The sequence below is a fragment of the Stenotrophomonas sp. RIT309 genome (genome assembly GCF_000632045.1).
In the GTDB taxonomy this organism is placed as follows: domain Bacteria; phylum Pseudomonadota; class Gammaproteobacteria; order Xanthomonadales; family Xanthomonadaceae; genus Stenotrophomonas; species Stenotrophomonas indicatrix.
In genome coordinates this window covers 113,257-226,025 of the sequence record NZ_JFYS01000001.1, presented here as the reverse complement: position 1 = coordinate 226,025, position 112,769 = coordinate 113,257, and the positions used below count along the sequence as shown (strand labels likewise).

General features: G+C 66.6%; 107 protein-coding genes (2 of these 107 only partly in view). 64 read left to right on the top strand and 43 right to left on the bottom strand.

Annotation, left to right across the window (positions count from 1 at the left end):
• Positions 1-696 carry the 5' portion of an alpha/beta hydrolase gene (locus BW38_RS19350; protein WP_032974738.1) on the bottom strand. It extends 363 nt beyond the left edge of the window, so the window shows 696 of its 1,059 coding nt (coding positions 1-696); its start codon is at positions 694-696; its stop codon lies off the left edge, out of view.
• Between the two features lie 109 nt (positions 697-805).
• Here BW38_RS19350 and BW38_RS19355 point away from each other — a divergent pair, with 109 nt between their 5' ends.
• Complete coding sequence (locus BW38_RS19355; RefSeq protein ID WP_032974737.1) at positions 806-1,699, top strand: LysR family transcriptional regulator; 894 nt, start codon at positions 806-808, stop codon at positions 1,697-1,699.
• A gap of 142 nt (positions 1,700-1,841) precedes the next feature.
• On the opposite strand, the gene BW38_RS19360 is transcribed toward BW38_RS19355, so the two are convergent.
• Complete coding sequence (locus BW38_RS19360; RefSeq protein ID WP_200867491.1) at positions 1,842-2,999, bottom strand: MFS transporter; 1,158 nt, start codon at positions 2,997-2,999, stop codon at positions 1,842-1,844.
• Between the two features lie 190 nt (positions 3,000-3,189).
• Between BW38_RS19360 and BW38_RS19365 the strand changes: the two genes are divergently transcribed.
• From BW38_RS19365 to BW38_RS19380, 4 genes are all read left to right on the top strand, one after another.
• Positions 3,190-4,155, top strand: a complete 966-nt coding sequence (locus BW38_RS19365) for an AraC family transcriptional regulator (protein ID WP_032974735.1) — start codon at positions 3,190-3,192, stop codon at positions 4,153-4,155.
• 224 nt (positions 4,156-4,379) lie between these two features.
• Positions 4,380-13,091 carry a glycoside hydrolase family 94 protein gene (locus BW38_RS19370; RefSeq protein WP_081794509.1) on the top strand — a complete coding sequence of 2,904 codons (8,712 nt, stop codon included), beginning with the start codon at positions 4,380-4,382 and terminating at the stop codon, positions 13,089-13,091.
• Complete coding sequence (locus tag BW38_RS19375; RefSeq protein ID WP_025874540.1) at positions 13,088-13,348, top strand: hypothetical protein; 261 nt, start codon at positions 13,088-13,090, stop codon at positions 13,346-13,348. Before BW38_RS19370 ends, BW38_RS19375 begins: the two co-directional genes overlap by 4 nt.
• A 50-nt stretch (positions 13,349-13,398) precedes the next feature.
• Positions 13,399-13,884, top strand: a complete 486-nt coding sequence (locus tag BW38_RS19380) for a hypothetical protein (RefSeq protein ID WP_235189874.1) — start codon at positions 13,399-13,401, stop codon at positions 13,882-13,884.
• 71 nt (positions 13,885-13,955) lie between these two features.
• Here BW38_RS19380 and BW38_RS19385 read toward each other — a convergent pair whose 3' ends face one another.
• The 3 genes from BW38_RS19385 to BW38_RS19395 form a co-directional block, all read right to left on the bottom strand.
• A complete protein-coding gene (locus tag BW38_RS19385; protein WP_051584870.1) occupies positions 13,956-14,825 on the bottom strand; it encodes a trypsin-like serine protease in 870 nt (289 codons plus the stop codon).
• Between the two features lie 302 nt (positions 14,826-15,127).
• Positions 15,128-15,709 (bottom strand): hypothetical protein, encoded by a 582-nt coding sequence (locus BW38_RS19390; RefSeq protein ID WP_152543256.1) that lies wholly within the window; start codon positions 15,707-15,709, stop codon positions 15,128-15,130.
• Between the two features lie 69 nt (positions 15,710-15,778).
• On the bottom strand, positions 15,779-16,951 hold the full coding sequence (locus tag BW38_RS19395) for a serine hydrolase domain-containing protein (RefSeq protein ID WP_152543255.1): 1,173 nt from the start codon (positions 16,949-16,951) through the stop codon (positions 15,779-15,781).
• A 273-nt stretch (positions 16,952-17,224) separates the two neighbouring features.
• Between BW38_RS19395 and BW38_RS19400 the strand changes: the two genes are divergently transcribed.
• A complete protein-coding gene (locus tag BW38_RS19400; protein WP_032974732.1) occupies positions 17,225-18,157 on the top strand; it encodes an ABC transporter six-transmembrane domain-containing protein in 933 nt (310 codons plus the stop codon).
• A 15-nt stretch (positions 18,158-18,172) separates the two neighbouring features.
• Here BW38_RS19400 and BW38_RS19405 read toward each other — a convergent pair whose 3' ends face one another.
• From BW38_RS19405 to BW38_RS19420, 4 genes are read right to left on the bottom strand one after another with little or no spacing between them, the layout of a single operon-like run.
• On the bottom strand, positions 18,173-18,556 hold the full coding sequence (locus tag BW38_RS19405) for a nuclear transport factor 2 family protein (protein WP_032974731.1): 384 nt from the start codon (positions 18,554-18,556) through the stop codon (positions 18,173-18,175).
• 49 nt (positions 18,557-18,605) lie between these two features.
• On the bottom strand, positions 18,606-19,292 hold the full coding sequence (locus tag BW38_RS19410; protein ID WP_032974730.1) for a hypothetical protein: 687 nt from the start codon (positions 19,290-19,292) through the stop codon (positions 18,606-18,608).
• Positions 19,293-19,335: 43 nt separating this feature from the next.
• Positions 19,336-20,202, bottom strand: coding sequence for an MBL fold metallo-hydrolase (locus tag BW38_RS19415; RefSeq protein WP_032974729.1), 867 nt, complete (start codon positions 20,200-20,202; stop codon positions 19,336-19,338).
• On the bottom strand, positions 20,199-21,053 hold the full coding sequence (locus BW38_RS19420; protein WP_081794507.1) for an MBL fold metallo-hydrolase: 855 nt from the start codon (positions 21,051-21,053) through the stop codon (positions 20,199-20,201). The genes BW38_RS19415 and BW38_RS19420 overlap by 4 nt, the downstream gene beginning before the upstream one ends.
• A 99-nt stretch (positions 21,054-21,152) precedes the next feature.
• Between BW38_RS19420 and gcvA the strand changes: the two genes are divergently transcribed.
• Positions 21,153-22,064 carry a transcriptional regulator GcvA gene (gene gcvA / locus BW38_RS19425; RefSeq protein ID WP_161763220.1) on the top strand — a complete coding sequence of 304 codons (912 nt, stop codon included), beginning with the start codon at positions 21,153-21,155 and terminating at the stop codon, positions 22,062-22,064.
• Between the two features lie 14 nt (positions 22,065-22,078).
• On the opposite strand, the gene BW38_RS19430 is transcribed toward gcvA, so the two are convergent.
• Together BW38_RS19430 and BW38_RS19435 are read right to left on the bottom strand one after the other, a co-directional pair.
• Positions 22,079-22,987, bottom strand: coding sequence for a methylenetetrahydrofolate reductase (locus tag BW38_RS19430; RefSeq protein ID WP_032974725.1), 909 nt, complete (start codon positions 22,985-22,987; stop codon positions 22,079-22,081).
• Positions 22,987-23,901: a LysR family transcriptional regulator gene (locus tag BW38_RS19435; RefSeq protein WP_032974724.1), complete on the bottom strand. Its 915-nt coding sequence runs from the start codon at positions 23,899-23,901 to the stop codon at positions 22,987-22,989. Before BW38_RS19435 ends, BW38_RS19430 begins: the two co-directional genes overlap by 1 nt.
• Positions 23,902-24,076: 175 nt before the next feature.
• On the opposite strand from BW38_RS19435, the gene msuE reads away from it, so the two are divergent.
• The 3 genes from msuE to BW38_RS19450 are packed head-to-tail and all read left to right on the top strand — an operon-like array spanning position 24,077 to position 26,775.
• Positions 24,077-24,658, top strand: coding sequence for an FMN reductase (gene msuE / locus BW38_RS19440; protein ID WP_025874527.1), 582 nt, complete (start codon positions 24,077-24,079; stop codon positions 24,656-24,658).
• 58 nt (positions 24,659-24,716) lie between these two features.
• Entirely contained in the window at positions 24,717-25,694 is a 978-nt protein-coding gene (locus tag BW38_RS19445) for a DUF1852 domain-containing protein (RefSeq protein WP_032974723.1), read from the top strand.
• 40 nt (positions 25,695-25,734) lie between these two features.
• Positions 25,735-26,775 (top strand): methionine synthase, encoded by a 1,041-nt coding sequence (locus BW38_RS19450; protein WP_032974722.1) that lies wholly within the window; start codon positions 25,735-25,737, stop codon positions 26,773-26,775.
• Positions 26,776-26,892: 117 nt separating this feature from the next.
• Here the strand turns inward: BW38_RS19450 and BW38_RS19455 are convergent, their stop codons facing one another.
• Both BW38_RS19455 and BW38_RS19460 read right to left on the bottom strand, forming a co-directional pair.
• On the bottom strand, positions 26,893-27,897 hold the full coding sequence (locus BW38_RS19455; RefSeq protein ID WP_032974721.1) for a PHB depolymerase family esterase: 1,005 nt from the start codon (positions 27,895-27,897) through the stop codon (positions 26,893-26,895).
• Positions 27,898-27,984: 87 nt separating this feature from the next.
• On the bottom strand, positions 27,985-29,388 hold the full coding sequence (locus BW38_RS19460) for a GntP family permease (protein WP_032974720.1): 1,404 nt from the start codon (positions 29,386-29,388) through the stop codon (positions 27,985-27,987).
• A gap of 181 nt (positions 29,389-29,569) precedes the next feature.
• Between BW38_RS19460 and BW38_RS19465 the strand changes: the two genes are divergently transcribed.
• From BW38_RS19465 to BW38_RS19480, 4 genes are all read left to right on the top strand, one after another.
• A complete protein-coding gene (locus BW38_RS19465) occupies positions 29,570-31,744 on the top strand; it encodes a TonB-dependent receptor (protein WP_032974868.1) in 2,175 nt (724 codons plus the stop codon).
• Between the two features lie 11 nt (positions 31,745-31,755).
• A complete protein-coding gene (locus BW38_RS19470; protein ID WP_032974719.1) occupies positions 31,756-32,634 on the top strand; it encodes an alpha/beta hydrolase in 879 nt (292 codons plus the stop codon).
• On the top strand, positions 32,631-33,116 hold the full coding sequence (locus tag BW38_RS19475; protein ID WP_235189872.1) for a MaoC family dehydratase: 486 nt from the start codon (positions 32,631-32,633) through the stop codon (positions 33,114-33,116). Before BW38_RS19470 ends, BW38_RS19475 begins: the two co-directional genes overlap by 4 nt.
• Positions 33,117-33,185: 69 nt before the next feature.
• Entirely contained in the window at positions 33,186-36,518 is a 3,333-nt protein-coding gene (locus BW38_RS19480; protein WP_032974718.1) for a PAS-domain containing protein, read from the top strand.
• 7 nt (positions 36,519-36,525) lie between these two features.
• On the opposite strand, the gene BW38_RS19485 is transcribed toward BW38_RS19480, so the two are convergent.
• Entirely contained in the window at positions 36,526-37,200 is a 675-nt protein-coding gene (locus tag BW38_RS19485; RefSeq protein ID WP_025874518.1) for a response regulator transcription factor, read from the bottom strand.
• An 88-nt stretch (positions 37,201-37,288) separates the two neighbouring features.
• On the opposite strand from BW38_RS19485, the gene BW38_RS19490 reads away from it, so the two are divergent.
• Positions 37,289-39,133, top strand: a complete 1,845-nt coding sequence (locus BW38_RS19490) for a 3-hydroxybutyrate oligomer hydrolase family protein (protein WP_152543254.1) — start codon at positions 37,289-37,291, stop codon at positions 39,131-39,133.
• A 25-nt stretch (positions 39,134-39,158) separates the two neighbouring features.
• Positions 39,159-40,820: a fatty acid--CoA ligase gene (locus BW38_RS19495; protein WP_032974717.1), complete on the top strand. Its 1,662-nt coding sequence runs from the start codon at positions 39,159-39,161 to the stop codon at positions 40,818-40,820.
• A 26-nt stretch (positions 40,821-40,846) separates the two neighbouring features.
• Here BW38_RS19495 and BW38_RS19500 read toward each other — a convergent pair whose 3' ends face one another.
• A complete protein-coding gene (locus tag BW38_RS19500) occupies positions 40,847-41,299 on the bottom strand; it encodes a MerR family transcriptional regulator (protein ID WP_032974716.1) in 453 nt (150 codons plus the stop codon).
• A 174-nt stretch (positions 41,300-41,473) separates the two neighbouring features.
• Between BW38_RS19500 and BW38_RS19505 the strand changes: the two genes are divergently transcribed.
• Both BW38_RS19505 and BW38_RS19510 read left to right on the top strand, forming a co-directional pair.
• Positions 41,474-42,409, top strand: a complete 936-nt coding sequence (locus BW38_RS19505) for an NAD-dependent epimerase/dehydratase family protein (RefSeq protein ID WP_032974715.1) — start codon at positions 41,474-41,476, stop codon at positions 42,407-42,409.
• A 16-nt stretch (positions 42,410-42,425) separates the two neighbouring features.
• Complete coding sequence (locus BW38_RS19510) at positions 42,426-43,121, top strand: type 1 glutamine amidotransferase domain-containing protein (RefSeq protein WP_032974714.1); 696 nt, start codon at positions 42,426-42,428, stop codon at positions 43,119-43,121.
• 61 nt (positions 43,122-43,182) lie between these two features.
• Here BW38_RS19510 and BW38_RS19515 read toward each other — a convergent pair whose 3' ends face one another.
• Positions 43,183-43,764, bottom strand: a complete 582-nt coding sequence (locus tag BW38_RS19515; RefSeq protein WP_025874512.1) for a TetR family transcriptional regulator — start codon at positions 43,762-43,764, stop codon at positions 43,183-43,185.
• 144 nt (positions 43,765-43,908) lie between these two features.
• On the opposite strand from BW38_RS19515, the gene BW38_RS19520 reads away from it, so the two are divergent.
• The 3 genes from BW38_RS19520 to BW38_RS19530 are packed head-to-tail and all read left to right on the top strand — an operon-like array spanning position 43,909 to position 46,916.
• Positions 43,909-45,006: an alkene reductase gene (locus BW38_RS19520; RefSeq protein WP_032974713.1), complete on the top strand. Its 1,098-nt coding sequence runs from the start codon at positions 43,909-43,911 to the stop codon at positions 45,004-45,006.
• Positions 45,007-45,052: 46 nt separating this feature from the next.
• Entirely contained in the window at positions 45,053-45,841 is a 789-nt protein-coding gene (locus BW38_RS19525) for an SDR family oxidoreductase (RefSeq protein ID WP_025874510.1), read from the top strand.
• A 52-nt stretch (positions 45,842-45,893) separates the two neighbouring features.
• Positions 45,894-46,916: an NADP-dependent oxidoreductase gene (locus BW38_RS19530; RefSeq protein ID WP_032974712.1), complete on the top strand. Its 1,023-nt coding sequence runs from the start codon at positions 45,894-45,896 to the stop codon at positions 46,914-46,916.
• A gap of 119 nt (positions 46,917-47,035) precedes the next feature.
• Here the strand turns inward: BW38_RS19530 and BW38_RS19535 are convergent, their stop codons facing one another.
• The 5 genes from BW38_RS19535 to BW38_RS19555 form a co-directional block, all read right to left on the bottom strand.
• A complete protein-coding gene (locus BW38_RS19535; protein WP_032974711.1) occupies positions 47,036-48,610 on the bottom strand; it encodes a CocE/NonD family hydrolase in 1,575 nt (524 codons plus the stop codon).
• Positions 48,611-48,734: 124 nt separating this feature from the next.
• Positions 48,735-50,006 (bottom strand): carbohydrate porin, encoded by a 1,272-nt coding sequence (locus BW38_RS19540; protein WP_032974710.1) that lies wholly within the window; start codon positions 50,004-50,006, stop codon positions 48,735-48,737.
• Positions 50,003-51,400: a cytochrome c gene (locus BW38_RS19545; RefSeq protein ID WP_032974708.1), complete on the bottom strand. Its 1,398-nt coding sequence runs from the start codon at positions 51,398-51,400 to the stop codon at positions 50,003-50,005. Before BW38_RS19545 ends, BW38_RS19540 begins: the two co-directional genes overlap by 4 nt.
• Positions 51,397-53,037 carry a GMC family oxidoreductase gene (locus BW38_RS19550; protein ID WP_032974706.1) on the bottom strand — a complete coding sequence of 547 codons (1,641 nt, stop codon included), beginning with the start codon at positions 53,035-53,037 and terminating at the stop codon, positions 51,397-51,399. Before BW38_RS19550 ends, BW38_RS19545 begins: the two co-directional genes overlap by 4 nt.
• 46 nt (positions 53,038-53,083) lie before the next feature.
• Positions 53,084-53,617, bottom strand: coding sequence for a sugar dehydrogenase complex small subunit (locus BW38_RS19555; RefSeq protein WP_032974705.1), 534 nt, complete (start codon positions 53,615-53,617; stop codon positions 53,084-53,086).
• Positions 53,618-53,864: 247 nt separating this feature from the next.
• Between BW38_RS19555 and BW38_RS19560 the strand changes: the two genes are divergently transcribed.
• Positions 53,865-54,104 (top strand): hypothetical protein, encoded by a 240-nt coding sequence (locus BW38_RS19560; protein WP_025874502.1) that lies wholly within the window; start codon positions 53,865-53,867, stop codon positions 54,102-54,104.
• Between the two features lie 52 nt (positions 54,105-54,156).
• Here the strand turns inward: BW38_RS19560 and BW38_RS21145 are convergent, their stop codons facing one another.
• Both BW38_RS21145 and BW38_RS19565 read right to left on the bottom strand, forming a co-directional pair.
• A complete protein-coding gene (locus BW38_RS21145) occupies positions 54,157-54,603 on the bottom strand; it encodes a DUF1579 family protein (protein WP_051584846.1) in 447 nt (148 codons plus the stop codon).
• Positions 54,600-55,070, bottom strand: coding sequence for a BLUF domain-containing protein (locus tag BW38_RS19565; protein ID WP_032974704.1), 471 nt, complete (start codon positions 55,068-55,070; stop codon positions 54,600-54,602). Before BW38_RS19565 ends, BW38_RS21145 begins: the two co-directional genes overlap by 4 nt.
• A gap of 175 nt (positions 55,071-55,245) precedes the next feature.
• Between BW38_RS19565 and BW38_RS19570 the strand changes: the two genes are divergently transcribed.
• The 5 genes from BW38_RS19570 (at position 55,246) to BW38_RS19590 (ending at position 57,596) form a co-directional block, all read left to right on the top strand.
• Positions 55,246-55,515: a hypothetical protein gene (locus BW38_RS19570; protein ID WP_032974703.1), complete on the top strand. Its 270-nt coding sequence runs from the start codon at positions 55,246-55,248 to the stop codon at positions 55,513-55,515.
• A gap of 147 nt (positions 55,516-55,662) precedes the next feature.
• Positions 55,663-56,160 carry a DUF892 family protein gene (locus tag BW38_RS19575; protein WP_032974702.1) on the top strand — a complete coding sequence of 166 codons (498 nt, stop codon included), beginning with the start codon at positions 55,663-55,665 and terminating at the stop codon, positions 56,158-56,160.
• A gap of 75 nt (positions 56,161-56,235) precedes the next feature.
• Positions 56,236-56,523, top strand: coding sequence for a hypothetical protein (locus tag BW38_RS19580; RefSeq protein ID WP_032974701.1), 288 nt, complete (start codon positions 56,236-56,238; stop codon positions 56,521-56,523).
• Positions 56,524-56,627: 104 nt separating this feature from the next.
• A complete protein-coding gene (locus tag BW38_RS19585) occupies positions 56,628-56,882 on the top strand; it encodes a hypothetical protein (protein WP_051501597.1) in 255 nt (84 codons plus the stop codon).
• A 120-nt stretch (positions 56,883-57,002) separates the two neighbouring features.
• Positions 57,003-57,596 carry an isochorismatase family cysteine hydrolase gene (locus tag BW38_RS19590; RefSeq protein ID WP_032974700.1) on the top strand — a complete coding sequence of 198 codons (594 nt, stop codon included), beginning with the start codon at positions 57,003-57,005 and terminating at the stop codon, positions 57,594-57,596.
• On the opposite strand, the gene BW38_RS19595 is transcribed toward BW38_RS19590, so the two are convergent.
• The 4 genes from BW38_RS19595 to BW38_RS19610 all read right to left on the bottom strand — a co-directional run bounded on the left by BW38_RS19595 (position 57,566) and on the right by BW38_RS19610 (position 60,936).
• Complete coding sequence (locus BW38_RS19595) at positions 57,566-58,378, bottom strand: DNA-formamidopyrimidine glycosylase family protein (protein ID WP_051584844.1); 813 nt, start codon at positions 58,376-58,378, stop codon at positions 57,566-57,568. The genes BW38_RS19590 and BW38_RS19595 overlap by 31 nt on opposite strands.
• On the bottom strand, positions 58,371-59,135 hold the full coding sequence (locus tag BW38_RS19600; protein WP_032974698.1) for a DUF72 domain-containing protein: 765 nt from the start codon (positions 59,133-59,135) through the stop codon (positions 58,371-58,373). The genes BW38_RS19595 and BW38_RS19600 overlap by 8 nt, the downstream gene beginning before the upstream one ends.
• Before the next feature lie 124 nt (positions 59,136-59,259).
• Positions 59,260-59,607, bottom strand: coding sequence for a hypothetical protein (locus tag BW38_RS21140; RefSeq protein WP_081794504.1), 348 nt, complete (start codon positions 59,605-59,607; stop codon positions 59,260-59,262).
• Between the two features lie 165 nt (positions 59,608-59,772).
• Positions 59,773-60,936, bottom strand: coding sequence for a zinc-dependent alcohol dehydrogenase (locus BW38_RS19610; protein WP_025874491.1), 1,164 nt, complete (start codon positions 60,934-60,936; stop codon positions 59,773-59,775).
• Between the two features lie 205 nt (positions 60,937-61,141).
• Between BW38_RS19610 and BW38_RS19615 the strand changes: the two genes are divergently transcribed.
• The gene (locus BW38_RS19615; RefSeq protein WP_032974697.1) at positions 61,142-61,780 is read left to right on the top strand and encodes a DUF6766 family protein; all 639 of its coding nucleotides are present in this window, start codon (positions 61,142-61,144) and stop codon (positions 61,778-61,780) included.
• An 18-nt stretch (positions 61,781-61,798) separates the two neighbouring features.
• On the opposite strand, the gene BW38_RS19620 is transcribed toward BW38_RS19615, so the two are convergent.
• Genes BW38_RS19620 through BW38_RS19635 form a run of 4 tightly spaced genes read right to left on the bottom strand, consistent with a single transcriptional unit; the run spans position 61,799 to position 64,699 of the window.
• The gene (locus BW38_RS19620; RefSeq protein WP_032974694.1) at positions 61,799-62,494 is read right to left on the bottom strand and encodes a glycosyltransferase; all 696 of its coding nucleotides are present in this window, start codon (positions 62,492-62,494) and stop codon (positions 61,799-61,801) included.
• The gene (locus BW38_RS19625) at positions 62,491-63,078 is read right to left on the bottom strand and encodes a class I SAM-dependent methyltransferase (protein WP_032974693.1); all 588 of its coding nucleotides are present in this window, start codon (positions 63,076-63,078) and stop codon (positions 62,491-62,493) included. Before BW38_RS19625 ends, BW38_RS19620 begins: the two co-directional genes overlap by 4 nt.
• Positions 63,075-63,827, bottom strand: coding sequence for a PIG-L family deacetylase (locus tag BW38_RS19630; RefSeq protein ID WP_032974692.1), 753 nt, complete (start codon positions 63,825-63,827; stop codon positions 63,075-63,077). The genes BW38_RS19625 and BW38_RS19630 overlap by 4 nt, the downstream gene beginning before the upstream one ends.
• Positions 63,815-64,699: an acyl-CoA dehydrogenase gene (locus BW38_RS19635; RefSeq protein ID WP_235189870.1), complete on the bottom strand. Its 885-nt coding sequence runs from the start codon at positions 64,697-64,699 to the stop codon at positions 63,815-63,817. Before BW38_RS19635 ends, BW38_RS19630 begins: the two co-directional genes overlap by 13 nt.
• Positions 64,700-64,982: 283 nt before the next feature.
• Here BW38_RS19635 and BW38_RS21320 point away from each other — a divergent pair, with 283 nt between their 5' ends.
• Together BW38_RS21320 and BW38_RS19640 are read left to right on the top strand one after the other, a co-directional pair.
• A complete protein-coding gene (locus BW38_RS21320; protein WP_081794503.1) occupies positions 64,983-65,165 on the top strand; it encodes a hypothetical protein in 183 nt (60 codons plus the stop codon).
• Between the two features lie 14 nt (positions 65,166-65,179).
• Positions 65,180-65,875: an HAD family phosphatase gene (locus tag BW38_RS19640; RefSeq protein WP_025874485.1), complete on the top strand. Its 696-nt coding sequence runs from the start codon at positions 65,180-65,182 to the stop codon at positions 65,873-65,875.
• A 19-nt stretch (positions 65,876-65,894) separates the two neighbouring features.
• Here the strand turns inward: BW38_RS19640 and BW38_RS19645 are convergent, their stop codons facing one another.
• The 4 genes from BW38_RS19645 to BW38_RS19660 are packed head-to-tail and all read right to left on the bottom strand — an operon-like array spanning position 65,895 to position 67,952.
• Entirely contained in the window at positions 65,895-66,125 is a 231-nt protein-coding gene (locus BW38_RS19645; protein WP_025874484.1) for a hypothetical protein, read from the bottom strand.
• Entirely contained in the window at positions 66,122-66,553 is a 432-nt protein-coding gene (locus BW38_RS19650) for a VOC family protein (RefSeq protein ID WP_032974687.1), read from the bottom strand. Before BW38_RS19650 ends, BW38_RS19645 begins: the two co-directional genes overlap by 4 nt.
• Before the next feature lie 11 nt (positions 66,554-66,564).
• Positions 66,565-67,026: a helix-turn-helix transcriptional regulator gene (locus BW38_RS19655; RefSeq protein ID WP_025874482.1), complete on the bottom strand. Its 462-nt coding sequence runs from the start codon at positions 67,024-67,026 to the stop codon at positions 66,565-66,567.
• Complete coding sequence (locus BW38_RS19660; protein ID WP_032974685.1) at positions 67,023-67,952, bottom strand: LysR substrate-binding domain-containing protein; 930 nt, start codon at positions 67,950-67,952, stop codon at positions 67,023-67,025. Before BW38_RS19660 ends, BW38_RS19655 begins: the two co-directional genes overlap by 4 nt.
• An 88-nt stretch (positions 67,953-68,040) precedes the next feature.
• Between BW38_RS19660 and BW38_RS19665 the strand changes: the two genes are divergently transcribed.
• From BW38_RS19665 to BW38_RS19685, 5 genes are read left to right on the top strand one after another with little or no spacing between them, the layout of a single operon-like run.
• A complete protein-coding gene (locus tag BW38_RS19665; RefSeq protein ID WP_032974684.1) occupies positions 68,041-69,105 on the top strand; it encodes a hypothetical protein in 1,065 nt (354 codons plus the stop codon).
• The gene (locus BW38_RS19670; protein WP_051584842.1) at positions 69,102-70,022 is read left to right on the top strand and encodes a PD40 domain-containing protein; all 921 of its coding nucleotides are present in this window, start codon (positions 69,102-69,104) and stop codon (positions 70,020-70,022) included. The genes BW38_RS19665 and BW38_RS19670 overlap by 4 nt, the downstream gene beginning before the upstream one ends.
• Positions 70,023-70,050: 28 nt before the next feature.
• Positions 70,051-70,587: a hypothetical protein gene (locus tag BW38_RS19675; RefSeq protein WP_032974683.1), complete on the top strand. Its 537-nt coding sequence runs from the start codon at positions 70,051-70,053 to the stop codon at positions 70,585-70,587.
• Positions 70,580-70,906: a hypothetical protein gene (locus BW38_RS19680; protein WP_032974682.1), complete on the top strand. Its 327-nt coding sequence runs from the start codon at positions 70,580-70,582 to the stop codon at positions 70,904-70,906. The genes BW38_RS19675 and BW38_RS19680 overlap by 8 nt, the downstream gene beginning before the upstream one ends.
• On the top strand, positions 70,903-71,892 hold the full coding sequence (locus BW38_RS19685) for an alpha/beta hydrolase (RefSeq protein WP_032974680.1): 990 nt from the start codon (positions 70,903-70,905) through the stop codon (positions 71,890-71,892). The genes BW38_RS19680 and BW38_RS19685 overlap by 4 nt, the downstream gene beginning before the upstream one ends.
• 48 nt (positions 71,893-71,940) lie before the next feature.
• On the opposite strand, the gene BW38_RS19690 is transcribed toward BW38_RS19685, so the two are convergent.
• Positions 71,941-73,794, bottom strand: coding sequence for an XVIPCD domain-containing protein (locus tag BW38_RS19690; protein WP_051584841.1), 1,854 nt, complete (start codon positions 73,792-73,794; stop codon positions 71,941-71,943).
• Between the two features lie 120 nt (positions 73,795-73,914).
• Here BW38_RS19690 and BW38_RS19695 point away from each other — a divergent pair, with 120 nt between their 5' ends.
• Together BW38_RS19695 and BW38_RS19700 are read left to right on the top strand one after the other, a co-directional pair.
• Entirely contained in the window at positions 73,915-76,110 is a 2,196-nt protein-coding gene (locus BW38_RS19695) for a hypothetical protein (protein WP_032974678.1), read from the top strand.
• Between the two features lie 80 nt (positions 76,111-76,190).
• Positions 76,191-76,676: a TspO/MBR family protein gene (locus tag BW38_RS19700; RefSeq protein ID WP_032974677.1), complete on the top strand. Its 486-nt coding sequence runs from the start codon at positions 76,191-76,193 to the stop codon at positions 76,674-76,676.
• Here the strand turns inward: BW38_RS19700 and BW38_RS0120380 are convergent.
• From BW38_RS0120380 to BW38_RS19715, 4 genes are all read right to left on the bottom strand, one after another.
• On the bottom strand, positions 76,673-76,984 hold the full coding sequence (locus BW38_RS0120380) for a hypothetical protein (RefSeq protein ID WP_032974675.1): 312 nt from the start codon (positions 76,982-76,984) through the stop codon (positions 76,673-76,675). The two genes, BW38_RS19700 and BW38_RS0120380, sit on opposite strands and share 4 nt — an antisense overlap.
• Positions 76,985-77,055: 71 nt before the next feature.
• Positions 77,056-77,739, bottom strand: a complete 684-nt coding sequence (locus BW38_RS19705; protein WP_032974674.1) for an NAD(P)H-binding protein — start codon at positions 77,737-77,739, stop codon at positions 77,056-77,058.
• 19 nt (positions 77,740-77,758) lie between these two features.
• The gene (locus BW38_RS19710) at positions 77,759-78,433 is read right to left on the bottom strand and encodes a ChrR family anti-sigma-E factor (RefSeq protein WP_025874475.1); all 675 of its coding nucleotides are present in this window, start codon (positions 78,431-78,433) and stop codon (positions 77,759-77,761) included.
• Entirely contained in the window at positions 78,430-79,053 is a 624-nt protein-coding gene (locus BW38_RS19715) for a sigma-70 family RNA polymerase sigma factor (RefSeq protein WP_025874474.1), read from the bottom strand. The genes BW38_RS19710 and BW38_RS19715 overlap by 4 nt, the downstream gene beginning before the upstream one ends.
• A gap of 144 nt (positions 79,054-79,197) precedes the next feature.
• Here BW38_RS19715 and BW38_RS19720 point away from each other — a divergent pair, with 144 nt between their 5' ends.
• The 13 genes from BW38_RS19720 to BW38_RS19780 all read left to right on the top strand — a co-directional run bounded on the left by BW38_RS19720 (position 79,198) and on the right by BW38_RS19780 (position 92,899).
• Positions 79,198-79,965 (top strand): hypothetical protein, encoded by a 768-nt coding sequence (locus BW38_RS19720; RefSeq protein WP_032974672.1) that lies wholly within the window; start codon positions 79,198-79,200, stop codon positions 79,963-79,965.
• 84 nt (positions 79,966-80,049) lie between these two features.
• Positions 80,050-81,006 (top strand): acyl-CoA desaturase, encoded by a 957-nt coding sequence (locus BW38_RS19725; RefSeq protein WP_025874472.1) that lies wholly within the window; start codon positions 80,050-80,052, stop codon positions 81,004-81,006.
• A 1-nt stretch (position 81,007) separates the two neighbouring features.
• Positions 81,008-82,285 (top strand): FAD-dependent oxidoreductase, encoded by a 1,278-nt coding sequence (locus BW38_RS19730; protein ID WP_032974671.1) that lies wholly within the window; start codon positions 81,008-81,010, stop codon positions 82,283-82,285.
• Entirely contained in the window at positions 82,282-83,049 is a 768-nt protein-coding gene (locus BW38_RS19735; protein WP_032974670.1) for a DUF1365 domain-containing protein, read from the top strand. Before BW38_RS19730 ends, BW38_RS19735 begins: the two co-directional genes overlap by 4 nt.
• Positions 83,046-84,311, top strand: a complete 1,266-nt coding sequence (locus BW38_RS19740; RefSeq protein WP_032974667.1) for a cyclopropane-fatty-acyl-phospholipid synthase family protein — start codon at positions 83,046-83,048, stop codon at positions 84,309-84,311. The genes BW38_RS19735 and BW38_RS19740 overlap by 4 nt, the downstream gene beginning before the upstream one ends.
• A gap of 1 nt (position 84,312) precedes the next feature.
• A complete protein-coding gene (locus tag BW38_RS19745) occupies positions 84,313-84,855 on the top strand; it encodes a DUF2878 domain-containing protein (RefSeq protein ID WP_025874468.1) in 543 nt (180 codons plus the stop codon).
• Positions 84,855-85,631, top strand: a complete 777-nt coding sequence (locus tag BW38_RS19750; protein ID WP_032974665.1) for a DUF1295 domain-containing protein — start codon at positions 84,855-84,857, stop codon at positions 85,629-85,631. The genes BW38_RS19745 and BW38_RS19750 overlap by 1 nt, the downstream gene beginning before the upstream one ends.
• Before the next feature lie 5 nt (positions 85,632-85,636).
• Positions 85,637-86,713, top strand: a complete 1,077-nt coding sequence (locus BW38_RS19755) for a class I SAM-dependent methyltransferase (RefSeq protein WP_032974664.1) — start codon at positions 85,637-85,639, stop codon at positions 86,711-86,713.
• 14 nt (positions 86,714-86,727) lie between these two features.
• Positions 86,728-87,261 carry a lipocalin family protein gene (locus tag BW38_RS19760; protein ID WP_032974662.1) on the top strand — a complete coding sequence of 178 codons (534 nt, stop codon included), beginning with the start codon at positions 86,728-86,730 and terminating at the stop codon, positions 87,259-87,261.
• A 201-nt stretch (positions 87,262-87,462) separates the two neighbouring features.
• Positions 87,463-89,901 (top strand): aminotransferase class V-fold PLP-dependent enzyme, encoded by a 2,439-nt coding sequence (locus BW38_RS19765; protein WP_032974661.1) that lies wholly within the window; start codon positions 87,463-87,465, stop codon positions 89,899-89,901.
• A gap of 218 nt (positions 89,902-90,119) precedes the next feature.
• Positions 90,120-91,268, top strand: a complete 1,149-nt coding sequence (locus tag BW38_RS19770; protein WP_032974659.1) for an SPFH domain-containing protein — start codon at positions 90,120-90,122, stop codon at positions 91,266-91,268.
• 24 nt (positions 91,269-91,292) lie between these two features.
• Positions 91,293-92,642 (top strand): membrane protein, encoded by a 1,350-nt coding sequence (locus BW38_RS19775; RefSeq protein WP_032974658.1) that lies wholly within the window; start codon positions 91,293-91,295, stop codon positions 92,640-92,642.
• Entirely contained in the window at positions 92,639-92,899 is a 261-nt protein-coding gene (locus BW38_RS19780; RefSeq protein ID WP_025874461.1) for a hypothetical protein, read from the top strand. Before BW38_RS19775 ends, BW38_RS19780 begins: the two co-directional genes overlap by 4 nt.
• A gap of 91 nt (positions 92,900-92,990) precedes the next feature.
• Here the strand turns inward: BW38_RS19780 and BW38_RS19785 are convergent, their stop codons facing one another.
• Complete coding sequence (locus tag BW38_RS19785; RefSeq protein ID WP_032974657.1) at positions 92,991-93,773, bottom strand: CHAD domain-containing protein; 783 nt, start codon at positions 93,771-93,773, stop codon at positions 92,991-92,993.
• Between the two features lie 158 nt (positions 93,774-93,931).
• On the opposite strand from BW38_RS19785, the gene BW38_RS19790 reads away from it, so the two are divergent.
• The 10 genes from BW38_RS19790 to BW38_RS19835 all read left to right on the top strand — a co-directional run bounded on the left by BW38_RS19790 (position 93,932) and on the right by BW38_RS19835 (position 106,003).
• The gene (locus BW38_RS19790) at positions 93,932-96,727 is read left to right on the top strand and encodes a PAS domain-containing sensor histidine kinase (RefSeq protein WP_235189869.1); all 2,796 of its coding nucleotides are present in this window, start codon (positions 93,932-93,934) and stop codon (positions 96,725-96,727) included.
• Positions 96,728-96,871: 144 nt separating this feature from the next.
• Positions 96,872-97,516 (top strand): aldehyde dehydrogenase iron-sulfur subunit PaoA, encoded by a 645-nt coding sequence (gene paoA, locus BW38_RS19795; RefSeq protein ID WP_032974655.1) that lies wholly within the window; start codon positions 96,872-96,874, stop codon positions 97,514-97,516.
• Positions 97,513-98,469, top strand: a complete 957-nt coding sequence (locus BW38_RS19800) for a xanthine dehydrogenase family protein subunit M (RefSeq protein ID WP_032974654.1) — start codon at positions 97,513-97,515, stop codon at positions 98,467-98,469. The genes paoA and BW38_RS19800 overlap by 4 nt, the downstream gene beginning before the upstream one ends.
• Positions 98,466-100,667, top strand: a complete 2,202-nt coding sequence (paoC, locus tag BW38_RS19805; RefSeq protein WP_032974651.1) for an aldehyde oxidoreductase molybdenum-binding subunit PaoC — start codon at positions 98,466-98,468, stop codon at positions 100,665-100,667. Before BW38_RS19800 ends, paoC begins: the two co-directional genes overlap by 4 nt.
• Positions 100,664-101,656, top strand: a complete 993-nt coding sequence (locus tag BW38_RS19810) for an XdhC family protein (RefSeq protein WP_051584839.1) — start codon at positions 100,664-100,666, stop codon at positions 101,654-101,656. The genes paoC and BW38_RS19810 overlap by 4 nt, the downstream gene beginning before the upstream one ends.
• Positions 101,653-102,249, top strand: coding sequence for an NTP transferase domain-containing protein (locus tag BW38_RS19815; RefSeq protein ID WP_032974649.1), 597 nt, complete (start codon positions 101,653-101,655; stop codon positions 102,247-102,249). Before BW38_RS19810 ends, BW38_RS19815 begins: the two co-directional genes overlap by 4 nt.
• A gap of 117 nt (positions 102,250-102,366) precedes the next feature.
• Positions 102,367-103,317 carry a cation diffusion facilitator family transporter gene (locus BW38_RS19820; RefSeq protein ID WP_032974647.1) on the top strand — a complete coding sequence of 317 codons (951 nt, stop codon included), beginning with the start codon at positions 102,367-102,369 and terminating at the stop codon, positions 103,315-103,317.
• Between the two features lie 70 nt (positions 103,318-103,387).
• On the top strand, positions 103,388-104,023 hold the full coding sequence (locus BW38_RS19825) for a DNA-3-methyladenine glycosylase (protein WP_032974646.1): 636 nt from the start codon (positions 103,388-103,390) through the stop codon (positions 104,021-104,023).
• Complete coding sequence (locus BW38_RS19830; RefSeq protein WP_025874451.1) at positions 104,020-104,214, top strand: hypothetical protein; 195 nt, start codon at positions 104,020-104,022, stop codon at positions 104,212-104,214. The genes BW38_RS19825 and BW38_RS19830 overlap by 4 nt, the downstream gene beginning before the upstream one ends.
• 70 nt (positions 104,215-104,284) lie before the next feature.
• Positions 104,285-106,003 carry a PAS domain S-box protein gene (locus tag BW38_RS19835; RefSeq protein ID WP_032974644.1) on the top strand — a complete coding sequence of 573 codons (1,719 nt, stop codon included), beginning with the start codon at positions 104,285-104,287 and terminating at the stop codon, positions 106,001-106,003.
• Here BW38_RS19835 and xth read toward each other — a convergent pair.
• The gene (gene xth / locus BW38_RS19840) at positions 106,000-106,791 is read right to left on the bottom strand and encodes an exodeoxyribonuclease III (RefSeq protein WP_032974642.1); all 792 of its coding nucleotides are present in this window, start codon (positions 106,789-106,791) and stop codon (positions 106,000-106,002) included. The two genes, BW38_RS19835 and xth, sit on opposite strands and share 4 nt — an antisense overlap.
• 78 nt (positions 106,792-106,869) lie before the next feature.
• Positions 106,870-107,982: a crosslink repair DNA glycosylase YcaQ family protein gene (locus BW38_RS19845; protein ID WP_032974641.1), complete on the bottom strand. Its 1,113-nt coding sequence runs from the start codon at positions 107,980-107,982 to the stop codon at positions 106,870-106,872.
• 117 nt (positions 107,983-108,099) lie between these two features.
• Between BW38_RS19845 and BW38_RS19850 the strand changes: the two genes are divergently transcribed.
• The 4 genes from BW38_RS19850 to BW38_RS0120370 form a co-directional block, all read left to right on the top strand.
• Positions 108,100-109,680, top strand: coding sequence for an AAA family ATPase (locus BW38_RS19850; RefSeq protein ID WP_032974639.1), 1,581 nt, complete (start codon positions 108,100-108,102; stop codon positions 109,678-109,680).
• A 2-nt stretch (positions 109,681-109,682) separates the two neighbouring features.
• A complete protein-coding gene (locus BW38_RS21135) occupies positions 109,683-110,660 on the top strand; it encodes a hypothetical protein (protein ID WP_152543253.1) in 978 nt (325 codons plus the stop codon).
• A complete protein-coding gene (locus tag BW38_RS19855) occupies positions 110,657-112,456 on the top strand; it encodes a hypothetical protein (protein WP_032974637.1) in 1,800 nt (599 codons plus the stop codon). The genes BW38_RS21135 and BW38_RS19855 overlap by 4 nt, the downstream gene beginning before the upstream one ends.
• 77 nt (positions 112,457-112,533) lie before the next feature.
• Positions 112,534-112,769 carry the start of a hypothetical protein gene (locus tag BW38_RS0120370; protein ID WP_032974634.1) on the top strand. Its footprint extends 346 nt past the window's final position, so 236 of the gene's 582 nt are visible here — the first part of the coding sequence; its start codon is at positions 112,534-112,536; the stop codon falls past the right edge of the window.

The following is a 112,769-nucleotide window of genomic DNA, read 5'->3' as shown; positions in this document are numbered from 1 at the left end:
CTCGAGCTTGTTCACGGTGCCAGGTACATGGACTGCCGGCCCACCGTTGAACTCGACCAGACGCTGGTCCGTTGCAGCCTTGATCATCTGCCTGCGCTGCTCCAGCGATTGCGCGTGGTTCAGCCCATGGCGCGCGGCGGCCCCCATGTCATACATGCTGACCGTAGCGATTGCCTTGATGCGCGGGTCGATCTTGGCTGCGCTGATCACGAAACTGCCACTGCCACAGATACCCAGGCCACCAATCCGCTGTGGATCCACGAAAGACTGCGTGCTCAGGAAGTCCACCGCCGCGCTGACATCGTCAGAATAGATTTCAGGCGACACCAGGTGCCGCGGGGTACCCGCGCTCTCTCCCCAGAAGGAAAGATCGATCGCCAACGTAACGAAACCCTGCTCAGCCAGCTTCTGCGCATACAGCTGTGAGCTCTGCTCCTTCACCGCGCCCATCGGGTGTCCGACCACCACGGCGGGTGCGCGGCCGCCATGCGTCAGGCCCTGCGGCCGGTACAGCGTCCCGACCACTTCCATCTGGTACTGGTTGAGGAAGCTGACGCGCTCGCCTTTTACGCTGGCGCTTCTGTAGAAATTGTCGGCGCCGGCGGTTCTTGTGGCCGCCGGCGCCTCAGCGGACAAGGCCGACTGCGGAACGAAATGGCTGGCGATCAGTGCCAACAGCAGCGTGGTGGGTTTCATGTGCGGACGGCCTCAGCGGGGACTCAGGTCGCCACGATAGGCGCCGCCCGCTACCGCGATAAGCCGGCTGAAAGTTGATGCATTATTGAGTTGCGCTCACAATTGGCCCATGAACGGCGTGAAGACCAATGATCTGCAAGCCTTCCTGGTGGTGGCACAGGAGCAGAGCTTCACCAGGGCAGCTGTCCGCCTCGGTGTTACGCCCTCAGCGCTCAGCCATTCCATGCGGCTGCTGGAAGAGCGCCTGGGCATCCGCCTGCTGGCCCGCACCACGCGCAACGTCTCCCTGACCGAGGCGGGCGAGCGCCTGATGCGCTCCATTGCACCGCATTTCGAGGCCATCGTCGCCAGCGTCGAGGCACTGGGGGATCTGCGCGACCGCCCGGCCGGAACTCTTCGTATCTCCTGTACGGACGATTCCATGGAGACCATCGTCCGCCCTCGCCTTGCCGGTTTCCTCGCCGAGTATCCGGACATCACACTTGAGTTCTACGTCGATTACGGCTTCACCAATGTGGTTGAACAGCGCTTCGACGCCGGCATCCGGCTGGGTGAGGCGCTCAGCAAGGACATGATCGCGGTCAGGGTCGGACCGGATTGGCGCCTGGTGGTGGTTGGATCCCCCGACTACTTCGAGAGGCACGCCAAGCCAAGGAAGCCTGCCGATATCACGCAACATCGCTGCGTGCACATCCGGCATCGCCCGAACGGCGCCATCTATGCCTGGGAGTTCGAAGAGAAGGGCAAGGAATTCACCGTGCGCGGTGATGGGCAACTGGTGTTCAACAGCATGATCCACGTCATCAATGCCGCACTGGATGGACTGGGCCTGGCGTATGCGCCTGAGCCGATGGTTGCCGACCACATTGCCGAGGGGCGGCTGGTTGCCGTGCTGGACAAGTGGTGCTTGCCTTTCCCCGGTTATCACCTGTATTACCCGAACCGTCGGCAGCCCTCGCCGGCATTTTCGGCGCTGGTGGCCTGGCTGAGGCGAGATGCCTGAGGTCCGGGGCGACACCAGGCCGACAAGATCAGCGCGTCCAGCATTGCCCGCGCCGGCTGAACGCCTCAGGTACTTCAGCGCACGAAAATACCCGGTCGATCACCGGCTTGATACCCAGTAGGACGCTCAGGACAGATGACGGCTAGATGTGAAACACCGGACCGGCCGACAACGTCGCCGAACTCACCCTGACACGGAACGCAATGAGCAGGCTCGCGATGAGCATCACCGCCGCAGCAACGGTGAGCACGGCAACAATGCCCCCGAACCCGAACACCAGGCCGCCCAAAGCGGCACCCGCGGCGATGGAAGACTGCACAGCAGCGACCACCATCCCGCCGGCACTCTCGGCCTGATCGGGCACCGCACGCGCAACCCAGCTCGACCAGGCCACGGGCACGCCACCAAAGGCCAGGCCCCAGAGCGCGACCAGGGCCGACAGCCCGTCAACGCCCACCGGCAACAGGAGCATGCCCAGCGCGGCTGCGCCAACCAAGGCGGGCATGATCACCAACGTGACTTTCAAGCTGCGCTCCATGAGCCAGCCGGCCAGCAGGGTGCCAACGAAATTCGCCACACCGAATCCGAGCAGAATCAGCGCCAGGCCATCCGCGCTCATCTGCCCCAGGCTCTCCAACGTTGGGCGGATGTACGTAAAGAGCGAGTACTGACCGGTGTGCGCCAGAACGCAGCCCAGCATGCCGACCGCAACGCCTGGCCGGCGCAGGAGCCGCACCACAGACTCTGGGACTGCCGCCTTGCGCGGGGCCATTCGGGGCAGCGTGAACCACTGGAACGCAAACGTGAGTCCACCTACCGCCGTCGCAGCCCAGAAGGCGCTGCGCCAGCCCAGCAGACCTCCCAGGTAGCTCCCCAAAGGAACGGAAACCACGGTGCCGACCGCAATGCCGCTGAAAATGATGGAAAGCGCGCGAGGCACGCGCTGCGGCGGCACCAACCGCATGGCCACGGCCGCTGCCATGCTCCAGAAACCGCCCAGCGCGATGCCCAGAAGGACGCGCATCACCAGCAGGACGCCCATGCTGGACGACAATGCCACCAGGGCGTTGGAGAGGATCATCAGACCCGTGAAACTCAACAGCACCAGGCGCCGGTCTATCGAACGGGTCAGCCGCGGCACCAGCAGGCCAGCGAACAGGGCCACTACAGCGGTGACCGTCACTGCTTGACCAGCCAGCGCCTCCGACACCCCCAGGTCCGCCGCCATCGGCGTCAGCAGGCTGGCAGGCAGATATTCGGCCGTGAGCAGCCCGAAGACACCCATGGCCAGCGAAAACACCGCTACCCATGCCGACGAAGAAGGTTCCCCGCTACTCCAGGCCACAGAATCAGGTGCGTCTGCGGCATCAGCTACGTCATTACTCATCAAAGATCCCAGTGCAATCGTGCAGCCGAGAGTCTAGGGAGCCACACCCGGATGATCTATGATTGCATGACCTGTATTTTTGATCGAAACCCCGGGTCGTCTCATGAGCCACGCTCCATCCCAGCCCACCGACCTGATCAGCGAGCTGCTGACCGGCATGCGGCTGCATGGCGTTCAATACCGACGCATTCAGACCGGGCCGACCTTTGGGCTTGGATTTCCTCCGAAGCCAGGCCATGCCTACTTCCATTACCTGGCAGTGGGCACTGCCATTCTTCGTGGCGCGGACGGCAGCCAACACCGCCTGTCTGCCGGGGATGTCGTGCTTCTTCCCCGCGGAGAAGAACACGCGTTGCTGTCGGGCGACGAGCACCCCGTCCAGTGCCTGGAAACGATAGACGCAGCCCCGCTGGGTGACGCGGTGAGCGGCATAGACACGTGCCCGAGCACGCACGCCGTGCCGAGCGCAGTGCTCTTCCACGGCTGCATGGTGTTCGATCTGGGCGGCATGCAAGGGCTGAGCAAGGTGATGCCGGCGGTGATGTTGGCCGATGGCAACGGCACGCAGTTCCCTGGGCTGTTGCCCATGGTCGACGCGATGAAGCGCGAGGTCTGCTCCGGACGTATCGGATATGCAGGAATACTCTCCCGGCTGGCGGATGCAGTGGCCGCCATGATCGTTCGTGACTGGGTCGAGCGCGGTTGCGACGGCGCATCCGGCCTGGTCATGGCCATGCGCGACCCGCGTCTATCGCTGTCGTTGCTTGCCCTGCACAGAGACCCCGGGCGTGACTGGACCGTCGAAGCGCTGGCCGCAGAATCCAACATCTCACGCTCTGTCTTTGCAGATCGGTTCCAGACCGTTATTGGAACCGCACCCCTGCGGTACGTGACTGAGCTGCGAATGCAATTGGCAAGTCAATGGCTGACCCACCAGAGCCTACCGATCGAGGTAGTGGCAGAGCGCCTCGGCTACGCGTCGCAGGCCGCTTTCAGTCGCGCCTACAAGCGCGTCATCGGGCACTCGCCTGGGGCGACCCGGCGCGGGCGCGCCTTGGCCTCGACATAGAAAGAAGTGCGCCGAGCAGGCTCGGCATCCATCGTAGCCGAGGAGCGCGATGGATGGCGCGTTGCCGGCCAGCGGCCGGCACTACCCTTGCCTTGCTGACTCCGGGTCGCCTCAGGATCAGACCGCATTGAGCGGCGAGCACGCCAACCGGGCCCGGCCTTCACAGTTACCACGGCCCCTGCAATGCAACCATGCAGGACGCGCCCTGCCCCCATCGGTAACCTATGCCCCACCTTCGTCGTCTTTTTGGCCGCTGGCTGCGCCTGCGTCGTCGTGTGCGTTGGCGCTGGCGTGAGCACCAGGCGTCGGCCCCGGCCATCGAGGCCACCGAGGGCCCACTGCGTGCCGCGCTGTACAACGTTGAACAGATGGAGGAGTACGGCCGCGCGCTTGCGCGACAGCATCGCGTGCGGTTGCGCCCCAGCCCGGAGCGCCTGCTCGAACGGCTGCAGGCCAACGAGCGCGTGCTGGAAGACGCCAACACGCTGCTGAGCAGCGTGGTGCGCGAACAGCGGCCGGTGACCCCGGCGGGGGAATGGCTGCTCGACAACTACTACCTGGTCGAAGAACAGATCCAGACCGCGCGACGCCACCTGCCGCGCGGCTACAGCCGCCAGCTTCCTTCACTTGCCTCCGGCCCATCGGCCGGGTTGCCACGGGTGTATGAGCTGTCGATGCAGGCGATCGCGCACGGTGACGGCCGCATTGACGCCGATACGCTGGGCCGCTTCATCGCCTCGTACCAGTCGCTCGCGCCGCTGAGCCTGGGCGAACTGTGGGCCGTTCCGATCATGCTGCGCCTGGCGCTGCTGGAGAACCTGCGGCGCATGGCCGCGCGGGTGATGCGCGATGGGACCGACCGCCGCCTGGCTGCGCAGTGGGCCGACCAGCTCAATCGCGCGGCGTCCGACACCCCTACCGATGTGGTCCTGGTGGTTGCCGACATGGCGCGATCCGCGCCGCCGCTGACCGGCGCGTTCATCGCCGAGCTGACGCGCTCGCTGCAGGGGCGCGGCGGCGCGTGGGCCATGCCCATCGCGTGGCTGGAACAGTGGGCGGCAGCGGCTGGGCAGCGCATCGACGAACTGGTTGCCGCCGAGGGGCAGCAGCAGGCGGCCGACCAGGTCTCCATCGGCAACAGCATCGGCAGCCTGCGTTTCCTCTCCACCATGGATTGGCGCACCTTTGTCGAAGACATGAGTGTGGTCGAGCAGCGGCTGCGGGAAGACCCCATGGGCGTCTATGCGCAGATGGATTTCGGCACCCGCGATGCCTACCGCCACGTGGTGGAGAAGATTGCCCGCGGCAGCCGCATCGCCGAGGAGCGGGTTGCGACCATCGCCCTGGACCTGGCACGGGCGGCTACGCCGGCGGACGGCCCACGCACGCACGTGGGCTACTGGCTGGTCGGCGAAGGCCTGCAGACCACTGTTGCGGCGGTGGCCGAGGCAGCACCGCGCCACCGCAAGGCACGGCGACTGGCGCATCGCGTGCCGCTTGCGCTGTACCTGCTGCCGATCGGCCTGCTGGCGGTGCTGGCCACCAGCGGCCTGCTGGCAACCGGCAGCGGCTCGGTACCTGTCTGGCTGGCCGCGCTGCTCGGGCTGCTGGTGTTCAGTGAACTCGGCATCGTGCTGGTGAACTGGACTGCGACGGTGCTGGTCGCGCCCAGGCCGCTTCCCAAGCTTGATTTCAGCGAAGGCATTCCTGCCGCGTGCGCCACCGTGGTCGCGGTCCCCTCGATGCTGTCCAGCGTCGACGGCATCGACGTTCTGGTCGAAGCGCTTGAGGTGCGCTTCCTGGCCAACCGCGATCCCCAGCTGCGCTTCGTGTTGTTGACGGATTTTCTCGACGCGCCAGCAGCACAGGCGCCGATGGACGACGCTCTGCTTGCGCACGCCGTGGCACGGATCGAGGAATTGAACCATCGTTACGCGCCCGAGCGCGGCGACCGCTTCTACCTGCTGCACCGGCCCAGGCAATGGAACCCGGGCGAAGGTGTGTGGATGGGCCACGAGCGCAAGCGCGGCAAGCTGGCCGCGCTCAATGCCCTGCTCCGCCAAGGCGATGCGGCGGCGTTCATGCGCATCGTCGGAGACGCGGCGGCCCTGATCGGCGTCCGTTACGTCATCACGCTGGACTCGGACACCCAGCTCCCGCGGGATGCGGCACGCGCGTTCGTCGCCACCTTGGCGCACCCGCTCAACCGCCCGCGCTTCGATCCGCAGCTGCAACGCGTGGTGGAGGGCTACGGCATCCTGCAGCCCAGCGTCGGCACCAGCCTGGGCCGGCGCCGCACCTCGCGTTTTGCCAGGATGTTCGGCAGCGAGCCCGGCATCGATCCGTACACGCGCATGGTTTCCGACGTCTACCAGGACCTGTTCGACCAAGGCTCGTTCGTGGGCAAGGGCATCTATGACGTCGACGCCTTCGAGCATGCGCTGGAAGGCCGCCTGCCCGAGAACCGCATCCTCAGCCACGATCTGCTGGAAGGCTGCTATGCACGCGCAGGCCTGGTCAGTGATGTGCGCCTGTACGAGGACTATCCCGAGCGCTACGCCGCCGATGCCAAGCGCCGTGCGCGCTGGATCCGTGGCGACTGGCAGCTGCTGCCGTGGTTGTTGCCGTGGACACCGCGCCCGGGTTCGGGTTGGGAACGCAACCGGCTCAGCCTGCTCTCGCGCGGCAAGTTGCTGGACAACCTGCGCCGGAGCGTGGTGCCGATCGCTGCCCTGGCGCTGTTGGTAGCCGGTTGGCTGTACGCGCGGAACCCTGCTGCGTGGACCGCGTGGGTGCTGGCGCTGTGGTTCGCGCCGCCGCTGATAGGCATGCTGCGTGATGGCCTGAGCGTTCCGGAAGACACCCCGCTGGAAGCGCATTACATCAAGGTCGGGCGCGGTACGTTGCAGTCGTTGCTGCGCGCGTCCACCCAGATAGCGTGCCTGCCCTACGAAGCACTGCTGGCCAGTGACGCCGTGCTGCGCACGCTCTGGCGCATGGCCGTCACGCGACGTCACCTGCTGCAATGGAATCCCTCCAGCGAAGTCGAGCGCCGCCTTGGCAGCGACCGTGGCGCGGAATGGCGGGTGATGGCGCCGGCCTCGCTGCTGGCGCTCGCGCTGGTGGCTGTGGTGGCCGGCGTGCGTCCGCAGGCACTGCCGATCGCCCTGCCCTTGTTGTTGGCGTGGACCTTTGCGCCGGCATTGATGGCGTGGCTGGGTCGCCCGCCGGCTGCAAGCGTGGCCGAGTTGTCGGTCACGCAACGGGCGTTCCTGGGCCGGCTTGCGCGGCGCACCTGGTCCTTCTTCCAGGCCTGGGTGCGCGAGCAGGATCATTGGCTGCCGCCGGACAACATCCAGGAGCATCCGGCGCTGGTGGTCGCGCGACGCACCTCGCCGACCAACATCGGCCTGTCCCTGCTGGCCAATCTGTCTGCGTGGGATTTCGGCTATCTGCAGCAGGGCGCGGTGGCTGAACGTACCGCCCGCACGTTCGATACGCTGGACCAGCTGCCGCGCCATCGCGGCCACTTCCTCAACTGGTACGACACCGAAACCCTGGCGCCGCTGCCGCCGCGCTACGTCTCCACCGTCGACAGCGGCAACCTTGCCGGCCACCTGCTTACCCTGCGCCAAGGCCTGCTCGCGCTGGTGGATGCGCCGGTGTTGGCGCCGCACACGTTCGATGGCCTGGCCGATACGCTGGGCGTGCTGGAAGAGGAGCGGCAGCGTCATCGCGCCGACGATGCGCCGCTGGTCGAGGCGCTCAATCATCTTCGCCAGCGTCTGGCGTCTACGCGTGTCGACCGTCCCGTCGGGACGGCGCAGTCGCTGACCCGTCTGCAGGAACTGGCCGGTCTGGCCGACGACCTGCTGCTGCAATGGCCGGCACCGGCCTCGCCCGAGGACGGTGAGCTGCATTGGCCGGCCCTGTTCGCCGCCGAATGCCATGCCGCCCACGCCTCGCTTGCCGATATCCCTGCCGATGCCAACGTGGCCGTCGATGCACCGGTGCCAAGTCTGCGTCAGTTGGCCGCTCTGCCCGGCACGGCCGGCGCGGACGCGCGCGCGCGCATCGAGCAGCTGCAGGACCTGGCGCACCGCGCCGGGCAGTTCTCGCTGATGGAATACGGGTTCCTGTTCTACCGTACCCGCAACCTGCTTTCGATCGGCTACAACGTAGACGACCACCGCCTCGACAACAGCTTCTACGACCTGCTGGCTTCCGAAGCGCGGCTGGGCGCGTTCGTTGCCATTGCGCAGGGCCAGCTGGCACAGGAAAGCTGGTTCGCGCTCGGCCGCATGCTCACCGAGGTCAACGGCACGCCGACACTGCTGTCATGGAGTGGCTCGATGTTCGAGTACCTCATGCCGCAGCTGGTGATGCCCAGCTATCCGGACACGCTGCTGGACCAGACCGCACGGCACGCGGTCGAGGCACAGATCGTCTACGGCCGTACGCTGAACCTGCCATGGGGCGTGTCCGAGTCCGGCTACAACGCCGTCGATGCCCGCCTGAACTACCAGTACCGGGCGTTCGGCGTGCCCGGATTGGGGCTCAAACGCGGCCTTGGGCAGGATCGGGTCATCGCGCCCTATGCCAGCATGATGGCACTGATGGTGGCGCCGGAAGCGGCCTGCCAGAACCTCCAGGTGCTGGAAGGATTGGGGTTCTGCGGGCGTTTCGGCATGTACGAGGCCATCGACCACACGCCCACCCGGGTGCCGCCGGGACAGGATCACGTCCTGTTGCGTTCGTTCATGGCCCACCACCAGGGCATGGGCCTGCTATCGCTGGATTACCTGCTGCGCGACCAGCCGATGCAGCGCCGCTTCCTTGCCGATGTCGAGTTCCAGGCCACCTTGCTGCTGCTGCAGGAACGCATCCCGCGCGTGGGCGTGTTCCATCCCCATGAGGTCGAAGCGCTTGGCGAGCACTCGGCACTGGCCGAGCACGAGACGTCCCTGCGCGTCCTGCGCGACCCGGGTGGCCCGCGCCCGGAAGTACAGCTGCTGTCCAACGGTCGCTACCACGGCATGCTGACCCATGCCGGCGGCGGCTACAGCCGCCACGGCGACCTGTCGCTTACCCGCTGGCGCGAGGACGGTACCACCGATGCATGGGGCACGTTCTGCTATCTGCGCGACGTGGACAGCGGCGAGTTCTGGTCTGCCGCCTACCAGCCCACCTGCGTGGCAGTGGACAATTACGAGGCGATCTTCTCTGACGCCAAGGCGGAATTCCGCGGTGTGCGCCGCGGCTGCGAGAGCCACCTGCAGGTCGCCATCTCCGCCGAGGACGACATCGAGCTCAGGCGCCTGCGCCTGACCAACCGCAGCCGTCGCCCGCGCACGGTGGAGATCACCACCTATGCCGAAGTGGTGCTGGCACCCGCCGCGGCCGACGATGCGCACCCGGCCTTCAGCAACCTCTTCGTGCAGAGCGAGATCCTGGCCGCAAAGCAGGCGGTTCTGTGCACGCGCCGGCCACGTTCGCACGACGAGGTGCCGCCGTGGATGTTCCATCTGGTGGCGGTGCACGATGCGGAGGTGGTGGCGATCTCCTATGAAACCGACCGTGCGCGCTTCCTGGGCCGTGGCAACACGCCGCGGACGCCGCAGGCATTGACCACCGATGCCGACCTGTCCGGCACCGATGGCTCGGTGCTGGACCCGATCGTGGCCATCCGCGTCCGCGTGGTGCTTGAGCCCGAGCAGACCGTACAGCTGGACATGGTGTATGGCATCGGCGCCAGTCGCGGCGGTTGCGAAGCACTGGTGGACAAATACCGTGATCGTCGCCTGGCAGACCGCGTCTTCGACCTGGCCTGGACACACAGCCAGGTGGTGCGCCGGCAGATCAACGCAAGCCAGGCCGAGGCATCGCTGTACGAGCGCCTGGCCAGCCACGTGCTGTATGCCGGTCCGCTGCTGCGCGCCGGTGCAGGCGTCCTGCAGCAGAACCAGCGAGGACAATCCGGGTTGTGGGGCCATGCCATCTCCGGTGACCTGCCCATCGTACTGCTGAAGGTCACCGACGCGGACAACGTGGAACTGGTCCGGCAACTGGTGCAGGCGCATGCCTACTGGCGCCAGAAGGGCCTCAACACCGACCTGGTCATCTGGAACGACAGCAAGGCCGGCTATCGGCAGGAGCTGCAGGACCAGATTCTGGGGATGGTGGCCGCCAGTTCGGAGACCGGCCTGCTCGACCGCCCCGGCGGCATTTTCGTGCGGCCGGTGCAGAACATGACCCACGAGGACCGCATTCTGTTGCAGGCGGTGGCACGGGCGGTCATCAGCGACGAAGACGGTACGTTGGTCGCGCAGGTGGGGCGTCAGCCGTTGCCTCCGCGACGGATCCCGGCCCTGGTGCCGCAGGCGCTGCAGCAGGAACTGGCCCTGTCGATGGAGGCGACGCCCGGGCTGCCCATCGTTGCCGACCTGGGCCCGGAGCCCGGACTGCCGCCGAGCGCCGAGCACGACGAAGAAGTGGACGACCCGTGGCCTTTCCTTCCCTACCGCGGCACCGGCAGATTCGACAACGGCACCGGCAGTTTCAGCGAGGACGGCCGCGAGTACGTGGTGGTGGTACGCGAAGGCGCGCCGACGCCGGCGCCATGGGCCAACGTGATCGCCAACGCCCGCCTGGGCACGGTCGTCAGCGAGAGTGCACCGGGCTACACATGGTTCGAGAATGCACACGAATTCCGCCTGACGCCCTGGCTCAATGATCCGGTGTCGGACACTGGCGGCGAAGCCTTCTACGTGCGCGACGAGGACACCGGTCGTGTCTGGTCGCCGATGCCGCTGCCGCGCCGTGGCACCGGCGCGTACCGTACGCGCCATGGCTTCGGCTACACGGTCTACGAGCATGTTGAAGACGGCATCGCCAGCGAATTGTGGGTCTTCGTCGACGTCGCCGCGCCGCTGAAGTTCTCGGTCCTGCGGCTGCACAACCTGTCGGGCCGGCCACGGCGGTTGTCGGCCATCGGCTACGTTGAATGGGTAATGGGTGACCTGCGCGCGAAGTCGCGCATGCACGTACTCACCGAACGTGACCCGCAGAGCGGCGCGCTGCTGGCGCGCAACACCTACAGCACCGACTTCGGCGGCCGGATGGCCTTCTTCGACACCGATGCCGATGGCTGCGGCTGGACCTGTGACCGACTGGAGTTCATCGGCCGCAACGGCAGCCTGCACGCACCGGCGGCGTTGCGTCGCGAGCGCCTGGATTCACGGCTGGGTGCGGGCCTGGATCCCTGCGCGGCGATCCAGGTGCCGTTGCTGCTGGCTGCAGGCGACCGCAGCGAAACGACGTTCCGCCTTGGCGCCGGGCGCAACCGCAAGGAAACGCTGGCGTTGGCACGAAGCCGCCAGGGCGCCCATGAAGCCATCGATGCGCTGGACGCCGTGCGCATCCACTGGCGCAACGTGCTGGCCACGGTGCAGGTGCGCACGCCAGACCCGGCGCTGGACGCACTGGCCAATGGTTGGCTGGTCTACCAGACGCTGGGCTGCCGCTACCTGGCACGCAGTGGCTACTATCAATCAGGCGGTGCGTTCGGTTTCCGCGACCAGCTGCAGGATGCGCTCGCCCTCGTGCACGCTCGCCCGGACCTGACCCGCGAGCACCTGCTGCTATGCGCTGCACACCAGTTCACCGAAGGCGACGTGATGCACTGGTGGCACCCTCCGCAAGGTCGCGGCGTGCGCACCCGCTGTTCGGACGATTACCTCTGGCTGCCGCAGGGCGCATGCCGCTACCTGGAGGTTACCGGCGACGCCAGCGTGCTGGACGAAGTGGTCGGCTACATCGAGGGGCGCGCGGTGACACCCGAAGAGGAGGGGTATTACGACATGCCCACGCCTTCGACGCAACGCGGCACGCTGTATGCGCACTGCGTGCTCGCGCTCGAGCGCGGTTGCCGCTTGCTCGGCGAGCGCGGCCTGCCACTGATGGGGAGCGGGGATTGGAACGACGGCATGAACCGCGTCGGCGACCAGCAGCGCGGTGAAAGCGTGTGGCTCGGCTTCTTCCTGCATGACACGCTCCGCCGCTTCATCGGGCTGGCCAACGCGCATGGCGATGCACCGCGTGCGGAGTGGTGCCGACAGCAGGCCGAAAGCCTGCGCCAGAACCTGGAACAGCATGCCTGGGACGGGGCATGGTATCGCCGCGCCTGGTTCGACAACGGCGCGCCATTGGGCTCGTCACAGAACGAAGAATGCCGCATCGATTCGATTTCGCAGAGCTGGTCGGTGCTGTCAGGCGTCGCCGCGCCTGAACGTGCCTCGCAGGCGCTGGATTCGCTGTACACGCACTTGGTGCGAAAGGACGCCAAGCTGATCCAGCTGCTCGATCCGCCCTTCGACCAGACCCCGGAAGACCCCGGCTACATTCGTGGCTACGTACCTGGCGTGCGCGAGAATGGCGGCCAGTACACCCACGCGGCCGTGTGGGCGGCCATGGCATTCGCACAGCAGGGCGATGCGGTGCGTGCCTGGGAGCTGGCCGGCATGATCAACCCGCTCAGTCACACGCTGGACCCGGAGGCGATCCAGACCTACCGCGTCGAGCCCTATGTGCTGGCAGCCGACGTCTACGCCGTGCCTCCGCACGTCGGGCGAGGCGGCTGGACGTGGTACACCGGCTCGGCCGGTTGGATGTATCGCCTGCTGGTCGAATCGCTGCTGGGCATACGTCGGCAGGGCGATCGTCTTTCGTTGGCACCGTGCCTGCCCGATCACTGGCCGTCATTCGAACTGAGCTACCGCTTCGGCCGCAGCTTCTACGAGTTCGTGGTGACCCGCACTGCGCAGGACCAGCCCACGCTGCACGTGGATGGCGTGCTGCAGCCGGACCTCACCGTCCTGCTGCGCGACGACGGCCATCACTACCGCGTCGCGCTTGATCTGGGTGCGGCCCCGGGATGAACGTGCGCCCTGAAATACAGGTGCAGCTTGATGCGCTGGCCGAGATGCTGATGCACTGGTTGGCGCGGTCGCGCCATCCAGCGCAGTTCTGGCCGCAGTTTGAAACGCTGGCTGCGGAGATTCTGGACCAATGCGAGCACGCAGAAAGAGGCCAGGCGCACGCGTGCATCCAGGCCATGCTCAAAAGCCACGCGCTGGAGCTTCCATCCTGGTACGAGCGTGATGACAGCCTGCCGCCGGGGACGCCAGGAGAATGATGGCCAGCGCCCTGCGTTACGATGCCTGGCTCAACTGACCAGAGATACGCGTGCCCGTCTCCACTCGCCTGTTGCTTGCCATCGCAGCTTCCCTGCTCCCGCTTTCCGGGACGATCGCAGCACCGTCCACCCTGCCCGCCTCCACCGCCCCGGCCAGCAGCTGCCAGGACGACGCGTCCCGCTGCCCCGCATGGATGCCCTCACAGGCCGAGATGCGCAACACCATCGCCGACCATTTCTGCGAGCTGGCTGACCAGGGGCGCATCCAGCCTCGGGTAAAGCCGTTGGTCCGCGCCGAATCCTCGCCACTGAACTGTGGTGCGCTGGGAGAGCAGGCCGGTTCGAACTTTGTCTGCGGCGGTGAAATGCGCTTCATCGGCAAGGGCGGCGAAATGGACACCATCACGTTCAGTCCGACGCTTCGCCGCGAGGAGGATGGGCGCATCGCGTTCTACGTGGGCAATGACGAGGAGGGTCAACAGGTGTGGCGGGTGCCCGCCCCGCGGGCCACCTCAGCGACATGCGCTGGGCGCTGAGCGCTGAGCGCGGCACATCTGCGCGCGCTCCGCTTCAGACCAGTTTGTGCGGGATTTCACGATCGAACCTGTTACGGACGTCCATTTCCAAGTGAGCCATTGGCGCGTCCGGTTTTACTGGGCGGCAGGCTATCGTCCCCCTGCCGCATGACGGCCTCGATCCAGTCGACGTAGCGTGACACGCGAACGTTGTGGACCATCTGCCCATAGAAGCCCGCTTCAAGGGCATGCTCGGGTACGGCCGTGATCCAGGACCCCAGTCCCACCAATTGCCAGGTGCCGTGGTCGTTGACCACAAGCGGACCACCGCTGTCTCCACTTCCCAGTACGCCCTCAAGCGGCAGGCCCTGCGGCGGCGGATCGAACCGGTACCAGAGATACCGCTGATTGCCGCCGGTAATCGTGTTGTGGGCCCGCCGCAGGGATGTACGGTGCGGCGCATCCGGCAACTGGCCAACCGCACCGCTGCCGGTGGCGCCCTTCCCTATCAGGACGGCGACCTGCGTGACCTCTGCTGAACCCCGATACAGCGCCACGGGCGTGGCATCGGTCACCGGCGCGGCAAGCTTGATCAGCGCGATGTCATCCGAGGCCGCCAGGAAGGCATGGATCCGGGAAGGACTTCCTGTTGCCATCGCCTCCTTGCCCAGGGCCTCGGGCATCCTCCGGTAGCCGGGATGCAGGAATACGCGTTCAACGCCATACGCGTTGCCATTGATCGCGATCGTTGCTCCCATCCCTTCCATCGGCGCTGCATGCGCTGCGGTCAGCACCCAACGCGGGGCGATGAGAACGCCGTGCCCCTCTCCTGGCATGTCCGCCAGCGCCGGGAAGTCAGATCGTTCGATGCGGTACCTGCCATCGTCGACATCATCACGGATGACGATGGCCCCGGCAGCGAACGGGAGCGCGGCAAGCAGCAGAAAGAGCCAGCGATTCATCGTAAGCATTCATCCTTGGGGTCGATCAATCCAGCCTAGCCAAACGCATCGACACTGCTGATGGACGCGCGACCAATTCCCGTGGTGGCCGACGAAGGGATGGAAACCACGACTGAAACCGGGACGCGCCGAGACGTTTAGTGTTCACCGCGCAAGGCGAGCCTCGCATTCCTGCGGATCGAACAGGCCGTACGTGCGCAGGATTTCGAGATTGGTTCGCGCCCTCGAATCCCCCTGTTCACAGCCCCGGAGCGAAGATCGGGAACCAGGAAGGACCCCCGTCCATGAGAACGTCGCGCACTTCACCGGGTGAAGTACAGACACCCGGCCACGGCGATCGGCATCGGGTCGGCCTCGATGCGCTGGGCCACCAGTGCCATCACTTCGATGCCATCGCCGTCGGCTTCGGGTGCTGACTGGACCACCCGCATTCCTCCGCGTTCGCCCTGCGTCCCCGGCCCATCGAGGGAAAGCGCTTTGGCGAGGTCTGCAGCAAGGGCTGCATCGAAGACAGCCACCACGGAACTGCGCGACAGTATCAGCCGCGGGGACGGATGACCGAAGACCAGAGCCGGTGCTGGAAGCTTCATTTCCGCGACAACGCCGGGCATGTCGCCCAGTGCGTTGCTGTAACCCCCACCCTTGCCGGCGATCGGCTGCCAGCCGGCCGATGGCTTCCCGCGGGTTGCGATGTCACGCAATTGATGGGCCAACACCCGGAATGCGGTGCGATCCGCCTTGCAGGACACGAGTGCCAGCGCCTGATCGATTTCATCCTGCTTGGGAACGGTGCTGCGGATCGATTCTGCTGCCGGGGCGTTCGGGGCAATGACAAGCCCCAAGCCTGCGAGCAGTAGAATCCTGTTCAACGTACGGGTGATCAATGCGCAATGCTCCTGCCTGGGGTGCCAACACTGTTCGGCACGACACCGGACAGCTGGGAAACACCCTCTCTATCGGGAAACATCATTGCCAGCGAGAGCTTCCCGCGCGGCGATTTTTTCGACCATCGCATCGATCGCAGCCTCCATGGCGCGCGCCGTCTGGTCGCCGCTCTGGTTGGTGATGATGAAGATGCCAAGATCGTACTTGGGCACGATGTAGATGTAGCACTGCGACCGCGGTACGCCACCATGATGCGCATGGTAGACGCCCTTCAGCTGGTCACCGGAAACGATGTTCCAGAAGTAGCCGATGCTGAACTCCGAATCGAACGTGACCAGAGGGCGATGCGACTCCTTTACCACAGGCCCGTTGGCCAGCTGGAACCTGAGGTACTTCACCATTTCCGGGACAGTTGCCTTCACGTTCCCGGAGGCGCCCCACGGCAACTGTGGCATCGGCGTGGTCGGTATCGGGTTGTCGCTGTGATAGCCGACCGCAAGCCGGGACGCTTCGCTGTCGCTGAGTCTGATTCTGAGACCCGTCATCGCCGCGGAATCGCCAAGGAATCCGCGTAACAGCGACTCGTAGTCGCTGTTGTAGACGGTTTCCAGGATATGCGCTGTCAGTTCCGTTCCGGCACTGGAGTAGGCGTAGTCCTTGCCGGGTGCCCGGTCAATCTCGACGGCGTGCAGATCCTTGAAGAAATCAGCCTTGCCGTAGTGTGCATAGAGGGTGTTGAGTTCGCTGGGCGTACGATGATCGGTGAAGTCCTCCAACACCGTGTTCGCGCGTTCCGGCAGCATGTTCGGCAGGCCGCTGGTGTGCGACAGCAGATGGCGGATGCGGATGGGCTCGCCCTTGTACTGCAGGTTCGGATAGTCCCCCTGCAGGTACTGCCGGACGTCGTCGTCCAGACTGACCTTGTGTTCCAGAACGGCATTGGCCATCAGGGTGCCGGCCAGGGTCTTGCTCAACGAGCCGATCTCGTAGAGGGTCGCATCGGTTGGAGGGCCAGGCTTGCCGGTTTCCATGTTGCCGCGATGACGGACGAATTCCTCGCCCCGGTACACGACGCCGATCGAGGTCGAATGAAGCAGCGGCTGCTGGATCAGCGTCGCGGCAACTTCGCCGATCTCCGCCCCGAGATCCTTCGTTGCGGCCTTCTCGCTGGCGCAGCCTGCCGCCAACAACGCCGCGAATACGACCAAGCTGCCGAGCCATCGCCTGTTTCGAACAGTCATCGGATTCGCATGCATGCGTAGGCGCTTGAAGGGAGGTGGGAAAAGGGCCCTTAAGATACCCGATGGCAGGGGCTCGATTGCCGATGGATGCCGAGCCTCGCCCCGGGTCGAGCTCCCCTGGCCGGTGCACGCCCGTCGCTGAACGCTGCCAGCATCTCCACGCAATCTCCATCGCTCCTCCATGCTCCCTCCAAAGGACTGCAGATACTGGCAGCGATCAGGGGAAATGCCTCCATCGATCCCCTGCCCCATCCTCGATCTGCCCAGGTCCCCATGAAGCCCCCACACGATCCGGCCGTCGCAGCCGGCAGCATCGGCCAGCAGAATGCGGCCGCCACCCTGAAAGCCATCCTGCGCACCTACCCCTGGCAGCTCACCGGCACCTTTTCGCTGGTGGCGCTGGAGAATGCGCTGCTGCTGGCCTATCCGCTGTTCGCCGGCTTCGCGGTGGACGCGATCATCCGTGGCAACGTCGGCCATGCCATTCCCTACGCCGGCGTGGTGCTGCTGTTCTGGCTGGTAGGCGCCGCCCGCCGTGCGGTCGATACACGCACCTTCACCCGTATCTACGCCGATCTGGCCGTAAACGTGGTGCAGGCGCAGCGGCGCCTTGGCCAGGCCACCTCCACCTCGGCGGCGCGCGTGGTACTGGCCCGCGAGTTCGTCGACTTCTTCGAGAAGCACGTGCCGATCATCGCCACTGCGCTCGTTTCCATGTTCGGCGCGGCGGCGATGCTGCTGGCAATCGAACCCCTGGTTGGGGCCGCCAGCCTCATCGCCCTGCTCGGTGCGCTGGTGTTGCTGCCCTCGTTCGCTCGCCGCAACGAGCAGTTGCACGGCCGCCTGAACAACCGGCTGGAGCATGAAATCCGGCTGGTCGACCGGGTCGGCCCGTCGGTACTACGCCGCCACTACCGCACCCTGTCGCGACTGCGCATCCTGCTGTCCGATCGCGAGGCTGGTGCCTTCGTGGTGGTCGGCGCGGCTGCTGCGGTGCTGTTTGCCTTGACCATCGGCCGCCTCGCCACGACCGATGGCGTGACCCCTGGCCACGTCTATGCGGTGATGACCTACCTGTGGACCTTTGTCGGCAGCCTGGACGATGCACCGTCGATGGTCGACCAGCTGGCAAGGCTGAAGGACATCGGCCGCCGGGTGAGCCCGGGAATGGAGGATGCGGAGAACAACGTCCACTCCGGGCCATGAACCACCGCCGACTGTCTAGGCGATTGTCTCCATTGCTGCGGGCAGAGCGACAACCGAGCCGCCCAGCACTTGCCAGACACCGGCCGTCTTCGCCCAGAAGCGGCAGTACCTGAAGCGGCCAGAGAAGGCTGCGCCATCGAAGGTTCCGGCCAGGGCCGCAGTGGTGAGTGCAACAGCGGTTTGATCATGCAGGGCAATCTCCACCGATTGCCATTCGGCCATGCTCAGCTTCTGGCGCCCTGAACGATGCAGGGCCAGATCATCCTGCTTGCCAAACACTTCGCCCGAAGGCCCCACAAAGATCAGGGCGTCTGCAATCAGGCCATCCAGCGCGGCCACGTCGCTGGTGAGCATCGCGATGCGCAGCGCTTCTTCGAGCTGCCGTATTTCAGTGTCCATGCCGGCTCCATGGTAGTTGGGCGATTGCTGCGTCAGTGACAACCTGCCATCACTGCCGATGGGCTTCGGGCGCCAGGGTATGGATCACCCTGCCCTGCGCGTCCAGGAACTCGATGGCCCCGTAGCCTTCCGGCGTTACGGTCAGGCGCAGCCTGGCGCGGTCCTGTTGATCGTTCAGCGCGATGGCAGGGGTGCCATCGGCAGCCACCGCCATCTCGATGCGTGTTGGCGTCTGCACCCCCGGAATCAGGCGATTGTCCAGCCGCGGCTCGCGAATCAGCGGCGGCGCCTGGTTGATCGAGAACCGAACGTCGCCGTCGGGCGACACACGCCAGCCAATTGCATCCATGGCCGGGTGGTCAAGCGCCAGTACGGCCATGCCGCCCTCCACGTCTGCGGTTCCAAAGCCACCGCGCTCGCTCCCCTTGTGGTCGTACAGCACAATGCCCGCCACATTGAAGGCTCGCTTGTACTGGATGCCATCGATGATGGGCGGTGGCGTCTGGCCCGAGAGCGTCATCCGGATCACTCCGTTCTCGTCGACGATATCGATCCGCCGCGCCGTGATGCGTTCTTTGTCGGGAGCATCCACGCGGGTCTGCGGCGAGGTGCTGACGATCACCTTCTGCAGCTGCTCGACCGAGGGGCGTTTGGGGCTGGTGGTTTCCGCCGCCAGGGCGGCCATGGAGAAAGAAGAAAGCGCGACGGCGGTTGCAATGCAGTGTGTTCGATTCATGGGTTCTCCCAGGGCCAGGAATGATTCAGGCGCGGATACGGGACTACGCCGGCCATGTCAGCCACGCGCCCGGCTCGACGACCTGCACGGCCACGGCACGGTCACCGGCTGCCCTGCGAAGCCGCCCGAGCGGGTCGTCCACTTCCGCATAGTTGTCCATTCCGCTGATGCCATAGTGAATGGGCACCAGCGTGCGTGCGCCGAGGATTGCCGCCGCTGCCACCGCCTGCTCCGGCGTCAGTACGCCAGGCTGGCCACTTACGGGCTCGCGCCAGCCGAACGTGGCGCCATTGATGGGGAGGAAGGCCGCATCGAACGGTCCGAACTGGCGCCCGATACGCCACCAATGGCCGTGCCATTGGGTGTCGCCGCCATGGAAGATGCGTCGGCCGCCCGCTGTTACCACCCAGGAAACCTGCGTATCGCCGTAGCCGTCCGATGCCGGTACCGGCGTTGCAGTGAAGTCGCCCAGCAATTGGGGCTCCCACAGCGCGCTCGGCCGTGCACGTGCGGCTGCGGGTAGCGGCATGGGCCGCAGGCCGGCTGGATATGCGAGTGTTCCCCCTTTGCTGAGCGCCGCCGCAACCGCATCGGCATCGAAGTGATCGGAGTGGGTGTGGGTGACCAGCACGTGGCTTTCGCCCAGCACATCGTTCACCGGCACCAGCCGGTCCGGCAATGCCTTGCCCCACGTTGCGGGATTCACCAGCGGATCAATCAGCAGCGTGCTCTCCGGTAGCTGTAGCCGCACCCCGGCCCACGCCAATCGCTGGGCCCGCAGGCTGCGCATCTCCGCCGGTGGCGCAGCGGAACCGGCAGGGACCAGCGCAGCAGCGGCCACACCGGCGCAACGGGCAAGGAAGCGTCTGCGACTGCCCAGCGCCGGTGCGTTGATGGCATCGTGTTTCATGCGGCCTGCTCCCTTGCTGCCAGCGCAGCATCCAGGGAGAAGATCGACTGCGCGACGATCGCCGTGAGATTGTGTCCATGCCATTCTCGTTCGAATGCCGTCGGCGTTACCCCCGACGCGATGCAATCCTCCAGTCTGATGGCTGCCATCAGCGCCGTGGTTTCCGTCGGCGCGGTTCGCAGCCGGATATCCACGACGATCTCCTGCATCCGCTGCAGGTAGTGGAGTGCATTGCCCAGCACCGCCGCATCGAAGACCCCGATATGCCCGCCGACCACCCTGCTGCGCCCGAACTGCTGGATACGGCCGATGGCGGCGCGCTGCAGCGCCGGGTCCGACCGGGAGAGATAGACGATGTTGCCGACGATGTTGTCGCCCACGCAGACCAGATCGGCGCTCGGCACATCCACGCTCATGTGGTCCATCGTCTTGCCGGGGTTGTACAGGAAGCGCAGCTGGTGGCGCCCCCAGCGCATGGCGAGATTGTCGAACACGATATCGGGATCGCGGTAGCGTGATGCCACCGGTTGGTTCTGCGAAAGAAAGGCATGCCGGTGATGGCGGTGCGCCAGGGTCAGCGCCTCCGGAAACAGCGTCATGCCACAGATGTGGTCGCTCATGAAATGGGTGGCGGCAACCAGTCGTACCCTCTTGCCCATCTGCCCGTGCAGTACGTCCCGCAACCAGGCGGCATCCTCCTCGCTGCCCAACGCGTCCACCAGCAGCACCTGGTCTCCGTTGACGAAGGCGGTAGCGACCGATTCAATCTGGTCACCGACGAACATCAGCACATCTGGGGCAAGCTCCTGAATTCGCACGGCGGGCTTTCCGGGTGGGAGGATCGGCATCATCACCAGCTCATGCGGCACCCGGCAAACGAGTAGTTCTACGCTTCGCGTTAGAAAAATTCATGCGCTACGATGACAGGGCCCCTGCTTTGGATGGTGCCCGTGAAACCCCGCCCCACTGCCCCACTGAATGCGCTGCGCACGTTCGAAGCGGCTGCCCGCCACCTCAGCTTCAATCAGGCGGCGCGCGAACTGTTCGTCACCCCGGCTGCGGTCAGCCATCAGGTCAAACACCTCGAGGCCTATCTGGGCGTAAGCCTGTTCCAGCGCAATCACCGCGCCGTGGCGCTCACATCAGACGGCGCGGCGCTGGCAACAACGGTCGGCGATCTACTTGGGCAGCTGGACCTGGCGTTGGAGCGCGCCAGGACGCGCGCACCACACGAGCTGCGGGTGACAACCATGGAGTCGTTCGCCGCGAAATGGCTGGCCCCAAGGCTGCATCGCTTTCACCATGCGCACCCCAATGTCCGGGTGCGCATCGACACCGGCAATGAACACGCCGACTTTCTGCGCGGAGGATTCGATGTCGGCATCCGCTACGGTGCAGGCAACTACACCGGCGTGCGCGCTGAGCTGCTGTTGAAGGCGCCGGTATTCCCTGTGTCCTCGCCCGCGCTGCTGGCCGGCACTGCTGGCCGGCTGCAGCGGTCTGATGATCTGCGCCACTGCACCTTGTTGCACGATGAAAGTGCCACGGACCGCCCCGGCGTGCCGGCGTGGTCACACTGGCTGGAGGCTGCCGGCGCCATCAACGTCAACGCAAGCGCCGGGCCGGTCTTCCCCAGCATCTATCTTGCGCAGGAAGCGGCGGTGGCCGGCCATGGCGTGGCGCTCGGCGTGGCGCCGCTGGTGGAGGACGATCTCCGCCAAGGCAGGCTGGTGAAACCCTTCAGCCTGGAGCTGGAGAACCGTTACGCATTCTGGTTGATCCGTCGGGAGATGGCTCAGGACCGCCCCGATGTGCAGGCGTTCTGCCAATGGCTGGGTGAGGAGTGCAGTGATCGGCCATGACAGGCCCATGCGTGTCATGACGGTTCATCGGCAACAGGTGAGCCGGTCGTGTGCGCATCGCCTGCGCGCATCCGGTAGTGCTCCACCCACTCCATGGTCGGTGCGATACCGCCGAAGGGAAACAGATGCGGGCTGACCTGCCCATGGGCTTCGGTCAAGCCCTCTACCAAGCGATCCACGAACATATCCGGCCCGGCTCTTCCCAGCAGGCGGCCGATGGAGATGCCGTAGCGGGACAGCATCGAGGTGCTTGCAGCGACGCCGCACATGGCCGCATAGCGTACAAGCCGCGCGATGCTGGCCGGCCCGGGAACGCCCACCAGCACCGGATGGGTGATGCCACGGGCGCGCAGTTCATTCAACCAGGCCAGAACGATACCGGCGTCGAATGCGAACTGGGTGATGACCAGCGGTGCCATGCCTCGCTCTTCGATACGCTGGCACTTGTTTTCAAGCACGCGCCACCTCTCGTCGCTGGTCATCACCGGATGGCCTTGCGGATGCCCGCCCACCCCCACGACCTTGATGCCGGCGCGCTCGAGAATGCCGCTCTCGATGATCGATGTGCTGTCGGCGAACGGCCCGGCAGGCGTGGCAAGATCGCCTGCGATCACGAAACAGCGCTCAATGCCGGCGTCGATGACGGCATGCTCGATGAAGTGCTCAAGCGCCGCCCGCGAGCCGATGCGGCGTGCGGAAAGGTGCGGCATCGGCTCGAACCCCAGTTCGCGCACCCTGCGTGCCGCGGCCAGTCGCGCAGCATCGTCCTCGCTCGGCAGGTAGGGAATGGAGATCGTCGTCCCCCGTGCAATGCGGGCGGCTTCGGCGCGCAACGCAGGCATGGCCTTGGCACTGACTTCCAATGAAAAGGCGTTGACGAAGGTCTGCGCCAGTGGCTCCATGCGGCCAACGCCTGCTGACATCAGCCGGCTCCAGGCAGGTTGCCGGCGCTTGTGGAGCTGTTCCGTGCCAGTTCGACAAACGCCTGCAGGTAATCGATACCGGTATCGGCCTCACGCGCGCCCAGGTAGATCTGCTTGGGAATGCCTTTCGCACCCAGACGCACCGGTACCACGTCCATGCGGGCTGCATATTCCTCCACCAGCCAACGTGGCATGGCGGCCACGCCGCGACCGCTGGCCACCATCTGCATCATGATGTCGGTGGTTTCGATGGCCTTGTGGCGCCGGGGCGTGACCCCGGCAGGCAGCAGGAACTGGTTGTAGATGTCCAGCCGCTCGAACGGCACCGGATAGCTGATGAGTACTTCCTGGCTGAGCTGGCGGGGCTTGACGTGCTCGACCGACGCCAGCGCATGGCCCTTGGCCACCACCAGCACCTGCTCGTAATCGAAGACGGGGACGAACTTCAGGCCCGGCTTCAACAGCGGGTCGGGCGTGACCAGCAGGTCGATTTCATAGCCGAACAGGGCGCCGATGCCGCCGAACTGGAACTTCTGCTTGACGTCCACATCGACGTCGGGCCAGCTGGCCAGATAGGGCGAGACGATCTTCAGCAGCCACTGGTAGCAGGGGTGGCATTCCATGCCGATGCGCAGCGCGCCACGCTCGCCCTGCGCGAACTGGCCCAGCCGTTCCTCGGCCAGGTCCAGCTGCGGCAGCACCCGGTTGGCCACCGCCAGCAGGTACTGGCCCGCCTGGGTCAAGCGCAGGCTGCGGCCTTCGCGCAACCAGACGTTGGTGCCCAACTGCTGCTCCAGCTTCTTCATGCTGTGGCTCAGGGCTGATTGGGTCAGGTTCAGCACACCGGCGGCGGCGGTCAGCGAGCCTTGCTGTTCGACCTGCTGCACGATGCTGAGATGGATCCGCTCCAACATGACGATGAATCTCACTCATGGATTGGTGAAGTAATACCATTTTACGTCATGGGAAGGGCTGGCTAGCATCGGCTCATGCCTTCGGATCCCTGCCAGCGCGGCTACCCAGCCGGCACGCAGGACTGCGCCCCTGCAGGTCAACCCGAAGCAGCCCCTCCCCTGCTGAAGCGAAGAGATGACCCGCCCCCTCCGTATCGTCGCCGTTTCCGGCGGGCTGCAGCGCCCCTCAAGGGCCGCGACCCTGGCCGAGCACCTGCTGGACCTGATCGGCGAAGGCGTCCCCTGCGATCAGCACCTGATTGAACTGGGTGAACTGGCGCCACAACTGGCCGGTGCGCTCCGGCGCTCGCAGTTGCCCGAAACCGTGGAGCGGCAGTTGGCCGCTGTCGAGCGTGCCGATGTGCTGGTGGTGGTTACGCCGGTCTACCGCGGTTCGTACACCGGCCTGTTCAAGCACTTTTTCGATTTCATCGACCAGGACGCGCTGGTCGATACCCCGATCCTGCTGGCCGCCACTGGGGGCAGCGAGCGCCACGCGCTGGTGATCGACCACCAGCTGCGACCGCTTTTCAGCTTCTTCCAGGCGCGAACGCTGCCCTTGGGTGTCTACGCAACCGACAAGGATTTCGCAGACGGCTGCGTGCAGAACGAGGCCCTGATGCAGCGGGCGCGGCTGGCGGTGCAGCGAGCGATGCCCCTGCTTGCCCTCTCCCATCGTGCAGCACCTGCCGTTACCGAGGCCGCTGCAGTCCTCTGAATGCCGAATGCCAGCGACCTGCATTCGGATGTCACCCCCGCAACCCGGAACGCCGCCCATGACGACCGAGAACTTCACCTTCAGCATCACCCGTATTCCTTTCAACGAGGACTACCAGCCCGCTGACGGCACGCGAATCACCACCAACTTCGCCAACCTGGCCCGCGGCGAATCCCGCCAGGAAAACCTGCGCAACACGCTCGGCATGATCAACAACCGCTTCAACGATCTGGCGCACTGGGACAACCCCAGCGCGGATCGCTACGCGGTCGAGCTGGACATCATCTCGGTGGAGATGCACATCGATGGCAGCGACGGCAGCGATACGTTCCCGTTGATCGAGGTGCTGCGGCCGACCATCGTCGACACGCGTACCGGCGTGCGTACGGAAGGCATCGTCGGCAACAATTTCTCCTCCTACGTCCGCGACTACGATTTCAGCGTCGTGCTGCCCGCCAGCAACGAAGGCAAGGCCACCTTCGGCATTCCCGAAGACTTCGGCGATCTTCATGGCAAGCTGTTCAAGCACTTCCTGGCGTCCGACGCCTACCGTGCGCACTTCAGCAAGCCGCCGGTGATCTGCATCAGCGTGTCCAGCAGCAAGACCTACCACCGCACCGAGAACTACCATCCCATCCTGGGCGTCGAGTATCGGCAAGGCGAGTTCTCCCCCACCGACCAGTACTTCGACAAGATGGGGCTGCAGGTGCGTTACTTCATGCCGCCAGGCAGCGTCGCGCCACTGGCGTTCTACTTCCAGGGTGACCTGCTGGGCGACTACTCGAACCTGGAACTGATCGGCACCATCAGCACGATGGAGGCCTTCCAGAAGATCTACCGCCCCGAGATCTACAACGCCAATTCCGTAGCGGGCAAGGTCTACCAGCCCAGCCTGAAGCACCAGGACTATTCGTCCACCCGCATCGTCTACGACCGCGAAGAACGCAGCCAGCTGGCGGTCAAGCAAGGCCGATTCACCGAAGAACACTTCATCAAGCCGTACCGCGCCGTGCTTGAGCAGTGGGCCGCCCGCTGATCCACCGCTTTTCCATTCGCCCCTCAGGACACAAGACGCAATGTCGACGAAGAAACTGCTCCCCACCTCCACCGCAGGCAGCCTGCCCAAGCCCTCCTGGCTGGCCGAGCCCGAAAAGCTCTGGTCGCCCTGGAAGCTGCAGGATGACGGCCTGATTGAAGGCAAGCAGGATGCCCTGCGCCTGTCCCTGCAGGAACAGCAGCACGCCGGCATCGACATCGTCAGTGACGGCGAACAGACACGGCAGCATTTCGTCACCACCTTCATCGAACACCTCAGTGGCGTCGATTTCCAGAAGCGTGAAACCGTCCGCATCCGCGACCGCTACGACGCCAGTGTGCCCACCGTGGTGAGCGCTGTCAGCCGCCCGAAGCCGGTGTTTGTGGAAGATGCGAAATTCCTGCGCAGGCAGACTACGCAGCCGATCAAATGGGCGCTGCCGGGCCCGATGACCATGATCGACACCCTGTATGACGCGCACTACAAGAGCCGCGAAAAGCTGGCCTGGGAGTTCGCCGGGATCCTCAACCAGGAAGCCAGGGAACTGGAGGCGGCCGGCGTCGACATCATCCAGTTCGACGAACCGGCCTTCAATGTGTTCTTCGACGAAGTGAACGATTGGGGTGTCGCTGCACTGGAGCGCGCGGTCGAAGGGCTCAAGTGCGAAACCGCGGTCCATATCTGCTACGGCTACGGTATCAAGGCCAACACCGACTGGAAGCAGACGCTGGGTTCGGAATGGCGCCAGTATGAAGAATCGTTCCCGAAGCTGCAGACGTCCAGCATCGACATCATCTCGCTGGAATGCCACAACTCGCACGTGCCGATTGACCTGATCGAGCTGGTGCGCGGCAAGAAGGTGATGGTCGGTGCCATCGATGTGGCTTCCAGCACGGTCGAGACGCCGGAAGAAGTGGCCAACACGCTGCGCAAGGCCCTGCAGTTCGTGGATGCTGACAAGCTCTACCCCAGCACCAACTGCGGCATGGCGCCGCTGTCGCGTGACGTAGCACGAGGCAAGCTGCGCGCGCTCAGCGCAGGTGCACAGATCGTCCGCGACGAGCTTCTGGCCCGCGGCTGAGCACGAGTGCGCATGCGGGCGCACACGCTTGGATGGATGAGGCAAAGGCCGCGCGCCAGTGCGGGAGCCCACCGCTCCCACACTGGCGCCGCCTCCCCTGCTCCTGTGCCCCCACACTCAGCGCTGCTGATCCTTCAGGAACAGCCAGGTAATCAACGTGGCATCGGGCCCCTTGGGATCGGTGAACGGCAAACGGGACTGGCTGCCGCTCCAGGCATGCCCCATCCCCTGCACCACGTAATGCTGCACCAGCGTCCTGCCGCCATAGGTGTAGGAGTCAACCGTGTAGGCACGCCCACCCGGCACCTGGCCGTGGAAGGTGCTGGTCGGCACGTACTTCACCGAGTCGTTGTCCACGCCATCGTCAGCCAGGTCGTTGGTCTGCAGGAACTGGCGCACGGCCTGCTGCCCGTTGATCGGGTTCACCGTGGCGTCGGCGGTGCCATGGAAGACCAGCACCGGGATCGGCCGCGGCGACGGCGAGCCCGAGCACTGCCAGGCCAGCCGCCCGTTGCTGTCCGGTGAGTAGATGCTGCCGGCCAACAGCGCATAGGCGCTGCCGGAAATCGTGGTCGCGCCCTTGTACATGCCGCCGGAGTGGATCGCGCCCGCCGCGAACACATCCGAATAACAGGCCAGCATGATCGAAGTCATCGCCCCGCCGGCGGAAATGCCGGTGACGTACACGCGGTGCGGATCGATGCTGTAGCCCGCTTTCACCTTGTCCACGATGCCGGCCAGGATGGAGGCTTCGCCACTGTCGCGCGCCTGGTTGATCGGCAGCTGCCAGTTCCAGCAGCGTGCGGGGTTGGAGGTGACGTTCTGCCGCGGGTAGACCACGATGAAGCCTTCGGTGTCGGCCACCTCGTTGAAGCCGGAGGCCTCGCCCATCAGGTTCGGCCCGGTCACGCAGCCGTGCAGCACCAGCAACAGGGGCAGTGGCCGCGTTTCGTCGTAGCCGGCCGGCACCCACACCTGGTACTCGCGGGCGCCGAACAGATTGCCGTACAGGCCAACGTCCCAATGCCCGGGTGGGTCTGCCGCAGAGGCGGCGCCCGTGGCGGCCAGCCAGGTGCACAGCAGCAGCATCAGCGCCTTGATTGAATCGATTCCAGATTTCATGAGCAGATCCTCATGCGTGAGTCGTGGATGAAGTGGTACCGGAAATCCTCGTGGACCGACCTTCCAGAGGGTGCTGCGACGCCGCTGTCAAACCCAGCCGGTGGCGTAGTAGATGCCGATCACCACGAACACCGCGAGGGTCTTGATGATGGTCACTGCGAAAATGTCCTTGTAGGCCTGCCGATGGGTCAGCCCGGTGACCATCAGCAGGGTGATGACCGCACCGTTGTGCGGCAGGCTGTCCATGCCGCCCGATGCCATCGCGGCAACGCGATGCAGCACCTCCATCGGGATGCCGGCAGCCTGCGCGTTGGCGATGAAGCTCTCCGACATCGCCGCCAGGGCGATGCTCATGCCGCCCGATGCAGAGCCGGTGACACCGGCCAGACCGGTTACGGTGACCGCTTCATGCAGCAGGGGGTCCTTGATCGCCCCCAGCGCGTTGGCCACCACCATGAAGCCGGGCAACGCGGCGATGACCGCGCCGAAGCCATATTCCGAGGCGGTGTTCATGGCTGCCAGCACGGCACCACCGATCGCCGCCTTGGTGCCTTCGGCAAACTGGGTGACCACCGGGCGCCAGGCCAGCGCCAGCACCGACAGGATGCCAACCAGCAGCGCCCCCAGCACGGCCCAGATTGCGGTGATCTTCGCCACGCCCTGCACCACCGGCGCGGCGCTGCCCATGATCGACGGCACGAAGCTGTGCTCCGCACCGTACCAGTGCGGTATGCCCAGGGTGAACAGCTTGTTGGACACAAACACCAGCAGCAACGGCAGCACGGCAATGCCCGCGTGGGCCAGATGGGTGCCTGCGAACGGCGCCGGCTCGTTCACCAGGGTGGCCGGGTCTCCGTAGCCTTCGCCACTGCGCACCGCCGCGCGACGACGCCACTCCAGGTAGGCCATGCCCACCGCAAGCACGAACACACTGCCCAGCGTACCCAGCACCGGAGCCGCCCAGGTATCGGTGCCGAAGAACGTGGTCGGGATGATGTTCTGGATCTGCGGCGTGCCCGGCAATGCGTCCATGGTGAAGCTGAAGCCGCCCACCCCCAGCGTGGCCGGAATCAGGCGCTTGGGGATGTTGCTCTGGCGGAACATCTCGGCCGCGAACGGATAGACCGCGAACACCACCACGAACAATGACACGCCGCCGTAGGTGAGCAGGCCCGACACCAGCACGATCGACAGCATCGCCCGCTGCGGTCCGAACAAGCGGATCGCCGCACCCACGATCGAGCGGGAGAAGCCGGACAGTTCAATCAGCTTGCCGAACACCGCGCCCAGCAGGAACACCGGAAAGTAGAGCTTGAGGAAGCCAACCATCTTGTCCATGAACAAGCCGGTGAACATCGGTGCCACCAGCGAGGGATCGGTGAGCAGCACTGCGCCAAGCGCGGCGATGGGCGCGAACAGGATCACGCTGTAACCGCGGTAGGCCACCAGGATGAGGAAGGCCAGCGCTGCAAGTACGATCAGTAACGACATACGGCGCTTCCGGGTGGGGACGCGCCCAGTATCCGGATCTGGCGACCGCTGCCGACTGGACCTAGGTCCACTCGCCGGTGCGCAACCGCGCCGCTAGCCTAGCGTCCATGGGTGGCAATGGGCCATTCGCCGCGTACATGCCTTGGGGGAGGACCGAATGAAACGGAATTGCTTGAGCCTGATGATCGGCACACTGCTGGCCACCGGGCCGGTTCTGGCGCAGGACGCACCGCAGGGCGCGCCGGCAGCCGCCCGCACCGCTTCGGCCACCAACCTGGACAGCATCACGGTGACCGCACGCAAGCGCGAGGAAACCCTGCAGGAGGTGCCGGTTGCCGTCACCGCCTTTACGTCCGAAGCCCTGGACAAGATGAACGTCCAGGACATCAGCGACCTTGATGGACAGGTCCCCAACCTGACCATCTACGCGGCGCGCGGCGCCAGCAGCACGGTCACCGCCTACATCCGCGGTGTTGGCCAGTCCGACCCTACCTGGGGCGCTGACCCGGGCGTGGGCATCTACCTGGACGACGTCTACATCGCCCGTCCGCAGGGTGCGTTGCTGGACGTGTTCGACGTCTCGCGCATCGAGGTGCTGCGCGGTCCGCAGGGCACGCTGTACGGCAAGAACACCATTGGCGGTGCCATCAAGTACATCTCGCGCGGCCTGCCCACCCAGACCGAAGGCTTCGCCCAGATCACCGTCGGCAACTACAGCCAGTTGGACGCCAAGGCGGCGATCGGCGGCCCGATCGGCGGGGCCGACAGCGGCCTGCGCGCGCGCGTGGCGGTGGCCAGCATGAATCGTGACGGCTTCGGCGAGAACACCTTCACCAACCAGCCGGTCAGTGACAAGCAGATCAATGCCGCACGCTTCAACCTGGGTGCGTATGCGGGCGACGACTTCGACGTGCAGTTCGCCCTGGACTGGATCGACGACCAGTCCGGCATGCGTGGCTCGAAGATGCTGGCACCCAACCCGTTCGTGCGCGCCTACCCGCCGATGGATGACCGCTACGACATCCGCTCGGGCATGCGCAACCTCAACAGCGTGGAGACCAAGGGCGCCTCGGCCACGGTGAACTGGCGGCCCAGCGAAGACGTTGCGCTGAAATACGTGGTGGCCAAGCGCGAATCGGACAGCGACGCGAACATCGACTTCGACAGCACGCCGGTCAAGCTGGCCGATGTAGGTGGCACTTACCATGACGACCAGGTCAGCAACGAGGTGCAGCTGAACTACGATGCCGGCGGCCGCGTGCGCGGCGTGGTGGGCCTGTACCAGTTCAGTGGCGAGGCCGGTGGACAGATCCGCAACAACTTCTTCAACCTGCAGTTCGGCGACACCCGTGGCAAGGTGCTCACCGACAGCATCGCGCTGTATGCCGACTGGACGTTCGACCTGACCAGCAAGCTGAAGCTGGACGTCGGCGCCCGCTACACCGACGAGGACAAGCGCGCGATCGTGCTCAACCGCTTCTACTCCGATGCGACGTTCACCCGTCCGATCGCGGTCGCCGCCGATTTCGACAAGAAGACCAATTTCAAGAACGTCTCGCCCAAGGTGTCGCTGGATTACCAGATCACCCCGGACATCATGGTCTACGGCCTGGCTACGCGTGGCTTCAAGTCCGGCGGCTACAACATCCGCGCCAATGCCGTTGCCGTGCCACGCTCGGCCGAGCCGTTCGATGACGAGACGGTCGACAGCTTCGAGATCGGCAGCAAGATGGCCTTCCTCGACCAGCGCCTGTTCCTGAACCTGTCGGCGTTCCACAACAAGTACAAGGACATCCAGCTGTCGGTGTTCACCGGCATCGATACCAACGGCGACGGTGTCGACGATGCCTTCTTCGGCGACTTCACCAATGCCGGCGCCGGCACCATCAACGGCCTGGAAATCGAGTACCAGTACCTGCCCAGCCAGCACTGGCTGATCTCCGGCAACCTGGCCTGGCTGGATGCCAAGTATGACGAGTACATGGACCGCGGCGTCAATGTGGCCAAGCAGATGAAGTTCACCAACGCACCGGACTTCTCGGGCGCGTTGAACGTGGAGTACCGCACCGACCTGGCCAATGGCAGCAACCTGTCCGCACGGGTGAGCTACAGCTACCAGAGTGAAGTGTGGCCGACCACCGATCTGAGCCCGGTGATCCGCCAGGACGGCTACGGGCTGGTCAATGCCGGCCTGACCTGGAAGCTTGACGACGCCTGGACCTTCTCGCTGCAGGGCACCAACCTGGCCGACAAGGAATACCGCACCACCGGTTACAACATTCCGGCGGTCGGCACGCTGATTGGTTTCTATGGGCCGCCGCGCCAATATAGCCTCAGCGTCCGTTACGATTTCTAGGAAGCTTCTGCATGACACCGTCTTACGATGATCTGTACTGGAAAAGTGACGATGGCCTGCACCTGCATGCGCGTGACCATGCTCCTGCAGGCGCGCAGCCGGTCCGCGGCACCGTGGTCTGCATCCCCGGCCTGACCCGCAATGCCGCCGACTTCGATGCGCTGGCCGCATCGCTGACTGCTGCGGGTTGGCGGGTGATCGCGGTTGACCTGCGAGGACGCGCAGGTTCGGAACGCGCATCGGACCCGTCCAGCTACAACCCGCGCACCTATGCCGACGACATGGTGGCGCTGCTGCGGTCGCAGAACATCGACAAGGCGGTATTCGTCGGCACCTCGCTGGGGGTGCTGGTCACCATCACCCTGGCCTCGCGTGCGCCCGGGCTGATCGCCGCGGCAGTTCTGAACGATGCCGGCCCCAAGGTGCCGCGCGAAGCGCTGGCGCGGATCGGCAAGTACGCCGGCAAGCCCGTGCCACCGATGGACCTGGCACAGGCCACGACCTATGTGGAATCCATCGGCAAGGCCGCGTTCCCGCGCTTCACCGCCGACGACTGGCGGGCGATGGCCGTACGCACGTTCCGCCAGCGCAGCGATGGCCTGCTGGAACTGGACTACGACCCGGCGGTGATCCGCACCACCCGGCCGTGGGTGCTGTGGCTGCTGCGCCCAGTGCTGTGGCGCGCGGTGCGTGGGCTGACCGCACGCGTGCCGGTGCTGGTGGTTCGTGGGGCGTTGTCGGACATCCTGCCTGCCGATGTCGCGCAGCAGATGGCAGCTACATCGCCCAACGCCCGCCTCGTCGAAGTACCGGAGGTGGGTCATGCACCGATGCTGTCCGAGCCCGAGGCGCGTGACGCGATCCTGGCATTGCTGGATCGCGTGCGATGAGTTCCGGCGTGTCGAGGGATGCGCTGCCTGCCGCCCTGCAGGCCCTGCACCAATGGGCGGCAAGCGAGCGGCTGAGCGGCAGCACGCGCATCGCGCAGTCGCGCATCAATGCCTTCGCCGAGGCCACCGGTGACCACAACTGGATCCACACCGATCCCCCCCGCGCACAGACCGGCCTGCCGGGCGGGCAGACCATCGCCCATGGCTTCCTTCTGCTCTCGCTTACCGTAGAGGACGACGTGGCGGCCCTGGCCGGCTTTCCCGGCATCGCCCACGTACTGAACTACGGCTTGAACAAGGTCCGCTTCCTGGCGCCCGTGCCGAGCGGTTCCGAGGTACGGGTGCGCTCGCAGCTGATGTCATTGGAAGCGCGCAGGCCCGGGCAGTGGCTGCTGACCCAGCACAAGACCGTGGAAGTGGTTCCCGCCGGCGAGGCAGCCGTGGTCGCCGAACAGCTGTCGCTGATCGTGCTCCCCGACTAGCGCCGCACCGTCCTCCCGCGCGGGGCGGGCCGGCTGCCCGCCGGCCGCGGTTCTCTCTACACTGGAGCGATGTTGACGCCTTCCATCGTCCTGTTCGCCTGCATCGCGTGGACCGTGCTGCTGTTCGGCGTCGCCCTGTGGGGGGAACGCCAGGGGCATCGGCTGTCGAAGGTATGGCCAGCCATCTACGCGCTGTCACTGGGCGTGCACTGCACGGCGTGGACCTACTACGGGGCTGCCTCGCAGGGCGTGCAATGGGGCTTCCCGATTCCGCCGACACTGATCGGCATGGCCCTCATTTTTGCCTTCGGCCTGCCGTTCCTGGTGCGGCTGGGCCGATTGGCCAAGCAGCACAACAGTGCCACCATCGCCGACCTGGTGGTCGCGCGCCTGCGTGCCGACCAAGGGCTGGGCATCACCATCACCCTGGTCGCGCTGTTCGGCATCATTCCCTACATCGCGCTGCAGCTGAAAGCGGTCAGCCAGGGCCTTGCCGCCCTGCTCGGTGATCAGTTCGCACCCGTTGGCTGGCAGCTGGACGTGTCGTTCTGGTTCGCGCTGACGATGGCGGCGTTCACCACCCTGTTCGGCGCACGCAAGGCATCGGCGACCGAACACAACCGCGGCATCGTGGTCGCGCTGGGCCTGGAATCGCTGTTGAAGCTGACGGCACTGCTGGCCATTGGCCTGTATGCCGCGCTATCGGTGCACAAGGCCGGCACGCCGCTGCTTGAGAAGATGGCGCACCTGCCGCCGCCGGCGGTGGTGCCGGATTACCTGATCATGGTGGCGCTCGGTGCCATGGCCGCGTTCACCCTGCCCCATCAGTTCCATGTGGGCGTGGTCGAGCTGCGCCAGTCGTCGGACCTGAAGACGGCGCGCTGGCTGTTCCCGGTCTACCTGCTGTTGATCGGCCTGCCGTCGGTGCCGATGGCACTGGCCGGTGCCGCGCAGCTGCCGCCCTCGATGACGCCGGATCTTTACGTGCTGGCCCTGCCGCAGGAGCGCGGCCATCACCTGCTGGCACTGCTGGCATACCTGGGCAGTCTGAGTGCCGCCACCGGCATGATGATCCTGTCCGGGCTGACCCTGTCGATCATGCTCGGCAACCACGGTGTGGGCTCGCGCCTGCTGAGCGGCGTCAATGGCTTCAACACCGGCGCGGATCTACGACCGCGGGTGCTGGCCTTCCGGCGCGCCGGCATCCTCGCCGTGTTCCTGATGTCGTGGCTGTACAGCCGTGCGATGAGCGGCACCGAGGCGCTCAGCGATTTCGGCCTGATGTCGTTCACCGCGCTCTCGCAGCTGGCACCGGCGGTGCTGCTGGCGGTGTACCGTCCGCGCACGCCCTCCCCGGCCATCATCGCCGGCATCGTACTGGGCTCGCTGGTCTGGTTGTGGCTGGTGCTGCTGCCCATGGTGCTCCCTGCCCCGCTGGCGTCGGCCGGTCCCGACGGACTGCACTGGCTGGCGATGTTCTCGCTGCGCATGCAGCCGGGCCATATCGCCATCAGCATGGGCGCCAGCCTGGCCGTCAACCTGGTAGCCGTGGTGCTGGTGTCGCGCGCGGTGCGTCCTTCTGTGCCTCGGCAGCGCGACGCGGTGGCTGCTGCATCGTTGCGCAAGACGGCTGGTCGCTTCCTCGGCCAGGAACGGGCACGCCAGCTGATGGACGGGCACGCCGGGCAGATGCTGGACGACGACCGGGTGACTGCCATCGAGCGCGAACTGACCGCCGTGGTCGGTGCAGGCATGGCGCGGCTGCTGGTGGAGGCGGCACGCGATGGTGGCGCAGCGCCGCTGGACGCTGTTACCCGCGCGGTCGGTGAAGCCACCCAAGTGCTGCGCTTCAACCAGCGCCTGCTGGAGGCCGCCCTGGAGAACATGAGCCAGGGCATCAGCGTGGTCGATGCGCAGCTGCAGCTGGTGGCCTGGAACAGCCGCTACGCCGCGCTGTTCAAGTTCCCGCCGGAGCTGCTGCAGGTGGGGCAGCCGGTGTCGAACCTGACGGCGTGGGCACTGGGACAGCTGAAGATCGGCGACACCCCTGGTGACTCGCGCGACAAGGCGTTGCAGCGGCGGGTGGTGCACATGCGGCGCGGCACGCCGCACCTTTCCGAGCGGATTTTCCCGGACAACACCATCGTTGAGATCCGAGGCAACCCGATGCCCGGTGGCGGCTATGTGGCCACCTTCACCGATGTCACCGCCTTCCGGCGGGCAGAGGACGCGCTCAAGCGCAGTAACGAAACCCTGGAGCGTCGCGTACAGGACCGCACCGCCCGGCTGGAGCAGGCGGTACATGAAGCCGAGCGCGCCAACGTGGCCAAGACCCGCTTCCTGACTGCGGTCGGCCATGACCTGATCCAGCCCCTGCATGCGGCGCAGCTGTTGACCGACGCCATGTCGCAGCACATCGAATCGGAATTCCTGGACAGTTTCCTGCGCCAGATTCGCGGCGCGCTGGATTCCACCGACGATCTGCTGTCGGGCCTGCTGGATATTTCGCGACTGGAAGCCGGTGGCCTGGTGGCCGATCCGCGCCCGTTCGCATTGTCGACCGTGCTGGAGCCGCTTGCGCAGGAGTTCGCGGTGCTGGCCGCGGCGCGCGGCCTGCAGTTCCGCCATGTGCGCACCCGCGTGTGGGTGCACAGCGACCCGTTGCTGCTGCGCCGCGTACTGCAGAACTTCCTGGCCAACGCCATCCGCTACACCCGCCGTGGCGGCGTGCTGCTGGGCGTTCGCCGGCACGGCCAGGCACTGTCGATCGGCGTGCATGACAGCGGCCCCGGCATCGCGCCGGAGCAACAAGCCGTGGTGTTCGAGGAATTCCACCGTGGCGACCGCAGCAATGGCCAGGGCCTCGGTCTTGGCCTGACCATCGCGCACCGCATTGCCGACCTGCTGCATGCACCGTTGGAACTGCAAAGCGAACTGGATCGCGGCTCGGCCTTTTCCATCACCGTGGCGCGTGCAGCGCCGCCTGAGGCCCCACGCACTGAGCCCGCCGCTGGCAACAGCAGCATCAAGGGCATCCGCGTGCTGGTGGTCGACAACGATGCGGAGGCGCTGGAGGCAATGCGGCTGATGCTGCTTGCCTGGGGCTGCGATGTCATCGCGGCGCGTGATGTCGCTGCGCTGGGTGCGTCCGCACATGAGGCGGCACTGTGGCTGTTCGACTACCACCTTGATGAGGGCGATACCGGCGTCGCACTGTGGAAGCGCCTCGTCACCGTACATGGCGCGCGGCCGACGGTGATCCTCAGCGCCGATACCGGCAATGACACGCGCGAGGCGGTACGCAGTGTGGGCCTGTCACTGCTGAACAAGCCGTTCAAGCCGCTGGCGCTGCGCTGGGCGATCAACCATCTGCTGGCAACGGCCAGCACGGAAAGGACCTGACGAAGGATCAGGCGTCCTGCGCGTCTTCGATCTGCCGGGATGGGTCGGTCAACCCCATCTCGTGCAGCACGCGGATGGCCTGCGCGCGATTGCGTACGCCCAGTCGTCCCATGATGCGGGTCATGTGTGCCTTGACCGTGCGCAACTGCACGCCCAGCCGGTCGGCGATCTGCTTGTTGAGCAGCCCTTCGGCCACCAGGCTCAGCACCTTGTACTGATGCGCGGACAGGCTGGACAAGCGCGCGGCAAGATCGGCGTCCTTGCTGAAGGGCGCCACCCGCGCCACCGGCTCGCGCAGCAGCGCCGGTATCCAGCGCTCACCTTCCAGCACGGTCTGCAGTGCGGACTGCAGGTCGGTCAGGCCCGAGCTCTTGGGCAGGTACCCGGCTGCGCCCAGGTCGATGGCGCGGCGGATCACGTGCGGCTCTTCATTGGCCGAAACGATGATGATCGCCAGCCCCGGTTGCAACGCGCGTATGGTCGCCAGTCCGGCCAGGCCGTGGTTGCCCGGCATGTGCAGGTCCAGCAGCATCAGATCGATCTGCTGGCTCTCGATCGCTTCGAGCACGCCGTGCAGCGAATCGGCCTCGCTGATCTGCAGGTCAGCCACCGCCTCTTCGGCGGCGCGATGCAGCGCCGCGCGGAACAAGGGGTGGTCATCGGCGATGAGCAGGGTCGGCATGTCCAGCCGAGGTTAGCAAATCGCCTGCGCCCGGGCACGGGTACCAAGGTACGCTGGCGTGCGCCGCCCGGATGGTTAGGGTGTAGCAATGAACATCCACCGCCCCGTCATGCTGCTGTGCGCCGCGCTGCCATTGCTTCTGGGCAGCATCTCCAGCACCCACGCCGCCCCGCCCCGCCCCACTACCGCTGTTCCGGTGTTCGAGCAGTGGCAGGAAACCGTGCATCGCGGCAGCGACGAACTGCTGACCGCAGGCCTGGGCATCGACGCCCTGCGCTCGGCCACCGCGCCGGCGTTTGCCAACCCGGCCCAGCCCACGGCCGAGGAAGTCCGGCGTCGTGCGATCTGGAGCAGCTGGCGCGGCATCGCCGACCTGACACCCGGCGGCGGCTTTGGCGATGTCTACGGCAGCCTGCAGGCGGTACCCGGGCGCGAGTTCTCCGCCTATGCGCGCGTTCCCGGCGCGCGCCATCCCCACCGCGTGCTGGTGCAGGTGCCCGACAACTTCGACGCCGCGCGGCGCTGCCTGGTCGTCGCGGCATCTTCCGGTTCGCGTGGCATCCATGGCGCGATCGCGGTTGCCGGCAGCTGGGGCCTGGCACATGGCTGCGCGGTCGCCTATACCGACAAGGGCGCCGGCAGTGATTACTACGATCTGGACGCCAAGGTCGGCTTCCAGGCAGACGGCACGCCAGCCAGCCAAGGCGCGTTGGCCTTCATTCCTGCGGGTGCGACAGCCACGCAGGGAATCGCCTTCAAACATGCCCATTCCGGTGACAACCCGGAAGCGGACTGGGGCCGCCATCTGCTGCAGGCGCTGCAGTTCGGCCTGCAGGTGCTGGACCGTGCCTATCCGCAATCGGCCCCATTCACTGCGGCCAACACACGCACGCTCGGCGTGGGCGTATCCAATGGCGGTGGCGCCGTGCTGCGCGCGGCGGAGATCGAAGGCGACTGGTTCGATGCAATGGTGGCCGGCGAACCCAATGTCTCGGTGGCAGGCGCTCCGCCGCTGTACGACTTCGTCACCCAGGCCGCGTTGCTGATGCCCTGTGCCCTGCTGACGGAGGACGATCTGCCACAACCGCCGATGCGGGCGCAGGCCGTGCCGGGGTGGACCCAGCGATGTGCCACGTTGAAATCCGCTGGGTCGGTGCAAGGTGATGACACCGCGGCACAGGCGCGGTCGGCACGGCAGCAGCTGCTCGACGCGGGCTTGAGCGCCGATGCACTTCGCGCCGGCGCATTCTCCACCGGCTTCGATCTGTGGCGCGCCATCGCAGCGACCTACTCGTCAGCCTATGGACGCTACGCCGCGGGCGAACATCCGTGCGCGTACAGCTTCTCGGCCGCCGGCACCGACGGCAGACCCCACGCGGCCACGGCCGAGGTTCGTGCAACCTGGTGGAGCGAGGGCAGTGGCATCCCGCCGGGCAGCGGCGTGGTTCTGGTGGACGGCAATGCCACCGGGGCAGCAGCTGATCCGCTGCGTGGCCTGAACTGCCTGCGTGCACTCGGCGAGGGCGACAGCGCCGATGCCCGACGGGTACGCGCCGGCATCGCCGCAGCGACTGCCAAGGCGCCGCGTCGCGGCCTGCCAATCGTGGTCATCCATGGCCTGGACGACGGGCTGGTACCGATCAGCATGACCAGTGATCGCTACGTGCCACTTGCCCGCAAGGCCGGGGCGCAGATTGCCTATTGGCGGGTGAACAAGGCACAGCACTTCGACTCGCTGCTGGCCTTCCCGGACTACCGGAAGCGCTACGTCCCGCTGCTGCCCTACCTGTTCGCGGCGATGGACCAGGTGTGGGAACACCTTGAAGATCCAGCGCGAGCGCTGCCGCAGGATGCACTCATCCAGCCGAGCCCACGCGCGCAAGCGCCGCTGCTGCGCGAGCAGCTGTCCATTCCCGCGCCCCCCGGCCGCTGACGCGCCGCCCCATCAGGAAGATCACATGTCATTCGCCACCGCCGCAGACGCGCCCGCCGCCGAGCCTCATGCCTACCCCCTGCTGATCAAGCAGCTGCTGCTGACACCTCTGGCAGTGCGAGCACGGCAGGAGATCGTCTACGGCGACAAGGTCCGCTTCGACTACCGCACCCTGCAGGCGCGCATCGGCCAGTTGGCCGGGCTGCTGACCTCACTGGGGGTAAAGCGCGGCGATACCGTGGCGGTGATGGACTGGGACAGCAACCGCTACCTGGAGAGCTATTTCGCCGTGCCGATGATCGGAGCGGTGCTGATGATGGTGAACATCCGCCTGGCGCCCGAGCAGATTGCCTATACGCTCAATCACAGCGGCGCGCGGGTGATCCTGGCCAACCGCGAGTTCCTGCCGGTGCTGGACGCCATCGAAGAACAGCTGCCGGACGTGCGCACGCGCATCCTGCTGGATGATGATGAGGGCCCGCTGCCAGCGGGTTTCGTGACCGAGTATGAGGCCGGGCTGCGCGAGGCCACGCCCATCACCCGCTTCCCGGACTTCGACGAGAACACCCGCGCCACCACGTTCTATACGACCGGCACCACGGGCCTGCCCAAAGGCGTGTACTTCAGCCATCGGCAACTGGTACTGCACTCGCTTGCGGCGATGGCAGCCCTCGGCAGCGCGTCCAGCCAGGGCCGCCTGCACCGCGACGATGTCTACATGCCGATCACGCCGATGTTCCATGTCCATGCCTGGGGCATGCCGTACGTGGCCACGCTGCTTGGCATCAAGCAGGTCTACCCCGGTCGCTACCTGCCGGACGCGTTGCTGGCGTTGATCGCCCGCGAGAAGGTGACGTTCTCGCACTGCGTGCCGACCATCCTGCATATGCTGCTGGGCCATCCCACTGCTGCCGATACCGACCTGCGCCGCTGGAAGGTAATCATCGGCGGCGCGGCGCTACCGCGGGCCCTGGCGCAGCAGGCACTGGCCCGTGGCATCGACATCTTCGGCGGCTACGGCATGTCCGAAACCTGCCCGCTGCTCACCCTCGCGCAGATCGATGCCGACGCCGTGGACGGCCCGGACGAGGAGCTGTCCCTGCGCACCAAGGCCGGCATTCCGGTGCCATTGGTGGATCTGCGCATCGTCGACGAACGCATGAATGATGTTGCCCACGATGGCATCGCCACCGGGGAAGTGGTAGTGCGCACGCCCTGGCTCACCCACGGCTATCTGCACAATCCGGACGCTTCGACGGCGTTATGGGCCGGCGGTTACCTGCACACCGGGGACATCGGCAACATCGATGGCAGCGGCTACCTGCGCGTGACCGACCGCATCAAGGATGTGATCAAGACCGGTGGCGAGTGGATCTCCTCGCTCGCCCTGGAGGACATCATCGCCCTGCATCCGGCGGTCAACGAGGTTGCGGTGATCGGCATCAGCGACACGAAATGGGGCGAACGACCGCTGCCGTTGGTGGTCCGGCAGCACGGCAGCGATGTGACCGAGGCGGAGATCATCGAACTGGTCGCAGCACGCAGCCGCTCCGGTGATATCTCCCGCTACGCGATCCCCGACCGCGTCAGCTTCGTCGATTCGCTGGAACGCACCAGCGTGGGCAAGATCAACAAGAAGAAGCTGCGCAGCCTGCATGATCTGGGCGCAGCCACCGACGCAGGTTGACGCTGCGGCCTGCGGCCAACAGAGGGTCACTTCATTCCTCTACCTGGTCGCCCTGCGCGCCCGCCCCGCTGGCGCCGTGGAGGATCCAGCAGATCCATCAGCCTGACCTGGTTGTCGGTGCAGGAAATGCCCTCAGGACGTTGGGTGACACCCTCGATGATGCCCAGCAGGCGCGCTTCGTTCTCCTGCAGTTGCAGGATCAAGCGTCGGATCTCGGCCAGGCGCCTGCCCAGCGACTCGACCAGGCCTTGGTGATCGCACGCCTGCGTGCCCCCAGGCAGGAAATGCCGGATCTCATCAAGTGAGAAGCCGACGCGTTGCGCGTTGTCGATGATCTGCAGCACGCCCAATACGTCCGGGGAATAGATCCGGTAGCCGTTGCTCCCCCTGGGCGGCGCGCTGATCAGGCCTTCGGCCTCATAGAACCGGATACGCGATGGGGCCAGGCCCGTGGCCTTGGCCAGATCCCCGATTTTCATTCTGCCACTGCCCCTTGACCTTCAAGTTGACTTTAAACATACACTGCCGCGACCGTCAGCGTGAGAGGTTGCCGACGGCGGTCTGGCGAGCACCCGCGCGGCACTGAAATGCGGGCGCCCTGGGCTGAACTTCCACCCCGGGCGATCAGAGGCCCAGACGCCCAAGGAAAAGAGATGCAGACCATTCTGGGAGCAAACGGCCAGATCGCCCAGGAACTGGCGCGCACGTTGAGGCGCACCTACACCGACGACCTTCGCCTGGTGAGCCGCACGCCGCGGCCGGTCAACACGGGCGACCAGCTTGTGCCGGCGGACCTGCTGGACGCAGAGCAGACGCTGAAAGCCGTTGAAGGCAGCGACATCGTCTATTTCACCGCAGGGCTGCCGCCGGATTCAGGGCTCTGGGAGCGGCAGTTTCCTTCCATGCTGAAGAACGCGCTGGATGCCGCCGTCGCCACCGGCGCTGCATTTGCGTACTTCGACAATACCTACATGTATCCGCAGACGGCGGCTGCGCAGACCGAGGACACCGTGTTCGCGCCGGCCGGCAGGAAGGCACGCGTGCGCGCAGAGATGGCGCGCATGGTCCTGGATGAGATGGCAGCCGGGCGCATCGCCGTCACCATCGCCCGAGCACCGGAATTCTATGGCCCGGGCAGCACGCAGAGCTTCACCAATGCCCTCGTCATCGACAGGCTGAAGGCTGGCAAGTCGCCGCGGGTGCCACTGCGCGACGATACCCTCAGAACGCTGATCTGGACGCCCGACGCCAGTCGCGCGCTCGCACTGCTGGGCAATACGCCCGACGCGCAGAACCAGACGTGGCATCTGCCCTGCAGTGAGCCGAGATTGACCTATGCCCAGTTCGCCACCCTGGCCTGCACTGTGTTCGGCAGGCCGGACACCCATGCCACCCTCGGCAGGACTGCGCTGTACATCGCCGGCCTGTTCTCGAAAGGTGCGCGCGAGATCCGGGAGCTGCTGCCGCGCTATGAGCATGACAATCGCTTCGAATCCGGAAAGTTCAAGCAGCGCTTTCCCGACTTTCCCGTAACCAGCTACGACGCAGGACTGCGGCAGATCAAGCACGAATGGGAAACCGGAAAATGAGCCAGAGGCGTATCTGATGAACCGTCGCATCCTTCATGTTGTCACCAACGTCGCGCATTACGATGACCCCAGCCACAGGACCGGGCTCTGGTTGTCGGAACTGACGCATGCCTACGACCTGTTCGCCGGGCAAGGCCATGAACAGCACTTGGTCAGCCCACGCGGCGGGCACTCACCGCTTGAGCCGCGCTCGCTGAAATGGCCGGCGCTGGACCATTCGGCGAAGGCATGGCTGCAGGATCCGGCGCGCATGGCACTGCTGGACAACACGCTCGCCCCCGACAACGTCGACGCTGCCGCGTACGACGCGATCTACTTCACCGGTGGGCATGCGGTGATGTGGGATTTCCCGGACAGCGAGGGCATCCAGAAAATCACACGGGACATCCATGAGCAGGGCGGGATCGTCTCGGCGGTCTGCCACGGCTATTGCGGCCTGCTCAATACCCGGCTGAGCGATGGGCAACTGCTGGTGCAGGGCCGGCGGGTAACAGGATTCTCCTGGATCGAGGAAATCCTGGCGGGTGTTTCCAGGCAGATGCCGTACAACGCGCAGGCGGAAATGTCCCGGCGAGGAGCCCTGTACGAGAAGGGACTACTGCCGTTCGTGCCAAAAGTGGTTGTCGATGGCAGGCTGGTCACCGGCCAGAATCCGCAGTCGGCCAAGGCGACGGCAAAAGCGGTTGCGGCGCTGCTGCGCACGTCCGGCTAGCACTGACCACTGCCTTTCAGCGCTGCGTCCTCCAGCACGTCCTGGCGCTGGAAGGCGCAGCTCAGCGGCTGGACGCAGCTGGCAACCGGGCCAGCAGATCCGCCCGGCATGCATCCAGGATTTCGTCCGCCAGCGGCGATTCGTCCGGGCAGGACCTCGACAGCACCAGCGCGCCGACCGCTTGAGCCATCAGCGCAATCCTGCGCGCACGCGCCGCATCGTCCGGATCGCGCTGCGCCTGCCCCTCCTGCGTGGCACGTGTTGCCAGCCTGGCCTCGATGCCGGCCGCAAAGGCAGCCTTGACCGCGTCCGTCTGCCGCGCCGCATCGGTGCACAGCGCCGCCAGCGTGCAACCCTGGCCGGGCCCGTCGCGATGCGCGCGGGACAGGTACTCGCTCACGAATGCCTGGACATCCAGATCAGCCACCGCTGCAGCCGAGCTGGTCAGGCCGCAGGCGGCTGCTTCGGCCATCAGGTCGGCCTTCGAGCCGAAATGCTTGTAGAAGCCGCCATGGGTGAAGCCAGCGGCGGCCATCAGGTCGGCCACGCCAACGCCGTCGTAGCCGCGCTCGCGGAACAGCGTGGAGGCGGTTTCGACGATGTGTGCCCGGTTGGCCTGCGCCTGTGCCTTGGTGACCTTCATGAGCCTTCGCCCTTGGGAGTCCTGTCGCGTGTGGAGGGCACTTTAACACACATAGATTATATTCATCATCAAACCATTGACATCAATGATGATGGTCATCATCATTGATCCAGACCCTTCCTCCATAGACGAGCCCACCCTCCCATGTCCGATGCCACGCTTTTCCAGCCCTATCCCCTCGGCCCGCTGACGCTGGCCAACCGCATCGTGATGGCACCGCTGACGCGCAACCGCGCCGGCCAGGGCCTGGTGCCCAGTCCACTGGCCAGCACCTACTACGCCCAGCGCGCATCAGCAGGCCTGATCATCACCGAAGCCACCCAGGTCTCAGCGCAGGCGCAGGGCTACCAGGACACCCCGGGGCTGTACACGCAGGACCAGATCGACGGCTGGCGCACCGTCACCGATGCGGTGCACGCACGCGGCGGGCACATCTTCGTGCAGCTGTGGCACGTCGGCCGCATCTCGCACGTCGACCTGCAGCCCGGCAACGCCGCGCCGGTTTCCTCCTCGGCCCTCCGCGCGCAGACCAAGACCTTCGTCAACAATGGTTTCGTCGATGTGTCCGAGCCGCGCGCCCTGGACATCGACGAGCTGCCCGCCATCGTCGACGATTTCCGCCAGGCCGCTGCCAACGCCATCGCAGCGGGTTTTGACGGCGTGGAGATCCACGGCGCCAACGGCTACCTGCTCGAACAGTTCATCAAGGACGGGGCCAACCAGCGCACCGACGCGTATGGCGGCTCGGTCGAGAACCGTGCCCGCCTCCTGCTTGAGGTGACCGCTGCGGTGGCGCGCGAAATCGGCGCTGACCGCACCGGCGTGCGCATTTCGCCGGTGTCGCCGGCCAATGCCATTTCCACCGTCAGCGATCCGCAGCCCCAGTACGACTACATCGTCGATCAACTCAGCGCGCTGGGCATTGTCTACCTGCATGTGGTCGAGGGCGCCACGGGTGGCCCGCGCGATGTGGCACCGTTCGACTTCGATGGGCTGCGCCGTCGCTTCAACGGCACCTACCTGGCCAACAACGGCTACGACCTGCAGCTGGCCAGCGGCCGTGTATCCGCAGGCAAGGCCGATCTGGTCGCCTTCGGTCGCCCGTTCATCAGCAACCCCGATCTGGTCGAGCGCCTCAAGCGCGGCGCAGCGCTGGCGGCACTGAACCCGGCCACGCTGTATGGCGGTGGCGCCGAAGGCTACACCGACTACCCCACCCTGGCTGAAGCGCACGCGCAGTAACGCGGCCGCCCGCATCCGACACGTCCCCCGTCCAGAGAAGCCCATCATGTCCGTCCTCCCTTCCGTCCTCATCACCGGCGCTTCCAGCGGCATCGGTGCCACCTATGCCGACCGCTTCGCGCGGCGCGGGCATGACCTCGTCCTGGTCGCGCGTGACAGCGCCCGACTGGAAGCACTCGCCGCGCGACTGCGCCAAGAGACCGGCGTGGCGGTGGACATACTGCCGGCCGATCTCACCCAGGCTGACGCGCTGGCCACGGTCGAGGCACGGCTGCGCGACGATGCGCGCATCGGCATCCTCATCAACAATGCCGGTATCGCCCAGTCCGGCGACTTCCTCGCACAGTCGGCCGACGCCATCGAACGCCTGGTCACCCTGAACACCACCGCGCTCACGCGCCTGGCCGCCGCTATTGCGCCGCGGCTGGTCGGTGCCGGCAACGGCGCGATCGTCAACATCGGATCGGTGGTTGGCCTTGCACCGGAGTTCGGCATGTCCGTGTACGGCGCGAGCAAGGCGTATGTGCTGTTCCTGTCGCAGGGCCTGAGCCAGGAACTGGCCCCGAAGGGCGTCCATGTGCAGGCGGTGCTGCCCGCTGCCACGCGCACCGAGATCTGGGAACGCGCCGGTATCGACATCACCACGCTTGCTGAAGTGATGGACGTTGGCGAACTGGTCGATGCAGCGCTGGTCGGCTTCGATCGTCGCGAAACGGTGACCATTCCGCCGCTGCACGTGGCCGAACGCTGGGACACGCTGGATGGCGCACGTCAGGCCCTGCTCGGCGACATCCGCCAGGCGCACGCCGCAGAGCGCTACCGCACCGGCGCCTGAGGCCGGCCTCCGTTGCATCCACCCGGCCCCATCACTGCAGGAACCGTCCGCCATGAAAGCCTTCATCATTGACCGCTACAGCAGCAAGGACGTCGGCCGCATCGCCGACGTGCCCGAGCCGCAAGTGGGCGACGAGGATGTCCTGATCCGGGTTCATGCCGCAGGCGTGAATGCACTGGACAGCAAGATCAGGCACGGCGAGTTCAAACAGATCCTGCCCTATCGCTTTCCGTTGATCCTGGGCAACGATGTGGCCGGGACGGTGGTGCGGGTCGGCGATCGCGCAGGCCGGTTCAAACCGGGCGACCCGGTGTATGCCCGCCCGGACGATGATCGCATCGGCGGATTTGCCGAGTACATCGCGGTCAAGGCCTCGTCGGTAGCACCTGCACCGAAGAACCTTGGCATGGTCGAGGCGGCTGCCCTGCCACTGGTGGCACTGACCGCCTGGCAGGTGCTGGTCGAAACCGCAGCACTGAAGAAGGGACAGCGGATCTTCATCCAGGCCGGCTCCGGTGGCGTCGGCACGATTGCGATCCAGCTTGCCAAGCACCTGGGCGCCTTCGTCGCCACCACCACCAGCACGGCCAACGTTGCCTGGGTGAAGGCACTGGGTGCGGACGTCGTCATCGATTACCGGCAGCAGGACTTCGCTGCCGTGCTGCGTGACTACGACGTGGTCCTCAACAGCCTCGGCAGCGACGAACTCGATCGATCTCTCGGCATCCTCAAGCCCGGCGGTCACCTGATTTCCATTTCCGGGCCACCCACGCCAGCATTCGGTGCGGCAAGAGGATTGGCCTGGCCGCTTCGGCAGGTGCTGCGCCTGTTGAGCCTTCGCATCCGCCGCAAGGCCGCGCGCAGGAACATCCGGTACAGCTTCGTGTTCATGCGTGCTGATGGGCAACAGCTGGAACAGGTCACGGCACTGGTCGAGTCAGGCGCCCTGCGCCCGGTGGTGGACACGGTCTTTCCCTTCGAGGAAACCGGCAGAGCATTGGCCTACATGGACGGCGGCCGCGCCAAGGGCAAGGTGGTGGTGCAGATGGTGCAGACACGGCACGTGCAGCCCTGAGGAGTACGCTGAGCGGACAAGGAGCGTCCCGATACAGGACGGCCGGCAAGCGTTGACTCCAGCACGTGGTGGCCACCGTGCGCACAGGGAGCGCCCGCATCCGCGGGCGCGGCATGGATTCAATGCAACGGCACCTTCAGCACAGATGGTGCGGACGCGGGCGAACTGAAGGTCACCGCCCCGCCCAACTGGCTGATGCCTGCATAGCGCAGGTCCACCGTATCGACCACCAGCGTCAGCCGGCTGCCCGCCGGAATGTTCCAGCTGCTCGCTTCCAGGCGCAGATCGAGGGTGGTCGCCTGGCCGGGCGCAACGCCTCGCAGGGTGTAGGGCTTGTGGCTGATCAGCTGGCCATTGCCCAGCACATCTTCCGCGTACAGATAGACATACAGCGTGGTGTTGGCGCGGCTGGGGGTAACGGTCACCCGTACTTCCGGCGCGCCGTCCAGGCGGCGTGCGTTCCAGTACACCGGCCCCTGCCAGACACCTGCGGCGTTGCGCCCGATGAAAGGCACGTACGCACCCGGCGGAAGGTTGATCATCTGCAGCGAGCCGGACACCATCGCCACACCGGAATTGGCGGCGGTTGCCAGGCCACTGCCGATGCGGTAGTTCCAGCCATTGCTGCGCCCGTTTTCAACCAGCCCCCCGGTGGGCAGAAGCAGGCCGCCGGGTGCGGTCAACGCGTAGCTGACCGCACCACTGTTGGTCGCCTGCCAGTTCGGGTAGCTGCTCCAGCTGCCCTTCTGCGACTTCAGCTGCACCGCCGGCTCGCGGTCGATGCCGTTGGCCACGCCCTTGAGGTAATGGTCGAACCAGTCGCCCGCCGAGTCGTAGACTTCGTTGGGAATGCCCAGTGCGCCCAAGGCCTCGTTGAGGGCATGGTCGCCGTGGCGCAGTTGCAGCTGCTTGGGGCCTTTCAGCTGGTTGAAGAAGTCCACCAGCTGACCCGGCGGGAACAGGCTGTCGTTGAAGGCGTTGGCCAGGAACACGGCCGGCTGGTTGGCGTTGATCTCGCTGATGCTCGCAGCGGGGCTGCGGATGGCGGCCACGGGCAGCAGCGATTCCACTGCACCCTGGTAGTTGCCGACCAACACGTTGCGGTTGATCGTGGCCAGCTCTGCCCCGGGTCGGCCGGTGACCAGGCCGGCGGCCACCAGCAGCGCGATTCCCTGTGCGCTGGGGGTGTCGTTGGCGTACAGCGATGCCTGCAGGTCGGCCCATCCGCTGAGGGCGGCCACCGCCTTGATGCGGGGATCGCGTGCCGCCGCCAGCAGGCTGGTGCCGGCGCCGTAGGAGATGCCCGAGACGCCGATCCGCGCCGGGTCAGCCTGGGTGTTGTCCAGCGCCCAGTCGATCAATGCGCTGACATCCTCGACCGTGGCCGGCCCGGCAATATCGATGGCCCCGCCGGACTCCCAGAAGCCGCGCGAGCTGTAGCTGAGGACCACATAGCCGCGCTTGGCCAACGACTGTGCCACCCCTACGTACTCCACGCTGGGAACGGCCCAGCTGCTGGGCATCACCAGCAGCGGGTACTTGCCGCCACCTGCGTCCTGGGGTTCGATGACAAAGACCCCGAGGGGCGTGCCGTCCCAGCTGGGAAGGGTGCGGTGGGTGGTCTTGACCGTGGCAGCCCAGGCGGTGGGCGCCAGTCCGGTCAGCAGGATCAACAGCAGCAATACCTTGCGCATCGTCGTCTCTCCCCGTCGTTGGTGGTGCAACGGGCAGGACCGTACCAGTGCGAATGGTGGCTTACACCTTGCGTTGCAGCATGGGGCGCACGTTCGGCACCCCATGCCGCGGGCCCTGATCCGGCTACAGCGTCGCCTGCGCCTGCAGGGTGAACACCCAGCTGTCGGGTCGGCTGGCATAGGCGCCGGGCCGTGCCACGTACTGCACCGCCGGCCGCAGCACCAGCCACGGGGCGACCTGCACGCCGTAGTTCAGCTCGACGAACTGCTCGTTGCTCTGCACATCCTTTCCGGTCAGCTGCTGATGGCGGGCGAGCCGGTCGGAGATGTCCAGCCGGTTCCAGGCCAGGCTGAGCACATCATCTTCGCGCGATGCGATCACGCCACGCCAGCTCACGCCCGCTTCCCACGAGTAGCGCATGAGCCCTGTTTTTGCGTCGGCACGGGTAGCCACGCCGAACACCGAAATGCCGCGCACCGTGTCACCCTCGGGCTTCCACACCCGCTGTGCGGCCTGCACGTACGAACCGCTGCGATGCGAAGCGCGAGGTGCCGTCGGGTCACCGATGTCATCGGCGTTGGAGGTATCCAGGTAGTAGCCGACCTTGTAGGTACCGCCATAGTCCTCTCCGGACCTGCCATGGCTGTAGCCCAGCTCGACCGGCAGGAACAGGCCGGTCTTTCCCTTCGTCGAAACACGGAAGCCACTATTGGCCTGCTTGCGCGTCGGGTTGACGTCGTAGATGCCGGTCTGTGCGTACCAGCCTGAAGGATCATTCCACTTTACCCGCAGACCCCATTGGCCTGTCGGATTGTCCAGCCAGCCAGAACTGTAGATCGGGCCCAGCGGATGCCCGCACTGGCCGTTGTTGTTGAAGTTGCAGGTGTAAGGCAAGCCACCGAAGTCGTTGCCCATCGAGTAGAAGCCACCCTTCAGGCTCAACCGCTTGCCCAGCAGCAAACGCTCGTAGGAGAGTTCGTTGAAACGCAGGTTCTGGCCCTGGCCATAGAAGGCCTGGTTCTGGATATAGGAACCGGTGGACCGCTCGTTGATGGCGTTGCCGAAGCGATCGGAAAACACCACGCGCAGCGTGCCGTCGAAGCCGAATGCCTTGCCGGTGTCGATCATCGCGCCCAGATCGATGTGCTCGGCGGTGGACCAGCCACTGCCCTTGTACCCATCGCTGTTGACGCCGCTGCCGATCACGATGCGTGCGCTGGGGGTAACGCCGTGGTCCTGCAGCCAGAGGCGCGCTGCCCAATCCGCGCTCAGCGGTGTCTGCGCGACGCTGTCGACCGATTTGGGCTTGGCGGAGGCACTTGATTCAGCAGCCGACACCGACCCGTTGACGATGAAGGCAAGCAGCCCGATGCCGGTCAAGGATACGAAATTCATGCGGCCGCCCTCCGCGCCTTTCGGGTCTTCCAGGCGCGTCGCACCAGCAGCACGATGCCTACCAACGCCAGCACGGCAAGGATGAGCATCGGCAGCCACAAGCGTGCAATCTTCGCCAGAAGTGGCTTCTCGCCGCCGGCACGGGTCAGCGCAACCTGCGCCTCGGTGACCTGGTCGCCCGGCCCGAACTGCGTGCGCACGTAGGTCGCAACCGCTGCGATATCGGCGTCACTCAGGTCCTGTACGAACGAGCCTTTCGAGAAGTGCGGCATCAACGCGTGTTCGCCGTGCACATCGCGGTCAACGCCGCCGATGATGGTGGCGATCAGGTTCTGCGGGCGGGTCATGCCGACGGTAGTGTTGTGCACCAGGGAGGGGTAGTACCCGTCCCTGCTGCCCTCGCCACGCGAACCGTGGCAGCTTGCACACAGGCCCGAATACAGCACACCGCCCGAGGCCAATGCAGCACTCGTTCCACGTACCGGCTGCTCACCCGGCGCCATGGCGGCGTCTCCCCACGCGAAGGCGGCCCGCGTGGCATCAGGGTCGGCCACGGCCGGCACCGTGCGCAGGTAGGCGACGATGGCGGCAATGTCCTCGTCCTGCAGCTTGGACAGGCTGTTGCTCACCGCTTCGGCCATGCCACCGCCGGCCTGCGCCTTACCGGCGACGCGGCCGGTCTTCAGGTACTGCGCCAGCTCGGCATCGCTCCAAGCCCCGATACCGCTGGTGGGGTGGGAGGTGATGTTGGGGGCGTACCAGTCACCCAGCGATCCGCCGGCGAAGGCCTTGCCGTCCACCTCCTGCATCATCAGCCCGCGCGGACTGTGGCAGCTGGAGCAGTGCGCCAGACCCTCCACCAGATAGGCGCCGCGATTCCACTGCGCGCTCCTGCCCGCATCGGGGGTGAACGTTTCCTTGTCCAGGAACAGCAGGTTCCACACCGCCATGGACTGGCGGATGCTGAAGGGGAACGGCAGCTCGGTCGCGTGAGCTTCCTCATCGACCGGCACCACCTCCTTCATGAAGTAGGTATACAGCGCGTGGATGTCCTCGTCGGTCAGCTTGGCATATGAGGTATAGGGCATCGCCGGATACAGATGGGCGCCGTCCTTGCGCACGCCTTCGCGTACCGCCTTGGCGAAATCGTCTTCGCTGTAGAGGCCGATGCCATGGCTTCTGGAGGGCGTGATGTTGCTTGCCCATATCTCACCCAGCGGCGAGGCAATCGCGTAGCCGCCTGCGTAGGGTTTGCCCTGCTTGGGGCTGGTGTGGCATGCCACGCAGTCCGCAGCGACCGAGAGGTAGCGCCCACGTTCGGCAACCTCGTCTGCGCGCGCGGATTGGCTGGCTGCAGCCAGCATCATCAGCAGAAGCGAGCAGAAGGTCTTCATGCGGCACGCTCGATGGCATCTGCTGCCTTCAGCGCAAGCGCGGCCATGGTCAAGGTGCTGTTGACCACGCTGGCCGACACCATCGGGCCGCCGCCCGGGAGCCACAGGTTGGGATGATCGTGTGCGCGGCAATCGCCATCGACCACCGAATCGCGCGGATCCGCGCCCATGATGGTCGAGCCCATGATGTGGTTGTTGGCGTTGAGCGCCGTGGTGATGACGAATTCCTCGGCGTTGAACAGCGAGCCGATGTGACGCAACTGCTTGCAGGACTCGTCGTAGCCCTTGCGGGCGTAGTCGCCCAGTGAGTAATGGATATCCGGGCAGGCCAGGCCGTGGCCATCGACCCGCGTTTTCGACAGCGTCAGGCGATTGCTGGGATCCGGCAAGGGTTCCAGGCTGATCGAAAGATCCACGCCGAAGACGGCACGGCGGCGGATCTCCGCATCCAGCGCGTCGCCGACCAGGCCTTTCTTCAGCGCCTGGTCGGTGGCGATCGCCACCCGGCTGATGTTGTTGAGGATGATCTTGGTGGCCGAGTACTGCGAGCGGAAGGCGCCGTCGCGCGGGCCAACCATGCAGCTGGACTGCGCCGGTCCACGGCCCAGCCAGATCGGCCTGTCGGCAATGAACGAGCAGTGGAAACCGGAATGGTCGAGCATGTTGCGCCCGACCTGGTCGGAACTGTTGGCGATGCCGTTCGGGTTCTGCTCATTGGCGGCGAGCAGCAGCAGACGCGGCGTCTCCAGTGCATTGCACGCAATCACGAAACTACGGCCGGTGGCCTTGTGGCTGACCTTGTTGTTGTCATACCAATGGATGGCCGTGACCCGGTTCTGCGCGTCGGTATCGATCTTGTAGGCCACTGCTTCGGCCAGCACCTGCGCACCCAGTTTCTCGGCCGCTTCGATGGTATGGATGCCGTTGTACATCGCGCCGATCGGGCAGATCGGCTGGCAGTTGTTGTTGCCGCAGCAGGCGGGCCGGTCGTTCCAGGGCGTGACCATGCGACCCTGCGGAATGGGCACCAGGTTGTAGCCGTGCGGATTGACCACCTCGGCGAACACCTTGTCACCGTTGCCCCAGGGAATCATGTCGGCGAGGTAGGGCCTGGATCGCTCGGAGGGGCTCTGCTTGTCCGGATCATTCGGCCCGGAGACGCCCATCGCCTCCTCGGCGCGGCAGTAATAAGGCTCGATGTCGTCGTAGCTGATCGGCCAGTCGCGCCCTACCCCGTAGGTGCTCTGCATCCTGAAGTCCACCGGCAGGTGGCGCCAGCAGGAGGCGGCCCAGTGCCAGGTGGTGCCACCCACGGCCTTGATGAAGCCCTGATGGAAGCTGCTGGCGTCGGGGCCGGTCAGGCCCACGTAGTCATTGGCCGGGAAGTACAGCGGCGCGGTGGCAAGCGGTGACTGTGGATACGGCCCCTGAAAATCACTGCCGATGCGCCGTTCGAAGCTGACGTTGCGCCAGTTCTCGACCACGTCGGAACGATGCAGGCGGGGGCCCGCCTCCAGCACAAGAACCGATTTTCCGGCACGAACCAACTGGTGGGCGATCAATGCGCCGACGACGCCCGAACCGACGATCACAACATCGGCATCGGCGTCGCCATCACGGAAAACCGGAGCTTTCATGAGGGGAATCCATAACAATTACGGGAAAAGAGCTGGAAGCGCAGGCTCAGCCGTGCGCGCGTACCGCCGCCGGCGGTTCGGCCGTCCACCATGCGGGACCGCCTTGTGCGTAGGTGGGCGGGAACAGGCCATCGTCCACCGGGCGCTGCATCAGCGCATCGCGATAGGAAACGGTGATGGCCTGCGGCCCCTTGCCTACGCTGCCGGTGTACCAGGCAGTGATGATGGCCAGCGCTGTCGGCCGTGCATCGCCAACAGCCGCCAGCAGTGCTTCAGCGCCGTGCACCTGTTGCGCCTTGGCCGCGAGTGCGGGGAACTGGGCGTGCATGTCGGGATGCAGCTTGGCGAAGGCGGCTTCGATGCGCCCGGCGGTTGCCGGATCAAGGTCGGACTTCCCGGTCAGTGCCTGGGAGAGCTGCAGAAAGCGCCCGTCCGCCCGTTTCGCTGGCGTGGCACCGGCATGGGTTGCTGGCGCCTTGCCGTTGCAGGCAACCAGCAGCGAAGCGGAGCCAACGGCCAGCAGGAAGGTTCTGCGCGTCAGGCCTTGCCCACTCCCTTCCAATCCCTCGGGAACACTCATGATGTGGACTCCTGATGCGTCACTTCTTCGGCTGCCCCTGACCGCGACGCGGGGGGCACCTACGCGGGCAACTTTAACGCACCTGAACGTCGTCGCGGAGTGAGCAGGAAGAGCCGAGGCGCGGCGAAGCACCCTTCTTCCCGGCACCAGCAGAGGCAGATTTCAGCCGGTGCGCTGCCGGCCCCGTCACGCCCGCACAACGCCCTCAACGCTAGAAACAAGGGGTTTTCTACTCTGGAGAGTGGCCATGCGGGTACTGTTGCTGTGTGCCGTGGCGACGATGGCATTGTCGGCCTGCAACCAAGGCGAACCGACCGATAAGGCACAACATGCCGATGCGGTTCGGCAAACCCCGCCAGCGGCCAGCGCGCCGGCGCGCAACGTGCCCGGCGGCGGCAGCGGCACCGCCGCCTCCGAAGACCAGGCCTCGGGGCCAGAGGCCGAACGCGGGAAAGAAGCCGCGCCGCCGCCGCCGCCCAAGCGCTAGGCGCAGCCAGCCGCGAAGCCCCCGATGCGGGGCGCCCGCGGAACAAGCGAATCTACTCGGCCCTTTCAAGCACGATGCGGACGAACGGTATCCAGTCATCGCCGACCCGATGCTCCCATTCCCCGGTCAGCAACTGCCGGTCGCTGCTGATCACCCCGTCGAACCGCTGGGACTGGCCCTGGATGGTGTACCTGCCGCCATCAAGTCGTGAAGTGAAATCGCTGGTGCCACCATCAGCGTCGTAGCTGCGGCTGAAGAAGCCACCGGATTCAACATCGACGCCGATGATTTCCGTGGAGCGCACACGCTGCCCGTCCATCATCGCGTCGACCTCATGCACCAGAAAGTGACCATTGGGCATCCACGTGTAAACGTCCGATGCGAACGACACCCCGCCCGTGCTGCCGTCGGGTTGCAGCGCGATGAGGGTGGTCTCCCACGCTCCGGCAAGAACGTCCAGCCGGCGGTGGTGTCCGCTGTGGAAAGTGGTTTGTGTCATGGCGACTCCGTACTGGGTGCGGCGGCATAGGGTTCAACCAGGGCGCGCAGCAGCTCCATGCCCGTGGCAGTAGTGTTGGGGGCAGCGGTGCCTTCGCGCTGGACGAAACCGGTCCAGTCCGCACCGGCCACCCGCCTCAGCTCCGTCGGTTCCACCGGCAGCCAACGCATGGGCCAGAAAGGCAGGCGTCTCTGCCCCACCCTGCCCCGCTGCAGTTCGATCAGGCCGCTGTGGCTGCTGGCACCCAGCACCCGGGAATATGCCACCTGCAGGCCATCGTCCGGGCCTTCCATGTATTGCACAAAGCGCGCGCCATCGAACAGCAGTACGCCCGTGACGCCGGCATCACGGTTGAAACGTGCTGCGTCATCCACGATTCCGCACAGCCTGCCCCCGGTCTGGCCCAGCCGGCTGGCAGCAATATCCGCTGCCGCCTCGCTGGTATATACAACGGCTCTGATGGGCACGTTCGACCTCCCTGCAGTGGGCTCCCAACCGTAGCAGAAGGCCGGTTGAGGCAGCGCAGCAGGCGCAGCCTGAAACAGAACAATTCAGTGAAATGTGAAAACGAACCCGAAAAGGATTCACGCCATGCACTGCTGCCCCATGGCATGAAACAGGTCCGCCCGCGAGATCGACTTCATGCCTGACACCGGACTCTTCTACGTCTTTTCAGTGGACTACGCGACCGATGCACGAGGCTGCATCGATCAGGTCACCGCTATCGCCTTCCGCTGCAACCAGTGCCACCACGTGTCCCGCGCCGACGCGGAGCTCAAGCGGATGACAGGGGGCACGCTGCTGACCTGCGGAAGGTGCGGGTCTCACCAGGCCGTCAGCAACGCGCGCCTGGTGGACGGCGAACATCTGGCGGCAACCGGCCAATCTGCAGCAGCGGCCGACCCACGCTGAGCTTGGTTTCAACGCGCGCAAAGTGCCCGGCGTGAGGGGAATGCATGCATCTGCGCGCTCGATGCGCATCCGCCGTTCACTGCATCTACCCCGCACCCCAACACCGGCCGGGATAGCCTCGTCGCTCCTTCCCTGCTGGAGCGCACCATGGCCATCAAGACCGCTGAAGACCTTTTCATCCACGAACTGTCCGACATCTACAGTGCCGAGAAGCAGCTGACCAAGGCCCTGCCGCGCCTCGCCCGGGCCGCAGAGAACCCCGCACTTGCCGCCGCGTTCGAGACACACCTTGAGGAGACCCAGGGCCAGATCGAGCGCATCGACCAGGTGGTGGAGGTGCTGGGCATCCGCCTGAAGCGGATCAAGTGCGCGGCGATGGAAGGCCTGGTGGAAGAAGGCAAGGAAGTCATCGAGAGCATTGAAAAGGGCCCGGTGCGCGATGCAGCACTGATTGGCGGCGCGCAGAAAGTCGAGCATTACGAAATCGCTTCCTACGGCACCATCGCCGCGCTGGCCAAGCAGCTCGGATACAAGGACGCTGTGCCGTTGCTGCTGGAAACGCTGGAAGAAGAAAAGGCCACGGACGAGAAGCTGACCCTGCTGGCCAAGAGCGGCGGCAACGCCAAGGCCGCCCAGGCCGCGTGATCGCAGGTGCACCGCAGATCAGCCTACGCGTCGCTCCCTCAAGGGGGGCGGCGCGCTTCTGCACGAGGATGACGTATGCACCCTGATCTTCTTGGATGGACCGCCACAGCCGTACTGATGGCCACGCTGGTCCGGCAGATGGTCAAGCAATGGCACTCGCCTCACCCGGAAGCCGTCTCGAAGTGGCTTTTTATCGGGCAGATGACCGCCTCTACCCTGTTCACGATCTACAGCGCGCTGCTGGGTGCCACCGTGTTCGTGGTCACCAACCTGCTGTTGCTGGCAACCGCGCTGATCGGACAGCTGCTGGCGTGGCGCCGCAGGCGTGCGACGGCTTCGAGCTCATATGGAAGGACGCCTTGATTGTTGACGTTGCGTCTACACCGGCTTGATGCGGGTACTCACGCGTTCACGTTTACCGTTGTCGTACCCCCCGCACGATGCGGTCCAATCAATGAGGAAATGTCATGCAGCGCGATCAAAAAGACCTGCCCCATCCGGATGACCACACGGCCGCGGTGCCTGCTGGCAGCGCTGGACAGGCCAAGGCCCACAACAGTGCCAATCATGATCAGGCGTTGACGGAGACGTTCCCGGCCAGTGATCCGATCTCTCCCTTCGTCGCCGCCGCCACGCCGGATGAGCAGGCGCAACGGCTTGGCAAGCGCGTGGCGCCCGCTCGGCACGACAAGGGTGAGGGGGACGACGGAGCTGGCCAGTGATCGGGCCTGCGCTCCCGCCGAGGGGACCGGGCAGCCCGCGCCTGTCAGGCGGCTCCGGCGCGCTGGTGCGTGGTGCCGAAGACGAACAGGCAGTGGAGGCCTGACACCTCGGAGCCCGCCATGGAACAGCCCACCGCCCTGCTCATCATCGATCTTTTCAGCCTGTTCAACTTTCCACAGGGGCGGCAACTGGCTCCGTACGCCGTACGTGCAGCCCAGCGCACCGCCCCCCTGCGTGCTGCATTCGACGCGCACCGCTGGCCGGTGATCTACGCCAATGACAATTTCGGCAACTGGCAGCGCGACTTCCTGCAGCTGGTCGAGGCCTGCCGGCAGAAGGGCGGAGCCTCGGCGCGGATCGTCGAGTACCTTGCCCCCAGCGAGGAACACTACTTCATCCTCAAGCCGAAGCACTCCGCCTTCCTCGCCACGCCACTGCCGGTGCTGCTGGCCAAGCTCGGCACCCGGCGATTGGTGCTGGCCGGCATGGCACTGGACGCGTGCGTGCTGGCCACTGCCATCGATGCCAACTCGCGCGAGTACGCGACGGTGGTCGCCCGGGAAGCGGTCGCCGCCCTGCCGGACCGCCGCCAGCCGGCCCTGCAGACCCTGCAGCGATCGGGCGCCGTCGAAGTACTCAGCAACCGTCAGATCATCGCTTCGCTGTCATCCACGTCCTCACATCAACGCACGGGCCTGACACCACCGCGCTGAACCGGGCCCCTCGCCAGGGTGCGCTTCTTCGCCGGCGGCCGCGGCGTCCCAGCGCGATAATCGACCTGGCATACCGGGCAGAAGAAGGTGCGCCGATGCGTGGTGCCCATGTAGACCTTGCTGACCGGACCACCACAACAGGGACATGTCCGCCGGGTGTGCACCTGCCAGTGCTTTTTCAGCTCGAAGCTGCGCTTCCAGCGCAGGAAGTCGAAACTGTATTCGCGGGCCTGCTTGACCAGTTCGGCAAGCTTGCGCGGCGGAAGATCACCAACAGGGTTGGCCGGGTGGACCCGGATGCGAAACAGCACCTCGTTCTTGATGATGTTGCCCACGCCGGAGAACAGCGTCTGGTCCAGCAGGGCATCGCAGACCAGGACATCGGGCATCGACTTCAGGCGACGGCGGGCAAGCCGGGGGTCCCACAGGTCGCTCATCACGTCGGTGCGCCAGTCGTAGACCTCGTCCAACGGCTGATCGATCAGCTTCACCGAGCAGGTGTAGAAGTTCAGTTCGCCGTTGTCAAAGCGCAGCGACACCCGCGCTGGCGTCTCCTTGCGTTCGTCGATGCGCCAGCTGCCGAACATCATCAGGTGGATGCGCAGACTGACGTGGCTGAACTCCAGCAGGAAATGCTTGCCCCAGCTGCGCACGGCCCGCACCCGACGTCCCTCCAGGCAGGCCAGGTCGAGCGTGCTGTTGCCACTGACGCCACGGACGGTCTTTCCCTTGAACCTGGCGGCGGCCTCGCGCAGCAGCACGATGGAAGGACCTTCAGGCATTGGCGTGCTCCAGCATCGACTGCAGTTGCAGTGCATTGGGCACGGCGTGGCCGTGCGCCGTGTTGTCAAGGATGATCCACGCCTCCCCCGCCTGGGCGGCCTCTACTGCGGCGGCCACCAGACTGCAGAGCTGCGGTTGCTGGTAGGCGCTGTAGTACATGCGCGGCTGCCCGTGCCACCGCCAGTAGCTCCAGTGCCTGGCTCCGCCCGGCTGATCAGCCCCTGCAACCCGGGCGGGATCGGCCGCGACCCGGGCAATGCCGTGGTCATCCAGCAGCGCGTCGGCCTTGTCGTCGAACCAACTCGGGTGGCGTGGTTCGCAGGCGACCCGCACGGCGCTGCGCCGGCGCAGCGCCCGGAAGAAGGCCGAGGCCGTGCGGCCATCGTAGGCCAGGCTCGGCGGCAGCTGCAGCAACAGGGCGCCCAGCCGATCACCCAGATGCGCCGCCGCGTGCAAGAACGTGTCGAGCAACGGCGCAGCACCGCGCAGGCGCGCGTCATGGGAAATGGCCTGCGGTATCTTCACCGAGAAACGGAAACCGTGCGGCACGCTGGCCGCCCAGCGCGCATACGTGGCGGGCTGATGTGGTCTGTAGAACGACGAATTGATCTCCACTATCGGAAAGCGCGATGCATAGCGCTGCAGCGCACTGTCTCCCGCCGCGAACGCGTGGGCGATGTCCGTGGGCAGCGACCACCCTGCGCAGCCCACGGCGACCGGGTGGCCCGGTCGCGGATGACGGAGTTCACGTGCCATGGCGCTACGGTGGCGACAGGCTCGTAGCAACATGGTGAACACACGTTGGCTGCGGCGTGAAGCCTGTGCCGCCGGGCGTGGCGGGCCTGCAGCCGTCAGGTTGCCGTGTATCGGCCATCGCTGCTCAAAGGCTGGCGTTGATCATGGCGCCTGCCGGTTGCCGTGGCATCGGCATGGAATGCCCGTTGCGCGGTGCAATGCGTTCGTGGGTGGCGGCCAGGACCTGGTTCACCCGATGGAGCGTGCCACGGCCACCGGGCTCGATACCGATGATGTAGACGAAGCGGCCGTCACAGCGCGACTGCGCCGATTCAAGCCCCTCGGTTTCAGAAATCACGCGCTTCAGTGCCTTCTCCCAGGCCCTGCCGGGGGGCGACGCCAGTTCCACCACCACTGCGGTTTCCCCGCAGTCCAGCGGCATCACTTCCACGCGCAGAATGCGCGGCGCCCGGTTGGTCTCGGTGCTACCCATTTCCAGTCTTCCTCGGCCAATGACGGCGGAAGTATCCACGTCCGGCGCCAAGGCGCCGTCAAGAATGGATGGCCGTTGCGTGCAGGCGCAGCGCGGGAGCCCCGTTGGCACGCCGTCCGGGCTGGCGCGCCACCCTCGCGGCAGGCACCAAACGCGCCGCCGCAATCATGGGGTCAGCACGATCTTCCTGCACTCGTCATCCTTCGCATCGAACATCGCATAGCCCTGTGCCGCGTCCGCCAGGCGCATCCGGTGGGAGATGATGTTGCCCGGGTCCAGCCTGCCCTCGACGATCGCGGTCAGCAGCTCCGGCATCAGTCCCTGGACGTGGGTCTGGCCCATCTTGAAGGTCAAGCCCTTGTCGAAGGCATCGCCCAGCAGGAAACCGTGGATGAAACCAGCATAGACGCCGGGAATGCTGACCACACCACCTCGGCGGGCGGCGGCGATGCACTGACGGATCGCGACCCCGCTGCTGCCTTCCAGTTTGACAGCCGTCAGCGCGCTTTCCAGTGCGCTGCCTTCCGCTTCAAAGCCGACCGCCTCGATGCAGGCGTCCACGCCGCGGCCGCTGGTCTGACCGACGATGTAGTCGGCCGGATCATCCACCTTGCTGAAATCGATCGGTGTCACGCCGTAGGTGCGCTGGGCGAAGTCCAGGCGATAGGCAAGATGATCGACCATGAAGATCGTCTGGGCGCCCAGCAGGCGGCAGCACGCCGCGCTCATCAGGCCTACCGGGCCTGCGCCGAAGATCGCGACGGTCGAGCCAGGCTTCACCCCGGCATTGAGCGCCGCCTGGTAGCCGGTTGGCAGGATGTCGGACAGGAACAGGACCTGCTCGTCGGCGACGCCATCGGGGATGCGCAGCGGGCCGACATTGGCCTTGGGCACGCGCACGAACTCGGCCTGGCCACCGGCCACACCGCCGTACAGGTGGCTGTATCCGAACAGGGCTGCCGGCGGCAGCATGCCCTTGGCGTTCATTGCCGCGCCTTTTCCAGGGTTGGTGGTCTCGCAGGCTGCGTACTCCGCCAGGCGGCAGTGGAAGCAGTCGCCGCAGGCGATCACGAACGGAATCACCACTCTGTCGCCGGGGCGAACCTGGGTGACACCCGCGCCCACCTCTTCCACCACGCCCATGAACTCATGGCCGAGAACGTCCCCGCTGTGCAGGTCAGGGATCTTGCCTCGGTACAGATGCAGATCCGATCCACAGATGGCCGTGGCGGTCACCCGCAGAATGAGGTCGTCGTCGGCGGCGAGCACGGGGTCGGGAACGGTTTCCACGCGGACGTCCTTGCGGCCGTGATAGGTCAGCGCCTGCATCATCTGTCTCCTGCCGTTACGGAGCGTCCAGACTCACACGCGCCGCGCTCGCAGGCGGTGACTGTCCGGTGTGTGTCCTGTCCATATCAATGCAACACCACGTCAAGCGCCGGGCTCCTCACATCCGTCAGGCAGATCGTTCACGGTCGTTTCGACGTCTTCCGCGCAGGCTCTCCCGCGGCATGTAGGCAAGCGGAGCAAGGGCATGTGGAAACGCAATGGTCTGTCACTGGTGTTGCTGGCGCTCATGCTGCTGTTCCTGGGGGGACAGGTGGCTGCGGGACTGCAGGTCCACAACGAGGAACTGCTGCAGCATGGCAGGACGCCGCTTGATCTGTGGCAGTACCTGCACAGCGGTCACTTCATGAGCGCCACATTCGAGAACTGGGAAAGCGAATTCCTGCAGATGGGCATGTACGTGCTGTTGACCGTCTCCCTGCGTCAACGGGGCTCTGCCGAGTCGCGCCCGATTGACCCGGCACAGGAACAGGCGCGCGTGGAAGACGGCCCTACGCCCTGGCCGGTGCGACGTGGCGGAGTGTGGAAGGCGCTGTACGGCCACTCATTGGCCATCGCGTTCGGGCTGATGTTCCTGCTCAGCTTCATCCTGCACGCCATCGGCAGCTGGCGCTCGCAGTGCGTTGAGCAGCAATTGCAGGGTCTGCCGGCACCGGGCTTCCTTGAGCATGTGCTGGGCAGCACGTTCTGGTTCGAGTCGATGCAGAACTGGCAGAGTGAGTTCCTGGCCGTGCTGTCACTGGTGGTACTGACCATCTTCCTGCGGCAGAAGGACTCGCCGCAGTCGAAACCGGTGCAGGCCCCGCACTCGCAGACCGGCGACTGAGCCGCGCGCAGGCAGCGATCAGCCGGTGCCGGTCAGCTGACAGACGGCAGGGGCGCTCTGCTGTTCCAGCGTCAGCCCGGCAAGATAGTCGGCGAAACCGCCGCGCGCCCGTCCCAGCAGGCGGGCGCTGGTGGTCACGACCGGGGCCCCGGCCCAGCGCACGCTGGCGCCCGCCGCCGACAGCCGACGTACCAGGTCCACGTCTTCGCCACAGCCCAGCGCGGCGAAACCGCCGACAGCACGGTAGGCCTGCGCCGAAACGCCCAGGTTGGCGCCATGCACCCGCCCATGGCCATCGCCCCAGCGCTCGCTGCGCCGGAACAGCCTGCGCAGATGGCGGCTGCGGCGGCCGCTGGCGGCCACGTCCACTACGCCACAGAACGCATCACTGCGGGCATCCAGCTGCGCCGCAAGCCACTGCGGCGGCACGGTGCCGTCGGCATCGGTGCTTGCCAGCCACCGCGCTCCCTGCTGCAGCAGCCGCGCAGCTGCAGCAGCGCGGGCAGCGCCGACGCAACGCGCCTGCAGGTCGATGGTTTCCACCTGCAGCTCCCTGCAGATGGCCGCCGTCGAATCACTGCAGGCATCCAGTGCCACTACGATGCATACCTCGCATCCGTTCAGGCCAGGGTGCCGGGCCGCCTTCTGCAGTGAGCGCAGGCAGCGGCCGATTGTGGCGGCCTCGTCATGCGCGGGCACCAGCACGCCGATCATCGCAGCGCCTCTTCCCGGGCCAGCGACAGCGGCCGGCGCATCCACCCCTGCAGTACGAAATCAGCATCGCGATAGCAGAACGCTTCCTGCAGCCCCTGCCCAAGGTGCTGGTGAACCAGTGCCGTGGCGCTGGAGCGTCCGGGGAAGGCAGGCAGCCAGTGGCACGCAACAAGCAGGCCCTCATCCTTCAGCGCCGCGTGGATGCCGCTGCGCAGCGCGGGCAGTGCCTCCGGTGCAAGGTAATAGCCCATCTCACCGCAGACAATCAGGTCAAAGCGCCCAGCGGGCCATTGTTGCGGATGGCTGGCGCAGTGCACCTGGACATGCGGCAGGTGGGCCAGGTTGCGGCGCGCCTGGAAGGTGGCACGGGGGCTGATATCGGTGGCTAGAAGGCGTTCACAGCGAGGCGCCAGCGCCTCGGTCAGCACCCCGTTGGAGCAGCCCAGCTCCCAGCCGCGGTTGAACCTGGCGCGCGGCAGGCTGGCGAGCAGCAACGCGCGTTTGCGTTCTTCGTACCACCGGCTGCGGTAGCCGAAGGGATCTTCAGCGGCATGCAGCTGGTCGAAATAAGGTTGCGCACTCATGCCAGGAATACCTCGTTTTTCCGGGAGAATCGGGCAAGGATGTGGGCGGGCAGGATCGGCTCCGCGCGCAGGCGGGGGACGGTCCCGATCTGGGTGCGGAAGCGGGCGATGGCCCGTGCCTTGCGATCAATGGCGTTGGAGATGTCCAGCACTTTCGGCGCCTGCCACGCCATGTGTGCGTGCGCAGGCTCCAGCCAATGCCAGCCCCAAACGGGATATTCCAGGCGCGCGCAGCCTGCCGCGTGAGCCGCACGACATGCGGCCCGGCCAGCGGCCTCGTGATCGGGGTGGCCATCGAACCGCCACGGCGCAAGCACCAGATCGTCGTCGCGCAGAGTGCGCTGCAACCAGCCTTCCAGTTCCTGTTCGTGTGCGCTTACGGCGCCATCGTCGATGCCGAGATGGCAGATCGCATCGGCGCCGATCGCCAGCTCGGCCAACGCCGCGCGCAGCTCTTCGCGGCGCGCGTTGCGAAGACGTTGGGGCGTCCACCAGCGCTCGTCCGGATAACAGGCCTCGCCATCGGTCACGGCAACGACCTGCACCGCCACACCACGCTCGACGGCACCACACAGCAGCCCCCCACACCCGAGGATCTCGTCGTCGGGATGCGGCGCCACCACGACAATCCGGGCGGCATCTCCGCACAGGTCCGCCAGGCCGATGCCGGGCTGCTTCCACAGCCAGTCGCACTGCTGCCATGCGTGCTCGTCCGGCCCGGTGCCGTGGATGGTGGCTACAGGCTCCACGGTCCCTCCTGGAGCGCCCGTTGTGCGCCCAGCCAGGCCCAGTCCTTGTCTGCATGGCTCTGCCGCAGGAAGATGGTCAGATCAGCCCATCGCTGCGCGTGCGTGGCCTCCATGCACATGGGCGCCGGGCCCAATGCACGGCCTGCAAGGTCAAGCACCTCGCTGGCGGCACGTTCCACGACGCTGCGGACACGGACGACGTCTTCGCGATGTGGCAGATCAGGTGCCTGGTCGATCTTCACTGCCAACTCGCGCAGCAGCGCCGCCGCCGGCGCCAATGCCAGGTCCACCTTGCCCAGCAGCCGCGCACGCAGGCCCTCGGCGCAGGCAGGTTGCATGCGTTCGGCCACTGCGGTTGCAGCCCCGAACCAGACGGCCGCGATGCCTGCACCGCCATGCCAGAAGCCGGGCCGCTGCAGATAGGCATCGCGCCCACCCACCGCCTGCGCCAGTGCGGCGTTGAAACGGACGGTGGTGGAACGGATTCCGGCCATGCCTGCTGCTGGCCACGGATCGGCATCCAGCGACTGCCAATCCGCAGCGGCAACGCTGTACAGCTGCGCTGCATCGGGCGAGCGAACCGTCACCAGGGCGGCATCGACGAACATGCTGCCCGAACACCACGGCTTGTCGCCATGCAGGCGGTTGAGCGCATCGGCGCGCACGGTGCAGGCAGGGCCTTCGGCTGCCCACACCGCCCATAGCGTGCCGTCGGCCGGTGCCGGTGCACCCAGGTCGTGCAGGATGGCGGCGGCATCGTAGTGGGCTTCGAGAACCTTGGCCAGGCACAGGTCCTCAGCGCCCAGCCGGGCCAGCGCGCGCCATCGCTGCAGCGTGTTGCCGCCGCCGGGCTGTGGCAGCGCAGGTTGCATCAGCAGCGCGTGGCGCGCCCGGTCGGCGAGTGGAGGGATGGAAACAGTATCGAGCATGTCAGGCCGAACGGAGGGGGCCTGCAGAACGTAGAGCGGAGGCGGTCACGTTGCTGTCTTCGGTGCGTGGCGAGCGCATGAAGCCGCTGTCCCTCCCCCACCGCCTTCTGTCATGCATATACAAAAACGCCGGTCGAGGCCTATTAAGTGCGGGACGGATAAGGTCGTCACCCTGATTCACCTTTCTTCTGTTCGACGCTTGTCGTCCACGCCCCAGGGAACATCCATGAAATCACTGCTTGTCGCAGCCACCCTCGCAGCCTCCACCCTTGCCGCGGGATGCAGCACCAGCGGATGGATCAGTGCCGCAGGCGAAGCTATGCAGGCCAGGGATGCCTATGACCGCCAGGCCCGGGACGAGCGCCTGAAACGCGCCAACGCGGCAGCGGCCCGCGTGCACGACAACTGATGCGGGGACGGAACATGTCACGCTTCCCGTTTGACGCTGTCCTGTTCGACTGTGACGGCGTCCTGGTCGATTCCGAACCTCTGACCTCCCGCGTACTCGCCGAGATGCTGACCGAGCGCGGCTGGCCGCTGACGGCCCGCCAGGCCGGTGAAGTGTTCCTCGGCAAATCCGTGGCTGCCCAGGCCGACCTGATCGAGGCGCGCACGGGAAAGCCGTTTACGCCGGCGTGGCTGGATGAGTTCCGCGCACGCCGCAATATCGCGCTGGAGCGCGATCTGACTGCAATTCCTGGCGCGCCTGCAGCGGTGCGCGCCATCCACGCTGCCACTGATGGGCGCATTGCGTGCGCATCCGGCGCGGACCTGCTGAAGGTGGAACTGCAACTGCGCAGGATCGGCCTGCATGAGGTCTTCGCAGGGCGCATGTTCAGCGGCCAGGATTTACCGCAGACCAAGCCACACCCGGGTGTGTATCTGGCCGCCGCCGCGTCGCTGGGCGTTGATCCCACACGCTGTGCAGTCATCGAGGACACGGTGACCGGCACCACCGCAGGCGTTGCAGCCGGGGCCACCGTCTTCGGCTTCAGCCCGGGTGGGCCTTTCCACAGTTCGCCCGAGGCACTGCGCGCCGCTGGCGCCCAGGTGATCTTCGAATCCATGCAGCTGCTTCCCGCTCTGCTGGCGGGCCACAGCCCCCACGCCTTCGCCTGATCTGCCTCTGCGCCCCGCGTCAGGGTGCGACGCCGGCGCGCGCGGCATCCGGCCTGCGGCGGTAATGCAAGGCAAACAGATACAACCCGGTGAACAGCTGCAGGAACAACGGCGGCAGCGGCGAGTAGGTCAGCCAGGCCGGTGGTTCGCCCTGCCCCATCCAGCGCGCCACGAAGTTGGCGATCACTGTCAGGGTGAAGACGATAGACGTCCAGCGGTGCACCGGACGCGCCCAGCTGCCGGCCCTCACTGCGGCGTCCTCGCTGCAGTCTTCGCAGGGCGCTCGATCATCTTCCAGCCATTGCCGGACGGATCACGGAATCCGGCATCCACTGCACCATAGCGCTCCACCGGCTCCTGGGTGAATTCCACCCCACGTGCCAGCAGCCGTTCGTAGCTGGCGCGGCAATCGTCCACCGCCAGCACCAGCGGCGGCATCGCACCCTTGGCCACCATCTGCTGCAGGGTCAGCGCAGTGGCCGCATCGTGTACCGGCGGCCCCGGTTTGAACAGGCCAAGCTGGAAACCGCCCTCGCCGCCCGAATGCACCGTGAGCCAGCGATAGTCGCCGTTGCCGACATCGGTATGCACCTGGAAGCCGAGTGCGTTGACGTAGAAATCGAGTGCTGCATCCTGGTCGTGCACATACAGGCCGACCACATTCACCATGCCAGTCATAGGATCCTCCCTCAGGTGGGATCTACGCTAACAAGGCCGGTGCGGCGGCGCTTCTCCAAAACTGCGATCTTCAGGTCCGGGCGCCGTGCGGCACGCGCATGGCACTCCGGCACCGGACCCTGCGCCGGGGCATCGGTCCGCTCGCGGTCGCGGAGGGCACCGGGGCTGTCGCCGGTGATGTCACGAAAGATGCGGCCAAAGGTGCCCAGGCTGGTCCAGCCGGTCTGCAGTGCGATCTCGGTGATCGGCAGGTCGGTATCGCGCAGCAGAGCGACAGCGCGCTCGATGCGGCGGCTGAGCAGATAGCGGTGTGGCGGCACCCCGAAGGCGTCCTTGAAGGAGCGCGCGAAATGGGCCGCGGAAACCGCACTGATCCCGGCCAGCCGCGCCACCGGCCAGTCTTCATGGCTGGCCCGATCCATGTGGTCTTTTGCACGCAGCAGGCGGCGCAGCAGTTCCGGGCTCTGGGTCATGGCGTGGCCACCCTGCGCAGCAGGGATCGTGCAGCATGCCGGGCCGCCGCTGCCTCGGTGCACAGCCACTCACGGAAGTGCGAGACTTTCGGGGCGTTGCTGCGTCCTGCCGGGCTGGCAAACCAGAAGCTGCGGCCGTCGCTGGCCACGCCTTCGTGGGCTTGTACCAGGCGCCCCGCATCCAGCTCGGCCTTGAACAGGATCGGCGAGCCGATGGCGATGCCTTGGCCGGCGATCGCTGCGGCTACGTCCAGATGCTCGGCAGCGAAGTTGGTGGCGAAGCGCTCCGCCCCGGGTGCCGGTGTCTGCGCGAATGCCTGGAACCATAGCGCCCACCAGTCCGGACGCCCCAGCAATGGCACATCCGGCAGCCGCGCACCGCCCAGGCCGGTGGCGGCTTCAAGCAGCGCGGGCGCGCACAGTGGCGTGAACACGCTGGGGAACAGCTCCACGGCGTGCAGCCCCGGCCAGTCGCCGTGACCGTTGCGGATGGCCGCATCGAAACGCCCGCCTGCCAGGTCCTGCGGCTCCGCCGACAGATCAAGCTCCAGCACCTGTTGCGGATGCCGGGCGCGGAAGCCACCCAGCCGCGGCGTCAGCCAACTGGTGCCCAACGTAGGCAGTGCGGTCAGGCGCAGGCGGGTGGCATCCATGTCGGCGGCGCGCATGAAACTGGCACGCAGGGCATCGAAGGCGCGGGTAGCCTCCTTTGCGACGCTGGCACCGGCCTCGGTCAGTTCGACGTGCTGGGCGTGGCGCAGGAACAGTCGTGCACCGGTCTGCTCTTCCAGGCGCCGGACGTGATAGCTGACCGATGCCGCCGTGGTGTCCAGTTCTTCCGCGGCCCGCGCAAAGCTGCCCAGCCGCGCCGCGGCCTCGAAGGCACGGATGGCAACGAGCGACGGCAGGTGGCGGTGGGCGACCATAAGTGTGGCTTAGCCTGAGCCTCGATATCCGCGTGGTCAATCCCCCATACGACGCCGAAGATGAGGCCTCGGACAACGGGGATCAGACATGCAGCGACGTGGATTTCTGGGCGGCCTTGCCGCGTTGTACGGTGCCGGCGCCTTCGGGCTGTGCCTGCCGCTGGGCGCCACCCCTGCCCATGCCGGCAGAGACCATGCCAATGACTGGCGTTGGCTGCAGGGCAACTGGAACGTGCGTCACCGCCGGCTGCAGGAACGCCTGGTGGCCGACACGCGCTGGGTGGATTTCACTGGCACCAGTGCGGTCTGGCTGACCCTGGGCGGGCTGGGCACGATCGATGACAACCTGATGCAGCTGCCCGGCGGCGCCTACCGCGGCCTGGGTGTACGTGCCTTCGATCCGGCCTCCGCCACCTGGGCAATCTGGTGGCTGGATGGCCGCGCTCCCAGCCGCTTCGAAGCGCCAGTGCGTGGCGGCTTCAGCGGTACAGGCGGCAGCTTCCGTGGTGCGGATTCCTTCAAGGGCCAGCCCGTCCAGGTCTGGTTCCGCTGGCACGACATCCACGCTGCGCAGCCTTGGTGGGAGCAGGCATTCTCCGCGGACAACGGCGTGCACTGGGAAGTGAACTGGCGCAACTGGTTCACCCGCACGGCAGCGATACCCTCGCCGCTGCCGGTGCAGTCGGATGCGCCCCGCGACTTCGACTTCCTGGTCGGCCGTTGGAGCGTGCAGCACCAGCGACTGCGCGAACGCCTGTCTGGCAGCAACCGCTGGGACCACTTCGATGGCACGCTGCACAACTGGCCGGTGCTGGGCGGCTTCGGCAACGTTGGCGACAACGTCATGAACTTCCCCGCTGCGACGGTACGCGGCATGGGCATCCGCGCATGGGATGCCAGCAGTGGCCAGTGGTTGAGCTGGTGGTTGGATGGCCGCGATCCCACGCGGATCGGCGCACCGGTCCGCGGCGGTTTTGTCGATGGCGTCGGCACGTTCATGGGAGACGACCAGCTGCGGGGACAACCGATCAGAACGCGGGTGATCTGGTCGCGGATCACCTCGCGTTCCGCACGCTGGGAACAGGCGGCATCCGCAGACGGCGGAGCGACCTGGGAGACCAACTGGATCAGCGATTTCGAGCGGCAGGCATGAATGCGCTTGCCGCACTGGTCGCGCTTGCGGTCGCGGTCGCTGGACTGCTGGGGGGTGATGCCAGCCGGGAGGCGTTGGCACTCGACCCTCACGCAGAGCGTTTCGCACCAGGCATCGCGTCGACCCGATACAGCGAAATCCGCCTGACGCTGAGCCCCGATGGGCGCACGGCGCTCTGGTTCAGCCGTGACCGGCCTGGCGGCGAAGGTGGCCATGACATCTGGTTTTCGCATCTGCAGCACGGCCAGTGGAGTCCCGCGCGCCCGGTTCCGTTCAACACACCCGGCCGCGATTTCGACCCTGCGTTCACCGCCGATGGTCGCTTCGTGCTGTTCTGCTCCGATCGCCCCGGTGGCCTGGGCGGCGATGACCTGTACAGGGTGCCCGTGCAGGGCCTGCAGTTCGGTGCCGTTGAGCATCTCGGGTCTGCCGTCAACAGTCCCGCCAACGAGTTTGCGCCGATGCTCGCACCCGACGGTGGCACCCTGCTGTTCTCCAGCGACCGAGCAGGTGGCGCCGGTGGCCACGATCTGTATTTCGCGCGGGTGGACGATGGCCAACTGCAACCTGCGCGGCCGGTGGAAGGCGCGGTCAACACGGCCGCGCAGGAGTTCGACGCCACCTTCCTGGGCGATGGCCGGACCATCGTTTTCGCACGTGCACAGGACTTCGGCAGTTCGCGGGTCGAGCAGTTCGCGGCACGCGCGTTCGGTGACCGCTACGCGCCCGGCATGCGACTGCCCGCACCCGTCAACGACGGTGCGAGCGACAGCTATGGGGCCATGCTCGACTGGTCCCGCCCTGGCACGCTCACCTATTCAGCGCGTCGCGGCGATGGCGCCAGCCTGGACCTGTACCGGGTGAGCTATCGGCTGCCACCGTCCCTGTCGATTCCGGGGCCCCCGGTTCGTCGATAGAAAAAGAGCCCCCGAAGAGAGCATCCACATGCCTTCCGCACAACAGGTTGCCTGCCGCTGTGGCGAAGTGACGTTGAACCTGACCGGCACACCCATCGCCTGCGTCGACTGCTGCTGCAACAGCTGCCGCGCCGCAGGCCTGCGCCTGCAGCGCCTGCCCGGCGCCCTGCAGCTGCTCGGACCGCATGGAACTACCCGTTTCGTCATGTATCGCAAGGACCGGGTGGAGTTCCTGGCAGGAGTGGAGCGCCTGGCCGCGTTCCGCCTCTCAGCCGATGCCGGCACCCGTCGCGTGCTGGCCACCTGCTGCAACACGCCACTGTTTCTTGAACTGACCGGCGGCCACTGGCTTAGCCTGTATGGCGGGCTGTGGCCGGAGGATGCCCGGCCGCCGCTGCAGATGCGCACCATGGTGGGCGATCTGCCCGATCCCTCCGTGCTGCCCGCCGATGTACCCAACCTCAAGCAACACTCGCTGCGCTTCTATGCCCGGTTGATGAAGGCCTGGATTGCGATGGGCCTGCGCAGCCCGGATATCCGCATTGAAGGAGAGGTCCATGGCTGAGCCAGACAAGATCGAGATCGAGAGCATCACCTCGCCCGGCAGGACCCAGTGGGTCGACCGGGGCAAGTACAGCGCCATGCGCATCGCCCTGCTCGACGTGCTGCCGCAGACGCCGCCCGGGGTTTCCGTTGCCATTGCCAAGCAGTCATTGCTGCCAGCGCTGCCTGCAGATCTGTTCCCCGCAGGCGCGACCGCAGGCTGGTGGCTGAAGGCCGTGCAGCTGGATCTGGAAGCCAAGGGCGTGATCGAGCGCGCAGCGGGCAAGCCCGTGCGGTTGTTCAAGCATGCGGTCGTCGGTCGAACGGCGGTGACGTCATGAGCGGTCCATCCAACGATGCGCCTTCATCGTCGCGCAGGTCACTGCTGATCGGTGCTGGACTGTTGCTGGCCATGGGATGGCCGCCCAGCGTGCGCGGCGCCAGCGCGGGCCTGCGCGAGCCCATGGATGCGGCAGCATTCGCCGCCCGCCGGCGCTGGGTCCGCACACCGTTCGGGCGCATCGCCTGCGTGCAACAAGGGAAAGGTCCGGCCGCACTGTTCCTGCACGGGTTCCCGTTGAGCGGCTTCCAGTGGCGGCATGCGATCGCGCAGCTTTCCTCGTCCCGCCGCTGCATTGCACCGGATTTCATGGGCCTGGGCCACAGCGCGGTGGCGGCCACGCAGGACCTGTCCCCGCAGGCACAGAGCGACATGCTCGTTGCGTTGCTTGATGCGCTGTCCGTTGCGATGGTCGACCTGGTTGCCAATGACAGTGGCGGCACCGTGGCCCAGTTGTTCGCTGTGCAGCATCCGAGCCGCGTGCGCACGATGCTGCTGACCAACTGCGACGTGCACCAGAACAGCCCGCCGGTGCAGATGAAGAACTCGCTGGCCGCCGCACGCGCAGGCACCTATCACCAGAAGATTGTCCGCCACCTGCAGGATCGCGGCTACGCGCGATCAGCGGCCGGTATCGGTGGCTCGGCTTATGTGGATCCGGCACATTTCAGCGATGAGGCCATCGAATACAGTTTCCGCCCGCTGGTATCCTCGCCCCTGCGCCAACAGCAGCTCAATGGCCACCTCGCGGCGTTCGAGCCCAATCCGCTGGTGGCCATCGAAGCCTCGCTGCAACGCAGTACGATTCCCACGCGCATGGTGTGGGGAACGGCCGATCCCCTCTTTCCGGGCCGCTGGGCCGAGTGGCTGCACCAGACGCTGCCGGCATCGCGCGGCATCTGCTGGGTGGAAGGCGGACGCCTGTTCTGGCCTGAGGAACAGCCTGCGCTGCTTGCCGATGAGGCCCGGGCGCTTTGGCGAGCCTGATTGGCCTGGCTGATCCGATGCGCCAGCCGCTGGGCTGGCGCGCCCGACTCAACGCGCCATGGCCCGTGCAGCGTGTTCCTGGGACATCTGCTCCCGCTCCTGCTGCTGGCTCACCTGCTCAGAGCTTGCCGCCAGCGACTGGCCCTGCTGCAGCTCGCGCACGTGCTCGCTGACCGGCGTAGCCACTGCCTGCGCAGTATCGGTGCGGGCGATCTGACGATCTGCGGCGTGCGGCTGGCCCTGCACCGCGAACGCGTACCTGCCGTCGTCACTGAGCACGGCCTCGTCGATCCGCTGCATGCCCTTGGCCTTGGCCGCGACCAGCAGGGCCATGCCCAGCCGTTCGCTCATCTCATCAGGCTGGCGCCCCATCGCCTGGTCGAGGCTGCTCACCGCGCCTTGGCTCTGCAGCCACATGCCGTGGTCCGGGCTGGCGGTGTGCCGTGGGTCCTGCCGGGGCAGCAGCGGTGAGGGCGGTGCGAGCGACTGCAGGTGCTCGCCCTGCACGGCAGCATCGATCTTCTGCAGATCCTTGCCGCCCGCCGCGGCGATATGGAACAGGCGTTCGGCCATGCCATAGGTGGATTGCCCGTGGTTGCGCGCCAGCCCCAGGGCGAAGGCGTCCACATCCTGCTGCGGCCTGCCGTTGCCGTCCTCTGCAAGCACCTGCCACGACGGCCCCAGCATCGGGTTGTCCCCGACCATCGACTGGGTACGCTCCATCAGCGTGCGCATCTGGGCCTCGCTGAAGCTCAGGGTAGTGAGCTCACCGGCCTTCACCGGTCCGCGATCACCGCTGGGGTCGCCGGACAGCGCCGCGTTGGCCATTCCGGCAATCTGCTCACCCTGCGCATGGCCGCGCAGGTCGAAGGTGAATTCATAGCGGCGCTGCGCTCTGTCTTCCTGGCCGTCGGCGCCGTAGGCGCTGACCCGGGTTGCCGGCAGGTTGCCGTTGTACTGCACGCTGCGCAGTTCGGTGCGGCTGCCGTCCTCGCGACTGACCTGCACCACGTCGCCGCTGTTGCGTGCACCCGCCAGGTCCAGGCCGAACGTGTCGCCATAGCCGACCTTCAGCCGCGTCTGCGAACTCATGCCCAGCCGCTCGACCGTCGCCAGATCCTGCACGCCCGGGGTCTGGCCGCTCAGGGTGCCGTTGTCGATGAACTGTTCATAGGCCTGGCGGCCTTCGGCTTGATCCAGGTCGAACGTGGCAGTGCGGACGGCAGCGTGGCCGAGCGCGTCCTGGCGACCGGCAATCGCGCTGAACCTGCCGGCACTGAATCCCATGCCGTTGAAGGCTTCCACCGCCTCGTTCGGCCCGGTGGTGACGCGCACCCGGCCATCATCCAGGCGATCCACGCGGTAGCTGGCACCGCTCGCCTCGGTCGTCTGGCTCTGCATGGCGATGTTGCGGAAGCTGCCTTCCAGTGCGGTGCCGGTGAACTGCTGGCCATCCAGGGTGACGCTGCCCCCCTTGGGAATGGTCTGCGGATCGAACGGGTTGATGCGGGTGGGATCGACGTCCACCGCCTCGCTGGGCAGGCTGACCCTGTAGCGCCCGCGTACGCCGGTGCTGCTGGTGTCCTGGAAGCCGGCACCTTTCGCGCTTGCCCCGACCACCGACTCCATCGTGAGCAGGTAGTCCCTGCCGCCATCGGGCGTCGGGCTGCCGGCCATGTTCAGCGACGTCCCCTGGAACTGCGATGCGAGACTGGACGCTGCGCGCTTGTGCTCGGTACCCACTTTCAACGCGCCGTCGCCCTCGTTCAACGTGACCGAGTAACCACCGGCGGCGGCCCGCGCCTCGCTGTTGGCCGAGGTGTAGGTCGGATCGAACGACGCCGAGGCGGCATCGCGCGGCGCATCCTGGGTTGCGCCTTCCTTGCTGGTCCGGGCATTCATGCCGTGACCTCCTTGAACAGTGACGCGCTGATTATAGGACGCGGTGTGCGCAGCACGTTCACATCGCGCCGCAGCCGCATCCACGATAGTGATGGCCATCCCATTCCACGCCGAGGGTCCATGCCCCACTCCCTCGCCCGCCCGCAGCGATGGCGCCGTCACGGCCGCAAGCTGCTGCCGTACCTGCTGGGCCTGTATCTGCTGTACCTGTTGGCAGGCAATGTTTTCCTCAATACGCCGCTGTTCGACCAGGTCACCAATCGCAAACCGCACAAGTTCGTGATGACCACCGGCCCGGCGATCACGCTGCTGCCGGGGCATGTCATCGCCTGGAATGTGCAGATGCGCGGCCACGTCAATCACACGGTGTATGTGCTGCGCGCGGACCGCGCCAGTGCACGCTTGGCATTGCTGCCGCTGTTCCAGCGCGAGGTGCGCGTGCCGTCGCTGCACGCGACCGGGGTGGCCGCCGAGATCGCGCGCGTGGAGGAGGCCATTCCCTCACCACCGCGCGGCGATCGCGGCTGGACGTTGCGGTTCGATGCCATTCATAGCGAAACCATCCGCAGCGTCCGCGTGGGCAAGCTGTTGATCGTTGGCCAGGGCAGCGGCACGGTCGGTTTCGTGAAGCAGCTGCGTGGTGGTCCCTCGGAACTGCTGGACTCGGAGGTGGCGTTCGCTGATGCCGACGTCAGCCTTGACGGCACCCAGCTGCTCGGCGACATGCAGTTGAAGACGCAGTTCTCCTACCCACGGCATTACCGCGACCAGGCACCCGGGCTGGCAAAGCTGGGGCTGCTGCATGCCGTGCTGGAGGTGCAGGCACGCAGCCAGGGCCTGCGCCTGGATACGGACACGCAACGTCCTTCCATTGCCAGCGCCGCAGTGCCGGGGCAGCTGCAGGCCGCGATCACCCTGGACCAGGGCGCGCTTCAGCCCGGCAGCCATGCGGTCTGGCGGGTTCCCCTGCAGATGGGAGCTGGCGCCCCCGACCGCGGAACACTGGCAGTGCAGCTGGATACCGCCCGCGATATCCGCCTGCAGGCGCGGTTGCCGCAGCGCGAGGGCACAGGCGCTGCGCTGGACGCGGATCTGACCATCACCGGGCGGCACATTCCATTCGCCGAACCCAGCGAGATGCTGGGCCGCACCTCCGGAACGGTCAAGGGCGAATGGACCTTCACCTCGCTCAACTGGATTCCCGCACTGTTCGTGCAGAAACCCTGGTTCCAGCTGCAGGGCGGTGGCGTGCTGCGCGCCGACCTGCGCCTGCAGAACGGCGAGCTGGCCGCTGGCAGCAGCGTCGACATTCCTGCAGCGCGGGCGGTGGCCGAAGTGGCCGGCGTGCACATGCAGGGAACGGCCAGCGCCCATGGCCAACTGCAGGCCGGGACGCCGACGCACGCCGTACTGGCAGTGAAGCTTCCCACGTTCAATGCGCGTGCAGGCGGCGCCAAGGGTGCCACGCTGTTCGATGGGCGCGACCTGGCACTGACGCTCACCGGTGACGGTCGCCTGCGCGAGCTGCGCAAGGGCGTACGCGCGCAGCTGCGCTTCGATGACGCAAGCATTCCAGACCTCACCGCCTACAACCGCTACCTGGGCAACGGCCAGGTGCGGCTCCTGGGAGGCGCTGGCCAGGTGAGCGGCGACGTTGAACTGGATACCCAGGGCCGGGTTGGCAATGGCAGTGTCCGCCTGCGCAGCCAACGCGCACGCCTGCAGGTGGCCGGGCTTGGCCTGCAGGGCGACGCCCGCGTTGATGGCAGGCTGCGGCGTGGCGATTTCAGCCAGCGCCGCTTCGATCTGGGCGGTAGCGTGATCGAGCTGCGCAACGTGCAGGTGGGTGAGCAGCAGCGTTCACAGCCGTGGTGGGGCCGGGTCACCATCGCCCGCGGTGACATCGATGCGCAGTCACCGTTCCAGGTGGACGCACGCGCGGATCTTGCCATGCGCGACGCGGGCCCGCTGCTGGCGCTGTTTGCCGAGCGCAGCGATTACCCGCGCTGGGCATTGTCGCTGCTCGACTCCGGCCAGGTGGATGCGCATACCCGCCTGCGCTGGCGCGCCGGGCATCTGGTACTGGATGGACTGCAGGCGGAGAACGAGCGCCTTTCGCTGCGTGCGCGGCTGGATCTGCTGGACCAGCGCAAGCGGGGCGACCTCTACCTTCGCTGGGGCCTGCTGGGTGCCGGCATCGAGCTGGATGGGCAGCGCCGGCAATGGCATCTGGCCGGTGCGCGGGAATGGTTCGACGGTCGGCCTGCGTTGCTGCCCGGTGCTGCAGCGGCCAGCGACGGTGGCACGGCGGACTGACCTGAAGGCTGCATCCAGTCGCGACGCCTTTGCGTACAACGCACTACCGCAGTTCGCGATAGTGCAGGAGGAAAGACACCGTGAATGTCCGCAGGCAAGCAGTTGGCCTTCTGGGCTGGGCCATCGTCACTTTTCTGGCGGCTGCACTGGGCGCGCGTGCCTCGATCTCGGCAGCGGATTTCTACGCAAGCCTGGCGTTGCCGGCATGGGCACCGCCGGCCAGCGTGTTCGGTCCGGTGTGGACGGTGCTGTACGCATTGATGGCGCTGGCGGCGTGGCTGGTGTGGCGCCAGGGCGGATGGCGCGCGGCCGCGCCTGCGCTGGCGCTCTACCTGCTGCAGCTGGCCCTCAACGTGCTGTGGAGCTGGCTGTTCTTCGGCTGGAAACAGGGGGCGTTGGCGTTCGCTGACATCGCACTGTTGCTGGCGCTGATCGTGGCCACGATCGTCGCCTTCCATCGCGTGCGTCCGGCGGCGGCATGGCTGCTGCTGCCTTACCTGGCATGGGTGACGTTCGCCAGCGCGCTCAACTACGCGGTGTGGCAGGCCAATCCGGCCGTGCTTTAGCCGGGCAATGCCTGAGGGCCTTGCGCTGCGGGCCGCCACTGGCGCAGCGCGCTGCCCCTGAAGGCCTGCTCACCGCAGCCGGTCGGGCAGCGCAGTACACGCGCGGCAGAAGTGCTGACAAGCCCATCGCCCTCCTGCGCCTTGAATACGACCTCGCAGCACAGGCAGCGCGCCACCAGTGAATACAGATGGACGATGCGGCCGCTGCCGGGATCCTGCAGTGCGTTGACATCCAGCAGGTCGAAACGGCCGTTTTCAGGCGCTGGGCGCGATGGGCGAAGCAGGGAAGACGATGGCTGCAGGTTCACGTCGATGCGTCACAGAAGGATGAGCGACGACTGTAGTAGGCGCGATGTGCAGCAGATGTGCACCGCGCCCATCAGGTTGCAGCAGCGCCACCCAGCCGGTTGATCTGCGCACATTCCAGCACCGGCGGCGGCTCCGGCATCGTCGCCAGCACGATCATCGCGCGGCCGATGGCTTCGTTGCTGGTCACCAGTGAGGGCAGGACGCGGCCCGCCGCCGCCATCAGGGGACCGCCAACGCGATACAGCGGCTTCAACGCCGCATGACGGGTGCCGGTCCCCGCCACCGGGCGCACCCCGGCGGGACGCAGCATGACGGTGCGCACCGCGAGCTGCGCCAACGCGGCCTCGGTCTCGCCCTTGATGCGCAGGGGCATGATCCGGCTGTGGGGATTGGCATGGGCGCCGGAGACATACAGGAACCGGCCGTCCGGATTCGCCTCGGCCCATGCTGCAGCCACGGCAAGGGTGGCATCGAGCGTCACCTTCCGATACTCGTCCTCGGCGGCGCCGACCGGCGGTGCTCCGGCACAATAGAAACACGCATCGAATCCGGCCAGCTGCGGGCCCACACCACGGGCATGCTGGAAATCGGCCAGCACGATCTGCTCGATACGCGCGTCGAGCCGGGCCTTGCCGCGGACCAGGGCAGCGGTGCGCGCCACCCGCGGCGAAGCGAGGCAGGCACGGGCAACGCCCTGCCCGACCAGTCCGGTCGCGCCGGTCAGCAGAATCCGCAGCGGGCGTGTTTCGCACATGCGTTGACCTTGAAGAAGCCTAGAGTTTCACGAAGCGCTGGATCCGGCGGGCCAGCCAACCACTGAATACCAGCGGCGCATCCAGCGCGGAAACGCAGATGCACGGTACGCCCGGCGCCGTTACCGGCTGGTGCTCGACCTCCTCGTCCAGGTCGGCCACATCGCCGGGCGCGAACAGACCCAGCGCATCATTGTAGGAACCCCGCAGGATCTGTGTCAGTTCGCTGCGTCCATGGCTGTGCATCGGCAGGCATTTGCCTGGCGCGATCTTCAGCATGATCAGCGACGGCATCTGCTCGGCACGGATGCAATGCACTCCCGGCGCCATCCAGCGCCAGTGCAGCCGACCCAGCGAATCGCCGAAGTACGGATGCAGCGACGTCGGCAGATGATCCGGATCCGCCTCGGGGCGTTCGCGCGGCATCGACCGCAGCGGGCCTGGCACCGCGTCGGCCTGGACCTCGACGAGCTGCGCAAGCATCGCTTCGCGCAGGCCCGCCCGCCGCGCCTCATCCGCCACGGGCTGGGTCTGCTCCAGCAATGCAGCACCGATGGCCTCCGCTTCGCGCAGCCGCTGGCGGCAGTGCGGGCACTGCTCCAGATGCGTGCCGGCGACGATGCTCAACGGTGCCGGCAGAGCACCGGCGGCGTAGCTCATCAGCGTCGACTCATGCAGGTGGTGGTGCGGATTCATGGTGCACCCCCGACCTTCGACTGCAACTGCAGGAACGCTCGTCGCAGGTGTGATTTGACCGTACCCAGTGGCATGCCCAGCGCCTGCGCGATCTCGCTGTGGCTCTTGGCCTCGAAGTAGGACATGCGAACCAGACGCGCCTGCGTGGCCGGCAGTTCATTGATGCGCTGGCGCAGGCGGGCATGGTCGGCAAACTGCTCGGCGCTGCTGCGCTCGCCGACGTCGGCGGCAGCGGCGTCTTCCACGGCTTCCTGCACCTGCATCCAGCTGCGCTCGCGACGCACGCGGTCGATGTGCAGGTTGCGGCCGATGCGATACAACCAGGTGCTCAGCGCACCTTGGGCAGGATCGAACTCGGCCGCGCGCAGCCACAGGCGCAGCAGGCATTCCTGGGCCAGTTCTTCGGCCACCGCTGCGGGTGCCCCAAGGCCACGCAGATAAATGCACAGGCGCGGCATGAAATGGTCGTAGATGCGCATGAAGCAGTCACGATCGCGCAGCCGGGCGACGCCATCCATCTCGCCGTTCCAGTTCGTTGGCTCGTTGCTGGGCTGCTGTGAACTGGACACGATCCGCGCGGTGTCGAAGGGATGGGAGGGACTGGCGGGAGGACGGTACATCGGCGGGGGCTGCCGTTGGGTGAAGAGGAGTCCTTCCCTCTACGCACGGTGGCGCCTGTTGGATGCACCCGGGATGGGTGCCAACGTGCATCCAGCCGGCGCCGTCGCGCGTACAGGCCCGCAAGCCTCCCATGGATCGCCCCGATGCGTCTTGCCTGGTTGCTGCTCTGCATGCCCTGCGCCGCTTCGGCCGCCCCTCTTCTGCGTTCGGAGGGCGTGGCCACCCTGGCCAACGGAGTCATTGCCTACCGCGAAGTGCATTGGCAGCGCGGCGCCGGCGATGGCAGCGAACGCTGGGTGGAGTACCTTTGCCCTGCGGGCCAACCTTTCGCCCGCAAGCAGATGCCCGCCGCCACCCGGCCGCAGGTGCGGGGCTATGTGCTGCAGGACGCCCGCAGCGGCCAAGCGGCCGATGTGAGGGTCGGCCCCGGCGTGGTCCGGGTCGACTGGAAGGAGGACACGTCCACGCCTTCCCGAACCAGGCAGCTGCCGCTGTCCCCGGATGCCGTGATCGACGCCGGCTTCGATGCCGCCGTGCGGGCCCACTGGCGCACGCTGCAGGGTGGAGCACCGGTCAGCCTGCCTTTTCTGGTGCCCGGCCGGCAACGCTTCTACCCCGTGCAGGTGCAGTACCAGGGCCCGGTGCGCTGGCAGGGGCTTTCCGCCCATGCGGTGAATGTCCGCCTTGATACCTGGTTCGGCGCGGTGGCCCCACGTCTGTCGCTGGTCTACGCCGATGCTGATCGCCGCCTGCTCGAGTTCCGTGGTACCAGCAACCTGCGCGATGCACGTGGCGATTATCCGCAGGTGACCGTGCGCTTTGCCGCGCCCGCAACCGAGCAGCCGGAGCAGCGCTGGCGCACTGAGCTGCAGCGACCGCTGGTAGCCAGCTGCGGTGTTACGACCAGGTGAACATGCAGTCAGCTGCAATCCACTGCATCCAACCTGCACTGCAACGCGTAGAGGTAGGCAATCGACTCCCTCGGGCTTCCGTCCATGGCATCCGCAGCGCCTCCACTCCGCAGACGTTCGCGCCTGTTGCGCACCTTCCAGCGCTGGTTCGACACCGATGCCGGAAGCGAAGCGGCGATCGACGGCAGCCAGGGTGATCGCATCGACTGGCTGCGCGCCCTGCCCTTCGCGCTGCTGCACGTGGCCTGCCTCGGGGTGATCTGGGTGGGCGTGTCCTGGACAGCGGTTGCCGTTGCAGTGTTCCTGTACGCGATCAGGATGTTCGCCATCACCGCGTTCTATCACCGCTACTTCTCGCACCGGACGTTCGAGGCATCGCGCACCGTGCAGTTCGTGTTCGCGGTCATCGGCGCCGCCAGCGTGCAGCGTGGCCCGCTCTGGTGGGCAGCGCACCACCGCCACCACCACCGCCACGCCGATCAACCGCAGGACCCGCATTCCCCGCGCCAGGGCGGGTTCTGGCGCAGCCATATGGGTTGGTTCCTCACCCGTAGCGCCTTTGCCACCGATCTGCAGCGCATTCCCGATCTGGCCCGCTACCCCGAGCTGCGCTGGCTGGACCGGTTCGACACCGTGGTTCCCGTGTTGCTGGCCGCTGCGCTGTATGGTGTGGGTGCGGTGCTCGAGCGTGTGGCACCGGGCCTGCATACCTCCGGCCCGCAGCTGCTGGTCTGGGGCTTCTTCATCTCCACCGTGGTGTTGTTCCACGCCACGGTCACCATCAATTCGCTGGCGCACCGATTCGGCCGGCGCCGCTTCGAGACCCGTGATGACAGCCGCAACAACCTCTGGCTGGCGCTGCTGACCTTCGGCGAAGGCTGGCACAACAACCATCACTTCTTTCCCGGCACCGCCCGCCAGGGCTTCCGCTGGTGGGAGATCGACATCAGCTGGTATGGCCTGCGCGCAATGGCTGCGCTGGGCCTGGTGAAGGGCCTCAAGCCGATCCCGGCCTGGGTACTGGCCAAGGCGAGGCACTGACATGCGTATCGCGGTCATCGGTTCCGGCATCGCGGGTCTGGCCAGTGCGTGGTGGCTGGACGGCGAGCATGACGTCACCCTGTTCGAGGCCAACGACTACCTGGGCGGCCACACCCACACCCACGAGGTGACGGTGGACGGCCGCAGGATGGCGGTCGACACCGGGTTCATCGTCTTCAATCCGCACCATTACCCGCTGCTGTCGGCGTTGTTCGACGAACTGGGCGTGGACTCGCAGCCCACCACGATGAGTTTCTCGATGCACAGCGAGCGCAGCGGCGTGGAGTACAACGCCACATCGCTCGATGGCCTGTTCTGCCAGCGCCGCAACCTGCTCTCGCCGCGTTTCTGGGGAATGCTGGCCGACCTGCGGCGCTTCTATCGCGACGCGCCCCTGCTGCTGGGCGAGGAGCAGGGCCCGACGCTGGGCCAGTACCTGCACAGCCAGCGCTATGGCGAAGCGTTCGTGCAGGAGCATCTGCTGCCGATGGCCTCGGCATTGTGGTCCTCGCCGACCGCGCAGGTGCTGGACTTCCCGGCCCGTTACCTGGTGCAGTTCATGGCCAATCACCAGATGCTGCAGATGACCGGGCGCGCGCCCTGGCGCGTGGTCAAGGGCGGCTCGGCGCGCTACGTGGACGCCCTGCGTGCGCGCTGGCGGGTGCATGAGCGGCTGGAATGCCCGGTACACGCGGTCGAACGCATGCCCTGGGGGGCACGCGTACACACCGCAACCGGCATTGAAGGCTTCGATGAAGTGATCCTGGCCTGCCATAGCGACCAGGCCCTTGCCCTGCTGGCCGACGCCGATCCTGTCGAGCATGCGGTGCTCGGCGCGATCCGCTACCAACCCAACGAGGCCGTACTGCACACCGACGCCTCCTTGCTGCCCGCCAACCGCAAGGCGTGGGCGGCCTGGAACGCGCATGTACCGCGCGACCCCACCGCACCCTGCACGGTCAGCTACTGCATGAACCTGTTGCAGGGGCTGCCCGGTGATACGCCGCTGGTGGTGACCCTCAACCGCAGCGAGGCCATCGATCCGGCCAAGGTGCTGCGCCGTCTGCAGTACGCGCATCCGGTGCATGATCCGGCTGCGGTGGACGCGCAGCGGCGCTGGGCCGAACTGCAGGGCCGGCGGCACACCTGGTTTGCGGGTGCGTACTGGGGCTGGGGCTTCCACGAAGATGGAATCCGCAGTGCCCGCCGCGTAGTGGATGCGCTGCAACTGCGCAATGCCGGCGCGCCGCCTCCCCTGCAGGTGGAGGTGGCCGCGTGAGCGCCAGCGCCCTCTACTTCGGGCAGGTGGTGCACCGCCGGCACCATCCGCATCCGCATGCCTTCCGCTACCACATCGCGCAGCTGCTGCTGGACCTGGACGAGTTGGACCAGGTATTTGCCGGGCGCTGGCTGTGGTCGGTCGGGCGCCGCAACCTGGCAGAGTTCCGCCGCAGCGACTATCTCGGCGATCCCAAGACATCGCTTGCAGACGCCGTGCGTGACCATGCCGAGACCGTGCTGGGGCGGCGCCCGGACGGCCCGGTGCGGCTGTTGGCGCACCTGCGCTTCGGTGGCCACGTGTTCAATCCGGTCAGCTTCTATTACTGCTACCGGGCCGACGGCAGCACCCTGGACTGCATCGTCGCCGACATCACCAACACGCCGTGGAAGGAACGGCACGCCTATGTTCTGCCTGTTGAAAGCGCACAGCCGCAGGGGCGTGCCCTGCGCTGGCAGTTCGACAAAGCCTTCCACGTTTCCCCCTTCATGCCGATGGATTGCCGCTACGACTGGCGCTTCACCGCGCCCGGCGATGACCTGCGCGTACATATGCAGGTCTGGCGCGACGGTGTCCGGCAGTTCGATGCCACCCAGGCCATGCAGCGACGCCAGCTTGATGGCCGCGGCCTGGCCCGGGTACTGGCGTTCTACCCGTTGATGACCGTGCAGGTGGTAGCCGCCATCCACTGGCAGGCACTGCGCCTGTGGCTGAAGCGCAATCCCGTGCATGACCACCCCGCTCTTGCCGAGAAACCGCGATGAACGAGCTGAATCCTTCCGTTGCCCTGCCCCGCCCCGGCGCGGTGGACGTATTCCTGCGCCGGAGGCTGCTGGCGGTACTGGCGCCGCTGCGCGAAGGCGGGCTGCGGGTACGCGACCCCTTGGGCGAGGTCATCCTCGGTGATCGTGCGGGCGCACTGCAGGCCACGGTGACCATCAGCGATATGGCGTTCTACCGCAAGGTGGCCGCGCAGGGCAGCGTCGGCGCGGGTGAGAGCTACATCCACGGCGATTGGCACTGCGATGACCTGGTGGCCCTGGTGCGGCTGCTGGTACGCAACCGCGACCTGCTGGATGGCATGGAACGCGGGCCGGCGCGGATCGGTGGCTGGCTGCTGCGCGGCTGGAACCGCCTGCGGCGCAACAGCCGCGAAGGCAGTCGCCGCAACATCGCCGCCCACTACGATCTGGGCAATGACTTCTTCGCGCTGTTCCTGTCGCCGGACCTGATGTACTCCTCGGCGGTGTTCAGCGATGCCGGCGACTCGCTGGAAACCGCCTCGCGCCGCAAGCTGGACCGCATCTGCCAGCAGCTGCAGCTGCAACCCGGTGATCGCGTCGTCGAGATCGGTACCGGCTGGGGCGGGTTCGCCCTGCATGCCGCCCAGCACTACGGCTGCCATGTGACCACCACCACCATCTCCGCCGAACAGCACGCGCTTGCCGCCCAGCGTGTGGCCGAGGCGGGCCTGCAGGAGCGTGTGACCCTGCTGATGCAGGACTACCGTGATCTGCAGGGCCAGTTCGACAAGCTGGTGTCGATCGAGATGATCGAGGCCATCGGTGCCGAGTATCTGGACACCTACATGGCCACCCTGCAGCGGCTGCTGAAGCCCGATGGCGTGGCCCTGCTGCAGGCCATCACCATCGAGGACCAGCGCTATGAGCAGGCGCGTCGCAGCGTGGACTACATCAAGCGCTTCGTGTTTCCCGGCAGTTTCATCCCCTCGATCAACGCCATCCTGGCCGCCAAGACCCGGGCCTGCGACCTGCAGCTGATCGCCCAGCAGGATTTCGGCCACTCCTATGCCCTCACCCTGCGCGCCTGGCGGCAGCGCTTCCTCGCGCAGTTGCCGGCGGTACATGCGCAGGGTTTCGATGACCGCTTCTGCAGGCTGTGGGAGTTCTATCTGGCCTACTGCGAGGGCGGCTTCCTCGAGCGCTCGATCGGCGTGTCCCATCTGCTGCTGGCACGCCCGGGCTACCGTCCCGAGACGGACGTCCATGGCCAACGGGCCGGCTGACATGCGCCGCACCTGGGTCAACGTAATCGGCAACCAGCTGGTATGGCTGTGCGCCGTTGCCGGAGCCGGCCGCGGCTGGCAATGGCCGGCCCTGCTGTCGGCCACACTCTATGTCGGCAGCCAGTTGCTTGCCTCGACGCGGCCACGCCTGGAGCTGCGCCTGCTGTTGCTCGCGCTGGGGTGTGCCTGGCTGGTGGATGGCAGCGCTGCAGCCAGCGGTGCCGTGCAGTACGCCGCCGCACCGCTTGGATGGGTGCCGCCACCGTGGATTTTCGCGCTGTGGGCGGCATTTGCGATGACCCTGACGGCGTCGATGGCGTTCCTGCAGCGGCACTGGATGCTGCCGGTGGCCCTGGGCCTGCTGGCGCCGCTGGCGTATCTGTCCGCGGCGCGGGGTTTCCAGGCCGTACATTTCACCGCCCCGGCCTGGCTGGGCGTGGCAACACTGGCGCTGGGCTGGTGCGTGGCACTGTCGCTGCTGTGCGCCGTCGCCCGTCGCGGAACGCCCAGCAATCGTGACACCCCATTGATCGGAGCAGCCTGATGAGCATTCTGTGGTGGGTACTGCTGTACGCCGTGCTGATCATGGCCTGGGGTTGGACCTGGCAGCGCAGGCAGCGCAACATCGGCATCGTCGATGTCCTGTGGGCAAAGGGCGTGGCGGCAGGCGCGCTGCTGCTTGCATGGCTGGGCGATGGCGCGCTGCAGCCACGCATCGCGCTGGCCGTGCTCGGTGGCCTGTGGGGAAGTCGTCTCGCCCTGCATCTGTGGCGCCGCGTACGCAGCGAGGAAGAAGACGGTCGCTACCGCTATCTGCGCGAACACTGGCACGGCCACCAGGGCAGGATCTTCGGCTTCTTCATGGCGCAGGCGCTGTTGGTGGTGCTGTTTGCGCTGCCGTTCACGGCCGTGGCCGGCAATCCCCACAGCGACATGCCTGGCTGGATCGCAGCGGCGGTCGTCGTGTGGCTGCTCAGCGTGGGCGGCGAAGCACTGGCCGACCGTCAGCTGGCACGCTTCCGCGCCGACCCGGCAAACAGGGGCCGGACCTGCCGCCAAGGACTGTGGCGGTACACGCGCCATCCCAATTACTTCTTCGAGTGGCTTCACTGGTTCACCTATGTACTGCTGGCAGCCGGCTCACCCTTGTGGTGGCTGGCCTGGTCCGGGCCGGTGCTGATGTACGTGTTCCTGCGCTACCTCAGTGGCGTTCCCTTCACCGAGAAACAGGCGCTGCGCAGTCGAGGCGATGACTATCGCGACTACCAGCGCAGTACCCCGATGTTCTTCCCCTGGTTTCCGCGCAGCCCCAAGGAGTGATCCCGATGAACAGCACCCCGTCCCTTGCTCCGGTTGCCGATACGGAAGCCGGCCTTACCGGCTGGGCCGAGCGTGGCTGGCTGCCCGATGCGGCGCTGCGCGCGGGCATACGCCGCCTGTGTGCGCAACGCCTGGCCGAGGAGTCGAGCGGCAGCATGGAGGAGCAGGCGCAGCGCTTCAGCCGCCGTATCGCCGAGCTCGCCGGCAGCCCACTGGCACTGCACGTGGATGCGGCCAACCGCCAGCATTACGAGGTGCCTGCCGCCTTCTTCCAGGGCTGCCTGGGGCATCGCCTGAAGTACAGCAGCTGCTACTACCGCACCGGCCGCGAGACGCTGGACCAGGCCGAGGATGCGATGCTGGAGCTGTACGGGCAGCGCGCCGGATTGGCCGACGGCCAGGACATTCTTGAGCTGGGCTGCGGCTGGGGCTCGCTGACGCTGTGGATGGCCGAGCGCTACCCGAACGCGCGCATCACCGCCGTGTCCAACTCGCACAGCCAGCGCAGCCATATCCTGGCGCAGTGCGAGGCGCGCGGGTTCGGCAACGTCGAGGTACTCACCCGGGACGTCAACCAGCTGGACCTGCCTGCCGCTGCATTTGATCGCTGCGTGTCGGTGGAGATGTTCGAGCATGTCCGCAACTACGACCGCCTGCTGGGCCGCATTGCCCGCTGGCTGAAGCCGGACGGTGCGCTGTTCGTACACATTTTCGCCCATCGCACGCTGATGTATCCGTTCGAGACCGAGGGCGACGACAACTGGATGGGCCGGCATTTCTTCACCGGCGGCCTGATGCCGGCAGCGGACACGCTGCTGCACTTCCAGCGCGACCTGGTGCTGGACCAGCGCTGGCTGCTGGACGGCACGCACTACCAGCGCACGGCCAACCATTGGCTGGCCAACCAGGATGCTGCCCGTGAACAGCTGCTGCCCGTGCTGGCACAGACCTATGGCGACGAAGCGGCGGCACGCATCTGGTGGCAGCGCTGGCGCATGTTCTGGATGGCCTGCGCCGAATTGTTCGGCTACGACGACGGCCAGCAATGGCTGGTCGCCCACTACCTGTTCCGCCCGCGTTGAAGGAGACCGCCCGCATGCGTATCGCATCGCTGTTCCCGCTGCTGGCCGTTGCCCTGTTCGGCGCAGGCTGCAGCAGCCACGACACCCGCCCCATCCCGCTGCCTCCGAAGGTGGACGTGCCGCGCTTCATGGGCGACTGGTATGTCATCGCCCATATTCCGTCCCGGCCCGAGCGCGAGGCCTTCGACGCGGTGGAAAGCTACGCGCTGCAGGCCGATGGCCGCATCCAGACCACTTTCACCTATCGCAAGGGCAGCTTCCAGTCGCCACAGAAGTCGATGCACCCAGTGGGCCGTGTGGAAAAACACGGCAATGGTGCGGTCTGGGGAATGCAGTTCATCTGGCCCATCCAGGCCGAATACCTGATTGCCTGGCTGGATGAGGGCTACACCCAGACCATCGTGGCCCGCAGCAAGCGTGACTACGTGTGGTACATGGCGCGCACGCCGCAGGTGAGCGAGGCGGACTACCAGCAGGCGGTCGCCCGCATCCAGGCAATGGGCTACGACACCGGCAAGCTGCGCCGTGTGCCGCAGTCGGTGCGCTGAGCCCGCGCGAAGTGATGTTGCAGAACAGAATGACGCTAGCGCCGAATCGGCCGTTGCCCCATGAATGGGGGAATATAGGGCTGCCCGGCCTTTCACGGATTATCAATCCCGCTTTATGTGATTAATATCACTTAAAGACATTTACTCCCATGCAATAAAGGCGGCGAAGATTCACCGGCCTCCGGCCACAGGGAGCGTGCCATGCAGGATGTCTCGCCGCATCAGTGCAAGGTTGTATCCGAACGGAAATGGTCGCTCAGCACGTTCATGGAGTTCTATGAGCGCGTACTGAGCCAGCGCATTTTCGGTCCCTACGGAAAGCTGCTGGCCGAGGAGATAGCTGGCGACATCCGGGCCGGTTTCAACGCGTCCGACGTCCTGGAGGTCGCCTGCGGCACCGGGGTCATCACCGCAAACCTTTACCAGCACCTGAGCAGGCCGCTCGGCCTACGGTTGGTCGCCACCGATCTCTCAGCGATCGCCGTGAACGTGGCACGCAGCGTGCTGAGCGATGAGGTGCAGCGCAACGTGCCCCTCCTTGCCGATGTGGACATGGCGGAGCTGCCCTTCGCCGACGCCAGCTTCGACGTCATCGTCTGCGGGTTCGGCCTGATGTTCCCGCCGGACAAGGCCCGCGTCGCCCGCGAGTTCAGGCGCGTGCTCCGCCCTGGCGGACGGGTCTACGCCACGGCATTCCACTACAACCAGCTGTTCGAGCTGGCCCGCGAGCAGTCACGGCAGCACTTCGGCATGCCCTCCCGGCTGATGGATGCGGCCCTGAGCCTGACCGACCCGTCGCCCATCACACGCGCGTTCGCGATCGAAGGACTTTCCCCACGCGAGGGCGAGATGGCTGAACTGCGGCCCCTCGCGTTTGCCATGGGCGACGCCGATGTGCGCGAGTTCCTGTTCAACGCCTGCATCCTTCTGGAGGAGTTCAACCAGTGCGACGCCCCCAGCAGGGAACGCTATCTGGACGCGATGCTGGACGCCGTCCATGCAGCAGTGCCAGACCGGCGTTACCAGGTGGAAGCCTGGTTGCTGCGCGGCTGTGTCGATGCTGCACACACTCCTGCGCAGGCCGCCCTCCGGGCACCGGATTTCTCACCCCTGCTGGCGTTCCACCTGCCACTGCAGCAGGATGCGCGCGCGATGCGCGGCTTCGAAAGCGCTCGCGCACGGTTCCTCGCCGACCACCCCGATTATCCCCATGATCAGGTCGAGGCCATGCGCCAGCAGGAGTATGCGCGACTGGATGAGCAACAGGTGACCTATCTGGATCACGTGGGCGGAACATTGCCACCCGACAGCCTGCTTGAGCAGGATTACCAGGCACTCAAGCGGACGATTCTCGGCAATCCGCACAGCGGATCGAAAGCATCCCAGGACGCACTCCATGGGGCGTGTGAACAGATCCACGCCTTCTTCGGAACCACGCCGGAGGAGTACGAAATACTGTTCACCGCCAATGCCAGCAGCGCAATCCGGTTGGTGGCCGAGTCATTCCCGTTCCAGGCCGGGTCGCAGGCTCTGCTGACCAAGGACAATCACACCTCGGTACACGGCTTGCGCGAGTACGCCACGGCGAAGGGCGCACAGGTGAAGTACATTCCGCTGGATGACGAGCTGCTGTTGCATGAAGGGCTGATGTGGCGCGCGTTGCAGCGGCTGCAGCCCGGCGCCCCGCATCTGCTCGCTTTTCCCGCGCAATCCAATGCGACCGGCGCCCGGCACGATCTGGCCTGGATCGAGCGGGCCCAGGCGCATGGCGCGACGGTGCTGTGTGACGCGGCGGCCCTGGTGCCGCAATACCGGCTTGACTGCGGCCGTCATCACCCCGATTTCGTGGTGGCGTCGTTCTACAAGATCTTCGGTTACCCCACCGGCGCCGGTTGCCTGCTCGCCCGGCGGGCCGCACTCGACCTGCTGGAACCGCCGTCGTTTGCCGGTGGTGGCGTGTGCTACTACTCCGGGCCATGGTCACCCACCGATCGCCTGCTGTACCGCGATGCGGGCCAGCGATTCGAAGTCGGCACGCCCAACTACGCCGCCTTCCCCGCCATCGCCAGAGGCTTTGAATTCGTGGCCGCGCTGGGCGGAGTGGAAGCGGTCGCGTTGCGCTCGCGTGCGTTGGCCGAGTGGCTGCAGGCGCAGCTGTCATCGCTTCGCCACCACATAGGCGGCGCGTTGCCGCTGTGCCAGATCTATGGCCCGCCCGCTGCGCAGCGGGGCGCGACGCTGATGCTGAACTTCTTCGACTGCTATGGCTCCATCCTGCCGCACGCCCGCATCAAGCGCGCCGCAGACCGGTTCGGCATCACCCTGCGCAATGGCTGCTTCTGCAACCTGGGCGCCGTCCAGCAGGCGACCTACGCGACCGCAGGCGCCGAGCACTGTGAGCTGGACAAGACCGGGAAGATTCTCGACTGCACCACATTCGACGAGAAAATCCTGGAGAAGGGTGATTGCGGTGCGGTCAGGATTTCGTTCGGGCTGGGATCGAATTTCACCGATGCGTATCGCTTCCTGCTGTTCGCCACCTGCCTGCTGGACACAGATGCTTCAGGCCTGGAATGTGTGATGGAGCAATCATCGGCACCGGCTCCGGAACCCCGGGTTGCCAGCACTGTGCAGGCTTGATCCGCTGCGGGGCCGTGCCCAGGCCGGACTGTCGCATTGCGGCGATGGGCTCCGGAACGGGTGCCGCTGATCGGCCAGGCCTGATCAACCGCATCCTGGCCTGTGACGCGAGATGAATGGGGGTCCACCCGGCCGCTAGCCGCATGCAGCCTGCCTCCTCTATAGTCAGCCGAGCACGACAGGCGTGGTGCCTGTCCGGCAACTACAGGGAGTGGGTCATGGGTCTGGTACAAGCGGTGAAGGGTGCAGTCGGCGGTGTGCTGGCCGACCAGTGGAAGGACTTCTACACCGTGCCGACCGGCCTGCCGTCCACGGCAGCCCTGTTCGCGGCGGTGCCGCAGGGCACCAATGCCGGGCGCGGTTCGAACACCAGCGGCTCCTCCAACATCATCAGCAACGGTTCGAAGATCGTCGTGCCCGAGGGCTACGGCCTGCTGCTGTTCCAGGATGGCGCGATCACTGCCTTCGTGGCCGAGCCGGGTGGCTACGAGTGGCGTTCGGACGATCTGAACTCGCAGTCGCTCTTCGCCGGCGACGGCCTGGTCAGCACTTTCATCAAGCAGAGCTGGGAGCGCTTCAAGTTCGGCGGCCAGCCGGGCTCGCAGCAGGCCGCCTTCTTTGTTTCGCTGAAGGAACTGCCGGACAACCGCTTCGGCACCCAGTCGGAAATCTACTGGGACGACGGTTTCCTCAACACCCAGGTCGGCGCGGTCACCCGTGGTTCGTACACGCTGAAGATCGTCGACCCGATCCTGTTCGTGAAGAACTTCGTTCCGGCCAGCTACCTGCGGCCGGGCCAGGTGTTCGACTTCACCGACCTGGACAATGCTGCTGCCAGCCAGCTGTTCAATGAAGTGGTGGGTTCGCTGGCGCCGGCGTTCAGCCTGTACACCAACGATCCGGGCAAGGGCAACCGCATCACCAAGCTGCAGCAGGATTCGCTGGGCTTTGCGCAGAGCCTGTCGGCCGCCGTCGAACAGGGCTACCAGTGGAAGTCCGATCGTGGCCTGGCCATCGTCAAGACCGCCATCGTCTCGATCGAGTACGACGCCAACACCCGCGAGCTGCTGAAGACCGTGCAGCGCGCCGATGCGCTGTCCGGCTCGCGTGGCAATTCCAACCTGCAGGCCAGCGTCGCCCAGGGGATCCAGTCCGCCGGTGAGAACGGCGGTGCCGCCGGGCTTGTCGGCGTGGGCATGGCATCGGGCATGTTCGGCGCGGGCAACCTGCAGCAGCCGGCAACCCCGGCCGCCCCTGCCGCCGACGATCCGGTGGCCAAGCTGAAGAAGGCCAAGGAAATGCTCGACCTGGGCCTGATCACCCAGACCGACTACGACGCGCTGAAGGCCAAGGCGCTGGGACTGTAAGAAGACGCAGGACGCGCAACCACCATGTCCGATCCCAGAAACACGCCTCCGCCGCTGCCCGGTTCCGCTTCAGCACCCCCGCCCCTGCCGGCGGCGGTGCTGGACGGCCCCGGTTCGCCGCAGGATGTCCCTCCCCTGCCCGGCAGCTTCCCGCTGGATACTTCCAAGCTGCCTGAGGCCATCCGCAACGAAGTCGAGGCGCCCGACCCGGTCGCCATCGACACCGCTGCGGCCGAACTGAAAGACGGCCTCAACCGCTGCCCCAAGTGCGGCGCCACCGACATACGGCCCAAGCTGGGCACCGACATCCTGGTCTGCCTGTACTGCCGTCACCAGTGGCATGGCGCGCGGGTGGAGGAGGAATTCGGGCTGGGCGAAGCCATCGACCAGCTGCGTGGCACCGTCATTGCATCGGGCGCACGCGATATCGATGCCGACACCTCGGCACTGATGACCTTCAAGTGCACCGGTTGCGGCGCCGAAGTCACGGTCAACACCGAAAGCACGATGACGGCGCGCTGCCACTGGTGCCGGCATGTGTTCGGCGTGAACGAACAGATCGCCAACGGCGCGGTGCCCGACGCCGTGCTGCCGTTCCATATCAAGAAGGAGGATGCGGTCGCGCGCATCCGCCAGTTCGTCGACAAGCGCCGGATGTTCGCGCTCAAGGCGTTCAAGGAACAGTTCACCCCGGAAAACGTGGTGGGCGTGTACCTGCCCTACATGATCGTCGACGGCAATGTCAGCGCAGCGGTGGCTGGCAAGGGTGAGATCAAGACCCGCGAGTACACCCGTGGCACCGAGAAGAACAAGCAGACCTACTACGACGCGGATATCTACCAGGTGGAACGCCAGGTCGATTTCACCGTGGACGACCTGCCGCTGGAATCCTCTGCCGAGCGCGGCAACCTGGACACGCGCGCCAACACCAACAACATCATCAACACGATTCTGCCGTTCGACACCAAGAACGCGGTGAAGTGGAACGCCTCGTACCTGGCCGGGTTCACTTCGGAAAAGCGCAACCTGGACGTCGAAAAGCTGCGGCCGCGCCTGGAAGACCAGCTGCTGTCGATCGCCCGCGCGCAGGTGGAAGGCACGGTGCGCCGTTACGACCGTGGCGTGCGCTGGGAACAGGAGCAACTGGAAGTGCACGGCACCCGCTGGGTGGCCATGTACCTGCCGGTGTGGCTGTATTCGTACCACCAGCCCGGCAGGAACGGCGGCATGCTGCACTACATCGCGGTGAACGGCCGGACCGGTGAAACCATGGGCAGCGTGCCGGTGCAGCAGTGGAAGATGCTGCTGGCGGCGCTGACCGCAGGTACGATCATCGAAGCCCTCGCAATTGCCTTCCTGGTGGCCAGCACATGAGTGATGACAGTGGTCTTTGGTTGTTGGCCGCAGGCCCGGCCGGCGCAACTGCGCTGTACTGGGCGCTGTATCGCTTCTACCGCAATACCGACAAATCGCATTCGTTCGAGCACGAGACCGAGATCGATGCCAAGCCGGTGACCGGCTCGGATCGCCGGGTCGATTCGATTTCGGGCACGCAGGAAAAGCGGATCCGCGGCGACAACGTGTATGAGTATCGAAAGCGGGTGGCGCGGGTGAGCAGCGGAGACGATTGAACGCTCCGCCAGCGCTTCGGGGGCTGGGACCATCCCAGCCTTCGAAGCAAACCGGAACGTCAGGTAGCCGTACGTCCCGATGCCCCTCGATTCAGTCCGGCGCCACCTCTCCGTTGATCTGCTGCATCACTGAGCGCTTGCCGTCACTGGCAGGCATCGCCCGCACCAGGTTGCGCAGCAGCCGCAGGTCCTGCTGCCGGCCAAGCTCGTCGCTGAGCCGATGCAGCGCCTTGTAACGATGCCCCGAGGCGTGCAGCGGCCTGCTGTGCGGCACGTGCAGCTGCAGGTCGCAGGCGATATCCAGCTGCATGCGCAGCCTGCGCACGCGTCGGCGCCAGCGGTGGACCGCCGCGGCACCGCCGTCGCGTTTCGCCCGTGCGGCAGCCTTGTCCACGCGGCGCCAGCTACGCTCAAGATTCTGGCGCAGCGGGCCACGCCGCAGCTGATGCCAGGGTTGGACCGCCAACTGCTGCTGCACCGCTGCCAGGACACGCAGGCGGCGTGCAAACCCCGGGTCACGCTGCAGGGTCGCCTGCAGCAGGCCCTCACGACGCAGGACCAGCATCCGGATGACGCCTTTCCATCGCGGATCGGCAACCCGCTCCTGCAGTTGCCGGGCGACCTCGACCACCACATGCGCATCACGGAGGCGGGACAGGCCATCACCCAGGCGCTTCAATCCCAGGTCGGCAGCCTCGACGTCCAGCGCTGCGTGCTCCAGCAGCGCCAACAGGGACCGCAATCGGCGGATGGCCTTGCGCGCGGAATGGATGGCCGGGTGCGGGTCGGATGCCGACGACAACGCCGCAGCGATCGCGGCACACTCATGCAGCGCTCTCTGGCGAAAGGCCTCGCCGGCTTCTGCTGCGGACATCGATGTTCCCTGCCGGGATGGGAGCCGCAGTGTAGCCTGCTCCCCGTCGGGCACCGGCACCACGCAGCCGTGACGCGGCGCTGCCTAGACTTGCGCCCCTTCGCCCGTGCTGATCCCGCCACGCTGGCGCAGCACCCCTCCTCCCGCTCGAGATCAACGTGACGTCCCTGCCCTCATTTGCCACCCGCGACAGCCGGGCCACCGACAGCGTCAACATGGCACTGGCCGCCGGGGCCATCGTCGGCACCTGGTTCTGGGACGTCCAGGCCGACCAGCTCACGGTCGATGAAGCCCTGGCCCGCGCCTTCGGCCTGGACCCGGCAATGGCGCAGCGGAAACTGCACCTGCAGGACGTACTGGGCGCCGTGCATCCCGAGGACCTGCCCGCGCTGTCGGCGGCGATTGAGCAGACCGTGCAGACGGGCGGGCGCTTTGCCCACCAGTACCGCGCGCGCGCCACCGATGGCAGCTATCACTGGCTGGAAAGCATCGGCAGGGTCGATATGGATGCCCAGGGCCGCGCGCTGGGTTTCCCGGGCGTGCTGATCGACATCGATGAGCGCCTGCGCGTCGAGGCCGAGCGCGACCAGGCGCAGGCGCTGCTGCGCTCGTTCGTGGAGGCTGCACCGGGCGTGATGTATGCCAAGGATCGGCAAGGCCGGCTGCTGATCGGCAACCACGGCACCACCGAGCTGATCGGCCTGCCGCCGGGAGAATATATCGGGCGCACCGATGCCGAGCTGTTGGGCGACCCCGCCCAGGCGGCGTCGGTGATGGCGACCGACGAGCGCATCATGTCCAGCGGCAACAGCGAGCAGCTGGAGGAGGAAGTGAGCTTCCCCGATGGTCGCCGGGCCTGGTGGCTGTCGACCAAATCGCCGCTGCGCGACGCCGATGGCGCCGTGATCGGCCTGGTCGGTACGTCGCTGGACATCACCGACCGCAAGGCCGCCGAAGCCGAGCGTCGTGATATCGAAGAACGCTACCGGCTGGCCGCACAGGCCACCAACGATGCCATCTGGGATTGGCGCATCGCCGATGGCCAGGTGATCTGGAACGAAGCGCTGGCCAGCCTGTTCGGCCACACGGAGAAGAACACGACCGCGCAATGGTGGCTGCAGCACATCCACCCCGATGACCGCGCGCGCATCGATCACGGCATCCACGCCGTGATCGACGGGAACGGCAGCGGCTGGACGGACGAGTACCGTTTCCAGCGCGCGGATGGCAGTTATGCGTCGGTGCTGGATCGCGGAACGGTCCTGCGCGACGCCGATGGCACCCCGCTGCGGATGATCGGGGCCATGCTGGATCTCTCCGGGCGGAAGGCCGCCGAAGCGGCGCTGGCCGACAGCGAAGAGCGCCTGCGGCTGGCCACCGAAGCAGGCGAGCAAGGGTTCTGGGACGTGGACATGGTGCAGGACGTGCTGATCTGGCCGGCGCGCACCAAGGCCATGTTCGGCATCTCCGCCGGTGCGCTGGTGACCATGGACGACTTCCGTGCCGGGCTGCACCCGGACGACCGCGCGGCAACCCTGGCCGCGTTCGCCGCCGCCTGCGATCCCGAGCGGCGCGAGACCTATGACGTGGAGTACCGCACCGTCGGCAAGGAGGATGGCATCGTCCGCTGGGTCGCCGCCAAGGGCCGCGGCATCTTCGAGTTCGGCAGGTGCGTGCGCGTGCTGGGCGTGGCCATCGACATCACCGCGCGGAAGGCCGCCGATGCGCGCCTGCAGGAGCTGAACGGGCAGCTGGAGGCACGTGTGCGGGTCGAAGTCGCCGAGCGCCTGCGGGTGGAAGAGGCGCTTCGGCAGAGCCGCAAGATGGAGGCGGTCGGCCAGCTGACCGGTGGTATCGCCCACGACTTCAACAACATGCTGGCGACGGTGATCGGGCCGCTCGACCTGCTGGCGCTGCGCCTCGGCGACAGCGACGCGCGCGCCAGCCGGTACATTGAAATGGCCCTTGATGGCGCGCAGCGCGCCGCTCAGCTGACCCAGCGCCTGCTTGCGTTCTCGCGCCAGCAACCGCTGCAGCCGGTGGCGATGGATGCCAACCGCCTGGTGGCCGGCATGACCGACCTGCTGGTGCATTCCCTTGGCAGCAGCATCATCCTTGAAACCGCACTCAGCGCGGGCCTGTGGTGGACCCATGCCGACGCCAACCAGCTGGAGAACGTGATCCTGAACCTGGCGGTCAACGCGCGCGATGCGATGCCCTCCGGCGGCCGATTGAAGATCGAGACCCGCAACCAGCGCGTCGACCTCGACACCGCATCGGCGCATGCCGGCGTGCCTGCAGGCGACTACGTCGTGATCGCGGTGACCGACGACGGCAACGGGATGACGCCGGAGGTGATGGCGCGCGCGTTCGATCCGTTCTTCACCACCAAGCAGGTCGGCCAGGGTACCGGGCTCGGGCTGTCGCAGGTGTATGGCTTCGTCCAGCAATCGGCCGGGCATGTGAAACTCGATTCCGCGCCCGGCAAAGGGACGCGGGTACAGGTCTACCTGCCGCGGCTGCTGGCCGACGTCGACATGCCCGCTGCCGCATCGGATGACGATGCGCCGGCCCTGCACGGCGGGCGCGAGCACATTCTCGTCGTGGACGATGATGCGGCCGTCCGCGCGTTCTCGGTCGATGCCCTCACTGAACTCGGCTATCGGGTACTGGCCGCAGATGGCGCCGCCAGCGCCTTGGCGCTGCTGCAGGCCCATCCAGAGGTCGCGCTGTTGTTTACCGACGTGGTGATGCCCGAGGTCAATGGACGGCAGCTGGCCGAGCAGGCACGTGCGCGCCATCCGCAGCTGAAGGTGCTGTTCGCCACCGGCAACAGCCGCAACGCGCTGGTCGACAACAACGTGCTGGATGCGCAGGTTCACTTGATCGGCAAACCGTTCACCATCGGCGAACTGGCCTCGCGGGTAAGGATCGCGCTGGCCGGCGATGGCTGAAGGCCGCCACGCAGGTTGCGCCGCAGCCGGCAGCGGATGAATGCGCGACCGGGTCATGCTTCACCGCATGCCTACCGCGGCACCGCCATGCTGTCCCGGCACTGAAACCGCCAGCCAGCCTGCCGCAGCCAGCGAGGAGCCACGATGAGCCCACCGTCACACCTTCCCCTTTCGCGCCGGGAACTGCTGAAGTTGAGCGCGGGATCGGCCACCACCATGGCCCTGCCTGCCGTGGTCGCTGCGGCGGAGCCGGACCGGACCGGTGCACGGGCACCGGAACTGATGCAGGTGGACTTCGAGGTCAACGGAACAGCGCGATCGCTGCGGCTGGACACCCGCGTCACCCTGCTCGACGCCCTGCGTGAGCACCTGCACCTGACCGGCAGCAAGAAGGGCTGCGACCACGGCCAGTGCGGTGCCTGCACGGTGCTGGTGGACGGCCGGCGCATCAATGCCTGCCTGACCCTGGCGGTGATGCACCAGGGCGCGAAGATCACCACCATCGAAGGCCTCGGCACGCCAGACCGGCTGCACGCGATGCAGGCGGCCTTCGTCAAGCATGACGGTTTCCAGTGCGGCTACTGCACCCCGGGGCAGATCTGCTCGGCCGTCGCCGTGCTGCAGGAAATCAAGGCCGGCATACCGAGCCACGTCAGCGCCGCGTTGGACGCGCCCAGCGCCTTCACCGCCGAAGAACTGCGCGAGCGCATGAGCGGCAACATCTGCCGGTGCGGCGCCTATTCCAACATCATCGAGGCCATCCAGGACGTCGGGGAGGCCAGCGCATGAGAGCTTTCAGCTACGAGCGAGCCCGCTCTCCCGCCGAGGCGGCAGCGGCAGCGGCGCGTACCCAGGGCGCTCGGTTCATTGCCGGCGGCACCAACCTGCTGGACCTGATGAAACTGGAGATCGAGACGCCCGCCCACCTGATCGACGTCAACGGGCTGGACCTGGACACCATCGAGCCCACCAGCCAGGGAGGCCTGCGCGTCGGCGCGCTGGTACGCAATACCGATCTGGCGGCCGACCGGCGCATCCGGCGCGACTATGCGGTGCTGACCCGCGCACTGGTGTCCGGCGCATCGGGTCAACTGCGCAACAAGGCCACCACCGCCGGCAACCTGCTGCAACGCACACGCTGCCCCTATTTCTACGACACCGCACAGCCCTGCAACAAGCGGCTGCCCGGCAGTGGCTGCGGCGCGCGCGAAGGTTTCAGCCGGCAATTGGCCGTGATAGGTGCCAGCGAGCACTGCATCGCCACCCATCCCAGCGACATGGCGGTGGCGATGATGGCGCTGGATGCATCGGTGGAGACCGTCCGCGCCGACGGATCGCGCCGGAACATCGCGCTGGACGCCCTGTATCGCGCTCCTGGCCGTACGCCGCATATCGACACCATGCTGGACAAGGGCGAGCTGATCGCCGCCGTGATCCTGCCGCCGCCCCCGGGGGGCGTGCACGTGTACCGCAAGGTACGCGACCGCGCATCGTATGCGTTCGCCCTGGTGTCGGTGGCGGCGATCCTGCGGCCCGACGGCAGCGGCCGGATCGCCCTTGGCGGTGTCGCCCACAAGCCGTGGCACAGCGCTGCGGCCGATGCAGCCCTGCCGCAGGGCGCCGCCGCCGTGATGTCGGTGCTGCTGCAGGGTGCTGCGCCCACCGCACAGAACGCCTTCAAACTGGCGCTGGCCGAACGCACATTGGCTTCCATCCTGCAGGACGTGAGGGCCGAGGCATGAAATTCGACACCCCCGCAGGGCGCAATCCGATCGATGCGCAGACCGTCGTCGGCAAGCCGCACGATCGCATCGACGGCCCGCTGAAGGTCACCGGCAAGGCCACCTACGCACACGAATGGCATGACGCCACGCCTTCCGCCCCCGCCTATGGCGTGGTGGTCGGGGCGGGCATTGCCACCGGCACCGTGACCCGCATGGAGCTGGACGCAGCGCGGCGCTCGCCCGGCGTTCTGGCCATCGTCACCGCCGACACCGCCGGGCCGCTGCATCCGGTCAAGCGCAACGCCGCGCCGCTGCTGGGTGGTCCGAAGGTGCACCACTATCACCAGGCACTAGCGGTGGTGGTGGCCGAAACGTTCGAACAGGCCCGCGCTGCGGCCGGACAGATCCGCATCCGCTATGCCCCGCAGCGCGGCCACTTCGATCTGGCCGATGCCAAGCAGGCCGGCGCTTCCCTGCAGACGCCGGAGCCCGATGCGCGCGTCGGCGATTTCGAGAAGGCCTTCAGCCAGGCGGCGGTTACGCTCGATGCGACCTACGACACCCCGGACCAGTCGCACGCAATGATGGAGCCGCACGCGACGATGGCCGCCTGGGAAGGCGACCAGCTGACGGTGTGGACCTCCAACCAGATGATCGACTGGGGCCGCACCGATCTGGCCCGCACCTTGGGCATCGCCAAGGACAAGGTGCGGCTGGTGTCGCCCTACATCGGCGGCGGCTTTGGCGGAAAGCTGTTCCTGCGCTCCGATGCGCTGCTGGCTGCGCTCGCCGCACGCGCTGCCAAGCGGCCGGTGAAAGTGGCCCTGCAGCGGCCGCTGATCGCCAACAACACCACGCACCGCCCGGCCACGCTGCAGCGCATCCGGCTGGGCGCAACGCCGGAAGGAAGCCTGACCGCCATCGGTCACGAATCATGGTCGGGCAACCTGCCAGCGGGCTCGCCGGAGGAAGCGGTGCAGCAGACGCGCTTGCTGTATGCGGGGCCCAACCGCTTGGCCGCACTGCGCCTGGCCACCCTCGACCTGCCCGAAGGCAATGCCATGCGCGCGCCGGGCGAAACGCCGGGACTGATGGCGCTGGAAATCGCCATGGACGAAATGGCCATCAAGCTCGGCCTGGACCCGATTGAATTCCGTATCCGCAACGACACCCAGGTCGACCCGTCCAATCCCGAACGCCCCTTTTCACAGCGGCAGCTGGTGCAGTGCCTGCGCTCGGGCGCCGAACGGTTCGGCTGGCAGCGGCGCAGCGCCACCCCGGGCGCCGTGCGCGACGGACGCTGGCTGGTCGGCATGGGCGTGGCGGCAGGCTTCCGCAACAACCTGGTGATGAAATCCGGCGCACGCGTCCGCCTGGCCGCTGATGGCCAGGTCACCGTGGAAACCGACATGACCGACATCGGCACCGGCAGCTACACCATCATCGGCCAGACGGCCGCGGAAATGCTCGGCGTTCCGTTGCAGCAGGTCACGGTCAAGCTGGGCGATTCCCGTTATCCCGTGGCTGCCGGTTCCGGTGGCCAGTGGGGCGCCAACAGCTCCACCGCGGGCGTCTACGCCGCATGCATGGCACTGCGTACGAAGGTCGCGCAGGCGCTGGGAATGGACCCGGCGGCAGCGCAGTTCGAAGCCGGCAAGGTGACCGCAGGGGGCCGCAGCCGCGCCCTTGCCGATGCCGCTCAGGCCGGCGAGCTGGTGGCCGAAGACAGCATCGAGTTCGACACGCTGCAGGAGAAGTACCAGCAGTCCACCTTCGCCGCGCATTTCGTCGAGGTGGGCGTGGATGTGGCCTCGGGCGAAAGCCGGATCCGCCGCATGCTGGCCGTGTGCGCAGCCGGCCGCATCCTCAACCCGAAGACCGCGCGCAGCCAGGTGATCGGCGCGATGACGATGGGCATCGGCGCAGCGCTGTCGGAGGAACTGGTGGTGGATCGGCGGCTGGGGTTCTTCGTCAATCATGACCTGGCCGGCTACGAAGTACCCGTACATGCCGACGTGCCGCACCAGGAGGTGGTGTTCCTCGATGAAAGCGATGCGGTGTCGTCGCCGATGAAGGCCAAGGGCGTTGGCGAGCTGGGCCTGTGCGGCGTAAGCGCGGCAGTGGCCAACGCGGTGTACAACGCGACCGGAATCCGCGTGCGCGACTATCCGCTGACCCTGGACAAGCTGCTCGCTGGCCTGCCGGACATCGCATGACCAGTGCGCTCCACCCTGCCCCGTTGGATCTGGACGGTGGCAACCCGCGCCCGGTGCTGCAGGCCGCCGCCGACGCGGCGCGTACCGGCCGTGCGGCTGCATTGGCAGTGGTGCTGCAGACGGAAGGGTCCAGCTACAGCCGCGCGGGCACCTGTGCGCTGTTCGAACCGGGTCGACAGGTGGGCTGGCTGAGCGGCGGCTGCCTGGAACCGGAGCTGGCGCGACAGGCCGCCAACGCGGTGGATGCCGGGCGCATTGCATGGATGGAGATCGACAGCCGAGACGACGCTGCGCTGTTCTCCGGCAATGCCACCGGATGCCGGGGTCGCCAGTGGCTGGCACTGCTTCCGTTGCCGCAGCTCGGCGGCATCGAACAGCTTCTCGATGCCTGGCTGCAAGGGCCGCATACGCTGCACCTGGCACTGCAGGCTGATGGACGGCTGGACGCTCGCTGCGCCGGCTTCACCTTCACCCGCACGGTGCCCCCGGCCGCCCCGCAGCCGCTGGACGGCAGCCACCGCTGGCGGCTGCAGTGGCACCGTTCGCCTGTCGTGCACGTGCACGGAGCAGGCCCGGAGGCGGCGCTTCTGCTACCCCTGCTCGACCATCTGGGCTGGTGCGCGCATGTTGAGGAACCGCGACCCCGTTGGCGCGAGCACCTGCCCCTTGCCGCTGGTTCGTATTGTTCTTCCGCTGCCGCCGGCGTGGCCGATGCCGCACTCGTGATGCATCACAATTTCGAGCTCGACCGTGACGCGCTCGAACGGCTGGCAGGCTCGCGCGTGCCCTTCATCGGGCTGTTGGGACCATGCCGCCGCAAGGACGACCTTTTCAGCGTGCTGGATAGCCACACGCGCCGCGCCCTGGAACCGCGCCTGCGCTCACCGATCGGCCTGCCACTGGGCGGTCGTGGTCCCGAGGCGATTGCCTTGAGCATCGCCGCACAGCTGCAGGCATGGCGGCACGGAACGCCCCTGGCCACGCCATGACCGGGCATGCGGCCGTGGTGCTCGCAGCCGGGTGCAGCCAGCGCCTGGGGCAGCCCAAGCAGCTGCTGCGTGCGGGCGGAGAGACGCTGTTGCGACGCAGCGTGCGGCTGGCGCTGGAAACATCGCCAGACACGCTGGTGGTGGTACTGCCCCAGCACCCACGCTTCGAAGAAGAACTGCACGGCCTGCCGGCACAGCGGCTGCACAATCCCACCCCTGGGCTCGGCATCGGCGGCAGTCTGTCGCTGGCCGCCACCCACGTGCACAGCGCCGCCAGGGTGCTGGTGATGATCTGCGATCAACCGACGCTGCGCGTGGAGCACCTGCGCGCGCTGCTGGGCGCGGCAGCCGCTGCACCGTCCGGCTGCGCGGCCACGGTACTGGGCGACACCATCGGCGTGCCGGCGGTGGTGCCGGGCACTTGGTTTGCCGGGACAGGACTGCAACCTGCAGACGGGGGATTTGGCCGGCGGCTGCGGCAGACCGAAGGCATTGCGCGCTGCTCCGGCGCCGGGCTGGAGTCCGATATCGATACCCCCGAGGACCTGCGCCGCGCGCGCGCGCTCGGCTGGCTGGATCCTGCGTCCGCCTGAGGGCGGCGGCGACAGTTGAACTGGCCCGGCCGCGCTGCGCGGGCGCTCGGCATACACGCTGCGCGGACGCTCCGCCGCGCAGGATGGTGCGCCCGCTACCTGCCAGCATTCCCGCACATGGCCGCACCCTCAGGCTCCCGCCTTGTCATCTACGCCGCGCTGGCCGGCAACCTCGCCATCGCCGTTGCCAAGTTCATCGCCGCCGGCCTGTCCGGCAGCTCGGCGATGCTCAGCGAAGGCGTTCATTCGCTGGTCGATACCCTCAACGAAGTGTTGCTGCTGTACGGTCTGCGCCGTGCCGAAAAGGCCCCCGACACCCTGCACCCGTTCGGCTACGGTCGCGAACTGTACTTCTGGAGCTTCATCGTCGCCTTGCTGGTCTTTGCCGCCGGCGCCGGTGTGTCGGCCTATGAGGGCATCCAGCACATCCGCCAGCCGGAACCGGCCACCAACCACGCCATCAGCTACAGCGTGCTGGGTATTTCCATCCTGTTCGAAGGCGCCTCCTGGTGGGTTGCACTGCGCGAGTTCCGGCGCAGCAAGGGCACGCTGGGCTATTTCGAGGCGTTCCGCCGCAGCAAGGACCCCTCCACCTTCACCGTACTGCTGGAGGACAGTGCCGCCCTGCTCGGCCTGGGCTTTGCCCTGGTCGGGTTGCTGGCCGCGCAGCTGCTGGAAATGCCGGTACTGGATGGGGTCGCCTCGTTGTGCATTGCCGGCGTGCTGGCGCTGACCGCATTCCTGCTGGCGCGGGAAACCAAGGGCCTGCTGGTGGGCGAGCCTGCGCACCCGGCCGTTGCCCAACGCATCATGGCGGTGGCCGTGACCGATCCGGACCTGCGCCGTGCCAATGGCGTGACCACCATGCAGATGGGCCCGGAACAGGTGGTGGCCATGCTCAGCGCCGAATTCGAGGACGACCGCACCACCCCGCAGATCGAAGCCTGCATCACCCGCATCGAGGGTGCGGTGAAGCAGGAGTTCCCGGAACTGGTGGCGCTGTTCGTGAAACCGCAGACGCCGGAAGTCTTCGCCAGGCGGCGCGCGGCGCTGGCTGACCTGGAGTGAATCGATGGCGGCGGCTTCACCCGCTGCACGCCACACTGAAGCAGGCTTGGGAAGCGAGCACTGCCGCAACATGATGGATTGGCTGCCGGATACCTGGATACCGATACCCCGCACCTTCTACCGGCGCCCGTCGACGGTGGTTGCACCGGACCTGCTCAACAAGCTGCTGGTGCGCAGCGACGGTCGTGCAGCGCGCATCGTCGAAGTCGAGGCCTACGCGGGCAGTGAAGATCCGGCTGCCCATTCGTATCGTGGCAGGACCGCACGCAACGCCAGCATGTTTGGCGAGGCCGGGCACCTGTATGTGTATTTCACCTACGGCATGCACTGGGGCAGCAATGTGGTCTGCGGCGAGGTCGGCGAGGGTGTTGCGGTACTGCTGCGCGCGGCAGAGCCGGTTGCCGGACAGGAACGGATGTACCCGCTGCGGCCAGCTGCCCGCCACGATCACGACCTCGCCAGCGGTCCCGGCAAACTGTCGCAGGCGTTCGGCCTGGACCGGCGCGTTGATGGCGCCGATCTGGTCACCGCCAGCCACGGGATCACCCTCGTGGATGACGGCACGCGGCCCCCCGACGATCCGGTGGTAGGCCCACGCATCGGCATCACCCGGGCAGTGGATTTTCCTTGGCGCTGGTATGTTCGCGATCATCGTCACGTTTCAGTGCGCCCTGCCCGCGCCTCAACGCGAAGGAGCCCCCGATGACACCGCTCGACAAACCGCTGCGCCGTGAACTGACCATCGCCGGCCAGGCCTATACGCTGACCCTGGACCCGAGCGGACTGAAGCTGGTCGAGAAGGGACGGCGGAAGGGCCTGGAACTGCGCTGGGAAGACCTCGTCTCCGGTGACGCCGCGTTGGCCAGCGCCCTGCAGGCGTCCCTGCAACAGCCATGAGCAGGCGCGTCACGACGGCATCACTGCCGTACGCAGGGCGCTAACAGACCGGGTACTAGTGTGGACAGCCATGGATGAGGCCACCCGACTTCGCGAAATCGAACGGCTGGGCGTGCTCGATACGCCGCCCGAGCCGGTGTTCGATGCCATCGTCGCCGCCGCGCGCGCCGCCACCGGCATGCCCATCGGCCTGGTCTCCATCGTTGCCGAACAACGGCAATGGTTCAAATCCAGCATCGGCCTGGGCGATGTCAGCGAAACCCCGCGCTCCATCTCGTTCTGTACCTACGCCATCGAACAGGACGCGCTGCTGGAGATTCCGGATGCGCGGCAGGATCCGCGCTTCGCCCACAACCCGCTGGTCACCGCCGGGCCCAGGGTGCGCCACTATGCCGGCATCCCTCTGGCCACTGCCCATGGCGCGCGCATCGGCACGCTGTGCCTGCTCGACACCCTGCCTGGCGTGCTGTCACCGTCGCAACGTGAGCTGATGGTCCATCTTGGCCGGGTTACTACCCAAGTGCTGGAGCAGCGCAGTGCGCTGTTGCGGCAGATCGAGCAGGCACAGGCGCTGCATCGCGATCTCAAGCGCAGCGAGGACTTCCTGGAACGTACCAACACTGCCGCCAAGGTCGGCGGCTGGGAGCTGGAGCTGGCCACCCGCGAAGTGCGCTGGACGCGCGAGACCAAGCAGATCCACGGCGTGCGTTCCAGCTACCAGCCAACATTCGAATCGGCCTTGTCGTTCTATCGTCCGGACAGCCGCAGCATCATCCAGGCGGCGGTGCAGCGCTGCACCGAACATGGCACGCCCTGGGAAGTGCAGCTGCCGATGACCACCGCCGATGGCCGCAGCATCTGGACCCGCGTGGTGGGCACCCGCCAACAGGTGGAGGGCCTGCCACGGCTGGTCGGTGCCATCCAGGACATCACCGAAGAACGCGCGGTGGTGGACGCGCTGGAAGCCAGCGAGGTGCGTTATCGCCGTCTCTTCCACTACAGCCTGGGCCTGATCTGCACGCACACGCTGGACGGCACCGTGACATCGGTGAATCCGGCGGCCGTGCAGTCGCTGGGCTACCCGGAAAGCGAGATGGTTGGCCGCAGCCTGTGCGACCTGATGCCGCCGGAAAAGCGCGAGGCGTTCAAGGCCTACCTGCGGCGCATCGAAGCCAACCATACCGACGCAGGCGTGATCGAACTGCTCGCCGCCGATGGCACCCGCCGCTACTGGGCCTACAACAACGTACTGGACACCGAGACCCATCCGCCGTTCGTGCTCGGCCACGCCCAGGACGTGACCGCGCTGCGCCTGCAGGAAGAGCGCTTGCGCGAACTGTCGCTGAAGGATCCGCTGACCCAGTGCCACAACCGCCGGTACCTGCATCGGCTCGACGACGTCGCCTCACGGTCGTGGGCCTGCCTGGTGTTCGACCTGGATCACTTCAAACAGGTCAACGACACCCTGGGGCACCGTCGTGGCGACACGGTGCTGGTCGAGTTCGCCGACTTCCTGCGCGCGCCGCTGCAGGCCAATGAGGCGGCAGTGCGGTTGGGCGGCGACGAGTTCCTGGTGGCGCTGATCGAACCGGCGGCCGGGCGGCTGGCTGCGCTGGAAGCCTGGTATGCGGGCAACGCCGCGCGTGCTCCCACCGCGTTCTCGATGGGCGCCGCCGTCAACGTCCCCGGCGAACCCGTGGCGGAAACCATCCACAAGGCCGACAGCCGGCTGTATCGCACGCGGGCCAGGGTACGTCGCGAGATGCGTCCGCCGGGCAGCGCCGACTAGCGGGTAACGGTGACCCACGCAGGCGCATGATCGCTGGCCTTTTCCTGCAGCCGCACCCAACGATCGACACCCGCATCCTGAAGTCCTTTGGCCAGCACCGGGTTCAGCAGCAGATGATCGATGCGCAGGCCGCGATCGCGTTCGGCGTGCTGACGGAAATAGTCCCAGAAGGTGTAGATGCGCTGGTCGCCATGCACCGTGCGCAGGGCGTCGGTCCACCCCTGCGCCAGCAGCTGCTGGAAGGCATCGCGGACCTCCGGCTGCATGAGCGCATCGCGCCGCCACGAGGCCGGGTCGTACACATCCTCGTCGTCTGGAATGACATTGAAATCCCCCAGCAGCAGTGCCGGGTGCGGAAGATCGACCAGGGTGCGCGCATGGCGGATCAGCCGCTGCATCCATCGCAGCTTGTAGTCGAACTTCGGCCCCGGCTGGGGATTGCCGTTGGGCAGGTACAGCGCCGCAACCACAACGCCATGCACGGCAGCTTCCAGGTACCGGCTCTGCGTATCGGCCGGTTCGCCGGGCAGGTGGCGCCGGCTTTCGATCGGCATGGCATCGCGGGCCAGTATCGCCACCCCGTTCCAGCGCGCCTCACCCAGCCACAGTGCGCCATACCCTGCCCGCTCCAGCGCGTCGACCGGAAAAGCGGCATCGACCGCCTTCAGCTCCTGCAGTGCCACCACGTCGGGCGCTTCACGCTGCAACCAGGACAGCAGATGCGGCAAGCGCGTGCCGATGCCGTTGACGTTGAACGTGGCAATGCGCAGTGTCTTGCGGCGAGCCATTGCGGAAGTACCCGGGCGGCGGGCCTGCAGTATTGGCGAGGCGGCATGCAGGCAGCGTGGAGGACGCCGCACGCACGATCACGGCGTTGCCGGGCCCGTCCCTGGCAGGAAGTTCGCCATCCGCTCCAGCTCGTCCTCCAGCGCATTGCTGAATGCCACGTCCCCTGGTGCGCTGCCATCGACATAACCGAAGCTGGGCTGCAGCTGCCCATCCTTCGCCGCGACATTGGCCCAGCCGATCACCTGGTCGCGCCACAACAGCGGCAGCGCGTAGTAGCCGAAGCGACGCTTGGCCGCCGGGGTGTAGGCCTCGAACCGATAGACCCAGCCCCAGAGCAGTTCGAACCGTCGCCGATCCCAGGCCACCGGATCGAACGGCGCGAGCAGCCGCACCTGTTCATCGGTCTGGTAGCGCCGCGAACGGGGGTTCTCGTCGGCCGGCCAGTACCAGGTGGTTCCATCGATGCTGCAGCCCGCCAGCTGCTCGCGCGCCAACCGCAGTGCCTGCTGGATCTCCTCCGCCAGATGCGGTGCGCCATAGCCCAGAAGCCGCGCCAGATAGGTGAGGCTCGCCGAAGGCAGCGGCGCATACTTGCGCACCACCAGATCGATCAGTGCGGTAGCGCGCTGCAGGCGTGCGGCCTTGCCGCCATCGGCCGGGGCATGTGCCGCAACGGCATAGATGCGGGTACCGCTGTCACGACGATGGATGCGCAGCATGCCGCGATAGTGCATGCCGTCCAGCAGGTGGGTGCTGGCGTTGCTGGTGCCGCCCCAGTAGTTGGTCACCCGGCCATGCGCGAACGCCTGGTCGACTTCGCGCGGATGCACCGCACCCCGCTCCTGCACGAACGCCAGCACGTCGGCTGCCTTGCGCCGCGTGCTCGCGTCCCATGGCCTGCGGGACACCCGGGGATGCATCAGGGAAAGGTGTTCACGCGGCAGGAAGCCGTAGTTGACCAGGAAGTCTTCCTCGATCGGCAGTCGGCTGTAGCGGCGCTCCAGGTCCCCGGCCCGGTAGCCCTTCACCCGGTGCCGCAGGGTCAGGTCCTGGGCGCGTGCGGGCGCACGGATGGGATCGGCCTGCACGAAGCCCAGCCGACGGATCGCTGTCAGCAACGTGGTAGGCGTGAACAGCGTGCGGGCTACGGCGTAGCGGCGCAGATCATCGAGGGTCGGCGAGGTCGGCATGGGCCGATTGTAGGACTGCCGGCCGCCCCGCTGCAGGACGTCATCCGCGCAAGGCGCGCCGGATCCGCTGGCCCGCCGCTTACAATCTCCCCAGCAGGCCACAGCCAAGGGAATCGCGTGCCACCGTTCAACCTGTTCCAGCGCCTGTCGCAGGCGCCGACCAACCCGCGCACCGACACTGCACCGCGCACATTCGATGTGGCCGAGCTGTACGAAGGGCCGGTGCGCCTGCAGGATGATGCAGCCGCCGCGCCGCTGCGGCTGGACGAGAAACTGCGCCAGGCCTACTTCTGGATCGTCAACAACGCGATCATCAGCCCGCACTACGACATCGAGTACCACGAAGGCCCCTCCGCCTCGTTCGCGGTGGGTGACACACGGCGGCCGCTGACCCTGCCATCGGCGCAGAGCTATTCCAGTTACGTGCTGCTGCCGCTGCTGACCTTCGCCACCCGCCGCAAGTGCCTGTTCGTGGGTGGGCCAGGGCGCGGCAAGACCGCCAGCGCGATCCTGATGGGCGTCCTGGCCGGCTATCCGGTCCGCGAGGTGCGCCGGGCGATGCAGCACGGGCACCCGCAGATGACCATCGCCGATCTGCTCGGCAACCCCCTGCCCGCCGACCTGGTGGCCGCGCAGGACATGGCGGACATCCGCATTGCCTGGCGGTCGTGGCTGGGGATGCGGGTGAAGATCATCGACGAATACAACCGCATTCCCACCCGCACCCAGAGCGCGCTGCTGACGGTGATGGGCGACAACTACGCCGAGATCCTCAACCACGTCTACGAATGCCCGGAATCGGCGTGGTACCTGACCGCCAACGATGATCGCGGCGGCGGCACCTACCAGGTGATCGAAGCCCTGCGCGACCGCATCGACGTGGTGGTGCAGGCACTGGCTTTCAACCCGCGGTTCCTGGAAGAGATGCTGCTGCGCATCGAGCAGGACATCCGCCCGGAAGAGCTCGTGCCGCGTGACATCATCTTCAGCGAGGCCGAGGGCGACCAGCTGCTGCAGGAGATCCGCGCGGTCGACGTACCGCAGGACGTGCGCCGCCGCATCGAATTCTTCAGCAGCCAGTTCGAGCTGATGGAAACCGCCGGCGCCCAGTTCGAGTACCTGACCAAGGACACCGTGCGCCTGGCCGGCACCGAATGGGCGCAGGCAACCGCTGCCGACAGCGGCCGCGATCGCATGAAGGACCTGGGTTGCCAGACCCGCAACGGCCTGTCGGTGCGCAACCTGATGACCCTGCTGATGTTCGCCAAGGCCATGGCGTACTTCCGCGGCAGCCCTGCCGTTGCCCTGGAGGATGTGCGCCAGGTACTGCCCTTCGTGCTGAACGACAAGCTGCAACCGGATCTTGATGCGCCCTTCTTCGCCCTGCCGGAGAATGCGCCCTATCGCAGCGATCGGCTCAGCTGGCTGCGCTGGCTGCTCGATGCCTCCAACGCCGAATATGACCGGCTGGATCTGGATCGCGACGATCCGGTGGGCGAGCTGTCGGCACAGTTCCAGCGGGGCCTGGATGGGATGACCGAGACGGAAACGCGCAAGCGCCTGACCCGCATCGAGCGTCTGGTGGACGAACGGGTGAAGGGACGCAAGCTGTACGGCCATCTGTACGACGACCTGCTGAAGCTGAAGTACCTGCACCAGCGCTACACCAACTACCTGCATTGGCTGCGGGCACGCTGATCGTGGTTTCCGCCGTTCTCGCCGAGCTGCTGGCCGCGCGCCGTTCCGTGCTGAACCAGGCCGTGGCCGATGCCCGCCACCGCTGGCCCGGCCTGGACATGGCCGCCTTCAGCGCGTTCGTCACCCAGACCATCGACCCCCTCTGCCAGGCCATCCAGCGCCACCACCCGTCGGCAACGCAGAGCACGTGCGAGGCCGCCTTCGAGATCGGTCTGGAGCTGGTGGCGCAGGGCCATGCCGGCCCGAAGGCGCGTCTGCCGTGGGTCGAGCAGGCCTGGCGCTCGCTGGCCCCGGCCCTCGCCCCGTTGCTGGCCCACGCTCCGCGCGAGACCCTCGGCACCATCAGCAATGCGGTGGTGCGGCTGGGCGCCAGTCCGGACGTTCGCGTCGCGCAGTGGATCGATGCGATGGCGGCGCATGCAGGCGGGTGCACATCCTTGCCGGAACTGCGCGACATCGGGGCGCTCTGTGCCTGGCAGGCGGGGATGGTGCAGCTGCGCCGCCCTGCCCTTGCCCGTATCGATGCCCTGCCCGCGAATACGGTCGCCGCCGTGCTGGGCATCGATGCGGGTGATCTGGCCTCGGTCCGGGTCCAGCTTGAGCAGGACCGCTGGTGGAATCCGCGGCAGGGCAGCGTCGACCTGCGCGGGCATCGTGTCGGCAGCTTCAGCGGCCTGGACGGCGCGTTTCCGGCACCGCCACAGGTTCGTGCAACGACCGAGGGCTTCGTGGTCGAAAGTGCAGGCGGGTACTTTCTGCTGCTCGCCGATGCCTTCGGTGCCGTCCTGCTGCCTGCCAGCGCCGCCGAATACGCAGCGGGCAGCAGCAGCGGACCGGCGCCGGATGTGACCGCCCGCTTGGGCGTGCAATGGACAGCGCCGGCATTGTCCAAGGACGACCTGTGTGCGGTCTCCGGCGCGTCGGGCATCGCCCTGTTCTCGCCGTGGTCGCACCATGTGCATGTGTTGCCACCCCAATGAGTGCCACGGTCGCTGATCCGCTGCAGCCCTGGCGCGAGGCCTGGCCACAGGCACTGGCCACATGGAGCCGTTTCACCCGGCTGCAGGACCCGAAGCTGTGCCATTCGCGCATGCAGGCGGCCGCCGAGGGCCTGACCGGCAGCTTCGCGGCCATCCGCCTCGCCGACCAGCGCATCGTCATCGATCTGGAGGAAGTACAGCGCCTGCAGCTGCAACCCTACGCGCTGGAGATCCTCGCCCACGAGATCGGCCACCACGTGCTGGCGCCTGCCACCGCCAGCGACCATGCACGGCTGCTGGCGCGCATCCGCCGTGCGCTGCCGACGCTGGAAGCGCATGCACCGATGGTCGCCAACCTCTACACCGACCTGCTCATCAACGATCGCCTGCAGCGCCAGAGCGGGCTGCGCATGGATGCGATCTATCGACGCCTGGCCGCACAACCGGCGCAGGCCAGCTCGCCGGTCTGGCAGCTGTACATGGGCATCTACGAGGAACTGTGGCAGCAGCCGCGCGGCACGCTGGGGGGCTCGACCGACGACAGCGCATTGCAGGGCGATGCCTGGCTCGGTGCACGCGTCGTGCGCGTCTACGCCAGCGACTGGATGATCGGCGCTGGCCGCTTCGCCACGCTGCTGCTGCCCTGGCTGCTGGAATCACAGCAGGATGCGCGGGTGGATGCCTTGATGGATACCCGGCACGCCGGCCAGGGAAGCCAACCGGTCGGCCTGGGGCAGCTGGAGGACGACGAGCTGGCGCCGGCGCCGCACCCCGCATCCGACCCACGCATCACTGGCGATGAGCGCGGCGGCGACGCACAGCAGAAGAGCGATCTGCCTGCGGATGCGCTCGCTGGGGACCCTGCGCACTCGCCAGGACAGATGCGCGAGCCGTTCGAGTACGGGCAGATCCTGCGCGCGGCCGGCCTGGACCTGGATGACCATCAGATCGCCGTGCGTTACTACCGCGAGCGCGCGCTGCCACACCTGATCCGCTACCCGTCGCGGCGGCAGCCGCAGGCCCTGGAGCCGCTGCCGGAGGGGCTGCAGCCCTGGGAAGCCGGCGATGCACTGGACGCAGTGGACTGGCTGCAATCGGTGCTGCAGTCACCCCATGTGATTCCCGGGCTGACGACGGTACAGCGTGTGCACGGGCTGGCACCCGGCCGTGAACCCGCTGCCGAACCGGTGGACCTGGATCTGTACGTGGACAGTTCCGGTTCGATGCCCAACCCGCAGGCATGGACCTCGTTCCTGACCCTGGCCGGCGCCATCATCGCGCTGTCGGCGCTGCGCGTGGGTGCACGCGTACAGGCCACGCTGTGGAGCGGCACCGGGCAGCACCTGCACACCGACGGCTTCGTGCGTTCGGAAGACGACATCCTCAAGGTGCTTACCGGCTATTTCGGTGGCGCCACCGCGTTTCCGATCCACCGGTTGCGTGACACCTATGCCGAGCGTCCACCGCATGCACGGGCGGTGCATATCCTGCACATCTCCGACGACGGCATCACCACGATGTTCGACAAGGATGAGCGCGGCAACAGCGGCTGGGACGTGGCCGCCAGAGCGCTGCGTGTGGCCGGCGGTGGCGGCACCATGGCGCTGAACCTGTTCAGCCCGCTGCCGTCCCGCATCGCCGATGCCGCCAACGCGGGATGGACCGGCGATCTGCTGCGCGCACGCGACGTGGGATGGAACATCCATGTGGTGCGCGACATGGCCGACCTGCTGCAGTTCGCGCGCGCCTTCAGCCAGCAGCACTACGGCCCTGGCGGCATGCGGGTGCAGCGATGATCGTGCTCTGCCTTGCGCCCGCGCACCTCTGACGATTGCCCTTCCACCCAGGTATTTGCCAAGTCTGGAACCTGACCATGCTCTCCGGCCCCTCCCTTGACGTTCTGCTGCGGCGCCTGCTGGACATGCCGCCCGATTTCCTCGAGCCACCGCGCCGCGCCGGCAGCGGTCGGCTGCACGTCGCGGCGGTGGTGGGCGATGTCTTTGCCGCACGCTCGCTGCACCTGCCCCCTGCACTGCGGGCAACGCTGTCGGGTGATCTGGCCGGCGTGGATGCAAACCAGCTCTCGCTTTCAGCGGTGACCGCATGGCT

Excerpts from the sequence above, each read along its gene's own strand:
- BW38_RS19765 (WP_032974661.1), top strand. The coding sequence starts at position 87,463 with ATGCAGGATGTCTCGCCGCATCAGTGCAAGGTTGTATCCGAACGGAAA.
- xth (WP_032974642.1), bottom strand. The coding sequence starts at position 106,791 with ATGGCTCGCCGCAAGACACTGCGCATTGCCACGTTCAACGTCAACGGC.
- BW38_RS19690 (WP_051584841.1), bottom strand. The coding sequence starts at position 73,794 with ATGAATGCCCGGACCAGCAAGGAAGGCGCAACCCAGGATGCGCCGCGC.
- BW38_RS19730 (WP_032974671.1), top strand. The coding sequence starts at position 81,008 with ATGCGTATCGCGGTCATCGGTTCCGGCATCGCGGGTCTGGCCAGTGCG.
- paoA (WP_032974655.1), top strand. The coding sequence starts at position 96,872 with ATGAGCCCACCGTCACACCTTCCCCTTTCGCGCCGGGAACTGCTGAAG.
- BW38_RS19665 (WP_032974684.1), top strand. The coding sequence starts at position 68,041 with ATGCAGCGACGTGGATTTCTGGGCGGCCTTGCCGCGTTGTACGGTGCC.
- BW38_RS19535 (WP_032974711.1), bottom strand. The coding sequence starts at position 48,610 with ATGCGCAAGGTATTGCTGCTGTTGATCCTGCTGACCGGACTGGCGCCC.
- BW38_RS19640 (WP_025874485.1), top strand. The coding sequence starts at position 65,180 with ATGTCACGCTTCCCGTTTGACGCTGTCCTGTTCGACTGTGACGGCGTC.
- BW38_RS19460 (WP_032974720.1), bottom strand. The coding sequence starts at position 29,388 with ATGTCGTTACTGATCGTACTTGCAGCGCTGGCCTTCCTCATCCTGGTG.
- BW38_RS19775 (WP_032974658.1), top strand. The coding sequence starts at position 91,293 with ATGTCCGATCCCAGAAACACGCCTCCGCCGCTGCCCGGTTCCGCTTCA.
- BW38_RS21145 (WP_051584846.1), bottom strand. The coding sequence starts at position 54,603 with ATGACACAAACCACTTTCCACAGCGGACACCACCGCCGGCTGGACGTT.
- BW38_RS19570 (WP_032974703.1), top strand. The coding sequence starts at position 55,246 with ATGCCTGACACCGGACTCTTCTACGTCTTTTCAGTGGACTACGCGACC.
- BW38_RS19810 (WP_051584839.1), top strand. The coding sequence starts at position 100,664 with ATGACCAGTGCGCTCCACCCTGCCCCGTTGGATCTGGACGGTGGCAAC.
- BW38_RS19575 (WP_032974702.1), top strand. The coding sequence starts at position 55,663 with ATGGCCATCAAGACCGCTGAAGACCTTTTCATCCACGAACTGTCCGAC.
- BW38_RS19465 (WP_032974868.1), top strand. The coding sequence starts at position 29,570 with ATGATCGGCACACTGCTGGCCACCGGGCCGGTTCTGGCGCAGGACGCA.
- BW38_RS19760 (WP_032974662.1), top strand. The coding sequence starts at position 86,728 with ATGCGTATCGCATCGCTGTTCCCGCTGCTGGCCGTTGCCCTGTTCGGC.
- BW38_RS19830 (WP_025874451.1), top strand. The coding sequence starts at position 104,020 with ATGACACCGCTCGACAAACCGCTGCGCCGTGAACTGACCATCGCCGGC.
- BW38_RS19675 (WP_032974683.1), top strand. The coding sequence starts at position 70,051 with ATGCCTTCCGCACAACAGGTTGCCTGCCGCTGTGGCGAAGTGACGTTG.
- BW38_RS19705 (WP_032974674.1), bottom strand. The coding sequence starts at position 77,739 with ATGTGCGAAACACGCCCGCTGCGGATTCTGCTGACCGGCGCGACCGGA.
- BW38_RS19520 (WP_032974713.1), top strand. The coding sequence starts at position 43,909 with ATGTCCGATGCCACGCTTTTCCAGCCCTATCCCCTCGGCCCGCTGACG.
- BW38_RS19500 (WP_032974716.1), bottom strand. The coding sequence starts at position 41,299 with ATGAAAATCGGGGATCTGGCCAAGGCCACGGGCCTGGCCCCATCGCGT.
- BW38_RS19600 (WP_032974698.1), bottom strand. The coding sequence starts at position 59,135 with ATGGCACGTGAACTCCGTCATCCGCGACCGGGCCACCCGGTCGCCGTG.
- BW38_RS19510 (WP_032974714.1), top strand. The coding sequence starts at position 42,426 with ATGAACCGTCGCATCCTTCATGTTGTCACCAACGTCGCGCATTACGAT.
- BW38_RS19540 (WP_032974710.1), bottom strand. The coding sequence starts at position 50,006 with ATGAATTTCGTATCCTTGACCGGCATCGGGCTGCTTGCCTTCATCGTC.
- BW38_RS19455 (WP_032974721.1), bottom strand. The coding sequence starts at position 27,897 with ATGAAATCTGGAATCGATTCAATCAAGGCGCTGATGCTGCTGCTGTGC.
- BW38_RS19635 (WP_235189870.1), bottom strand. The coding sequence starts at position 64,699 with ATGCAACCTGCGCTGCCACAGCCCGGCGGCGGCAACACGCTGCAGCGA.
- BW38_RS19670 (WP_051584842.1), top strand. The coding sequence starts at position 69,102 with ATGAATGCGCTTGCCGCACTGGTCGCGCTTGCGGTCGCGGTCGCTGGA.
- BW38_RS19560 (WP_025874502.1), top strand. The coding sequence starts at position 53,865 with ATGCGGGTACTGTTGCTGTGTGCCGTGGCGACGATGGCATTGTCGGCC.
- BW38_RS19480 (WP_032974718.1), top strand. The coding sequence starts at position 33,186 with ATGTTGACGCCTTCCATCGTCCTGTTCGCCTGCATCGCGTGGACCGTG.
- BW38_RS19400 (WP_032974732.1), top strand. The coding sequence starts at position 17,225 with ATGAAGCCCCCACACGATCCGGCCGTCGCAGCCGGCAGCATCGGCCAG.
- BW38_RS19550 (WP_032974706.1), bottom strand. The coding sequence starts at position 53,037 with ATGAAAGCTCCGGTTTTCCGTGATGGCGACGCCGATGCCGATGTTGTG.
- BW38_RS19615 (WP_032974697.1), top strand. The coding sequence starts at position 61,142 with ATGTGGAAACGCAATGGTCTGTCACTGGTGTTGCTGGCGCTCATGCTG.
- BW38_RS19470 (WP_032974719.1), top strand. The coding sequence starts at position 31,756 with ATGACACCGTCTTACGATGATCTGTACTGGAAAAGTGACGATGGCCTG.
- BW38_RS19680 (WP_032974682.1), top strand. The coding sequence starts at position 70,580 with ATGGCTGAGCCAGACAAGATCGAGATCGAGAGCATCACCTCGCCCGGC.
- BW38_RS19530 (WP_032974712.1), top strand. The coding sequence starts at position 45,894 with ATGAAAGCCTTCATCATTGACCGCTACAGCAGCAAGGACGTCGGCCGC.
- BW38_RS21140 (WP_081794504.1), bottom strand. The coding sequence starts at position 59,607 with ATGGGTAGCACCGAGACCAACCGGGCGCCGCGCATTCTGCGCGTGGAA.
- BW38_RS19715 (WP_025874474.1), bottom strand. The coding sequence starts at position 79,053 with ATGTACCGTCCTCCCGCCAGTCCCTCCCATCCCTTCGACACCGCGCGG.
- BW38_RS19445 (WP_032974723.1), top strand. The coding sequence starts at position 24,717 with ATGACGACCGAGAACTTCACCTTCAGCATCACCCGTATTCCTTTCAAC.
- BW38_RS19545 (WP_032974708.1), bottom strand. The coding sequence starts at position 51,400 with ATGAAGACCTTCTGCTCGCTTCTGCTGATGATGCTGGCTGCAGCCAGC.
- BW38_RS19855 (WP_032974637.1), top strand. The coding sequence starts at position 110,657 with ATGAGTGCCACGGTCGCTGATCCGCTGCAGCCCTGGCGCGAGGCCTGG.
- BW38_RS19365 (WP_032974735.1), top strand. The coding sequence starts at position 3,190 with ATGAGCCACGCTCCATCCCAGCCCACCGACCTGATCAGCGAGCTGCTG.
- BW38_RS19490 (WP_152543254.1), top strand. The coding sequence starts at position 37,289 with ATGAACATCCACCGCCCCGTCATGCTGCTGTGCGCCGCGCTGCCATTG.
- BW38_RS19835 (WP_032974644.1), top strand. The coding sequence starts at position 104,285 with ATGGATGAGGCCACCCGACTTCGCGAAATCGAACGGCTGGGCGTGCTC.
- BW38_RS19755 (WP_032974664.1), top strand. The coding sequence starts at position 85,637 with ATGAACAGCACCCCGTCCCTTGCTCCGGTTGCCGATACGGAAGCCGGC.
- BW38_RS19685 (WP_032974680.1), top strand. The coding sequence starts at position 70,903 with ATGAGCGGTCCATCCAACGATGCGCCTTCATCGTCGCGCAGGTCACTG.
- msuE (WP_025874527.1), top strand. The coding sequence starts at position 24,077 with ATGACCCGCCCCCTCCGTATCGTCGCCGTTTCCGGCGGGCTGCAGCGC.
- BW38_RS19780 (WP_025874461.1), top strand. The coding sequence starts at position 92,639 with ATGAGTGATGACAGTGGTCTTTGGTTGTTGGCCGCAGGCCCGGCCGGC.
- BW38_RS19585 (WP_051501597.1), top strand. The coding sequence starts at position 56,628 with ATGCAGCGCGATCAAAAAGACCTGCCCCATCCGGATGACCACACGGCC.
- BW38_RS19625 (WP_032974693.1), bottom strand. The coding sequence starts at position 63,078 with ATGAGTGCGCAACCTTATTTCGACCAGCTGCATGCCGCTGAAGATCCC.
- BW38_RS19395 (WP_152543255.1), bottom strand. The coding sequence starts at position 16,951 with ATGACTGTTCGAAACAGGCGATGGCTCGGCAGCTTGGTCGTATTCGCG.
- BW38_RS19620 (WP_032974694.1), bottom strand. The coding sequence starts at position 62,494 with ATGATCGGCGTGCTGGTGCCCGCGCATGACGAGGCCGCCACAATCGGC.
- BW38_RS19385 (WP_051584870.1), bottom strand. The coding sequence starts at position 14,825 with ATGAATCGCTGGCTCTTTCTGCTGCTTGCCGCGCTCCCGTTCGCTGCC.
- BW38_RS19475 (WP_235189872.1), top strand. The coding sequence starts at position 32,631 with ATGAGTTCCGGCGTGTCGAGGGATGCGCTGCCTGCCGCCCTGCAGGCC.
- BW38_RS19410 (WP_032974730.1), bottom strand. The coding sequence starts at position 19,292 with ATGAATCGAACACACTGCATTGCAACCGCCGTCGCGCTTTCTTCTTTC.
- BW38_RS19485 (WP_025874518.1), bottom strand. The coding sequence starts at position 37,200 with ATGCCGACCCTGCTCATCGCCGATGACCACCCCTTGTTCCGCGCGGCG.
- BW38_RS19815 (WP_032974649.1), top strand. The coding sequence starts at position 101,653 with ATGACCGGGCATGCGGCCGTGGTGCTCGCAGCCGGGTGCAGCCAGCGC.
- BW38_RS19710 (WP_025874475.1), bottom strand. The coding sequence starts at position 78,433 with ATGAATCCGCACCACCACCTGCATGAGTCGACGCTGATGAGCTACGCC.
- BW38_RS19430 (WP_032974725.1), bottom strand. The coding sequence starts at position 22,987 with ATGTCAGCAGGCGTTGGCCGCATGGAGCCACTGGCGCAGACCTTCGTC.
- BW38_RS19450 (WP_032974722.1), top strand. The coding sequence starts at position 25,735 with ATGTCGACGAAGAAACTGCTCCCCACCTCCACCGCAGGCAGCCTGCCC.
- BW38_RS19845 (WP_032974641.1), bottom strand. The coding sequence starts at position 107,982 with ATGCCGACCTCGCCGACCCTCGATGATCTGCGCCGCTACGCCGTAGCC.
- BW38_RS21320 (WP_081794503.1), top strand. The coding sequence starts at position 64,983 with ATGAAATCACTGCTTGTCGCAGCCACCCTCGCAGCCTCCACCCTTGCC.
- BW38_RS19720 (WP_032974672.1), top strand. The coding sequence starts at position 79,198 with ATGCGTCTTGCCTGGTTGCTGCTCTGCATGCCCTGCGCCGCTTCGGCC.
- BW38_RS19610 (WP_025874491.1), bottom strand. The coding sequence starts at position 60,936 with ATGCAGGCGCTGACCTATCACGGCCGCAAGGACGTCCGCGTGGAAACC.
- BW38_RS19595 (WP_051584844.1), bottom strand. The coding sequence starts at position 58,378 with ATGCCTGAAGGTCCTTCCATCGTGCTGCTGCGCGAGGCCGCCGCCAGG.
- BW38_RS19495 (WP_032974717.1), top strand. The coding sequence starts at position 39,159 with ATGTCATTCGCCACCGCCGCAGACGCGCCCGCCGCCGAGCCTCATGCC.
- BW38_RS19370 (WP_081794509.1), top strand. The coding sequence starts at position 4,380 with ATGCCCCACCTTCGTCGTCTTTTTGGCCGCTGGCTGCGCCTGCGTCGT.
- BW38_RS19740 (WP_032974667.1), top strand. The coding sequence starts at position 83,046 with ATGAACGAGCTGAATCCTTCCGTTGCCCTGCCCCGCCCCGGCGCGGTG.
- BW38_RS19420 (WP_081794507.1), bottom strand. The coding sequence starts at position 21,053 with ATGATGCCGATCCTCCCACCCGGAAAGCCCGCCGTGCGAATTCAGGAG.
- BW38_RS19770 (WP_032974659.1), top strand. The coding sequence starts at position 90,120 with ATGGGTCTGGTACAAGCGGTGAAGGGTGCAGTCGGCGGTGTGCTGGCC.
- BW38_RS19660 (WP_032974685.1), bottom strand. The coding sequence starts at position 67,952 with ATGGTCGCCCACCGCCACCTGCCGTCGCTCGTTGCCATCCGTGCCTTC.
- BW38_RS19580 (WP_032974701.1), top strand. The coding sequence starts at position 56,236 with ATGCACCCTGATCTTCTTGGATGGACCGCCACAGCCGTACTGATGGCC.
- BW38_RS19555 (WP_032974705.1), bottom strand. The coding sequence starts at position 53,617 with ATGAGTGTTCCCGAGGGATTGGAAGGGAGTGGGCAAGGCCTGACGCGC.
- BW38_RS19435 (WP_032974724.1), bottom strand. The coding sequence starts at position 23,901 with ATGTTGGAGCGGATCCATCTCAGCATCGTGCAGCAGGTCGAACAGCAA.
- BW38_RS19650 (WP_032974687.1), bottom strand. The coding sequence starts at position 66,553 with ATGACTGGCATGGTGAATGTGGTCGGCCTGTATGTGCACGACCAGGAT.
- BW38_RS19825 (WP_032974646.1), top strand. The coding sequence starts at position 103,388 with ATGATGGATTGGCTGCCGGATACCTGGATACCGATACCCCGCACCTTC.
- BW38_RS19405 (WP_032974731.1), bottom strand. The coding sequence starts at position 18,556 with ATGGACACTGAAATACGGCAGCTCGAAGAAGCGCTGCGCATCGCGATG.
- BW38_RS19505 (WP_032974715.1), top strand. The coding sequence starts at position 41,474 with ATGCAGACCATTCTGGGAGCAAACGGCCAGATCGCCCAGGAACTGGCG.
- paoC (WP_032974651.1), top strand. The coding sequence starts at position 98,466 with ATGAAATTCGACACCCCCGCAGGGCGCAATCCGATCGATGCGCAGACC.
- BW38_RS19355 (WP_032974737.1), top strand. The coding sequence starts at position 806 with ATGAACGGCGTGAAGACCAATGATCTGCAAGCCTTCCTGGTGGTGGCA.
- BW38_RS19515 (WP_025874512.1), bottom strand. The coding sequence starts at position 43,764 with ATGAAGGTCACCAAGGCACAGGCGCAGGCCAACCGGGCACACATCGTC.
- BW38_RS19525 (WP_025874510.1), top strand. The coding sequence starts at position 45,053 with ATGTCCGTCCTCCCTTCCGTCCTCATCACCGGCGCTTCCAGCGGCATC.
- BW38_RS19785 (WP_032974657.1), bottom strand. The coding sequence starts at position 93,773 with ATGTCCGCAGCAGAAGCCGGCGAGGCCTTTCGCCAGAGAGCGCTGCAT.
- BW38_RS19820 (WP_032974647.1), top strand. The coding sequence starts at position 102,367 with ATGGCCGCACCCTCAGGCTCCCGCCTTGTCATCTACGCCGCGCTGGCC.
- BW38_RS19375 (WP_025874540.1), top strand. The coding sequence starts at position 13,088 with ATGAACGTGCGCCCTGAAATACAGGTGCAGCTTGATGCGCTGGCCGAG.
- BW38_RS19800 (WP_032974654.1), top strand. The coding sequence starts at position 97,513 with ATGAGAGCTTTCAGCTACGAGCGAGCCCGCTCTCCCGCCGAGGCGGCA.
- BW38_RS19415 (WP_032974729.1), bottom strand. The coding sequence starts at position 20,202 with ATGAAACACGATGCCATCAACGCACCGGCGCTGGGCAGTCGCAGACGC.
- BW38_RS19745 (WP_025874468.1), top strand. The coding sequence starts at position 84,313 with ATGCGCCGCACCTGGGTCAACGTAATCGGCAACCAGCTGGTATGGCTG.
- BW38_RS19750 (WP_032974665.1), top strand. The coding sequence starts at position 84,855 with ATGAGCATTCTGTGGTGGGTACTGCTGTACGCCGTGCTGATCATGGCC.
- BW38_RS19655 (WP_025874482.1), bottom strand. The coding sequence starts at position 67,026 with ATGACCCAGAGCCCGGAACTGCTGCGCCGCCTGCTGCGTGCAAAAGAC.
- BW38_RS19590 (WP_032974700.1), top strand. The coding sequence starts at position 57,003 with ATGGAACAGCCCACCGCCCTGCTCATCATCGATCTTTTCAGCCTGTTC.
- BW38_RS19725 (WP_025874472.1), top strand. The coding sequence starts at position 80,050 with ATGGCATCCGCAGCGCCTCCACTCCGCAGACGTTCGCGCCTGTTGCGC.
- BW38_RS19695 (WP_032974678.1), top strand. The coding sequence starts at position 73,915 with ATGCCCCACTCCCTCGCCCGCCCGCAGCGATGGCGCCGTCACGGCCGC.